Source organism: Methylobacterium soli, from assembly GCF_008806385.1.
In the GTDB taxonomy this organism is placed as follows: domain Bacteria; phylum Pseudomonadota; class Alphaproteobacteria; order Rhizobiales; family Beijerinckiaceae; genus Methylobacterium; species Methylobacterium soli.
This window is the reverse complement of sequence record NZ_VZZK01000012.1, coordinates 57672-152592: the sequence shown is the minus strand read 5'-3', so window position 1 is coordinate 152592 and position 94921 is coordinate 57672. Positions and strand designations below refer to the sequence as shown.

77 protein-coding genes (1 of these 77 running past the window's edge) are annotated in these 94921 nt (G+C 69.9%); 47 read left to right on the top strand and 30 right to left on the bottom strand.

Annotated elements, in window-relative coordinates:
- Positions 1 to 130: 130 nt before the first annotated feature.
- Complete coding sequence (locus F6X53_RS13890) at positions 131 to 499, top strand: PRC-barrel domain-containing protein (protein WP_151000709.1); 369 nt, start codon at positions 131 to 133, stop codon at positions 497 to 499.
- A 56-nt stretch (positions 500 to 555) separates the two neighbouring features.
- On the opposite strand, the gene F6X53_RS13885 is transcribed toward F6X53_RS13890, so the two are convergent.
- The 7 genes from F6X53_RS13885 to gntA all read right to left on the bottom strand — a co-directional run bounded on the left by F6X53_RS13885 (position 556) and on the right by gntA (position 8952).
- Positions 556 to 1023, bottom strand: coding sequence for a BLUF domain-containing protein (locus F6X53_RS13885; RefSeq protein WP_191970830.1), 468 nt, complete (start codon positions 1021 to 1023; stop codon positions 556 to 558).
- Between the two features lie 12 nt (positions 1024 to 1035).
- The gene (locus F6X53_RS13880; protein ID WP_151000705.1) at positions 1036 to 3408 is read right to left on the bottom strand and encodes a bifunctional diguanylate cyclase/phosphodiesterase; all 2373 of its coding nucleotides are present in this window, start codon (positions 3406 to 3408) and stop codon (positions 1036 to 1038) included.
- 79 nt (positions 3409 to 3487) lie between these two features.
- Complete coding sequence (locus tag F6X53_RS33680) at positions 3488 to 5200, bottom strand: methyl-accepting chemotaxis protein (RefSeq protein ID WP_151000703.1); 1713 nt, start codon at positions 5198 to 5200, stop codon at positions 3488 to 3490.
- A 297-nt stretch (positions 5201 to 5497) separates the two neighbouring features.
- Entirely contained in the window at positions 5498 to 5971 is a 474-nt protein-coding gene (locus F6X53_RS13870; RefSeq protein WP_151000701.1) for a PAS domain-containing protein, read from the bottom strand.
- Between the two features lie 232 nt (positions 5972 to 6203).
- Entirely contained in the window at positions 6204 to 7151 is a 948-nt protein-coding gene (egtD, locus tag F6X53_RS13865; protein ID WP_151000698.1) for an L-histidine N(alpha)-methyltransferase, read from the bottom strand.
- Between the two features lie 59 nt (positions 7152 to 7210).
- Positions 7211 to 8158, bottom strand: coding sequence for a methyltransferase (locus F6X53_RS13860; RefSeq protein ID WP_151000696.1), 948 nt, complete (start codon positions 8156 to 8158; stop codon positions 7211 to 7213).
- A 41-nt stretch (positions 8159 to 8199) separates the two neighbouring features.
- Positions 8200 to 8952 (bottom strand): guanitoxin biosynthesis heme-dependent pre-guanitoxin N-hydroxylase GntA, encoded by a 753-nt coding sequence (gntA, locus tag F6X53_RS13855; protein ID WP_151000695.1) that lies wholly within the window; start codon positions 8950 to 8952, stop codon positions 8200 to 8202.
- A gap of 374 nt (positions 8953 to 9326) precedes the next feature.
- On the opposite strand from gntA, the gene F6X53_RS13850 reads away from it, so the two are divergent.
- Together F6X53_RS13850 and F6X53_RS13845 are read left to right on the top strand one after the other, a co-directional pair.
- Complete coding sequence (locus F6X53_RS13850) at positions 9327 to 11342, top strand: OPT family oligopeptide transporter (protein WP_151000693.1); 2016 nt, start codon at positions 9327 to 9329, stop codon at positions 11340 to 11342.
- 243 nt (positions 11343 to 11585) lie between these two features.
- On the top strand, positions 11586 to 13817 hold the full coding sequence (locus F6X53_RS13845) for a hypothetical protein (protein WP_151000691.1): 2232 nt from the start codon (positions 11586 to 11588) through the stop codon (positions 13815 to 13817).
- Between the two features lie 24 nt (positions 13818 to 13841).
- Here the strand turns inward: F6X53_RS13845 and F6X53_RS13840 are convergent, their stop codons facing one another.
- From F6X53_RS13840 to F6X53_RS13815, 6 genes are all read right to left on the bottom strand, one after another.
- Entirely contained in the window at positions 13842 to 15809 is a 1968-nt protein-coding gene (locus F6X53_RS13840; RefSeq protein ID WP_191970828.1) for a hybrid sensor histidine kinase/response regulator, read from the bottom strand.
- Between the two features lie 534 nt (positions 15810 to 16343).
- Positions 16344 to 16994, bottom strand: a complete 651-nt coding sequence (locus F6X53_RS13835; protein ID WP_151000688.1) for a glutathione S-transferase family protein — start codon at positions 16992 to 16994, stop codon at positions 16344 to 16346.
- A 53-nt stretch (positions 16995 to 17047) separates the two neighbouring features.
- Positions 17048 to 17506 carry a GyrI-like domain-containing protein gene (locus F6X53_RS13830; protein ID WP_151000686.1) on the bottom strand — a complete coding sequence of 153 codons (459 nt, stop codon included), beginning with the start codon at positions 17504 to 17506 and terminating at the stop codon, positions 17048 to 17050.
- Positions 17503 to 17934, bottom strand: a complete 432-nt coding sequence (locus tag F6X53_RS13825; RefSeq protein ID WP_151000684.1) for a VOC family protein — start codon at positions 17932 to 17934, stop codon at positions 17503 to 17505. Before F6X53_RS13825 ends, F6X53_RS13830 begins: the two co-directional genes overlap by 4 nt.
- On the bottom strand, positions 17925 to 18434 hold the full coding sequence (locus tag F6X53_RS13820) for an SRPBCC family protein (RefSeq protein WP_151000682.1): 510 nt from the start codon (positions 18432 to 18434) through the stop codon (positions 17925 to 17927). The genes F6X53_RS13825 and F6X53_RS13820 overlap by 10 nt, the downstream gene beginning before the upstream one ends.
- Positions 18431 to 18766: an ArsR/SmtB family transcription factor gene (locus tag F6X53_RS13815; protein WP_151000680.1), complete on the bottom strand. Its 336-nt coding sequence runs from the start codon at positions 18764 to 18766 to the stop codon at positions 18431 to 18433. Before F6X53_RS13815 ends, F6X53_RS13820 begins: the two co-directional genes overlap by 4 nt.
- Before the next feature lie 303 nt (positions 18767 to 19069).
- On the opposite strand from F6X53_RS13815, the gene F6X53_RS13810 reads away from it, so the two are divergent.
- From F6X53_RS13810 to F6X53_RS13765, 10 genes are all read left to right on the top strand, one after another.
- Positions 19070 to 19684: a cysteine hydrolase family protein gene (locus F6X53_RS13810; RefSeq protein ID WP_151000678.1), complete on the top strand. Its 615-nt coding sequence runs from the start codon at positions 19070 to 19072 to the stop codon at positions 19682 to 19684.
- An 84-nt stretch (positions 19685 to 19768) separates the two neighbouring features.
- Positions 19769 to 21502: a ubiquinone-dependent pyruvate dehydrogenase gene (poxB, locus tag F6X53_RS13805; protein ID WP_151000676.1), complete on the top strand. Its 1734-nt coding sequence runs from the start codon at positions 19769 to 19771 to the stop codon at positions 21500 to 21502.
- A gap of 136 nt (positions 21503 to 21638) precedes the next feature.
- Positions 21639 to 22382, top strand: coding sequence for a (Fe-S)-binding protein (locus F6X53_RS13800; RefSeq protein ID WP_151000674.1), 744 nt, complete (start codon positions 21639 to 21641; stop codon positions 22380 to 22382).
- The gene (locus tag F6X53_RS13795) at positions 22379 to 24022 is read left to right on the top strand and encodes a lactate utilization protein B (protein WP_151000672.1); all 1644 of its coding nucleotides are present in this window, start codon (positions 22379 to 22381) and stop codon (positions 24020 to 24022) included. Before F6X53_RS13800 ends, F6X53_RS13795 begins: the two co-directional genes overlap by 4 nt.
- Entirely contained in the window at positions 24019 to 24612 is a 594-nt protein-coding gene (locus F6X53_RS13790) for a LutC/YkgG family protein (RefSeq protein WP_151000670.1), read from the top strand. The genes F6X53_RS13795 and F6X53_RS13790 overlap by 4 nt, the downstream gene beginning before the upstream one ends.
- A 169-nt stretch (positions 24613 to 24781) precedes the next feature.
- Complete coding sequence (locus tag F6X53_RS13785) at positions 24782 to 25642, top strand: transglutaminase-like domain-containing protein (RefSeq protein ID WP_151000742.1); 861 nt, start codon at positions 24782 to 24784, stop codon at positions 25640 to 25642.
- A 113-nt stretch (positions 25643 to 25755) separates the two neighbouring features.
- Positions 25756 to 27138 carry an ethanolamine ammonia-lyase subunit EutB gene (locus F6X53_RS13780; RefSeq protein WP_151000668.1) on the top strand — a complete coding sequence of 461 codons (1383 nt, stop codon included), beginning with the start codon at positions 25756 to 25758 and terminating at the stop codon, positions 27136 to 27138.
- Positions 27135 to 27920: an ethanolamine ammonia-lyase subunit EutC gene (eutC, locus tag F6X53_RS13775; protein ID WP_151000666.1), complete on the top strand. Its 786-nt coding sequence runs from the start codon at positions 27135 to 27137 to the stop codon at positions 27918 to 27920. Before F6X53_RS13780 ends, eutC begins: the two co-directional genes overlap by 4 nt.
- 426 nt (positions 27921 to 28346) lie before the next feature.
- On the top strand, positions 28347 to 30077 hold the full coding sequence (ilvD, locus tag F6X53_RS13770) for a dihydroxy-acid dehydratase (RefSeq protein WP_151000664.1): 1731 nt from the start codon (positions 28347 to 28349) through the stop codon (positions 30075 to 30077).
- Positions 30064 to 30978 (top strand): tetratricopeptide repeat protein, encoded by a 915-nt coding sequence (locus tag F6X53_RS13765; protein WP_151000662.1) that lies wholly within the window; start codon positions 30064 to 30066, stop codon positions 30976 to 30978. Before ilvD ends, F6X53_RS13765 begins: the two co-directional genes overlap by 14 nt.
- Before the next feature lie 63 nt (positions 30979 to 31041).
- Here the strand turns inward: F6X53_RS13765 and F6X53_RS13760 are convergent, their stop codons facing one another.
- Entirely contained in the window at positions 31042 to 31665 is a 624-nt protein-coding gene (locus F6X53_RS13760) for a glutathione S-transferase family protein (protein ID WP_151000660.1), read from the bottom strand.
- A gap of 97 nt (positions 31666 to 31762) precedes the next feature.
- Positions 31763 to 32575: an exodeoxyribonuclease III gene (gene xth / locus F6X53_RS13755; protein ID WP_151000658.1), complete on the bottom strand. Its 813-nt coding sequence runs from the start codon at positions 32573 to 32575 to the stop codon at positions 31763 to 31765.
- Positions 32576 to 32721: 146 nt separating this feature from the next.
- Between xth and F6X53_RS13750 the strand changes: the two genes are divergently transcribed.
- The 3 genes from F6X53_RS13750 to glpX all read left to right on the top strand — a co-directional run bounded on the left by F6X53_RS13750 (position 32722) and on the right by glpX (position 36106).
- A complete protein-coding gene (locus tag F6X53_RS13750; protein WP_151000657.1) occupies positions 32722 to 33441 on the top strand; it encodes a hypothetical protein in 720 nt (239 codons plus the stop codon).
- A 150-nt stretch (positions 33442 to 33591) separates the two neighbouring features.
- Positions 33592 to 34914 carry a homoserine dehydrogenase gene (locus F6X53_RS13745; RefSeq protein ID WP_151000655.1) on the top strand — a complete coding sequence of 441 codons (1323 nt, stop codon included), beginning with the start codon at positions 33592 to 33594 and terminating at the stop codon, positions 34912 to 34914.
- A gap of 196 nt (positions 34915 to 35110) precedes the next feature.
- Positions 35111 to 36106, top strand: coding sequence for a class II fructose-bisphosphatase (glpX, locus tag F6X53_RS13740; protein ID WP_151000653.1), 996 nt, complete (start codon positions 35111 to 35113; stop codon positions 36104 to 36106).
- 88 nt (positions 36107 to 36194) lie between these two features.
- On the opposite strand, the gene F6X53_RS13735 is transcribed toward glpX, so the two are convergent.
- The 4 genes from F6X53_RS13735 to F6X53_RS13720 all read right to left on the bottom strand — a co-directional run bounded on the left by F6X53_RS13735 (position 36195) and on the right by F6X53_RS13720 (position 39385).
- The gene (locus F6X53_RS13735) at positions 36195 to 37067 is read right to left on the bottom strand and encodes a tetratricopeptide repeat protein (RefSeq protein WP_151000651.1); all 873 of its coding nucleotides are present in this window, start codon (positions 37065 to 37067) and stop codon (positions 36195 to 36197) included.
- A gap of 333 nt (positions 37068 to 37400) precedes the next feature.
- On the bottom strand, positions 37401 to 38498 hold the full coding sequence (locus tag F6X53_RS13730; protein ID WP_151000649.1) for a 5-(carboxyamino)imidazole ribonucleotide synthase: 1098 nt from the start codon (positions 38496 to 38498) through the stop codon (positions 37401 to 37403).
- Between the two features lie 3 nt (positions 38499 to 38501).
- Positions 38502 to 38996, bottom strand: a complete 495-nt coding sequence (purE, locus tag F6X53_RS13725; RefSeq protein WP_151000647.1) for a 5-(carboxyamino)imidazole ribonucleotide mutase — start codon at positions 38994 to 38996, stop codon at positions 38502 to 38504.
- 170 nt (positions 38997 to 39166) lie between these two features.
- On the bottom strand, positions 39167 to 39385 hold the full coding sequence (locus F6X53_RS13720) for a YdcH family protein (protein WP_151000645.1): 219 nt from the start codon (positions 39383 to 39385) through the stop codon (positions 39167 to 39169).
- Between the two features lie 155 nt (positions 39386 to 39540).
- Between F6X53_RS13720 and F6X53_RS13715 the strand changes: the two genes are divergently transcribed.
- From F6X53_RS13715 to F6X53_RS13700, 4 genes are all read left to right on the top strand, one after another.
- Positions 39541 to 39723 carry a YdcH family protein gene (locus F6X53_RS13715; RefSeq protein WP_151000643.1) on the top strand — a complete coding sequence of 61 codons (183 nt, stop codon included), beginning with the start codon at positions 39541 to 39543 and terminating at the stop codon, positions 39721 to 39723.
- 180 nt (positions 39724 to 39903) lie between these two features.
- Positions 39904 to 41835 carry a propionyl-CoA synthetase gene (locus F6X53_RS13710; protein ID WP_151000641.1) on the top strand — a complete coding sequence of 644 codons (1932 nt, stop codon included), beginning with the start codon at positions 39904 to 39906 and terminating at the stop codon, positions 41833 to 41835.
- Between the two features lie 94 nt (positions 41836 to 41929).
- Complete coding sequence (locus F6X53_RS13705; RefSeq protein WP_151000639.1) at positions 41930 to 43048, top strand: NADH:flavin oxidoreductase/NADH oxidase; 1119 nt, start codon at positions 41930 to 41932, stop codon at positions 43046 to 43048.
- A gap of 1 nt (position 43049) precedes the next feature.
- Positions 43050 to 43409 (top strand): hypothetical protein, encoded by a 360-nt coding sequence (locus tag F6X53_RS13700; RefSeq protein WP_151000637.1) that lies wholly within the window; start codon positions 43050 to 43052, stop codon positions 43407 to 43409.
- A gap of 15 nt (positions 43410 to 43424) precedes the next feature.
- Here F6X53_RS13700 and F6X53_RS13695 read toward each other — a convergent pair whose 3' ends face one another.
- On the bottom strand, positions 43425 to 44249 hold the full coding sequence (locus F6X53_RS13695) for a phosphodiester glycosidase family protein (protein WP_238297988.1): 825 nt from the start codon (positions 44247 to 44249) through the stop codon (positions 43425 to 43427).
- A 256-nt stretch (positions 44250 to 44505) separates the two neighbouring features.
- Between F6X53_RS13695 and F6X53_RS13690 the strand changes: the two genes are divergently transcribed.
- The 4 genes from F6X53_RS13690 to F6X53_RS13675 all read left to right on the top strand — a co-directional run bounded on the left by F6X53_RS13690 (position 44506) and on the right by F6X53_RS13675 (position 48142).
- Complete coding sequence (locus F6X53_RS13690; RefSeq protein WP_151000634.1) at positions 44506 to 44955, top strand: hypothetical protein; 450 nt, start codon at positions 44506 to 44508, stop codon at positions 44953 to 44955.
- 215 nt (positions 44956 to 45170) lie between these two features.
- On the top strand, positions 45171 to 45512 hold the full coding sequence (locus tag F6X53_RS13685) for an ArsR/SmtB family transcription factor (protein ID WP_151000632.1): 342 nt from the start codon (positions 45171 to 45173) through the stop codon (positions 45510 to 45512).
- Positions 45509 to 45946: an SRPBCC family protein gene (locus F6X53_RS13680; RefSeq protein ID WP_151000630.1), complete on the top strand. Its 438-nt coding sequence runs from the start codon at positions 45509 to 45511 to the stop codon at positions 45944 to 45946. The genes F6X53_RS13685 and F6X53_RS13680 overlap by 4 nt, the downstream gene beginning before the upstream one ends.
- A gap of 63 nt (positions 45947 to 46009) precedes the next feature.
- Positions 46010 to 48142, top strand: coding sequence for a molybdopterin-containing oxidoreductase family protein (locus F6X53_RS13675; protein ID WP_151000629.1), 2133 nt, complete (start codon positions 46010 to 46012; stop codon positions 48140 to 48142).
- 456 nt (positions 48143 to 48598) lie between these two features.
- Here F6X53_RS13675 and F6X53_RS13670 read toward each other — a convergent pair whose 3' ends face one another.
- On the bottom strand, positions 48599 to 49042 hold the full coding sequence (locus F6X53_RS13670; protein WP_151000627.1) for a DUF4174 domain-containing protein: 444 nt from the start codon (positions 49040 to 49042) through the stop codon (positions 48599 to 48601).
- Positions 49043 to 49195: 153 nt separating this feature from the next.
- On the opposite strand from F6X53_RS13670, the gene F6X53_RS13665 reads away from it, so the two are divergent.
- The 9 genes from F6X53_RS13665 (at position 49196) to F6X53_RS13625 (ending at position 60492) form a co-directional block, all read left to right on the top strand.
- Entirely contained in the window at positions 49196 to 50212 is a 1017-nt protein-coding gene (locus tag F6X53_RS13665; protein WP_151000625.1) for an NADP-dependent oxidoreductase, read from the top strand.
- Between the two features lie 233 nt (positions 50213 to 50445).
- Positions 50446 to 51021: a single-stranded DNA-binding protein gene (gene ssb / locus F6X53_RS13660; RefSeq protein ID WP_151000737.1), complete on the top strand. Its 576-nt coding sequence runs from the start codon at positions 50446 to 50448 to the stop codon at positions 51019 to 51021.
- Between the two features lie 353 nt (positions 51022 to 51374).
- Positions 51375 to 52061, top strand: coding sequence for a trna delta -isopentenylpyrophosphate transferase (locus F6X53_RS13655; protein WP_151000623.1), 687 nt, complete (start codon positions 51375 to 51377; stop codon positions 52059 to 52061).
- 100 nt (positions 52062 to 52161) lie between these two features.
- Entirely contained in the window at positions 52162 to 54384 is a 2223-nt protein-coding gene (gene recD2, locus F6X53_RS13650) for an SF1B family DNA helicase RecD2 (protein WP_151000621.1), read from the top strand.
- A gap of 419 nt (positions 54385 to 54803) precedes the next feature.
- Positions 54804 to 57479 carry a DNA gyrase subunit A gene (gyrA, locus tag F6X53_RS13645; RefSeq protein ID WP_373875963.1) on the top strand — a complete coding sequence of 892 codons (2676 nt, stop codon included), beginning with the start codon at positions 54804 to 54806 and terminating at the stop codon, positions 57477 to 57479.
- 328 nt (positions 57480 to 57807) lie between these two features.
- Positions 57808 to 58050 carry a hypothetical protein gene (locus tag F6X53_RS13640; RefSeq protein ID WP_151000617.1) on the top strand — a complete coding sequence of 81 codons (243 nt, stop codon included), beginning with the start codon at positions 57808 to 57810 and terminating at the stop codon, positions 58048 to 58050.
- 342 nt (positions 58051 to 58392) lie between these two features.
- Positions 58393 to 58893: a pantetheine-phosphate adenylyltransferase gene (gene coaD / locus F6X53_RS13635; protein WP_151000615.1), complete on the top strand. Its 501-nt coding sequence runs from the start codon at positions 58393 to 58395 to the stop codon at positions 58891 to 58893.
- Positions 58894 to 58924: 31 nt separating this feature from the next.
- Entirely contained in the window at positions 58925 to 59476 is a 552-nt protein-coding gene (locus F6X53_RS13630) for a peptidylprolyl isomerase (protein WP_151000613.1), read from the top strand.
- A 557-nt stretch (positions 59477 to 60033) separates the two neighbouring features.
- Entirely contained in the window at positions 60034 to 60492 is a 459-nt protein-coding gene (locus F6X53_RS13625; RefSeq protein WP_151000611.1) for a peptidylprolyl isomerase, read from the top strand.
- A 75-nt stretch (positions 60493 to 60567) separates the two neighbouring features.
- Here F6X53_RS13625 and mobA read toward each other — a convergent pair whose 3' ends face one another.
- Complete coding sequence (gene mobA, locus F6X53_RS13620) at positions 60568 to 61188, bottom strand: molybdenum cofactor guanylyltransferase MobA (RefSeq protein WP_151000609.1); 621 nt, start codon at positions 61186 to 61188, stop codon at positions 60568 to 60570.
- 3 nt (positions 61189 to 61191) lie between these two features.
- Positions 61192 to 62322 (bottom strand): Mrp/NBP35 family ATP-binding protein, encoded by a 1131-nt coding sequence (locus F6X53_RS13615; RefSeq protein ID WP_151000607.1) that lies wholly within the window; start codon positions 62320 to 62322, stop codon positions 61192 to 61194.
- Between the two features lie 268 nt (positions 62323 to 62590).
- On the opposite strand from F6X53_RS13615, the gene F6X53_RS13610 reads away from it, so the two are divergent.
- From F6X53_RS13610 to F6X53_RS13580, 7 genes are all read left to right on the top strand, one after another.
- Positions 62591 to 63094, top strand: a complete 504-nt coding sequence (locus F6X53_RS13610; RefSeq protein ID WP_151000736.1) for a pyridoxamine 5'-phosphate oxidase family protein — start codon at positions 62591 to 62593, stop codon at positions 63092 to 63094.
- Positions 63095 to 63235: 141 nt separating this feature from the next.
- Positions 63236 to 64528: a nicotinate phosphoribosyltransferase gene (pncB, locus tag F6X53_RS13605; RefSeq protein WP_151000605.1), complete on the top strand. Its 1293-nt coding sequence runs from the start codon at positions 63236 to 63238 to the stop codon at positions 64526 to 64528.
- Between the two features lie 187 nt (positions 64529 to 64715).
- Positions 64716 to 66719, top strand: coding sequence for an AI-2E family transporter (locus F6X53_RS13600; protein ID WP_151000603.1), 2004 nt, complete (start codon positions 64716 to 64718; stop codon positions 66717 to 66719).
- Positions 66720 to 66782: 63 nt separating this feature from the next.
- Positions 66783 to 67571 carry a histidinol-phosphatase gene (gene hisN, locus F6X53_RS13595; protein ID WP_151000601.1) on the top strand — a complete coding sequence of 263 codons (789 nt, stop codon included), beginning with the start codon at positions 66783 to 66785 and terminating at the stop codon, positions 67569 to 67571.
- Positions 67572 to 67665: 94 nt separating this feature from the next.
- Positions 67666 to 68865, top strand: a complete 1200-nt coding sequence (locus F6X53_RS13590; RefSeq protein WP_151000599.1) for a hypothetical protein — start codon at positions 67666 to 67668, stop codon at positions 68863 to 68865.
- A gap of 65 nt (positions 68866 to 68930) precedes the next feature.
- Entirely contained in the window at positions 68931 to 70379 is a 1449-nt protein-coding gene (locus F6X53_RS13585) for a YcjX family GTP-binding protein (RefSeq protein ID WP_151000734.1), read from the top strand.
- A 37-nt stretch (positions 70380 to 70416) separates the two neighbouring features.
- Entirely contained in the window at positions 70417 to 71445 is a 1029-nt protein-coding gene (locus F6X53_RS13580) for a YcjF family protein (protein ID WP_151000596.1), read from the top strand.
- Between the two features lie 7 nt (positions 71446 to 71452).
- On the opposite strand, the gene F6X53_RS13575 is transcribed toward F6X53_RS13580, so the two are convergent.
- The 7 genes from F6X53_RS13575 to F6X53_RS13545 form a co-directional block, all read right to left on the bottom strand.
- Positions 71453 to 71710, bottom strand: coding sequence for a hypothetical protein (locus tag F6X53_RS13575; RefSeq protein WP_151000594.1), 258 nt, complete (start codon positions 71708 to 71710; stop codon positions 71453 to 71455).
- 131 nt (positions 71711 to 71841) lie between these two features.
- Positions 71842 to 72393: an RBBP9/YdeN family alpha/beta hydrolase gene (locus tag F6X53_RS13570; RefSeq protein WP_151000591.1), complete on the bottom strand. Its 552-nt coding sequence runs from the start codon at positions 72391 to 72393 to the stop codon at positions 71842 to 71844.
- Between the two features lie 97 nt (positions 72394 to 72490).
- A complete protein-coding gene (locus F6X53_RS13565; RefSeq protein ID WP_151000588.1) occupies positions 72491 to 73597 on the bottom strand; it encodes an apurinic/apyrimidinic endonuclease family protein in 1107 nt (368 codons plus the stop codon).
- Positions 73598 to 73730: 133 nt separating this feature from the next.
- On the bottom strand, positions 73731 to 74585 hold the full coding sequence (locus F6X53_RS13560; RefSeq protein ID WP_151000586.1) for a hypothetical protein: 855 nt from the start codon (positions 74583 to 74585) through the stop codon (positions 73731 to 73733).
- Positions 74586 to 74751: 166 nt separating this feature from the next.
- Positions 74752 to 75132 (bottom strand): DUF3618 domain-containing protein, encoded by a 381-nt coding sequence (locus tag F6X53_RS13555; protein ID WP_151000584.1) that lies wholly within the window; start codon positions 75130 to 75132, stop codon positions 74752 to 74754.
- Between the two features lie 8 nt (positions 75133 to 75140).
- The gene (locus tag F6X53_RS13550; protein WP_151000582.1) at positions 75141 to 75560 is read right to left on the bottom strand and encodes a phage holin family protein; all 420 of its coding nucleotides are present in this window, start codon (positions 75558 to 75560) and stop codon (positions 75141 to 75143) included.
- A gap of 12 nt (positions 75561 to 75572) precedes the next feature.
- Complete coding sequence (locus F6X53_RS13545) at positions 75573 to 76124, bottom strand: hypothetical protein (RefSeq protein WP_238296251.1); 552 nt, start codon at positions 76122 to 76124, stop codon at positions 75573 to 75575.
- A gap of 476 nt (positions 76125 to 76600) precedes the next feature.
- Between F6X53_RS13545 and F6X53_RS13535 the strand changes: the two genes are divergently transcribed.
- The 7 genes from F6X53_RS13535 to glgB form a co-directional block, all read left to right on the top strand.
- On the top strand, positions 76601 to 78022 hold the full coding sequence (locus F6X53_RS13535) for an alpha,alpha-trehalose-phosphate synthase (UDP-forming) (RefSeq protein ID WP_151000578.1): 1422 nt from the start codon (positions 76601 to 76603) through the stop codon (positions 78020 to 78022).
- A 51-nt stretch (positions 78023 to 78073) separates the two neighbouring features.
- Positions 78074 to 80191 (top strand): glycogen debranching protein GlgX, encoded by a 2118-nt coding sequence (glgX, locus tag F6X53_RS13530; protein WP_151000730.1) that lies wholly within the window; start codon positions 78074 to 78076, stop codon positions 80189 to 80191.
- 212 nt (positions 80192 to 80403) lie between these two features.
- Entirely contained in the window at positions 80404 to 82206 is a 1803-nt protein-coding gene (gene treZ / locus F6X53_RS13525; protein WP_151000576.1) for a malto-oligosyltrehalose trehalohydrolase, read from the top strand.
- Positions 82207 to 82726: 520 nt separating this feature from the next.
- Positions 82727 to 87622, top strand: coding sequence for a malto-oligosyltrehalose synthase (locus tag F6X53_RS13520; RefSeq protein WP_151000574.1), 4896 nt, complete (start codon positions 82727 to 82729; stop codon positions 87620 to 87622).
- Positions 87623 to 87679: 57 nt separating this feature from the next.
- A complete protein-coding gene (locus F6X53_RS13515; RefSeq protein WP_151000572.1) occupies positions 87680 to 91075 on the top strand; it encodes a maltotransferase domain-containing protein in 3396 nt (1131 codons plus the stop codon).
- A gap of 168 nt (positions 91076 to 91243) precedes the next feature.
- A complete protein-coding gene (treS, locus tag F6X53_RS13510) occupies positions 91244 to 94510 on the top strand; it encodes a maltose alpha-D-glucosyltransferase (protein WP_151000570.1) in 3267 nt (1088 codons plus the stop codon).
- A 120-nt stretch (positions 94511 to 94630) separates the two neighbouring features.
- On the top strand, positions 94631 to 94921 hold the 5' end (the start) of the coding sequence (gene glgB / locus F6X53_RS13505) for a 1,4-alpha-glucan branching protein GlgB (protein ID WP_151000727.1). It continues 1986 nt past the right edge of the window; 291 of the gene's 2277 nt are visible here — the first part of the coding sequence; its start codon is at positions 94631 to 94633; its stop codon lies beyond the right edge, outside the window.

The window sequence follows — 94921 nt, the reverse complement described above, 5'->3', positions numbered from 1 at the left end:
GACGCGCTGCCGAAAGCGCTCAAGGTTGTAGCCGTCGCCAAGGAGGTTTCGCATCCGGACAGCTAGGGCTCGTCCGCGCGGAACCGGCCAATCCAGGGGCTGTTGAAACAAGAAAAGGAGGAAACGCGCTATGGCTACGATCGAGATGTCGTCGGCTCTGAGCCACCCGCTGATCGAGAGCGATCACATCGAAGGCACCGCGGTCTTCGACCTGAACGGAAGGCGGATCGGATCGATCAAGCGCCTCGTGATCGAGAAGACCAGCGGTCACGTCGCCTATGCGGTCACCACCTTCGGGGGCTTCCTGGGCGTCGGTTCGGAGACGCATACGATTCCGTGGGAGCAGCTGCATTACGACACGACGCTCCACGGCTACCACACGACCATCACGCAGGAGCACCTGCGCCAGGCGCCCGAATTCTCGCGCAGCGACAACGCTCGCCTGTCCGGGCACGAGAGGCAGCAACTCCGCGACTTCTACACGGAGCCCATGCCGTGAGGGCGGCTGCGCGCCCGGTCCTGGTCTGACGCGCGCCTCCCGCCGGACGGTCTCCGTCAGGAGGCTGGAGCGGCGGAGACCCGCGGCGACGCGCCCTCGCGTGATCCGGCGAGCAGGAGCGCGCGCATCAGGCCGATCGTGGCCTGCGCGGAGGCCGGCTCGAGGAAGGGCTCCTCGCGCGCGTCGAGTTGCGGAAACAGCTTCTGGATCGTCCGGTCGGCGCGAATGCCCGCCATCGACCATTCGCCGAAGACCCGCTCCTCGGCCTGGACGAATTCCAGGAGCTCGACGCGCCGGTGACGCAGGTCGCAGCAGATGCGCTCGAACGTCGTCTCGATGGCCGGGAGCGGGCCTTCGAGCGCCTGGATGAAGACGCCGCGCGTGTGAAGCAGGGCGCCGGTCAGGTCGTCCGACGCGTTCCGGATCTCGGAAGCGTGCACGATCTCCGCGATCTGCTGCCGGATGCCGGCCTCGGTCCCGACGAGGTGGACGTCGCTGCGGTAGAGGAGGCGATAGAGGGGCATGCGACGCATCCTTCAGGCGGTGGCGCGGCGGGGGACGGAGGCGGCGAACAGGTCCGCGATCGCGTCGGCCGGGACCGGCCGGCTGATCAGGTAGCCCTGGAGCTGATCGCAGCCTTGCCCGGCGATGAAGTTCGACTGCACATCGGTCTCGACCCCCTCGGCCGTGGTCTTCATGCCGAGGCTCGCGCCCAGCATCGCGATGGCGCGCACGATCGCAGCGCTGTCCTTGTCGTGCGGCGTGCGCCGGACGAAGGATTGGTCGATCTTGATCTTGTCGAAGGGAAAGCGGCTGAGATAGCTGAGCGACGAGTAGCCGGTGCCAAAATCGTCCATCGAGATGCGGATCCCGAGCGCCCGCAGCTCCCGCAGGATCGACAGCGTGCGCTGCTCGTCCTGCAGGAGGGAGCCCTCGGTGATCTCCAGTTCCAGCCGGGCGGCCGGAAAGCCCGTCTCGGCCAGGATGTTGCGGATCGTGGCGGCGAGCCGCGCGTCGCGGAACTGGACGGGCGAGAGGTTGACGGCCACCGTCAGGTGTTCCGGCCAGGCCAGCGCCTCGGTGCAGGCGGTGCGCAGCACCCATTCGCCGAGGATGCCGATCAGCCCCGTCTCCTCCGCCAGCGGGATGAAATCGGCGGGAGACACCAGGCCACGCTCGGGATGGCGCCAGCGGATCAGGGCCTCGGCACCGTCATAGGTGCCGGTCCGGGCATCGACCTGCGGCTGGTAGTACAGCGCGAATTCCTGCCGGGCGATGGCGCGCCTGAGGTCGAGTTCGAGCGAGCGGCGGGCCTGGATGCGCGCGTTCATGCTGGCCTCGAACATCCGGTAGCGGCCGCGACCGTCCTCCTTGGCGCCGTAGAGCGCGAGGTCGGCATTGCCCATCAGCAGGTTCGGGGTGCAACCGTCGCTCGGCGCCAGCGCGATGCCGATGCTCGTGCCGACATTCAGGATGTGCCCGTCGATGAGGAACGGGCGCGCCAGGATGTCGTTCACCCGCTCGGCCAAGGCCTGAAGGCCCGGCAGGTCGGTTCCGCCGCCCTTGATGACGGCGAACTCGTCGCCGCCGAGCCGCGCCACGAGGTCGTCCTCGCTGAGGGCGCGCTGCAGGCGATGGGCGACGCGCCGGAGCAGCGCGTCGCCCATGGCGTGCCCGAGCGTGTCGTTGACGAGCTTGAACCGGTCGAGGTCGAGGAGCAGCAACGCGAAGGTCCCGTCCTCGCCGCGGCGGGAGGACAGGCGCGCGGCCAGCGTCTGGTTGAACTGGTGCCGGTTGGCCAACCCGGTCAGCGCGTCGTGATGGGCGAGACGGTGCATCTCGGCCTCGGCGCGCAGCCGCTCGCGCTGATCCCGGACGGCCACGACGATGTGCGGCTTGGCCTTGATCGTGGTCCTCCGGGCGATGACGCGCACCGGGATCCCGGTCCTGGCGCCATCCTGCAGCACGGCATCGGCCTCCTGCTCGGTCGGGATCTCGGCCGTCGACAGGCCGGGGAGGATGCTCTGCAGCGGCGCGCCGATCAGAGCCTCGCGCGGCAGGCCGATGACGCGCTCGAGGCTGTGATTGATCCCCGTCACGATGTCGCCGTCGCAGATCATCAGACCTTCGACCGCGATGTCGGCGAGATTGCGAAGGCGCTGGTTCTCGGCCTCGTTCCGCCGCCGGCTCGCGTGCCACAGCCGCAACGCCGCCAGCGACGAGCCGACGATCAGGAACGCGGCGTTCGCGGTCAGGATCGACAGGATCGTGGCATCGAGACTGCCGCCGGGGATCTCGACCTGCGGGTCGAACGCGATGGTCACGGCGCTCATGCCGAGGAAGTGCATGCCGCAGACCGCACCGAGCAGCGAGAGCGGTGCGAGGCGGCGCAGGCGCCGGTCGGCGCTGAAGCCGAGCACCATCGACAGGCTGCCGAGCCCGACCCCGACCGCGACGGAGACCGCGACGGTCAGGCCGTCCCAGTTCAGCGTGCCCTGGACGTAATAGGCATTCATGCCGGTGTAATGCATGGCCGAGATTGCCAGCCCGATGACGCCGCCGCCGATCACGCGGCCCGCAAGACTCCGCCGGGCGAGGACGATTCCGGCTCCGAGGCCGACCAGCACGATCGCGACGAGCAGGGACGCGACCGTCTGGCCGATGGCGAAGCCGAAGGCCATGCTCGGCTCGTAGGCCAGCATCGCGATGAAGTGGGTGGCCCAGATCGCCGTGCTGGTGGCGCCGACGCCGGTGATGGCCCAGGCGAGCCGCTCCGTCACGGGCCCGTCGCGCAGCACCTGCCGGCCCATGGCGAAGGTCGAGTAGGTCCCGAGGGCGCAGATGATGGCGGCGACCGCGACGAGCCGCAGGTCGTGCTGGTGCGCCACGCAGGTGTAGAGCTGGATCATGGCGGGCGCCTGAAGGTGGAACGGTGACGGAACGTGCGGCCAAGCCGCCTCACGCGGGCGTGGATGGGATCGTCCGCGCCTAGCCGGGAGCGCGGGCGACGCGGTCGAGGCTGCGGCTGATGCTGGCGACGCCGCCCGCCGCGTTCTGCATGTTGCAGGAGATCTCGCGCGTCACCGCGCTCTGTTCCTCGATCGCACTCGCCACGCCGGTCACGTAGCTCTGCACCGTCGTGACGGTCGCGCTGATCGCCGCCAGAAGGCGCACGACGTCGCCCGAGACCCGCTGCATCTCGAGGATCTGATCCGAGATGCGCGCGGTCGCCACCGTGGTCTGGCTGGCCAGGGCCTTCACCTCGCCGGCCACGACGGCGAAGCCCTTGCCCGCCTCGCCGGCCCGCGCCGACTCGATCGTGGCGTTCAGCGCCAGCAGGTTGATCTGCTCAGCCACCTTCGTGATCGTCTGCACCACGCCGTCCATCGCCTGGGCGGCGTCTCGCAGCTGCGTCGTCGCGCGGTCGGCCTCCTGCGTGCGGTGATGGATGTCGTCCACCGCCACCTTGGAGTGAGCCATGTTGCCGCTGATCTCCACCACCGAGGCGCTCATTTCCTCGGCGGCCGAGGCCACGGCCTGCACGTTGTCGAGCGTCTGCCGGGTGGCCTCCGTCGCCTCCAGCCGCGCCTGCACGTTCAGGGTGATGTCGGAGGCGTATTTCACCACCTTGAACGGCCGACCGTTCATGTCGAGGATCGGGTTGTAGGTGGCCTGAAGCCAGATCTCGCGCCCGTTGCAGCCCCGCCGCTTGTACACGCCGGACTTGAACTCGCCTCGGCGCAGATCCGCCCAGAAGGCCTGGTACGCGCGGCTTTCCGCGTGCTCGGGCTCCACGAACATCCGGTGGTGCCGGCCCCGGATCTCTTCCAGGCGGTAGCCGACCGCCTCCTGAAAGTTCTCGTTGGCGTCCAGGATCGTGCCGTCGACGCTGAAGGCAATCACGGCCTGCGAGCGGCCGATGGCCTGGATCTGGCCGTCGACATCGGCATTGTGGAGCTTCTGCGCGGTGATGTCGGTGGCGTATTTGACGATCTTGAAGGGCCGCCCGGCCGCGTCGAAGACCGGGTTGTAGCTCGCCCGCAGCCAAAGCTCGCGGCCGCCCTGGGCGCGGCGCTTGTACTCGCCGGACTGGAACTCGCCCCGGTTCAGCCTCTGCCAGAAATCGGCGTATTCCCAGCTCGCCGCGTGGGCATCGTCGACGAACAGGCGATGATGCTGGCCCCGGATCGCTTCGAGCGGATAGCCCGCAGCGGCGAGAAAGTTCGCGTTGGCGTCCAGGATGGTGCCGTCGAGCGCGAAGTGGATGACCGCCTGCGCCTTGTTGATGGCCGCGATCTGGCCCTCGTAATCGGCGTTGCGCTGCTTCTGGGCCGTGATGTCGGTGGCGAATTTCACGATCTTCACGACCTGGCCGCCGGCATCGAGCACGGGATTGTAGGTGGCCTGGATCCAGACCTCGCGCCCCCCCTGGGCGAGGCGGCGGTACTCGGCCGCCTGGAACCGGCCGGCGCGCAGGGCCTGCCAGAACGCCAGGTATGCCGGGCTGTCGGCCTCGGCGGGGTCGACGAAGACGCGGTGGTGCTGCCCCACAATCGGCCCGCGCACGTAGCCCATCGCGGCCAGGAAGTTGTCGTTGGCGTCGAGGATCGTGCCATCCGGCGCAAACTCGATCGTGGCGAGCGATTTGCTCAGCGCGTCGAGCTTGGCTTTCAGGCCTGCGTAGTCCTTCTTGCCGAACATATCGGAGGCTTTCCTCGGGTGGGCTCTGCTTCGCGTCAGCCGCAGCCCGAGACCGGCCCGGCTGTCGTGATGCGATGTGCTGGGCTGCCGGACTGGCGACAGAAGGGGAGAAAGCGGAGTTGGAGGAGCGTGCCGCGCTCGCAATGGTGCGGTCCGGGCTGCTGTTAATCTTCCAGCTAATCCTTAATTACGCATGAAGAACGAGCACAACCACAAGATAAACCGTTTAACATAGATCACAAATACGCTGTTTTGCGTTCGCAACCTTTTCTCAGCTGCAAACCACAACTACTGCGTTTATTCAAAAACAGATAGCAACTTCAAGTTAGGAGTTAACGAGTCGCTACTTACCGCGACCGGCTCGAACCGGCTCGCGACGCCACCCCACGGGCGTCCGCGCCGTCGTGCGACTTCGCGCTGGAACGACAGGAAGTACTCGATCTGACCGTCGGCGTTCCGGAGCGGACGGCAATCGATCTCGACCACGTATTTGTGCGAAGCCGCCCGGTAATTCGTCAGGTAGCCGTGGAAGCGCTCGCCCGCGGCCAGGGCCTGCGCGAAGTTGTCCAGGACCGGGCGGCGGGTCTCGCGGCCCTGCATGAAGCGTGGGCTGTTCCCGAGGATCTCCGCCACGGGTTTGCCGACGAGCCGTTCGAACGCCGCGTTGGCGTAGAGGATCGTGGGCCCCGGCTTCTCCAGCTTGGCATCGGTGACCACGATGGCCACGGCCGAGTCGTGCGCGAAGGCGTGAATGACCTCGAGGAGCGTCATGACCGATCGGGTCAGAGGGCTGCGGGACCGACAGGGACCCAGCCATACCGGATCGCACCCGGCCCCACCACCTGCCGTTGAGGCAGGCCTCACCCTTGCTGCGCGCCTGCGGCCCCCGGATCGCAGCCGGGGTCGCGTTCTCTCACCCTCACCGCGCCCCGAACCGGGATCCGTTCGGATCGTCTGCCGAACCCCGGGGAGGCAAGCTCCCGGGGGCCAGGTTGCTCGGCCGTCAGGCGCCGAGGAGGTGAAGGCTGAACGACCCCTCCGGGTCGAGCCACATCCGCTCCGGGTGCCAGCCCGCGCTCCTGGCAAGGGCCCGGAAGGTCTCGGGCGCGTATTTGTGCGAGTTGTCGGTGTGGATGCTCTCGCCGGCCGCGAAGTGGATCGCGCGACCCCCGAGCCGGTAGGTCGCGGGCGCCAAGGCCACCAGATGGGCTTCGACCCGGAAGGGGTCCGGCAGCACGCGCGCCTCATGGCGGAAATTGCCGATCTCGAAATCCGCGTCGAAATCGCGATTGAGCCGCGCCAGGAGGTTGCGGTGGAGCGCCGGCATCAGGCCATCGGCGTCTCCATAGGCCCGCATCAGACGGGCCGGATCCTGGGTCGGGTCGGCCCCGACGAGGAAGCGGCTCGGCCCCAGCACCGCCCGGGCCCGTTCGAGGAACAATTCGGCGTCGGCGGGCAGGAAATTGCCGATGCTGGTGCCGGGAAAGAAGCCGAGCACCCGGCTGTCCGAGAGATCGACGGGCAGGCGCAGCGGCTTCGAGTAATCCGCGCAGACCGGGATCATCTCGACCTGCGGGTAGTCGGGTGCGAGGCGCCGGATCGCGGCCTCGAGATACTCGCCCGAGATGTCGATGGCGAGGAAGCGCGCGGGCCGATCGAGGGCGTCGAGCAGGGTGCGGATCTTGCGGCTCGCGCCGCTGCCGAACTCGACGACGGTGGCGCCGGGTCCGATCAGGGGCGCGATCTCGGCCGCCACGCCGGGCAGCAGCGCCATCTCGGTCCTGGTCGGATAATAGTCGGCGCTGCTGCAGATCCGATCGAAGAGGTCGGAGCCGGTCTCATCCCACAGCAGCTTGCCGGGGAGGCGCTTCTGCACCCCGGAAAGCCCATCCAGCGCCGCCTGCAGAAGCTCGGCCTCGTCCGGCGCCAGGCCGGTGACGAAATCGGTCATGGAGCGAACCTTCCTCCTGGTTCCGGGCGAGATCCTGCCCCTGTAGAGCGGGGGCGGCCTCAGGCCGGGCGCGTCGCCGTGAGCACGACGAGGGCGATGCGGTCGGCCTCGGCATAGGCGGGATCGTCCAGTTCTTCCCCGTAGGCGTCCGGATCGAACTCGCGGTAGTCGGTCGCGAGCCCCGCCCGGGCGCAGGCGGCGAGCGCCGCCTCGCGGAACCGGTCCGCGCCCCCGACGATGACGGAACCCGTGAACAGCACGAGGCTGCCGCCGGGCGCCAGACGCTCGGCCGCGGCCTCGACCACGGCCAGCGACAATCCCTCGCCGAGCGCGCCGCCGCCGTGGCGGTAGGTGCGCCCGCTCCGGTCGATCATGAAGGGCGGATTCGAGACGATCAGGTCGAAGCGGCCCTCGACCTCCCGCAGGAGGTTGCTGCGCCGGGGCACGATGCCGGAGACGCCGGCCGCGCGGGCATTGATCCGGCCGGCCCGAAGTGCTGCCGGATTGATGTCGACCAGAAGCACCTCCGCGCCGGGTGCGCGCTTGGCCACCACGATGCCGGCCGCCCCCGAGCCCGCCCCGATATCGACGGCGCGCTGCACCGGAGCCCTGCGCCCGGCCAGATGCGTTGTCACGGCCGAGACGAAGCGCGTCGTGTCCGGGCCGAAGAAGACCGCGTCGGTGGCGCTCGGCGGATAGGCCGAGTGCAGGAAGAGTTCCCCGTCGAGGCTGGACAGCCGGATGGTGGCGCGCAGGCCCTCGCCCGCGGGCTCGACGACGTTCGCCCGCCGCATCGCCGCAAGGATTTCGGCCGGCACGACCTCCTCCCGAAACGGCCGGCTCCAGCCGAGCACGTCGCGCAGGTCCCGGGCCCAGGCCGCGTCCGGGCGCGCGTTGACGCGGGCATGGCTCGCGGGCGTCACGGTGGTGAAGCTGTAGCCCGTCTCCCGCACGGCCCGAATGAGCGCGACGAGCGCCTCGTCCGTCTCGAGCCAGTCTTGCTGCATGTCGGTTCTCTCCTGGTTCGACATCCCGGGCCCGCAATCCCTCAGACCGCGAAGGCGCCGCCCCGCATGTCCGCGCTGATGCGGGCCCGGTCCTGGGCGTCGGGGCGGGGCCCCGCCGCGGGCCGGTGGCTGAAGGGGCAGGCCCAGTTCTCCTGGACGATGCGGCCGCTGTACTGGCAGGCCTCGGAGCGCTCGCCGTGTCGCGCCAGCATCGGGTTCGCCGAGCCCGCCCAGGCGATATCCCGCTCCAGGATCGCCTCGCGCAGGCCCTCGTAGCGGCCCTCGCTCCGCAGGCGCTCGAACTGGTCGTGCAGGTTGAAGACGAGGGCGGGCGCCTCGAAGCGGCGGGCGGGCCGGCTCGCCTGCGGGTGCAACCCGAGGAGGAAGAAGGCCTCGCCCCCGAAGCTCAGGGAGAAGTGCGGGCTCTCGGGGTCCGGGCTGACGCGGGAATCGTAGGCCTGCCCGAGCCTGCTATCCCGGTCGGACAGGGATTGCGCGCGGGTCCAGAGGTGGTCCTCGAAGGCGGCTTCCGAGAGGCGCGCGGGTCCCTCGAACAGGACGGCGAAGCTCTGGAAGAGGCTGGGCCTCGACCGATAGCGGTAGATGACGGCCAGCAGGGCGGCATAGATCCGCCCGTCCTCCGCGTCGCTCGCGATGTCGCGCGCGACCATCACCGTCAGGCGCCTGCGCGACAGGGCGGATTTCGCCCCGACGCAGGGAAAGGGCGGATTGCGGATGAAGGCGCGAAAGCGCTCGGCGAGGGGGTGCCCGGCATCATCCGTCGGAAAGTGCATGCAAATCCGTCACGTCTCGGGGTAGCCCTGGCATAGCTGTTCACACGGTGCGGCACGAACCGCCCCGGCGATCGCAAATTGCCGTAGCGTATGATCGCGCTGACTAGCGTCATCACATGGTCGACCCGCGCGTAACAACCAGATTTTATTTCGGATGTTCCCATACATCCTCGATCGAAGCTCGATTAACCTACGTTAACACCGTTCGATCGGCCGGAAAATTATCGCGGGTGAACTTCAATGCGAGTGAATACTGACGCTTCTGCCTGGCCTCGGATCAACCGCGGAGCGGCGGCGTTGTCGTGCGCGAGATCCGCCCTGCCGCGGACCGCCCGAACGAGACGGGATCCGGTGCGGTCGAGGAGGTCCGAGGGATGGACGCGCAGACCAGCCGACAGCTTCAGGGGGCGGAGCGGCGCGCGCGCGAACTCACCGTGCGCGGTCTCGTGCTCGGGGCCGCCATCACCGTCGTGTTCATGGCCGCCAACGTCTATATGGGCCTCAAGACCGGGATGACCTTCTCGTCCTCGATCCCCGCCGCGATGCTCTCGATGGGCCTGCTGCGGCTGTTCGGGAACACCTCGATCCTCGAGAACAACATCGTGCAGACGCAGGCCTCGGCGGCCGGCACGCTCTGCAACGTCATCCTGGTCCTGCCCGGCCTCGTGCTGATCGGCCATTGGCAGGGCTTCCCCTTCTGGCAGACGAGCGGGGTCTGCCTCGTCGGCGGGCTTCTCGGCGTCGCCTACTCGATCCCGCTGCGGCGCGCGCTGGTGGCGGGGGCGGGCCTGCCCTTTCCCGAGGGCGCCGCCGCCGCCGAGGTGCTGCGCGCCGGCGACGCCTCGGCGGGGGATGCCCATGACGGGCAGGGCCTGCGCACGCTCCTCGGCGCGGGCGCGGCGGCGGCCCTGATCGCGCTCGGCACAAGCGGCCTGCGCCTTCTCGGCGAGGGGCTGCACGCCACGCTGCAGGCGGGCCAGGCCGCCTTCCGCCTCGGAACCGGCTTCTCCCTCGCACTGGTGGGCGTCGGCTACCTCGTGGGGATCGGCGCCTGCCTCGCGCTCCTCACCGGCGTGCTCATCGCCTGGGGCGCGGCCGTGCCGCTCCTGACGGCCCTCGGCAGCGATGCGGGGACCGAACCGGGCGCGGCGGCCGAGGCGGTCTGGTCGGGGCAGGTGCGCCTGATCGGTGCGGGCATCATCGCGGTCGGCGGCATCTGGACCGTCGCGACCCTGGTGCAGCCGATCCTCGCGAGCATCCGCGAGGCTCTGAAGGCCGCGCGGGGCACCGATCCGTCCTTGCGCGACCTGCCGCGCCAGGAGCGGGACATCCCGATCACCTGGGTGGCGGGGGCCGCCGCCTTCCTCACCTTGCCGCTGGCGGGTTTGTTCGGCTGGTTCTCGGCCGGAGCCGAGCTCGGCCGCCTCTATCCCGTCCTGATCCTCTGCGCGACCCTGTTCGCGGTCCTGTTCGGCTTCCTGATGGCGGCGGCCTGCGGCTACCTCGCGGGCCTCCTCGGATCGTCCTCGAGCCCGATCTCGGGGATCGGCATTCTCACCACCATGCTGGTGGCCCTGCTGCTGCCTCTGCTCGTCGGGCGCGCGGCGGGTCCCGAGGGGGATCGCTTCGTCGTCGGCCTGGCGCTCCTCATCGCCTCCGTGATCGTCACCATGGCGTCGATCGCCAACGACAATCTGCAGGACCTGAAGACCGGCCAGCTCGTCGACGCGACGCCCTGGCGCCAGGAGGCGGTGCTGGTCGCGGGCGTCGGCGTCGGGTCCCTGGTGATCGCGCCGCTTCTGACGCTGCTCCACAACGCCTACGGCTTCGTCGGGGCCCTGCCGCGGGAGGGCATGGAGGCGGGCGCGGCCCTGCCTGCCCCACAGGCCGCCCTGATGACGCAGATCGCCCAGGGCATCGTTCACGGCGCGCTGCCCTGGGGCATGGTCCTGACCGGAATGGGGCTCGGCGTCGTGCTGGTGGCCATCGAGGCCTGGCTACGCCGCCGGGATCGCGTCTTCCCGGCCCTCACGGTCGGGATCGGCATCTACCTGCCCCTGGAGGTCGTGGTCACGATCGCGATCGGGGGCATCCTCGGCTGGGCGAGCGAGCGCGCGGTCCGAGCCCGGTTCGCGGGGCGCGACCGGAGCGCGGCGGATGCGGCCCATGAGGGCGTGCGCCGCCGCGGGGTGCTGCTGTCCTCCGGCTTCCTCGTCGGAGAGAGCTTCGTCGGCGTGCTCCTGGCGGGCGCGGACACGCTCACCGGCCGCAGCGCGTCGCTCGCGCTCGTCGGGCCGGATTTCGCGCATCTCGCGACCGGGCTCGGCTTGGCCGTCTTCGTGGCAGCCCTCGCGGTCTTCTACCGCCTCGTCTCCCGCATCCCCGCCTGAGCCCGTCCGGCTCCCGATCGATCGCCGCACGGCCGAGACGGCGGCGCGACGGGCCTCCGGATTGACCGAGCGTCTGCCGGAATACGGCCCAAGACCGAGGCGAATGACGGAAATACCCCGAGATTTCATTGCTCAATAGTCAACGCCCGGTTGCAATAGTAGTCTTGCGCAGTCTTGATCGGCCGTGGCCTGCCGCTTAAGCGAGAGGGTGATCCCGCAAGGCTCAGCCAAGGCGTCGTTCCCGTGCGCTCGCAACAGACCACCGATCCGCGCGCTTCCTCCGGCCCGCGACGATCCTGGCTCGCGCCGATCTGGCGGATCTACGTGCGCACCTTGCGCGTCACCTCGGCAACGATGGTCGGCGCCGCCCTCCTGATCCTCGGCGTCCTGTTCGTGAATTACGGGGTCCTGTCGACGCCGCAGGCGCGGGCTTACCGCAATCTCGACCCCTCGATCCCCGAATGCCAGGACGGGCTCGCCCAGGGCTGGACCATCCTGGCCGAGACCGGACGCCGGCGGCTTGCCGGGGCCAGCACGGTCGATGACGGCGGCTGGATCGATGCGAGCAACGACGAGAGCGCGGCCATCGCGAGCGACCCGCGCTGGCGCACCCGCTTCCGCTGCGCCCTGCAGCGCCACATCGTGCCCTCCGAGCATCCGGACGGGAAGCCGCTCGATTACACGCTCGGCTTCCTGGAATTCCAGGAGGACGGCGAACCTTACGCCCTGGTGTCACGCAGCAGCGGCAGCGACGTCGCCAACACGAGCGCCATGCTCCGCCACGCCATGGAGAGCCAGATGCGCGCGAGCGGCGCGGTGGCGGCCGGGGTCAGGCCGGTGATCACCCAGCTCGACGCGCTCAGGCAGCACCTCGCGACCGGGACGAACTACGTGCTGGTCTTCGTGCATGGCTGGCGCCACGATGCCCGCGTCGGCGACGGCAACGTCGCCGATCTGCGCCTCTACGCCGCCCATGTCGCCCGCTTCCTGCAGCAGCGCTGCCCCACCAGCCCGAAGGCCTGCGAGACCAAGGTCACGGCGATCTATGTCGGCTGGCGCGGCGCGCGGGTCGACGAGCGCGGCCTGCGCAACCTGTTCGGCGACGCGGTCGGGGGCTTCTTCGGCGACGTCTCGGCGGCGGCCACCCTATTCGACCGGAAGCCCGTGAGCGAGGCCATCGCGCCCGCGGCGATCTCGGCCCTGCGCTCCATCGAATCCGTTCTGGCCGCGCCGCGCCCGGATGGCAGCGAGCGGGACAATCGCCTGATTGTGGCCGGGCACAGCCTCGGCGGCAACATGCTGGCCACCGGCCTCAAGGACGATGTGCTCAAGGCCGTGCGCCGTCACCGTTTCGGCGAGAGCCTGCCGCCGGTCCTCGGCAATCTCGTGGTCCTGATCAACCCGGCCTCCGAGGCGAGCAAGTGGACGGCGATCCAGCGCGCGGTCTGGGAGCGCATCGCGCTCCACCCCGACGAGCACATCTCGGCCGCCGAGGTGGCCCACGATGCCGGCACCTTCCCGCCCGATCAGCGGCCGGTGCTGGTGTCGGTCACGGCGGCGCTCGCCTTCCCGGCGGGCGGGCTGCGGCCAGGCGACTGCGCCTGGATCGGCCTCGAGATCGACGACGGCTTCCAGGCCGCGCGGCAGCGGATCCGGCAGCGCCTCGCGAGCACCGACACGATGTTCGATTCCGGCGTCGATTACGATTGGGCGACGCACGACCTGTTTCCGACCTTCAAGCTCGATTTCCGCCCCGCCTCCGGCTACCTCGACCGGGTCGCCGCCCGCTTCGAGGGCCGCCAGCCCCGCGGGATGAGCTGCGCGCCGCCCAAGCCCGCCGGCAGCCTCGACGCGCTCCTGACCTTGCCGCTGCGCGCCCTCTCGGTGGTCGCCGGGACCTTCCCGTTCCAGGTCAGCCTGCGGGAGGAATCGCACACGATCGGCAACCTCGATCCGCCCCGCCCGGCGGCCGGCGTCCTGGCGGACGCGCAGCCCTCGGCGGCGCCCTTCGGCACCACCCACGAATTGCTCGGCCTGCGCGATGCCCGCGCGGAGGGCCACCATCCCTACGCGACCCTCGCGGACGCGGCGATCGACTGCCCGCGAACGGATCGCTGGCTGAGCAGGGCCCGCGCGCGCAAGGCGGAGCAGTCCGGATTGTTCTGGGACAGCGAGGACCTCGCCCCGGCCGAATCCGCCGATCCGAGCCTCGGCAGGCCGGCGGCGCGCTTCCTGCACGGGCTCACCCTGACCGGCATCGCGCCGATCACGCTCGCCAACGATCCCTTCTGGAACATGCGCGCCTTCGACAACGCGCTCTCGCGCCACGACGGCTATCGCCTGTCGTCCTTCATCTGCGCCATGAACCAGCTCGTGATGGACAACATCACCGGGTTCGCGCCGCGCATGATCAACCGGATGGGTGCCCCCGATCACCCGCCGGCCGATCCAGGAGGGAATCGGAAGTCCCCGTGAAAAGCCCGGAGGCGTCCGGCCGTATCAGCCGTGCTTGGGCCGGAACGGCAGAACCTGGGCCTCGGGACGCAGGCTGATCACGAGCGCCCGGGCGAGCTCGCTCTGCTCGAAGGGTTTGTTCAGGCGCAGGTGACCCGTCGGGCCGTCCTCGGGTAGCTCGGAATACCCGCTCGCCAGGATCACCGGGAGCGCGGCGTGCTCGGCCTGTAGGGCCTCGATCAGCTGCAAACCGGTCATGCCGGGCATCATCTGATCGGTGATGACGAGATCGATGCTCTCCGAACGCCGCAGCACCCGCAGGGCCTGCTCGCCCGAGGAAGCCTCCAGCACCGCGTGGCCGAGGTCTTCCAGCATGGCGGCGGTGTTCATCAGCACCAGCGGATCGTCGTCGACGACCAGGACCCTCAGCGGCGGCAGCGGGGGGACCGACAGGTCCGTCTCGGGTGCCGCGTTCCGCAGGGCGCCGGCCTCGGCCTCCGGCAGCCACAGCTCGGCGATCGTGCCCTGGCCCTTGGTGCTCTTGAGGATCAGCCGGCCGCCCGACTGCTCGACAAAGCCGTGCACCATCGAGAGGCCGAGGCCCGTGCCTTTCCCCACGCCCTTGGTGGTGAAGAACGGCTCCGCCGCCCGGGCGAGGGTCTGTTCGTCCATGCCCTCGCCGGTATCGGTGACCGACAGGCAGATGTAGCTGCCGGGGGCGAGCCCGGGGACCGCCTCCGTGCCGAGCCGTGCTTCCCGGGCCGCGATCGTGATCGTGCCGCCCTCCGGCATGGCATCCCGGGCGTTGACGGTCAGGTTGAGGAGCGCCAGCTCCAGCTGATTCGCGTCGGTAAAGGCCAGGGGCAACTGCAACGGAAACTGCGTGCTGACCGGAATAGTCGAGCCGATCGAGCGCTGCAGCAGCTCGGCCATGCCGCGCACCAGTTCCGGCACGTCCACGGGACCGGTGGTCAGCTCCTGCCGGCGCGCGAAGGCGAGCATGCGCTTGGTCAGCGTCGCGCCGCGCTCGGCCGCATGGATGGAGTTCTCGATCAGCTGCAGCAGCTTGCGATCCTGAGGCAGTCGCTTGCGGGCAAGGTGCAGGTTGCCGAGCACCACGGCCAGCAGGTTGTTGAAATCATGCGCGACGCCCCCGGTGAGCTGCCCGATCGCTTCCAGCTTCTGAGACTGGATGAAGCGGGCACGGGTGTCCTCGATGACCTTCTGGGCCTCCCGCCGCTCCGTGATGTCGCGCGTGATCTTGGCGAAACCGACCAGCTCGTCGTGCTCGCCGCGGATCGGATCGATGATGACATGCGCCCAGAACTGCGTGCCGTCCTTGCGCACGCGCCAGCCCTCGGCCTCGAAGCGGCCTTCCTTGGCCGCCGTTCTGAGAGCCCGCGCGGGCAGGCCTGTCGCCTGGTCCTCCGGCGTGTAGAACCGGGAGAAATGCTCACCGACGATCTCCGCGTCGGTGTAGCCCTTGAAGCGTTGCGCCCCCCGATTCCAGCTCGCGATCCGGCCCAGCGGGTCGAGCATGTAGATCGCGTAATCCTGCACACCCTGAACGAGCAGGCGGAAGCGCTGCTCGCTCTCATGGAGCGCCTCCTGCGTGGCCTTGCGCTCGCTCAGGTCGCGAGTGACCTTGGCGTAGCCGATGAGGCTGCCGTCCTCGCCGCGGATCGGATCGATCAGCACGTGGGCCCACATCAGCGAACCGTCCTTGCGGACGCGCCAGCCTTCCTGCTCGAAGCGGCCCTCGGTGGCGGCGATCTGGAGCGCGCGCCCGGGCAGATCCGTGGCGCGATCCTCCTCCGTGTAGAAGCGCGAGAAGTGCTGGCCGATGATCTCGTTGTCCTTATACCCCTTGAAGCGCTCGGCTCCGCGGTTCCAGCTCGCAACATTCCCCTGCGGATCGAGCATGAAAATTGCGTAATCGATGATCGAGTCAACCAACAGCCGGTAGCGATTGTCGTGCTGTGCCGCCATTTCAATGGTCTTGGTTGTCGTCATCACTCGATCTTGTTGGGTGCGAAGGTGCGATCGTTCGGCAGCCATGGGCGCCATTCTTTACCACGCCGACGCAGTGCTGTCGTCTTCTAGAGCCGCGCCCGATCGCGTTGCAACGGGCTGGAAAATCGGCAGCTCCGGTCCGGCTCGGCGCGACGGACCCCCTCTCCCGTGCGGGAGAGGGTTGGGGTGAGGGATGAGCGCCTTCAGGATGGAGCATGCGGTCGTATCGCCGATCATCGGCGCCGATCGGGCGCACCTCGTTCTGAAAGGTCTCGACCCTCACCCTGTCCCTCTCCCGCACGGGAGAGGGGATCCGCGTCCGCGTCAGCACGGGCGCGGCCGACGGTCCCGGCGCAACGCGATCGGGAACAGCTCTAAGAAATGCTGGGCCGGTTTGCGCAGCGCCTGAACCGGGAGCGCGAAGAATGCGCGCCCGCCCGGCCGCACGGCATTTTGGCGCCCTCTGACGCACGCGCAGGCGCGTCGGGGGCCGCTGCCTCGATCCGCCAGAAGGGCCGACCCGGGCGGACTTCGTCAGGACGCCGAGGCTGCCTTGAAAACCGCCGATTGCGCCGCGAAGGCCTGCCGGAAAGCGGGCCGCGCCTCGCCACGGGCGACATAGGCGAGAAGGTTCGGATTCTCCTCCAGGAGGCCCGATCCGTTCAACCTCCGCAGGACCGTCACCAGCAGGAGGTCGCCGGCGCTGAAGCCGCGCTCGAGCCAGTCGCGTTCGGCGAGGTGGCGGGAGAGCTCGCCCAGCCGGGCCCGGACACGATCTTCCAGAAGGGGCAGGCGCTCTGCGTGCCAGGGCTTGTCGCCCTCCACCAGGATCGCCATGCCGCGCTCGACGATCGGCGGCTCCATCGTGCTCTGCGCCGAGAACATCCAGGCGATCGCGCGGGCCCGGGCGTTGAAATCGTCCGGCAAGAGGCCCGGATGGCGCTCGGCGAGATGCAGCACGATGGCGCCCGACTCGAACAGGGCGAGGTCGCCCTCCTCATAGGTCGGGATCTGCCCGAAGGGATGAAGGGCCCGGTGCGCGGGCTCCTTCATCGCCGCGAAGGCGAGCAGACGAACGCGGTAGGGCTGGCCCACTTCCGCGAGCGCCCATCGGACGGGCATGTCCCGCGCCAAGCCTCTGCCGCGATCCGGCGGCTGCGCGAAGGCGGTCAGGGTCGGAATCATGCCGCGGCTCCGGTTCAAGGGGTGCGCGATGCCTGCAAAGCCCTCGTTCTCCCCTAGGCGAGTTGGGCGAACAGCTCCGTCTCGACCGTATCCGCATCCGCCGCCCTGTAGACTTCCCACTGCAGCCCCGTGCGTGCGCGGCCCTCGCATCCGGCAAAGAGGCGCTCCCAGGCGGCCGCCAGGCCCGCATAGGAGCCTGTCAGCGTCAGGTGGGCCGCCTGACCGGCCGGCAGCGAGAGCAAGCTGACCTCCCCCGCCACCGCGATCGCCCGGGGGACGAACACGCCGGGGGCGTAGTCGACGCGCCCGTCATCGAGCCGACGCCAGACCGTCAGCGGCGGGCCGTCGGGCACGATGTCGGCGGCACGCAGCGCGTCGGCCAGCAGCGGCCGCGCCCGGCGTTGCGCGTCTCCCATCTCGGCGTAGCTGACGGACCGACGCACGACCGCCACGAGGCGCGCCGGCACCGGGATGATCCCGACCGGGCTCAGGACATCGCTCGTCGCGGTCATGCGCCGGCTCCGGCGGCTTCTTGGCTCGACCCGCCATCGATCATCCAGGGCACGCCGAAGCGGTCGACCAGCATGCCGAAACGCGCGCTCCAGAAGGTCTGCTGCAGCGCCATCGTGACCTCGCCGCCCTCCGCGAGGGCCGCGAACACGCGCTCGGCCTCCGCCGCGGAGCCGGCGGCGACCTGGACACAGAAGCCGCCCATGGGCTTGCTCCGGCCAGGCGGAGCGTCGGAGCCCATCAGCTTGCGGTCACCGAGTTCGAGGCAGGCATGCATGATCTTGTCGTGCCACTCGGGCGGCACGTGGCTCGCGGCGGGTGTGCCGGCATGCGGGAGCATGAGGGTGATCTCGCCCCCCAGGATGCGCTGGTAGGCGCGGAACGCCTCCTCGCACTGGCCGGACAGGAACAGGTACTGGTTCAATTGCATGGGCGCTCTCCCCCTTCGGTCTGCAAGGCTTGCGCGAGCCGGTCGAACGTGCTGCCCCAGCCATGGGCGTGGCCGCGCGAACTGGCCTCGCTGGCGAGGCCCTCCTGAATCAGGGTCAGGCGGGTGCGCCCGCCGGCCAGGCGCTCGAACCGCACGGTCACGATCGTCTCGACGCCCGGTCCGTCCTCGTGGTTCGTCCCCTCCCACCGGAAGGTGAAGCGCAGCAGGTGCGGCGGATCGACGGCGAGGTAGCGCCCGGATTGCCAGAGCACGTCGCTGCCATCGCGCGCCGTCAGGCAGGCGCGCCAGGCGCCGCCGACCTGCAGGACGGCCTCGACCCGCGTGGCCGGCCATTCGACCGGGCCGAGCCAGCGCACCATCTCCTGCGGGTTGGCCCAGGCCTGCCAGACGCGTTCCGGCGCCGCCGCGAAGTCGCGCGCGATCACGAGCCTTGGGCGGTCTGACGCCACGGGCGCGCTCACGTCGGGCGGCGCCGTCATGGCGCGTCCGACCGGTCGGCGGTCTCGGCAAGATGCGTGGCGAGCCGGTCGAAGCTGCCCTCCCAATGCCGGCGGCAGGCATCGATCCAGGCCTGCAGGTCCGCGAACGCCTCGGGCTGGAGGCGCACGGGCCGGATTGCGGAGCGCTGCCCCCGCGCGATCAGCCCGGCCTGCTCCAGCACCTTGAGGTGCTTGGCGACCCCGGGGGTCGTCATCGCGAGGGGCTGGGCCAATGCGCTGAGCGTCGTCTCGCCGAGCGCGAGCCGCGCCAGGATGGCCCTTCGGGTCGGGTCGGCGAGGGCGGCGAACCGGGCGCTGAGGAGATCCTGCATCAACTAAACCAAACGTTGAATTTACCAATTAGTTTAGTTCTGCGCGTCAGTCCCGTCAAGCGCCCGACGAGCCTGTCTGGAACGCGACCGCTGTTCGGATATTCGAGGCGCCGCCCAGGCCGCGGGTCGTCGCCGCGACCCGGACCGGATTGGCCGAAGCGGCGGCGCCTGCCGGATCCGGGCGATGGCTCACGCTGCAAAGCCGCGGCGGACGCCACCAAGGTGGCATTGACGTCCCTGTCGGAAGCCCGTTCCTGGGCGGACCAAGGTTGCGCGGACGCGCGAGAGGGGAGAACGACCACCATGTCGGATCCGAAGAGCACGAACCTGAAGACCCTGCGCGAGATCTCGGGGCTCAGCCCGCAGCCCGCGGCGCTGGCCGGGTCGGCGCTCCTGCTGATCGACCTGCAGAACACCTACCGAGAGGGCATCATGCGCCTGGAAGGGGTCGAGCCGGCCCTCGCGGAGGCGGCGGCTTTGCTGGCGCGGGCGCGCGAGGCCGGCATCCCGGTGATCCATGTGCGCCACGATGCGGGGCCGGGCTCGCCCTACGACCTGACGGCGCCGATCGGCCAGATCAGCGACCCGGTGGCGCCGCGGGACGGCGAGGCGGTGATCACGAAAAGCTATCCCAGCGCCTTCGTGGGGACGGACCTGCAGGCCCGCCTGGAGACCGCCGGGATCGAGTCGCTGATCGTGGCCGGCTTCATGACGCATATGTGCGTGAACTCGACCGCGCGCAGCGCCTTCAGCCTCGGCTTCCGCCCGACCGTGGTGGCCTCCGCCACCGCGACGCGGGCCCTGCCGGCGCCGGACGGCTCCGTGGTCCCGGCCCAGGCGGTGCAGGCGGCGAGCCTCGCGGCGCTGGGCGATCTCTTCGCGGCGATCGCGCGCGACCAGGGCGAGATCCGCGCCTGAGGGTGCATGACCGCACCCATACCGGCGCCGCGGCGGAACGCGGCGGAGGTTGATGCGGTTCGGCTTCAGTCAAGGAGCCGAACCATGCGCATCACCAACGTCGCGGACCTTGTCGTCGAGACCCTGCAGCAGGTCGGCGTCGAGCGGATCTTCGGGGTTGTTGGCGACAGCCTCAACGCCATCACGGAGGCGATCCGGGCTCGCGGCAAGATCGAGTGGGTGCATGTGCGCCACGAGGAGGCCGGCGCCTTCGCGGCGGGCGCCGAGAGCCAGATCACCGGCAAGCTCGCGGTCTGCGCGGGCTCCTGCGGCCCGGGCCATGTCCACCTGATCAACGGTCTCTACGATTGCCACCGGACCCGCACGCCGGTCCTGGCGATCGCGGCCCACATCCCCTCGCCGGAGATCGGCTCGGGCTATTTCCAGGAGACCGACCCGAAGCACCTGTTCCGCGAGTGCAGCCATTATTGCGAGCTCGTCTCGGACCCCGCCCAGCTCCCCTACGTGCTGGAGAACGCGGTGCGGGCGGCCGTCGGCCAGCAGGGGGTCGCGGTGGTGATCATCCCGGGCGACGTCGCCGTGAAGGACGCGCCGGCCCGCGCCATCGCGCCCAATCCCGGGCTGCTGCCCCGCAAGCCCGTGATCCGTCCCTCCGAATCCGACCTTGACGCGCTCGCCGAACTCCTCAACGGCTCGAAGCGGATCACGCTGCTCTGCGGGCGTGGCTGCGCCGGGGCGCACGGGCCGCTGCTGCGCCTGGCCGAGACCCTGAAGAGCCCGATCGTGCACGCGCTCGGCGGCAAGGAATTCGTCGAGTACGACAATCCCTACGATGTCGGGATGACCGGGCTCATCGGCTTCTCCTCGGGCTACGCGGCGATGCATGGCTGCGAGACCCTGCTGATGCTCGGCACCGACTTTCCCTACAAGCAGTTCTATCCCGCCGACGCGAAGGTCGCGCAGGTCGATCTGCGCCCGGGCCAGCTCGGGCGGCGCTGCAAGCTCGATCTCGGCCTCGTCGGCGACGTGGCGGAGACGATCGAGGCCCTTCTGCCGAAGCTGCGCGCCAAGGACGATCGCAGCTACCTCGATGCGAGCCTCAAGCACTACACGAAGGCGCGCGAGGGCCTCGACGATCTGGCGACCGGCAAGCCCGGACGCAAGCCGATCCATCCCCAGTACCTCGCCAAGGTGGTGAGCGAGGCGGCCGCCGAGGACGCGATCCTGACGGCCGATGTCGGGACCCCGACGATCTGGGCGGCGCGCTACCTGCGAATGAACGGAAAGCGGCGCCTCCTCGGCTCCTGGGTCCACGGCTCGATGGCCAACGCCATGGCGCAGGGGCTCGGCGCTCAGGCCGCCGACCGGACCCGGCAGGTGATCGCGCTCTCGGGCGACGGGGGCTTCGCCATGCTGATGGGCGACCTCCTGACCCTGCGTCAGGAGCGGCTGCCCCTGAAGATCGTGGTCTTCAACAACGGCACCCTCGGCTTCGTCGAGATGGAGATGAAGGCCGCGGGCTATCTCGAGACCGGCGTCAGCCTCGAGAACCCGGATTTCGCCGCGCTCGCCCGCGCGGCCGGGATCCACGGCATCCGGGTCGAGGATCCGGGCGAGCTCGAGGGCGCCGCCCGGGAGGTCTTCGCCCATGACGGGCCGGCCCTCCTCGACGTCGTGGTCAACCGCCAGGAACTCTCGATCCCGCCCAAGATCGACGGCCAGCAGGTGAAGGGCTTCAGCCTCTACGTCCTGCGCGCCGTCATGAGCGGACGCGGTGACGCGGTCCTCGACCTCGCCAAGTCGAACCTCATCCGCTAGACCGGATGACGGATTTCGAAACGTTCCAGCCTGCCGGCGAGGTTCGCGCCGGCGGGCGAGCCCGGTTTCGCTCCGCGATCCCGCTCCGCCTCGCGGATGCGCCGGTCTTGGGGCAGCGAGAAGAAGAACACCCGTGATGCGCGTCGGTCTGTTCGTGCCGTGCTACGTCGATGCCTTCGAGCCGGAGGTGGGAATCGCCACGCTCGAACTGCTCGAGCGCTTCGGCCTCGACGTGACCTACCCGTTCGACCAGACCTGCTGCGGCCAGCCGATGACCAATACCGGCTGCCACGCGGAGGCTGCCGCGACGGAGGCGCTCTTCGTCAAGAACTTCACCGGCTTCGACTACGTCGTGGCCCCCTCGGGCAGCTGCGTGCATCAGGTGCGGGCGCATCTCACGGCGATCCCGCAGACGCCCGAGGTGATCGCCGTGCGCGAGCGGACCTTCGAGCTCGTGGAATTCCTGCACGACATCCTCAAGGTCGAGGAACTGCCCTGGGCGGCGTTCCCGCACAAGATCAGCTATCACTCGAATTGCAACGCGCTGCGGGGCATCGGCCACGCGAGGGCGAGCGAGATCAACGCGCCGTTCTACTCCAAGCCCCTCGATCTGCTCGCCAAGGTGAAGGGCATCGAGGTCGTGGAGATCGCGCGGCCCGACGAGTGCTGCGGCTTCGGCGGCACCTTCTCGGTGTTCGAGCCCGCAGTGTCGGCCAAGATGGGCTACGACAAGGTCAGCGACCATGCCCGGGCCGGGGCCGCCTACGTCGTCTCGGCCGATTCCTCCTGCATGATGCACCAGAAGGGCTGCGCCGAGCGCCTCGGAGTGCCGCTGAAATTCATCCACATCGCCCAGGTCCTCAACGGAGCCGCCGCATGAGCGCGCCAGACGATCTCCGCATCCGCGACGGTGCCGCCGATCGCGGCGGTCTGATCCATCCGGAGATCCGCCAGCCGGACGACGAGAGCGAGCGGGGCCCGGACGGGGGCCGCCTTCAGCACGCGGAAGCGACGAGCCAGCCCCTCAGCGCCGCCCCGAAGGCCGCCCAGGCCCGCGAGCCGCAGCCCCGCGGCGCCAAGGTGCGCGGCAACCGGCCGATCGACCAGGCGGAGGCGGCCGAGCGCTTCATCGCGGCGCCCCTCCACCTGAAGGCGCATGACGAGCGCCTGTGGGACCTCCGCAAGAAGCGGGACGCGGTGGCGCACACCATCCCCGAATGGGAGGCGCTGCGCGAGCTCGCCTCCCAGATCAAGGCGCACACGCTCACCAATCTCGACGTCTATCTCGAGCAGTTCGAGGCGCAGGCCAAGGCCAACGGCGTCCACGTGCACTGGGCCGCCGACGGCGCCGAGCACAACCGCATCGTGCACGCCATCCTCAAGGATCACGGCGCCAAGACCCTGATCAAGTCGAAGTCGATGCTCACCGAGGAATGCGGCTTCCGGCACTACATGGATGCGCACGGCATTGAGATCATCGAGACCGATCTCGGCGAGCGCATCCAGCAGCTGGACAAGGAGGAGCCGAGCCACGTCGTCTGTCCGGCGGTGCACAAGACCCGCCTCGACGTGGCCGAGGTCTTCGCCCGGACCCTCGGGACGGACCCGGAGAACGACGACATCCACTACCTCGCCGAGAGCCAGCGCGAGACGACGCGGCCCTATATCCTCACCGCGGATGCCGGCATGACGGGCTGCAACTTCGCCATCGCGGAGACCGGCACCGTCGTCACCTGCACCAACGAGGGCAATGCCGACCTCTCGGGCAACGTGCCCAAGCTGCAGATCCACTCCATCGGCATCGAGAAGCTGATCCCCCGGATCGAGCATCTCGGCGTGTTCATCCGCCTCCTGTCGCGCTCGGCGCTCGGCTCGCCGATCACCCAGTACACCTCGCATTTCCGCGCCCCCCGGGCGGGCACGGAGATGCACATGGTGCTGGTCGATAACGGGCGCTCCGCCCGGCTCGGCATGGAGGAGTTCTGGACCTCGCTGAAATGCATCCGCTGCGGTGCCTGCATGAACACCTGCCCGGTCTACCGGCGCTCGGGCGGCCTGTCCTACGGCGCCACCTATTCGGGGCCGATCGGGCTCATCATCGACCCGACCTTCAACAAGCGGAAATACTCGACGCTGCCGTTCTCCTCGACCATGAACGGCTCCTGCACCAATGTCTGCCCGGTCAAGATCAACATTCACGAGCAGATCTTCGCCTGGCGCAAGGTCCTGGCCGAGGAACACGAGATCCCGCTCGTCAAGAAGGGCATGATGAAGGCCGCCGGCCAGGTGCTGAGCCGCCCGGCCGCCTACCGGGCCGCGATCGGCGCCACCGACTCGGCCCTCAAGGTGCTGCCGCGCTTCGCCGTCTACAACCCGCTCAACACCTGGGGCCGGGGCCGCGAGATGCCCGAGACCCCGCGCCAGAGCTTCCACGCCTGGTACAAGCAGAACCGCATGCGCACGCGGGACGACAAGACAGGCGACAAGACGGGCGCCGACAAGTCGGACGCCGAGGCATGAGCGCCCGGGACGCGATCCTCGGGGCGATCCGGGAGAACCGCCCGGCCGGCACCTACGCGCTGCCGCCGCTCCCGGACTTCGCGCCGCTCGTCGGCGAAGACCTGATCGCCGCCTTCGGGGAGCGCCTGGAGCGCATGGGCGGGCGCCTCGCCGAGACCTCTGCGGGCGGGAACCCGCTCGGCGCGGTGCGCGAGCGCCTCGCGGGGGCGCGGGTGGTCGCCTCGGCGGTCCCGGAGATCCAGGGCAACCGCGACCTCGCGCGGGTGGCGGATCCGGCCGACCTCGCGGATGTCGACGTGGCGGTGGTCCGCGCCGTCTTCGGCGTCGCCGAGACCGGCTCGGTGCTGTTCACGCAGGACGAGTTGCGGGTGAACGCGGTGGCGTATTTGGCGCAGCACCTGATCGTCCTCCTCGATCCGGCCGACCTCGTGGTCAACATCCAGGCGGCCTATCGTCGGCCCGAATTCGGCCGCGCGGCCTACGCGGTGCTCCACACCGGCCCCTCCGCCACCGCCGACATCGAGGGCGTGCTGATTCACGGCGCCCAGGGCGTCCGCTCCCTGACCGTGGTGCTGCTGCCGCGGGCCTGACCCGGCGCCGGACACCGCTCCGGCGCGGGGGAGGGGACCCGGGTTCTTGAGCCCGCTCGCGTTTCCGGGCACCGTCCGCTCGGGAAACGACCCGCCTCGCAGGCGCAAACCTTGCTTGGATCGGTTCTTCGGCTCGGGCCGGTTCTCGCCCACCGCGATGGAGCAGATGGTGCGCTATACTCTGGGTTGCAGTCTTTCCTACAACATCCTGGCGGAGACGCTGTTCATCTTCAATCTCGAGGTGGCGCATCTGAAGAGCCTCGCGATCCTCAACGAATCCCTGACCCTCTCCCCAGATCTGCGGCGGCGCACCTACGTCACGCCGGATTTCCAGAACCGCTATCTCGGCGTCAACGTGCCGGTCGGTCCCTTCTCCCTCGAATACAACGCCGAGGTCGAGTTGACCGTGCTGCGGGCCGACCCCGCCAGCATCCACGAGACGCCAGTGGCGGAACTGCCCCTCGACATCCTGCCGTTCCTGCTGCCGAGCCGCTTCGTCTCCTCGGACCGGCTGACGCCCTTCGCCCAGGCCGAGTTCGGCCACCTGCCCAAGGGGCACCAGCGGGTGAACGCGATCTGCAACTGGATCCACGACCGCCTGACCTACCAGCCGGGCAGCAGCGACGAGCAGACCACCGCCGACGAATCGCTCCTGCGCCGGGCCGGCGTCTGCCGCGACTTCGCCCATCTCGGCACCGCCTTCTGCCGGGCGCTGGGCATCCCGGCCCGCTTCGTCTCCTGCTACGCCCACGGCCTCGTGCCGAGCGACTTCCACGCCGTGTTCGAGGCCTATCTCGACGGCCGCTGGTGGCTGTTCGACGCGACCCGCCAGGCCAATCTCGACGGGCTCGTGCGCATCGGGGTGGGCCGGGACGCGGCCGAGATCGCGTTCTCGACGCCCTACGGCAACATGCAGCCGACAGGCATGCAGATCCGGATCAACCGCGCCGACGGCCAGGACGGCCCCGCGACCCGCACCGTCGACGCGATCTCGACCGAGGAGCCCGCCCCGCACGCCGGCGCGGCCTGACGGGATCCTGTCGTCACAGGATCGCGGGATCCGGCGCGCCGCAGGAGGCTTTGACAGGCGGCCGGGCGGCGTCATCATCGGCGCCGCGGGCGCGATCGGGAGGTTGTCCGGAAATGGCCTATCGCCACGTCGTCGGCCCGCGCTCCTGGGTCTTCGCCGACCTGCCGGTCCTGATGGCCAAGGCGACGCCGATCCGCTCGGGCGACCGGCTCGCCGGGATCGCGGCGGAATCGGCCGAGGAATCCATGGCGGCGCGCTGGTGCCTCGCCGAGGTGCCCCTCGCGGAGATCCTGGCCCGGCCGCTGATCCCCTACGAGGCGGACGACGTCACCCGCCTGATCCTCGATACGCACGACGCCCGGGCCTTCGCGGAGATCGCGCATCTGACGGTCGGGGATTTCCGCGAGTTCCTGCTCACCGCCGCCCCCGAGACGCTGGCCCGGATCGCGCCAGGCGTGACGCCGGAGATGGCCGCGGCCGTCTCGAAGATCATGCGCAACCAGGACCTGATCCTCGTGGCCCGCAAGGCCCGGGTGGTGACGCGCTTCCGCAACACGATCGGCCTGCCCGGGACCCTCGCGGTCCGGCTGCAGCCGAACCACCCGACGGATGATCCGGCCGGGATCACGGCGGCGATCCTCGACGGGCTCTCCTACGGCTGCGGCGACGCCGTGATCGGCATCAACCCGGCCTCGGATTCGCTGCACGCCCTCGGCACGCTCCTGCACCTCCTCGACGACGTGATCCGGCGCCTCGAGATCCCGACGCAGGGCTGCGTCCTGACCCATATCACCACCACGATCGAGGCGATGAACCGGGGCTGGCCGGTCGACCTGCCGTTCCAGTCGATCGCCGGGACGCAGGCCGCCAATGCGAGCTTCGGCGTCACCCTGCCGATCCTCCGGGAAGCTCACGAGGCCGCGCGCGCCCTGAAGCGCGGCAGCGTCGGCGACAACGTCCTGTATTTCGAGACCGGCCAGGGCTCGGCCCTGTCGGCCGACGCGCATCACGGCATCGACCAGCAGACGCTGGAGGCGCGCGCCTACGCGGTCGCCCGGGCCTACAAGCCGTTCCTGGTCAACACCGTGGTGGGCTTCATCGGGCCCGAATATCTCTATGACGGCAAGGAGATCATCCGGGCCGGGCTGGAGGACCATTTCTGCGGCAAGCTCATGGGCGTGCCGCTCGGCGTCGACGTCTGCTACACCAACCACGCCGAGGCGGACCAGGACGACATGGACACGCTCCTGACGCTGCTCGGCGCGGCCGGCTGCACCTACATCATTGGCGTGCCGGGGGCCGACGATGTGATGCTGAACTACCAATCCACCTCGTTCCACGATGCCCTCTACATCCGCGAGGTGCTGGGCCTGCGGCGCGCCCCCGAATTCGAGGCCTGGCTCGCTCGGATCGGCCTAACCGACGGGAACGGCGCCCTGCTGCCGGGCGACGGGGGCCGGCGCCTCCTCAAGGCCGCGCCGGAGCTTGCCGCGTGAGCGCGCCGGACGATCTCTGGGCCCGCCTCGCGCGCCTGACACCGGCCCGGATCGGTCTCGGCCGGGCGGGGAGCGGCCTCCCGACCCGCGAGGTCCTGCGCTTCGGCCTCGCCCACGCGCAGGCGCGCGACGCCGTCCACACGCCGATGGAGGCGGAAGCGATCGCCCGGTCGGTCGAGGCCCTCGGTCTGGCGACCCGCGTGGTGGCCTCGCAGGCCCCGGACCGGGCCACCTACCTGCGGCGGCCCGATTACGGGCGCCGCCTCGCGCCGGAGAGCGCCGACGCGCTGGCGCGGGCGGCGGGCGCGCCCGTCGACCTCGCGATCCTGATCGCCGACGGCCTCTCCGCCCGCGCGGTCCACGAGGGGGCGGCGCCACTGATCGCGGCCTTCCAGCCCCACATCGCCGCGGCGGGCTGGAACCTCGCGCCGGTCGTCATCGCGGCGCAGGCCCGGGTGGCGCTCGGAGACGCGGTCGGGTCGATCCTGCGGGCGCGGGCGGTGGCGGTGCTGATCGGCGAGCGGCCCGGCCTGTCCTCGCCCGACAGCCTCGGCATCTACCTGACCTTCGGTCCGCGCCCCGGCCGCTCGGATGCCGAGCGCAACTGCATCTCGAATGTGCGGCCCGCCGGCCTGTCCCCGGCGGAGGCCGCGTTCAAGCTGAACTGGCTCCTGCGGGAGGCCCTGTCCCGGGGTCTCACCGGGGTGAACCTCAAGGACGAGAGCGAGCGGTTCCTCGCCGCGCCCGGCGCGGCCCGGGCGCTGCCCGGCGCCGAATCCTGAGAGGAGCCCGGCGCATCATCGGCGGCCTGGATTGCTGCTGTGCAGCAATCGTGCGTCGATCCGATCGAATTGTCCCGAACCCATTGACCGGCGATTGACTGAACCGCCGATTGACCGGGACGCCCCAAGCAGATCGGAAATTGCGCCGGCCCTAAGCGTGGCTGTGGCGACGTCGCAACACCGCGAAAGCATCCCAGGTTTGCCCTGAGACCTGCCTTCATCCGCCGCGATCCCGCCATAAACCGGGACCACCTCAGCATCAGCGGTAAACGGCAGCGTCGCCAACGATTTACCGTTTCGTTCCGAGTCCATTCCGTGAGCGCGGCCGGCTCCCGCCGAACATCGCCCGTGGGCGGTGCGCGGAGCGGCGTCGGGCGTTGATGAGATGAACCGCTACGTCGGGAACCAGGGTCGCGAGATTTCAGTATGGACGCGCGTTTGAACGACAAGTCGAAGCTGCCGAGCCGCCACGTCACGGAAGGGCCCGAGCGCGCGCCGCATCGCTCGTACCTCTACGCGATGGGCCTGACGCGCGAGCAGATTCACCAGCCGCTCGTCGGCGTGGCCTCCTGCTGGAACGAGGCCGCGCCCTGCAACATCTCCCTGATGCGCCAGGCCCAGGCCGTGAAGAAGGGCGTCGCCGCCGCCCACGGCACGCCGCGCGAGTTCTGCACCATCACGGTCACGGACGGGATCGCCATGGGCCATGGCGGCATGCGGGCCTCGCTGCCGTCGCGCGAGGTCATCGCCGATTCGGTCGAGCTGACGATCCGCGGCCATGCCTACGACGCCCTCGTGGGGCTGGCCGGCTGCGACAAGTCGCTGCCCGGCATGATGATGGCGATGGTGCGCCTCAACGTGCCCTCGATCTTCATCTATGGCGGCTCGATCCTGCCCGGCACCTTCCGGGGCAAGCCGGTCACCGTGCAGGACCTGTTCGAGGCGGTGGGCAAGCACGCCGTCGGCGACATGAGCCTCGAGGACCTCGACGAGCTCGAGCAGGTGGCCTGTCCCTCCGCCGGCGCCTGCGGCGCCCAGTTCACCGCCAACACGATGGCGACCGTCTCCGAGGCGATCGGCCTCGCGCTGCCCTACTCGGCCGGCGCGCCGGCGCCCTACGAGATCCGGGACAAGTTCTGCGCCGCCGCCGGCGAGAAGGTGATGGAGCTGATCGCCAAGGGCATCCGCCCGCGCGACATCGTCACCCGCAAGAGCCTGGAGAACGCGGCGGCGGCGGTTGCGGCCTCCGGCGGCTCCACCAACGCGGCCCTGCACCTGCCCGCGATCGCGCATGAATGCGGCATCGAGTTCTCGCTGTTCGACGTGGCCGAGATCTTCCGGCGCACGCCCTACATCGCGGACCTGAAGCCCGGCGGGCGCTACGTCGCCAAGGACATGTTCGAGGTCGGCGGCATCCCGCTCCTGATGAAGACCCTCCTCGATCACGGCTTCATGCACGGCGACTGCATGACGGTGACCGGCCGCACCATGGCCGAGAACATGGAGCGGGTTCACTGGAACCCGGACCAGGACGTGGTGCGCCCCGCCAACGCGCCGATCACGCCCACCGGCGGCGTGGTCGGGCTCAAGGGCAACCTCGCGACCGAGGGCGCCATCGTGAAGGTCGCCGGCATGGCGGCCGACAAGCAGGTCTTCACCGGCCCGGCCCGCGTCTTCGACGGCGAGGAAGCCTGTTTCGAGGCGGTCCAGAAGCGCACCTATCAGGAGGGTGACGTCCTGGTGATCCGCTACGAGGGCCCGAAGGGTGGCCCCGGCATGCGCGAGATGCTCTCGACCACGGCCGCCCTCTACGGCCAGGGCATGGGCGACAAGGTCGCGCTGATCACGGACGGGCGCTTCTCCGGCGCCACCCGCGGCTTCTGCGTCGGCCATGTCGGGCCGGAAGCCGCGGTGGGCGGCCCGATCGGTCTCCTGCGCGACGGCGACATGATCACCCTCGACGCGATCAAGGGCACGCTCGACGTCGCGCTCTCGGACGAGGAGTTGGCCGAGCGTCGCAAGGCCTGGGCGCCGCGCACGAACACGGCGACCTCCGGCTATCTCTGGAAGTACATGCAGACCGTCGGACCCGCGGTCAACGGCGCCGTCACCCATCCGGGTGGCGCCCAGGAGACGCAGACCTATGCGGATATCTAGGACTGACCTTTGCCGGCCGCTCGCGCGGCCGGCCGGGGCCGATCCGGGTCGGCTCGTCGCCTCGCGCGCGCGCGCGCGAGGCCGATCGATGGCGCTCGCCGTCGCGGGTCTGCTGCTGCTCATTGCCCTGCCGGTGACCGCGCCGGTGGAAGCCCTCGACGCCACCGCGCGCACGCCGGTGCCGGAGAAGAGCTTCCGCTCGGCCAAGGACGCGCTGCGCACGGGCATGCGCGAGTACAATGCGGGCGACAAGGAAGGGGCGGCGCGCGCCCTCGAATACGCCGCGGGCCAGGGCCACGCCCTCGCCTTGTGGAAGCTCGGCCGCATGTACGCGGAAGGGGACGGCGTGCCCCATGACGACCTCAAGGCCTTCGAGTTCTTCTCGCGCATCGCCGACGACAGCAACGACGACGGGCCGGATGCACCCAATTCCGGCGTGGTCGCGAGCGCCTTCACGGCGCTCGGCGCCTATTTCCTCGACGGGATCAAGGGCACCTATGTGCGCCCGAATCCCGAGCGCGCCTACGACATGTTCAACTACGCGGCGTCGTATTTCGGCGACCCGAACGCGCAGTACAATCTCGCCCGGCTCTACCTCGACGGGACCGGGGTCGAGGCGGATGCGCGCCAGGCCGCCCGCTGGTTCAACCTCGCGGCGGAGAAGGGCCATCACCCGGCCCAGGCCCTGCTCGGCGATCTCCTGGCCAACGGCCTCGGCGGCCTGCCGGTGCAGCGGGCGCGCGGGCTGATGTGGCTCTCGCTCGCGCGGCAGGGGGCGGACGGGCGCAAGGACGACTGGATCGTCGCCCTCTACGAGAAGAACTGGGCGCGGGCGACCGAGGACGACCGGGCCGACGCGCAGGCCCAGGCCCAGGCGGCGACGGGGCGTCGCCGCCGCTGAGTTCCGGACCGGGCGCCGACCGCCCGGTGGAGGGGCGGGCGCGAGCACCCGCTCGCGGGGCGGTCAGCCCGTCCGGGCGCCGATCGCCTGGACGAAGGACGGGCGCGCGAGCATCGCCGCCACGTAGGCCGCGAGCTTGGGCCAGCGGCCGGAATCCACCGACGCGCCGGCGAGCGCCAGATTGTGGAAACCCGTGACCACCGAGATGTCGGCGACGCTGAAGCGCGTGCCCACCAGGTATTCGCCCGCGATCTCGCTTTCCAGATAATCGAAGAGCGGCGGCAGATCCTCCGTGAGGGCGCGCTCGACCGCGGCCTCGTCGCCGGGCTTGCCCATGATCTTCGGGCGAAAGACCCGGTGCACGAAGGGCACGATCAGCTTCCCGAACAGTTCCGTGTCGCCGAACTTGTCGAACCAGATCGCGCGGCCGAGCGCCGGAGCCTCGGCGGGCATGATCGCGGGCGTCGGGTGCTTGCGCTCGAGATACCACAGGATCGCGGAGGAATCGGCGAGGCGAAACCCGTCATCCTCGATCGCCGGGATCTTGCCGAGCGGGCTCGCGGCCTGGAAATCCGCGTCGGGATCGTGGAAGCGCAGGGGATTGTGCTCGGCGACGACGCCCTTCTCGGCGAGCGCGACCAGGATCTTGCGGACGAAGGGCGACAGGCTGGTGCCGTAGACGATCATGCGGACGGGTCTCCTGCGTCCCGGGAGGGGCGCGGACCGGCCTCCTATCACGCCGGACCGGCCCTGCCTCTTCCCAGTCCCGTGAGCGGATCCCGGCTCAGGCCGGCGCGAGCTCCACCGTGACGGGGACGTGGTCGGACGGCTTCTCCAGGCCGCGCAGGTGCTTCTGCACCGAGGCCGAGACCAGCCGGTCGGCGGCCTGGGGCGAGAGCAGCAGGTGGTCGATGCGGATGCCCTGGTTCCGGGGCCAGGAGCCCGCCTGGTAATCCCAGAAGGTGTAGAGCCCGCCCCGCGGATCGCAGGCGCGCAGGGCGTCGGTGAAGCCCTCCGCCAGGAGCCGGCGGAAGGCCGCGCGGCTCTGGGGCAGGAACAGGGCGTCGCTGCGCCACGCCTCCGGATCGGCCGCGTCCTCCGGCTCCGGGATGACGTTGTAGTCGCCCGCGAGCACGAGCGCGGTCTCCTCCGCCATCAGGGCGCGGGCATGGAGGCGCAGGCGCTCCAGGAAGGCGAGCTTGTAGGGGTATTTCGGGCTCTCGACCGGGTTGCCGTTGGGCAGGTAGATCGAGGCGACGCGCAGGGGCGCGACGGCCTTGCCGGTCGTGGCGTCCTCGCCGGTGATCACGGCCTCGATGTAGCGGGCCTGCTCGTCGGCCTCGTCCCCCGGCAGGCCCCGGCGGATCTCACTCATCTGCAGCGGCGCGCGCACCAGCAGGGCGACGCCATTATAGGCCTTCTGCCCCAGGGTCTCGACGGCGTAGCCCGCCGCCTCGATCTCGGCCCGCGGCATGCCCGCATCCTGGCATTTCAGCTCCTGCAGGCAGACCACGTCCGGCTTCGCCTCCTCGAGGAAGCCGACGAGATGCCCCACCCGCTGCTTGATCGAGTTGACGTTCCAGGTCGCGATCCGCATGGGGCTTCTCTCTCCGGGGCGCTCGCCCGAGCCCGAGCCGGCGCGCGGGATGCCAGGCGCGGTGGGGGCGTTCAGCGAGGCCAGACCGTCATCGGGCCTTCGCGCGGTGCTGACAAGCCGGTGCCCGGTGCGGGCAGGGGATGAGCATGGACGCAGCCTGGCTCGAGCCCATCCGGGCCTATTGCGAGCGGACGGGTTCGGGCTTCTGGGGCGAGCCGCTGAATGCCGTCTCGAACGGCGCCTTCCTGATCGCGGCGGCGGCCGCCGCGCTGCGGGAGCGGCGAGGGCCGATGCGCGATCCCGCCGCGCGGGCGCTCAGCGCCCTGGTCCTCATCGTGGGGATCGGCTCGTTCCTGTTCCACACCCTCGCCCTGCGCTGGGCGATGCTCGCGGACGTGATCCCGATCGCGCTGTTCATCTACGCCTACTTCCTCCTGGCGATGCGGCGCTTCCTCGGCCTCGGCCCGGCGGGCGCGCTCGGTGCGACCCTGGCCTTCGCGGCCTTCGGTGCGGGCCTGGCGCCGCTCCTCGATGCGGCGACCGGCCTGTCGAGCGCGGATCTCAGCAACGGCTCGATCGATTACCTGCCGGCCGTGCTGGCGCTCGTCGGCGTCACCGGGGCGCTCCTGATCCCGCCGCAAGGCTGCGCGCTCGGGCCGGCGCGGCGCGAGGCCGGCCGGCGCCTTCTCGCGATCGCAGGCCTGTTCCTGGCCTCGCTCGCCTGCCGCACCCTCGATCGGGCGCTCTGCGCCGGGTGGCCAACAGGCACGCACTTCCTCTGGCACGCGCTCAACGCGGGCGTCCTCTACGGGCTGATCGAGACCGCGCGCCGATTCCGGGAGCGCGCCGGCGGGCCCATTGGCTGAGCCGGGGTGGCGCCCGATTCCTTGCGCCCCTCCGGGAATCGTTGCAGAAGAGCGCGCCGTGCGTCGCGGCACGTGAAACCGCTTTCCGCCGCATCGCCGACCGCACCATCGACCGGCCCGCAGCGGTAGCGTCAGGTCATGGAACAGGCAATGACACAGAGCTTCCGCCTCGGCGTCGCCGGTCTCGGCACCGTGGGTGCCGCCGTCGTCCGGATGGTGGCCCGCCGGGCCGAAACGCTCTCGGCCGCGACGGGCCGCGCGATTCGGGTCACGGCCGTCTCCTCGCGCGACCGCGGCCGCGACCGCGGGCTCGATCTGACCGGCATCACCTGGTTCGACGACCCGGTGGCGCTCGCGCGCTCGGGCGAGGTCGATGCCGTGGTCGAGCTGATCGGCGGGTCGGAAGGGGCCGCCAAGGCGGTGGTCGAGGCCGCGCTCGCGGCCGGCAAGCACGTGATCACGGCCAACAAGGCGCTCCTCGCCCATCACGGCGCCGGGCTCGCCGAGGCCGCCGAGGCGAAGGGCGTCGCCCTCGCCTTCGAGGCTTCCGCCGCGGGCGGCATCCCGATCGTCAAGGCCCTGCGCGAGGGTCTGCCGGGCAACGCGGTGAACCGCGTCTACGGAATCCTCAACGGCACCTGCAACTACATCCTGACCCGGATGGAGCTGGAGGGCCTGACCTTCGAGGCCTGCCTCAAGGACGCGCAGGCGCTCGGCTACGCCGAGGCAGACCCGACCTTCGACGTCGAGGGCTTCGACACCGCCCACAAGCTCGCCATCCTGACGAGCCTCGCCTTCGGGACGACGCTCGATGCCGAGGGCGTCTCGGTCGAGGGCATCTCGGCGATCACCCCCCTCGACCTCACCATGGCGGAGGAACTCGGCTACCGCATCAAGCTCCTCGGCGTGGCCCAGATCGCGGCCGGCGGGATCGAGCAGCGCGTGCACCCCACCATGGTGCCGAAATCCTCCAGCATCGCCCAGGTGATGGGCGTGACGAACGCGGTGACGGTCGATGCCGACGCGGTGGGCGAGCTGACCCTGATCGGCCCCGGCGCCGGCGGCGAGGCCACCGCCTCGGCGGTGGTGGCCGACATCGCGGACGTGGCCGCCGGCCTCGTGCGCCCGGCCTTCGGCCGCCCGACCGCCCGGATGCAGCCGGCCTCCCGCGTCGAGATGCAGCGCCACGAGGGCGGCTACTACATCCGCCTCACGGTCCATGACCGGCCCGGCGTCGCGGCGGGCGTCGCCACCCGGATGGCCGAGCGCGAGATCTCCCTGGAGAGCATCCTCCAGCGCCGCTCCGAGCGCGCCGCCTCGCAGGACCCGCACGGGCGCTCGGGCCAGCCGGTGCCGCTGGTGCTGATCACCTACGCGGCGACCGAGGGGACCATCCGGGCCGCCCTCGACGCCATCGCGGCCGACGGCCTCCTGGCCGAGGCGCCGCAACTGATCCGGATCGAGCGCGAGTAAGCCCGATCCGGCTCGAATAAGGCTTGGGGATCTCGAATAAGGCTTGGGGATTTTGTCGCGGGTCGACGGGCCGAGGCTCCGAAACGCGCTACAACACCTGACATAAGCGCACGGACAGGGCGGCTCCGCCCTGCTGGAAGCGCGATCCAGGCCCGGCCCCGCGCCGGGCACCGGATGCGACGAGGGCGAGGAAACGATGGCGGAAGCCCACCCACAGGCGTCCCGAGGGGTCGTCGCGCGCACCCTCACCCTCGAACTGGCCCGCGTCACCGAGCGCGCCGCCATCGCGGCCGCGCGGCTGCGCGGCCAGGGCAACGAGAAGGAGGCCGACCAGGCCGCCGTCGACGCGATGCGCCGCGAATTGCACGCCCTGCCGATCGACGGCACCGTGGTGATCGGGGAGGGCGAGCGCGACGAGGCGCCGATGCTGTTCATCGGCGAGCGCCTCGGCAGCGGGGAGGGCCCGGCGGTCGACATCGCGGTCGATCCCCTCGAGGGCACCACCCTCTGCGCCAAGGACATGCCGGGCGCCATCGCGGTCATGGCCATCGCCGAGAAGGGCAGCCTGCTCGCCGCGCCGGACGTCTACATGCAGAAGATCGCGATCGGCCCCGGCTATCCGCCCGGCCTCGTCGATCTCGATGCGAGCCCGGCCGACAACATCGCGGCCCTCGCGCGGGCCAAGGGCGTGCACCCCTCCCAGATCACCGCGATCATCCTCGACCGGCCGCGCCACATGAACCTCGTCGCGGCGGTGCGCGCCACCGGGGCGGGCATCCGGCTGATCTCGGACGGGGACATCGCCGGCATCATCTTCACCACCAGCCCGGAGGAGACCGGCGCCGACATCTATCTCGGCATCGGGGCGGCCCCGGAGGGCGTGCTCGCGGCCGGCGCCCTGCGCTGCATCGGCGGCCAGATGCAGGGACGCCTGATCCTCGACAGCCACGACAAGCGCGCCCGCGCCGAGAGCATGGGCATCAGCGACCCGAACCGGAAATACGAGCTCCACGACCTCGCCCGCGGCGACGTCATCGTGGCGGCGACCGGCGTCACGGACGGCGCCCTGCTGCGCGGCGTTCGCTTCAAGCCCGGCGCAGTCGAGACCGAGACGGTGGTGTACCGGTCCTCGACCGGCACGGTGCGGCGCATCCTCGGCATGCATCGCCGGCCCGACCGCTTCGAGGCGTGAGGCCGGCCGCGCCCCCAAGCACCGGAACGACGAAGGCGGCCGACCCGTCCGGGCGACCGCCTTCGAAATCCCGCGAGACCGGGCGGCGTCAGTTGAAGAGCGAGCCGACCCCGCCCTGGACGCGCCCGAGGCCCTGCTTGGCGACCGGGTTGCCCGGATCGATCTGGGCGGCGCGCTGGTAGCTCTCCATCGCCTCCTTCTTGCGGTTCGACTTCTCGTAGGCGAGACCGCGATAGGCCCAGGAGGTGGCGTCCTTGTTGTTGACGTTGAGGGCGGCGTTGTAGTCCTCGATCGCCTTGTCGAACTGGTTCGTGGCGATGAGGCTCTGGCCGCGCGCGGCGTAGGGCGCGCTGACGAAGGGGTTGCGGTCGATCGCGGCGTCGAAATCCGCGATGGCCTGGGTGTTCTGGCCCTGCTTCTGCCGCACGAGGCCGCGGGCGTGGTAGGCCTCGGCGGATTCCGGCGTCAGGCGGATCGCCTGGTTGAGATCGGAGGTGGCGCCGTCGAGGTCGCCCTGGGCGCGCAGCACGTTGGCGCGGCCGATATAGGCCGGGCCGTAATTCGGGTCGGCCGCGATCGCCTTCGAGAAATCCTGCAGGGCGGCGTCGTTGCGGCCGGTCTGCCGGAAGGCGAGGGCCCGGTTGTTATAGGCCGAGGCCGAGTTCGGATCGAGCTGCACCGCCTTGGTGAAGTCGGCGACGGCGTCGCCGAACTGGCCCGCCCGGGCATAGGCCGCGCCGCGGGTGTTGTAGGCCGCCGCGTCATTGGGGTTGCGGGAGATCACGTCGGACAGGGAGGCGATGTTGACGTTCGTCGCCCCCGTCGTGTCCGTCTCCAGCACGGCGAACTGCTTCGGCCCGGCGGCGCTGCCCACCGTCTCGCAGCCCGCAAGGGCCATCGCGGCCAGCGCGGCCGCTCCGATCAGCCCCGCTTTGGGTGCCCGCAAGCTCAGTGAAGTCATCGCCCCGCTCTCCTCGGCAGAGCGCGCAGGCGCGCGCTTCCGAATATCCTCGTTCGATCGCCTGTTCCCGGCGCGGATCGGCCATGATCCGACCAAGGATCCGGCCGCACTCCGCGCCCGGGCCCGTCCGGCAAGCGATGTGCCGTGCATGGTCCCGTAACGCGGTGAACGCCCGCTTAAGAACCGGCGATATTCAGGCTGAAGCGAGCGGATGTGGCGAAGGTATGGCTCACCGGCCCGGGCCCCGGAAATCAGGCCGGCGAGGGGATCCGCAGGGTGCGCGGTGTGATGCCAAAGCCCCAGTTTTCGCGCAGGCGCGGCGGAAGCGCCCCGTCAGGGAATCAGCCGCGTGACGTGGCCCATCTTGCGCCCGGGGCGGAACTCGCCCTTGCCGTAGAGGTGCAGATGCGCGCCCGGGCGGGCCAGGATCTCGCGCCAGCCCTCGGCCTCGTCCCCGATCAGGTTGTGCATCTCGACCCGCATGCCGCCGGTGCGCGCCGCATCCCCGAGGGGCCAGCCGCAGACGGCCCGGACATGCTGGGCGAATTGCGAGGTGAGCGCCCCCTCGATGGTCCAGTGCCCGGAATTGTGGACCCGGGGCGCGATCTCGTTGACGACCACGCGCTCGCTCTCGCCCTCGCGGACGAGGAACATCTCGACGGCGAGCACGCCCACGTAATCGAGCGCATCGGCGATGCGCCGCGCGATCGCGATGGCGCTCGCGGCGGTCTCGGGCGAGATTCCGGTGGCGGGCACGCGGGTGACCGCCAGGATGTGGTCCCGGTGCTCGTTCTCGCAGAGGTCGAAGGCCGCGAAGGAGCCGTCGGCCGAGCGGGCGGCGACGACCGAGACCTCGCGCTCGAAGGGCACGAAGCCCTCGAGGATCAGGGGTGCGCCGCCGAACTCCGCCATGATGGCCGAGCGCTCGATCGCGCCCTCGGCGCGGATCATGCGCTGGCCCTTGCCGTCATAGCCGAAGCGGCGGGTCTTCAGGACCGACGGCCGGCCGATCGCTTCGAGCGCGCGGTCGAAATCGTCGCCGCTGTCGATCGCCCGGAAGGGCGCGGTGGGGATGCCGAGGCCGTTGATGAAGCTCTTCTCGGTCAGCCGGTCCTGCGTCACGGCCAGAGCCGACGCGCTCGGGTGCAGCGGGGCCCGGGCGGCGAGAATCTCGGCGGTCTCGCGCGGGATGTTCTCGAACTCGTAGGTCACGACGTCGACCGCCTCGGCGAAGCGCGCCAGCGCCTCCGCGTCATCGTAGGCGGCCCGCGTCGTCGCGCCGGCGACGTCGAAGGCCGGGCTGTCGGCATCCGGGGCGAAGACGTGGACCTTGAGGCCGTAATCGGCGGCCGCCAGCGCGATCATGCGGCCGAGCTGGCCGCCGCCGACGATGCCGAGGGTGGAACCGGGTTCGATAAGACGCGCGCTCACGGGCTAGATCTCTGTCTCCGGCCGCTCGGCCACGGCGGCACTCTGGGCGGCGCGCCACGCATCGAGGCGGGCCGCGACGGCATCGTCGGAAAGCGCCAGGACGGCGGCGGCCAGGAGGGCGGCGTTGACGGCGCCCGCCCGGCCGATCGCCAGGGTGCCGACCGGGATGCCGGCCGGCATCTGCACGATCGACAGCAGGCTGTCCTGGCCCGACAGCGCCTTGGATTCCACCGGCACGCCGAAGACCGGCAGGCTCGTCATCGCGGCCGCCATGCCGGGCAGGTGCGCGGCACCGCCCGCGCCCGCGATCACGACCTTGAGGCCGGCCGCCTTGGCGCCCTTGGCGAAGGCCACGAGCCGGTCCGGCGTGCGGTGAGCCGAGACGATGCGGGCATCGAAGGGGATGTCCAGGGCCTCGAGGGTCTCGGCCGCGTGCCGCATGGTCGCCCAGTCCGACTGGCTTCCCATGATGATCGCGACCGGGGGCGCTGCCGCCATCGTCGTCCAATCCGTGCTGTGCGTGGAAGCCGCAACCGGGCCGTGAGGCGCCGCCGGCCCGAAACTGCCGAATACAGGGGCGCTCCCGCCCCGGCAAGGCACGGCGCCGAATTGGCCGTGGAGGGGGCGCGGGCGCCGCGCGCGCCGGCGGTGCCGGAGCCGGACTGCCCTCAGGCGATGATGTCGGGCGTGATCTGGTCTTCGACGTAGGAAATGCGGTCGCGCAGAGTGAGCTTGCGCTTCTTCAGGCGCTGGATCTGCAACTGGTCGCCGGCGACGCCGCGCTCCAGCGCCTCGATGGCGCTGTCGAGGTCGCGATGCTCCTCCTTGAGCCGCGACAGCTCGACGACGAGTTCGGATTGAACATCCTCGACCAACTCAACCGCCATCGCCGCTTACGAACTCCGGAACGCCTGGCCCGACCATGCGCCACGGCCGCGCTAGCGGCAAGCATTCGTGAAGCATGGCCATCGGATTGGTTTCGACAGCCGGCTCATCCTGTGCCAGTGTCACCCCGTCGGAACGATGACAGGAGAAACGACTCATGTCGCTGCAGACGCATCTGAGCCAACTCACCCGGAAGCATGAAGCCCTCGAGCGTGAGATTCAGGAAGCGATCCACAAGCCCGCAGAAGACGATCTGCGAATCGCAGAGCTTAAGCGACGGAAACTCCATCTAAAGGACGAGATCAACCGGCTCCAAGCCTCCGCCGAAACGGTGCACTGACCGGCTGGCGCCTCGCCCCACCCCTTTCGTCTCGTTTCCGCCGCCGCGCTGTCCTGAACAGCGTGGCGGTTTTGTTTTGAAGCGCGGCCTTGGCGGGCAGCCTCTGCTACACTGCCCGCCAAGGCCGCGGGTCTGCCATGCCCTCTCCGCAAGCCGGCCGCAGGATCGACAGGAGACGCCATGACCACATCCACGCCGCTGCCCGGCCGCTATGCCGAGGTCCACGCCGCCTCGCTCGCCGACCCGGACTCCTTCTGGATGGAGGCGGCTCGGGCGATCGACTGGGTCGAGCGCCCGAGCCGCGCCTTCGACCCGGCGGCGGGCGCCTATGGCCGCTGGTTCCCGGACGGGCGCCTCAATGCCTGCCACAACGCCATCGACCGGCACGTGGCGGCGGGCCGGGGCGCGCAGGCCGCGATCCGGTACGATTCCCCCGTGACCGGCCAGAAGCGGGTGATCTCCTACGCGGAATTGCAGGACGAGGTCGCGACCCTGGCGGCGGTGCTGGCGGATCTCGGCGTCGCGAAGGGCGACCGGGTCATCCTCTACATGCCGATGGTGCCCGAGGCCCTGATCGGGATGTTCGCCTGCGCCCGCATCGGCGCCGTGCATTCCGTGGTGTTCGGGGGCTTTGCGGCCAATGAACTGGCGGTGCGCATCGAGGATGCGAGCCCCAAGGTCGTGCTCGCGGCTTCCTGCGGCATCGAGCCGAGCCGCGTCGTCGCCTACAAGCCCCTGCTCGACGCGGCGCTCGACGCCTCGGAGCACAAGCCCGCGGCCTGCCTGATCCTGCAGCGGCCCCAGGCCCCGGCGAGCCTGAGCCCCGAGCGCGACCGGGACTGGGCCGAGGCGGTCGCGCAGGCGCGGGAGGCCGGCCGGCGCGCCGCCTGCGTCCCGGTGGCGGCCACCGACCCGCTCTACATCCTCTACACCTCCGGCACGACGGGAAAGCCCAAGGGCGTCGTGCGCGACACCGGCGGCTATCTCGTGGCGCTGGCCTGGTCGATGCCGAACCTCTACGGCGTCGGGCCCGGCGAGGTCTATTTCTGCGCCTCCGACATCGGCTGGGTCGTCGGCCATTCCTACATCGTCTACGCGCCGCTCCTGATCGGCTGCACCACCGTCCTGTACGAGGGCAAGCCCGTCGGCACGCCGGATGCCGGCGCCTTCTGGCGGGTCGTGGCCGAGCACGGGGTCGCCTGCCTGTTCACCGCACCGACGGCTCTGCGGGCCATCAAGAAGGAGGATCCGGGGGGCGAGCGGGTGAAAGATCACGACCTCTCGGGCTTCCGCACCCTGTTCCTGGCGGGCGAGCGGGCGGACCCGGATTCGGTGGCCTGGGCCGAGCGCACCCTCGCGCGGCCCGTCATCGACCATTGGTGGCAGACCGAGACGGGCTGGCCGATCGCCGGCAACCCGGTCGGCCTCGGCCAGCTCCCGGTCAAGCACGGCAGCACCTGCGTGCCGATGCCGGGCTACGATGTCCGGGTGCTCGACGAGGGCGGTCGGCCCGTCGGGCCCGACACGATGGGCACGATCGCGATCCGCCTGCCGCTGCCCCCGGGCTGCCTGCCGACCCTGTGGGGCTCGGATGCGCGCTTCACCCAGAGCTACCTCACCACCTTCCCGGGCTACTACGACACCTCGGATGCGGGCGTGATCGACCAGGACGGCTACATCACGGTGCTGGGGCGCACCGACGACATCATCAACGTCGCGGGCCACCGGCTCTCGACGGGGGGCATGGAGGCGGTCCTCGCCTCCCATCCCGACGTCGCCGAATGCGCCGTCATCGGCATCCGCGACAGCCTCAAGGGTGAGGCGCCCTGCGGCTTCGTGGTGCTGAAGGCCAATGTCGCGCGCGACCCCGCCGCGATCGAGCGCGAGCTCGTCGCGCTGGTGCGCGACCGGATCGGGCCGGTGGCGGCCTTCAAGCTGGCGCTCACCGTCGACCGCCTGCCCAAGACCCGCTCGGGCAAGATCCTGCGCGGCACCATGAAGCGCATCGCCGACCACGAGCCCTGGACGATGCCGCCGACCATCGACGATGCGGGGGTCCTCGACGAGATCGGCGAGAGCCTGAGGGCGCGGGGGATCGGCGAGCCGGCCTGAGGCGGCGGCCGACGCCGCGCCGAAATCGCGGCAGCGTCTGGCCAACCCGCCCGCCCCGCGCCACATGGCGGGCAGGCCAGACCCGGAGCTCCCCATGACCGCCCGCCTGTTCGAACCGCTCAAGCTCGACGACCTCGCGCTGGAGAACCGGATCCTGATCGCCCCGATGTGCCAGTACTCGGCCCGGGACGGGGCGGCGACGGACTGGCACATGATGCATCTGGGGCAGCTCGCCATGTCGGGGGCCGGGCTCCTGACCCTCGAGGCCACCGCGATCTCGCCGGAGGCCCGCATCACCGACTGGGATCTCGGGCTCTACGACGACGCCACCGAGCGCGCCCTCGGCCGGGTCCTTGGGGCGATCCGCGAATACGCGCCGATCCCGATTTGCATCCAGATCGCCCATGCGGGCCGCAAGGGATCGAGCGAGGCGCCCTGGACCGGGGGCCAGCAGATCCCGCCGGAATCCCCCCAGGGCTGGCGCACCGAGGCCCCCTCGGCGATCCCCCATGGGGAGGCCGAGGTGCCCCCGCACGCCCTCGACCTGGCCGACCTCAAGCGCGTCCGCGACGGCTTCGTGGCCACCGCGCGACGCGCCATGCGCCTGGGGATCGAGGCGGTGGAGCTGCACGGTGCCCACGGCTACCTCCTGCACCAGTTCCTCTCGCCGCTCTCGAACACCCGGACCGACGCGTATGGGGGAAGCCTCGAGAACCGCATGCGCTTCCCCCTGGAGGTGTTCGAGGCGGTCCGGGAGGTCGTGCCGGCGGGCCGCCCCGTCTGGATGCGCGTCTCGGCCACGGACTGGGTCGAGGAGGGCTGGGACCTCGACGAGACGGTGGAGCTCGCCCAGGCCCTGAAGGCGCGCGGCGCCCCCGCGATCCACGTCTCCACCGGCGGCCTCTCGACCCGGCAGGCGATCACGCTGGGCCCCGGCTACCAGGTGCCCCATGCCGAGCGCATCAAGGCCGAGACCGGCCTGACCACGATCGCGGTGGGGCTGATCACGGAGGCCGCCCAGGCCGAGGCGATCCTGGCGGAGGGCCGGGCCGACGCGATCTCCCTCGCCCGCGCCATGCTGTACGATCCGCGCTGGCCCTGGCACGCGGCGGCCGAGCTCGGCGCCGCGGTCCGGGCCCCCCGGCAATACTGGCGCTCGCAGCCGCGCGCCTTCAAGGACCTGTTCAAGGACACCCGTTTCGGGCAGCGCTAGCATGGCGTCGGGCGGCGACGACAAGGCGATCCGCTTCACGGTGGAGCGCGTGCGCATCGACGCGGCCGACGGCCATTGCCTGATCTCCGGCGCGGACGACGAGGCGGAACCCGCCGGCTACTTCATCGTGGAGATCGATGAGGCCGGCCTCTCGGTGGAATTCCTCGGCGAGGAGCTCGCCCAGCGGGACGGGGTGCGCGCCCTCGAGATCGGGGCGCACCACCTCGCCTTCACGTTCGATCCCGCGAGCGCGATCGCGCGGGCGCTCGAGAGCGTGCGGGTCGTCTCGGGCGAGGAGATCGGCCCGGCCGTGCGCGAGCGCCTCGCCGCCGCCTTCGGCGCCCGCGCCCGCGTCGTCTGAAGCGGCTGGCCCGCCTCAGCGCGGGACCGCGCCCACCATCGGCCCGAGGGGGCGGCTGAGGTCCGAGCGGTTGAGGCCCGGGGCGTAGAGGCTCGACACGCTGCCGTCGAGGAACAGCGCGTTGCGGCAGCCGAGATCGTCCTTGAACAGGCGCGCGAAGGCCCCGAAGCTCACCGGGCGCTCCGAGATCGCGAAGACGGCCGTTCGCCCGTCGTCGCGCACCCCGACGCCGTTGCGGATCTTCTGCGAGGGGCCGTCCGCCGTGATCTTCGGGTGGATATGGCCGTCGATGACCAGCATCGGGCCCGATTGCGTGGCGAAATCGGGCTTGACCCGCGCCTTCACGTAGCGGCCGGTATCGAGGACGCCGGCCCGGTCGCCCTTCACGTAGAAGATCCCGTTCGGCTTGAGGTGGAAGTTGCCCGGCCCGTTGGCGGTCGACACGCCCTTCATCTCGTGGCCCTCCTCGACATAGAGGCCGACCGGGGCCTGCCCCTTGTCGTACATCCCGGCATTCATGGCGAAGCTGAGCCGGGGCCCCTGCTTCTCGGCGAGGTTCGAGAGGGACGAGTAGGGCAGCCCGTCGGTGCCGAGCCAGAACAGGCGGATGCGGCTCCGCTTCAGGTCCACCAGGCAGATCGTGTAGGCCTCGCCCTCCGCCTGGACCGTGCGGCAGGGCCCCGGGGCGGCGCCCGGGCCCGCAGGGGCGTTCGCGGCCGCCTTGACCGCCTGGGCGGCCGTCTCGGCGCGGGCGCCACCCGGCCCCGCGACCGCCAAGGCCGTCAAGGAGGCCGCGAGCAGGAGGGTGAGCCGGCAGCCCCGCACCAAGCGTAACATCATCGTGAGTCCCCGAGCCCTCGATCCGCCCCGCCCGAGCGCGGCGCGGCCGCTTACTCGCCTGACAATGTGATGTTTTTCAAGGAGCCGGCGCGGATTTCCGGCGGGATCCGGCGCGGGCCAGGCGGGTGGTGCGGCCGGGGGCGTGGCAACGCGGCCCGTGAACCCTTTCTCCCGCAAAGGCGTTTTTTCAGCGACGGGGCGATCGTGTTTGGCAAGGCCCGGTTCGGTGAATTCGGGTTTGGTCGGAGAGATTGAGATGAAGCGAGTCCTTCTTGCCTCGGCCGCGATGGCCGGCGCACTGGCGATGCTGCCGGCGACGGCGGATGCGCGCGGCTTCGGCGGCGGTGGGTTCCACGGGGGCGGCTTCCATGGCGGCGGCTTCCGGGGTGGTTTCGGCGGCGGCGGCTTCCGGGGCGCCGGCTTCGGCGGATATCGCGGCGGCTATTACGGCCGCGGCTGGGGCGGGCGCGGCTGGGGCTACGGCCTCGGCGGGCTCGGTCTCGGCGTCGGGCTCGGCCTCGCGGCGGGCGGCCTCTATGGCGGCTACGGGTACGGCTATCCGGGCTACGGCTATGGCTACGGCTACGCCCCGGCCGGATACGGCTACGGCTATGCCCCAGTCGGCTACGGCGGCTGCTACACCGTGCCCCGCACCCGCTGGACGCCCTATGGCTGGCGCCGGGTCCTGGTCCAGCGCTGCTACTGATCGGTTACAGATCCGGTCGGGAAGAGGGCGGCGCGAGCCGCCCTTTTTCGTGCGCGCATCCACGTTTGCGCGGGCCCGATTCACCCGGCGGGACCCGACCGCGTGTCGCCGCGCCGCCGATCGGGGCGAGCGCCGGAGCGCAATCCCGGCGGCGCGTTCGCGGAGGCCGACACGCGCGCGTTGCAAGCGCCCGCGGATCGTGTACGCTCAACCACATGGTTGAGCACGCGCCGGCAACCTTGGACGCCGTCTTCCACGCCCTCGCGGACCGCACGCGCCGGGCGATGCTCCGCAATCTGTCGGGCAAGGTGCTGTCGATCAGCGAGATCGCGGAGCCCTTCGCCATGTCCTTCGCGGCCGCCTCGAAGCACGTGAAGGTGCTGGAGAGCGCCGGCCTCGTCCGCCGCACGGTCCAGGGGCGCACCCATCTCTGCTCGCTCGAAGCCGAGGGCCTGCGCGAGGCGACGGATTGGCTGAGCTTCTACGACAGGTTCTGGAGCGATCGCCTCGACGCGCTGGACGAAATGATCGGGCAGCGTGCGGGAGACCGCCCATGACCGGCACGGTCGCGCTCGTGCGCCGCATTGAGGCCCCCTGCGCCGCCGTCTTCCGGGCCTGGGCCGATCCCGCGACCCTGCGGCGCTGGCTCGTGCCCGGAGACGCGGTGAGCATCGCCGCCGCCGTCGACTTTCGCGTCGGCGGCGCCTACCGGATCGAGACGGAGGGCCGCGACGGCGCCCGCCACGTCTTCGCCGGCCGGTACCGCGAACTCATCCCCGACCGGCTCATCGTGAAGAGCTGGACCTATGAGGGACCGGCCCGGATCCTGTGCGGGATGGAGACCCTGCTGACCGTCGCGCTCGCGCCGATCGGCCTGGACGCGACCGAACTGCGCCTCACCCATGCGCGCATCGGGAGCGAGGATGCGCGCTCGGCCTACCTCGCCGATTGGCCGGGCTGCCTCGACGACCTGCAGTGCCTCCTGCAGTAACGACCAACAAGACCAGACAACAAAAACAAAAAGAACCGTTTCCACGATCTAGGGATCGAAACCATGCTCGAAGAAGCCACCACAAAGCGCGGCGCCTGTCCGCATGATTGCCCCGATACCTGCTCGATGATCTACACCGTCGAGGCCGGCAAGCTCACGGAGGTCCGGGGCAACCCGGACCATCCGATGACCCGCGGCGCGCTCTGCGCCAAGGTGAAGGATTTCGACAAGCACCATTACAACCCGGACCGGGTGCTTTATCCGATGCGCCGCAGCGGCCCGAAGGGCAGCGGCCAGTTCGAACGCATCACCTGGGACGGGGCGCTGGCGGAGGTGCATCGGCGCTTCACCGGCATCATCGAGACCCACGGGGCCGAGGGTATCCTGCCCTACAATTATCTCGGCAACGAGGGCGTGGTGCAGGGCCTCACGGTCGGTGACGCCTTCTTCAACCGGCTCGGGGCGACGGTCGCCGAGAAGACCTTCTGCGGCTCGGGATCGTGCACGGCCTGGCTGCTGACCGTCGGCCCGACCAACGGCACCGACCCGATGAGCTTCGCGCAATCGAAGTACATCGTGATCTGGGGCTGCAACTCGATCTCCACCAACATCCACCATTGGCACGTGGTGAAGGAGGCGCAGCGCAACGGCGCCAAGGTGGTGGTGATCGACCCCTACCGTTCGCGCACCGCCAAGGAGGCCGACTGGCACCTGATGCCCAAGCCCGGCACCGACGGGGCGCTCGCCATGGCGATGATCCACGTCATCATCGCGGAGGGCCTGACGGATGCCGCCTATATCGCGGTGCACACGGTCGGCTTCGAGCCCCTGAAGGAGCGGGCCGCCGCCTTCACGCCCGAATACGCCGAGACCATCTGCGGCATCCCGGCCGCCGACATCCGCCAGCTGGCGCGGGAATACGCCACGACCCGCAACGCCGCGCTCCGTCCCGGAATCGCGGTCGAGCGCAGCGCCGGGGGTGCCCAGGCGCTGCGGGCGATCTTCTCGCTGCCCGCGCTCACGGGCTCCTGGAAGGATCCGGGCGGCGGCGTCTACCAGATGCCGCTCTGGGAATTTCCGGTCCATTGGGACCGGGTCTGCCGGCCCGACCTGATCCCCGAGGGCACGCGGGCGCTCAACGTGCTCAAGCTCGGCGAGATCCTCAACGGCGAGGCCGGCATCGCGCCCGGCATCCACGCCCTGATGGTCTACAACGCCAACCCGGTCTCGAACTCGACCGAGACGGAGAAGATCAAGCGCGGGCTCGCCCGCGAGGACCTGTTCACGGTGGTCAGCGAGCATTTCGTCACCGACACCGCCCGCTACGCCGACATCCTGCTGCCGGCCACCATGGCGGCCGAGCACGACGACATGATGTTCTCGTGGGGGCACTTCTTCTTCACGCTCAACCAGAAGGCGATCGAGCCGCCCGGCGAGACGGTCTCGAATGCCGAGCTGTTCCGCCGCCTCGCCCGGACCTTCGGCTTCACGGAGCCGCAATTTTCCATGAGCGAGGCGGAGCTGATGCAATGGTATCTCGACTGGGACAGCCCCAAGCTCGGGGGCATCGACATGGCCTATTTCCACGAGCACGGGTATTACCGCCTCAATATCGGCGAGCCGGCCACCCGGACCCCGCACGCCGCCGGCAACTTCCCGACGCCGTCCGGCAAGTGCGAGTTCTTCTCGCAGAGCGCCATCGACAACGGCAACTTCGTGGCGCCGCCCTTCCGGCAGATGTACGAGGCCAAGCAGGGCGGCGAGGCCCTCGACCCGCTGCCCGGCTACGTCCCGGCCAATGAGCGTCCGGAGACCAATCCGGGCCAGGCCGCGCGCTACCCACTCAACATCGTCTCGCCGAAGAGCCACGGCTTCCTGAACTCGCAATATGCCAACGAGGCGCACAAGATCCGGGCGCAGGGCGAGCAGGCCATCCTGATCAACCCCCAGGACGCCCTGTCGCGCGAGATCAGCGAGGGCTCGCTCGTGAGGGTGTTCAACGATCGCGGCGCCTTCCACGGCCAGGCCAAGGTGACGGAGGACGTGCCGCCCGGGATGGTCGTGGCCTCGCTGGGCTATTGGCACTCGCTCAATCGGGGCGGGGCGGTGAACGTCATCAGCGCATCGACCTATGGCGGCATGGGTCACTCGCCGACCTTCAGCGACAACCTCGTTCAGGTCGGGTTGGCGCAATAGGTCCCATTGCCGCCGGCAACACGTGCAGAAACCGCAATGCCATCCGGGAGCACCGGATGGCGATTGTGTATTTTGCAAACCACCACTCCCGGACGGGAGAGGTGAAGCACAGCGTCATTCCAGGGCTCCGTTTCGCGGTCTCGGGATGAGACGGCGCGGGCAGCGCGACCGGCCCCCTCTCCCGTGCGGGAGAGGGTTGGGGTGAGGGATGAGCGCCTTCAGGATGGAGCATGCGGTCGTATCGCCGACTCGGCGCCGATCGGGCGCACCTCGTTCGGAAAGGTCTCGACCCTCACCCTGTCCCTCTCCCGAACAGGAGAGGGGATCCGCGCCCGCTTCGGCACAGGCGCGGCCGACGGTCCCGTCGCAACGCGATCGGGAACAGCTCTAGATGGCATCGCGGATAGCGGCTCCGAGTGGCAGATCCTCCGCCGAACAGTGCCGCTTCGCTGCGGCTCAGCGTCCGCGCCGCGTCTCATCCTTTCGCATCTCGTCCTGCCGCATCGGCATCGCGTCGATCGTCGCGAAGAGTCGCTGCGGCGGGATCGGCTCGGAGGCGGTCAGCTTCGCGCCCCCGTCCTTGCCGACCAGGACCGCGCGGAACCCATCGGCCGGCAGATCGAGGCGGCGGCGCAGGGCGCGCGCCCGTGCATCGAACCCCACCGCCTCGACCACGACGAGGTCGCGCGCGCGTGTCTCGGCGCGGGCGGAGGCCAGCGCCTCCCGCTGCCCCTTCAGGTTCCGATCCGCGGCGTCCGGTGCCGAGAGGACGAGGACGCGGGACGCCCAGCGATGCCGGGCCAGCGGGTCGGTGCCCGCCGCTTCCCCCGCAGCCGCGCCGCCCGTGACGCCTGCCACCGCGAAAATCAGCCCTGCCGCACCGTGTTTCCGCGCCGCCATCCCGAATCCCGTCCTGCTCGACCGGTGGGGTCGACCCATGAATGCGGACAACGCGGCAGGACGCGATCGGATCGCGGGCCCGATTGCGATCCGGCGCCGCTGCCCCATCTGCCCGGGTCTCTCAGGCTCGTCACAGCGCAACGGAGCACGCCCATGGCCGCCGTCAACCGCCGCATCGTCCTGGCCTCGCGCCCGCACGGGGAGCCGAACGCCGCGCATTTCCGCCTGGAGGAGGGGCGGGTGCCGACCCCGCGCGAGGGCGAGATCCTGCTGCGCACGCGCTGGCTCTCCCTCGATCCCTACATGCGCGGGCGCATGAGCGCGGCCAAATCCTACGCCGAGCCCGTCGCCATCGGGGAGCCGATGACGGGCGAGACCGTGGCCGAGGTCGCGGCCTCGAACAATCCGGACTTTCAGGTCCGCGACCTCGTGACCGCCTTCTCGGGCTGGCAGGATTACGCGGTCTCGACCGGCAAGGGCCTGCGCCGGGTCGACCCGGCACTCGCCCCACCGACGACGGCGCTCGGAATCCTCGGAATGCCCGGCATGACCGCCTATACGGGGCTCCTGACCATCGGCCGGCCGAAGCCCGGCGAGACCGTGGTGGTGGCTGCCGCCGCCGGGCCGGTCGGATCCCTCGTCGGGCAGATCGCCAAGATCAAGGGCGCGCACGTGGTCGGGATCGCGGGCGGCCCTGAGAAATGCGCCTACCTGACGGAGGAGCTCGGCTTCGACAGCGCGGTCGACCATCGCGGCGACGACCTGCCCGGCGCCCTCGCGGCCGCCTGCCCGAAGGGCATCGACGTCTATTTCGAGAATGTCGGCGGCGCGGTCTTCGAGGCCGTGATGCCGCTCCTCAACGACTTCGCCCGCATGCCGGTCTGCGGGCTGGTGGCGGGCTACAACGCCACCGAATTGCCCGAAGGCCCCGACCGCACGCCGATCCTGATGCGGGCGATCCTGACGAAGCGCCTTCACCTGCAGGGCTTCATCGTCTGGGATTTCGCCGACCAGGCCCCTGCCTTCCAGCGCGACATCTCGGACTGGCTGAGGGCGGGACGGGTGAAATACCGCGAGGATATCGTGGATGGGCTGGAGAACGCCCCCGAGGCCTTCATCGGCATGCTGCGGGGCCGCAACTTCGGCAAGCTGGTGGTCCGGGTCGCCTGACCCCGCCGGGCTCCAGGATCGCGCCACAGGATCGCGCCCCGCACGCGGGCGTGACGCTTGCGGGCGCAAAAGAACAGATATAGAACGAATGACAAAGTTCGCCGGTTGTGGAACCGGTGAACAAGTACCGGGCCCCGATTGCGGGCCCGGTGCGGCGGCCTCAAGACGGAGGTCCCGGCCGGGTGCCCGAAGAGGCCCGGCGGCCCAGTGAGATCGACGGCAAGGAGAGCGTGATGGCGGGCAGCGTGAACAAGGTAATTCTGGTGGGCAATCTCGGGCGCGATCCCGAGACGCGGCGTCTCGCCTCCGGCGATCCCGTGGTCAACCTGCGGCTGGCGACGTCCGAGTCCTGGAAGGACAAGGCGTCCGGCGAGCGCAAGGAGAAGACCGAGTGGCACTCGGTCGTGATCTACAACGAGAATCTGGCCCGCGTGGCCGAGCAGTACCTGCGCAAGGGCTCCAAGGTCTATGTCGAGGGCCAGCTCCAGACCCGGAAATGGACCGACAATTCCGGCGTCGAGAAATACACGACCGAGATCGTGCTCCAGCGCTTCCGCGGCGAGCTGACGATCCTGGACGGGCGCGCCGGCGGCGGCGGCGAGATGGGCGCCGACGACGAGGGCGGCGGCCAGATCAGCCGCGGCGGCGATTTCGGCGGCGGCGGCTCGCGCGGCGGTGATTACGGCGGCGGACGTTCCTCCGGCTCCGAGCGGCGCCCCGCCACGACCGGCGGAAGTGGCGGCGGCGGCGGCGGCGGTGGCGGCGGCGCGCGCGGCAATTACGATCTCGACGACGACATCCCGTTCTAGGGCGCTCTCCCGAAGGGGAGACCGGCTCAGTGCGAGAGAGCGCGTTCCGGCAAAGGCCTGAAGCCGTTTTCGGTCGCGACGCGATCGGGACCGGCTCCGGGAGGCGCGTCGGCGCCTGATGGTTCGAGGGCCCGGGCATCGCGCGATGCCCGGGCCCTCATGATTCGAGCCGGGCCCCGCGACGATTCTGCCGCCCGCCCGGCCCTTGCCGCCCTTGTGCGCGGCCCTGGAATTGCCATATCCCAGAACTAGAACAAAACATGAACTAGACAACGGACGGTTGTTGTAGCCCGGGCTCTCGGCACCTCTGCGCCGCCCGGCCCATCCCGATTCGAGCCTTCGGAGCGTTGCCCATGCGGACCGCCGACAAGCAGATCGCCGACATCCTCGTGCGCTACGGCGAGCCCTTCGCGGGCAACGTCTGGCGGGTGCAGGGCACGGCCGTCATCTACCACAAGACGCTCGAGCGCATCGCCGCCCAGGCCGGCATCCTGTTCGAGGCGCCGACCATCATCCGGGCCGAGCGCGACGAGGCCGTCATCCTGGTGCGCGGGCGCCTGCCCGGGGCAAAGCCCGGCACCGAGCGGATCGAGTGGTCCCTCGGCGAGGCCCTGATCAACGTCAATTACCGCGTGTCCGGCAAGCAGGCGGCCTACGTCTACGCCATGGCGGAGAAGCGCGGCAAGGACCGGGTCATCCTCAAGCTCATCGAGTTGCACGGCCTCGTCTATTCCGAGGAGGAAGCGGATGAATTCCGCCGCGGCCAGCCCGCAACCGTGCACGCCGTGCATGAAGAGTTCCATGATTCCGAGCCCTTCGACGAGGTCACGGAGGCCGAGGGCGACCTCAAGCGCCGCATCGACGCGGCCGAATCCGTCAATGCCGTCACGGACTTGATGCTCGACACCGAGACCCAGCGGATCCTCAACGCCATGCCGCAAGGCACCCGCGACGAGGTCCGCGACTACGCCAAGGCCCGCCTCGTCGCCCTCGGCTGGCCCCAGCGCAACAAATCGAACCGCCGCGCCGCCGCGGCCTGAATTCGCACGATGGTTGTGTGTCCGGCGGTCAAACCCGTCGATATTCAACGATAAGCAGCAGAAACTCGGCAAAGCTGCGGGCAGCCCCTGAGGGGATCCGATGAACCGCATGGTCCGGTCCGCTGAATTTCGCCAGGAAGCGCCCGCCGACCTGCTCGCCGGCACGGTGGAGCGGGTGACCTTCCACAATGCCGAGACCGGGTTCTGCGTCCTCAAGGTCGCGGTGCGCGGCCGGCGCGACCTCGTGCCCCTGGTGGGCCATGCCCCCGCCATCGGCGCCGGCGAGTGGGTCACCGCCACCGGCCACTGGACCACCGACCGCGGGCACGGCCTGCAATTCAAGGCGCTCACCCTGAGGGCGACGCCGCCGACCGGCATCGAGGGCATCGAGCGCTATCTCTCCAGCGGGCAGATGCGGGGCATCGGGCCGAGCCTCGCCAAGGCGATCGTGGCGCAGTTCGGCGCCGACACCTTCGAGATCATCGAGGCAGAGCCCGGCCGCCTGAATGAGGTGCCGGGCATCGGCCGGAAGCGCGCCGAGCGCATCGTGCGCGGCTGGGCCGAACAGAAGGCGGTGCGGGAGATTATGATCTTCCTGCACGCCCGCGGCGTCGGCACGGCGCGGGCTGTGCGCATCTTCCGGACCTACGGGCACGATTCCATCGCCGTGATGACGCAAGATCCCTATCGCCTCGCCCGCGACATCCGGGGCATCGGGTTCCGGACCGCCGACGCCATCGCGATGCGCCTCGGTTTCGACCGGTACGCGCCGCAGCGCCTCGATGCCGGCATCGCCTTCGCATTGCAGACCGCCACGGACGAAGGCCATTGCGGATTGCCGGCCAAACACTTGATGACGCTCGCCGTGAAGCTCCTGGAGGTCGATGCGGATGCCATCCGGTTGGCCACCGCGGCAACGCTCCGCGCGGGCGAGACGGTCGTGGCCGATGAACTCGACGGCGAGCCCTGTCTGTTCCTGAAGGGTCTGCATGCGGCCGAGCGCAGCATTGCCGAACGCCTGCTGATCCGCGCTGGCGGCACCCCGCCCTGGGCAGCCCTCGATATCGAGAAGGCAATCCCCTGGGTCGAGGACCGAACCGGCAAGAAGCTCTCACCGTCTCAGGGCGAGGCGGTGCGCCTGGTGCTCGCCTCGAAGCTTTGCGTCATCACCGGTGGGCCAGGGGTCGGCAAGACCTCGACCCTCGATTCGATCCTGCGCATCCTCACGGCCAAAGGCATGCGCGTGGCCCTCGCCGCACCGACGGGCCGGGCTGCCAAGCGCATGAGCGAACAGACGGGGATTGAGGCAAAGACGATCCACCGGCTCCTCGAGATTGATCCGCGCAATGGCGGCTTCAGCCGCAATGCCGAGAATCCGCTCGATTGCGATTGTCTCGTCATCGATGAAGCCTCGATGGTCGACGTGCCGCTGATGAATGCCCTGCTCAAAGCGGTGCCGGAACCGGCAGCGCTTCTCCTCGTCGGCGATGTCGATCAGCTGCCGTCGGTCGGACCGGGTCAGGTCCTGTCCGACATCATCCGATCGGGAAGACTCCCCGTCGCCCGCCTGACCGAAGTGTTCCGCCAGGCCGCAGAGAGCCGGATCGTCGTCAACGCCCACCGGATCAATCACGGCGAGATGCCGGAATGGCCCGAGCGGGGATCCACCAGCGATTTCTACTGCATCGAGATCGAAGACCCCGAGGAGGGTGTTGCCAAGCTCCTCGACGTCGTGACGCAGCGCATTCCGAAGCGCTTCGGTCTCGATCCGATCCGCGACGTTCAGGTGCTCACCCCGATGATCCGTGGAGCGCTCGGCTCCCGCAATCTGAACCACGCGTTGCAGCGCGCGCTCAATCCGGATCCGCCCACGCAGATCGAGCGCTTCGGATGGCGCTTCGCACCGGGCGATCGGGTGATGGAGACGCGGAACGACTACGATCGCGACGTGTTCAATGGGGATCTGGGGCGTGTGACCGGACTCGATGCGGAGGCTGGCCTGCTCATCGTCGATTTCGACGGACGGGCTGTCGCTTACCCATTTGCCGAGCTCGACACATTGGTTCCGGCTTTCGCCACCACGATCCACAAGAGCCAGGGTTCGGAATACCCCGCCGTGGTGATTCCGGTGACCACGCAGCACTGGACCATGCTGGCCCGCAACCTGCTCTATACCGGGGTCACCCGAGGTCGCAGCCTCGTCGTGCTAATCGGTCAGCGCAAGGCGATTGCCATGGCGATAAGGGGAACGCGGACCCGGCGTCGGTGGACCAAGATGAGGGATTGGCTCGAAGCCGGCCGGGATGATCTGCGTCTGACCTGACCGCGCGGTCGATCGAACTAGAAATCCGTGAAACGCCGCCGATGGTTGTGACGCGAGCCGCGCGGCTTGCGCGATGCCCTCGGGACATGACGCGTGGGAATGCTACTGCGCGCCATCACGCGACGCATTCCGTTGAAGAATGTGCGGTGCTGGCAACCAGCACAACAGCGCCCGCGCAGGAGCAACTGCGCCTTGCGCCGAAGCCTCGTGATGATTAATTAACCAACTGATATCATTCGTATTCCAGACGGTCGGCATGGGCACTGAAGCGGTGCGCTGCCGGCACGTCACGGCTCTGGCAGGCGGCTCTCACTTCAAGATCCGCGAGACGGAACAAGATCTTGGCAGACAAAGACGATCAGGGTGCTGGCGCACCGCCGCCCGCGACCGACATCAAGCCCGTTTCCATCACCGACGAGATGCGCCGCTCCTATCTCGATTACGCGATGAGCGTCATCGTGAGCCGGGCCTTGCCCGATGCGCGCGACGGCCTGAAGCCGGTGCATCGCCGCATCCTGTTCGCAGCCTATGAATCGGGCCATCTGCCCGAGCGCAAATACGTCAAATCCGCGCGCATCGTCGGCGATGTTATTGGTCTCTACCATCCCCACGGCGACCAATCGATCTACGACGCCTTGGTGCGCATGGCGCAGGACTTCTCGATGCGGCTGATGCTCATCGACGGGCAGGGCAACTTCGGATCGGTCGACGGCGATTCGGCTGCGGCCATGCGCTACACGGAATCGCGCCTCGCCAAGCCCGCCACCGCGCTGCTCACCGACATCGACAAGAACACCGTCGATTTCGGACCGAACTACGACGAGTCGCGCGAGGAGCCGACAGTCCTGCCGGCTCGCTTCCCGAACCTTCTGGTCAACGGCGCCGGCGGCATCGCGGTCGGGATGGCGACCAATATTCCGCCGCACAATCTCGGCGAATTGATCGATGCCTGCGTCGCGCTCATCGACGATCCGGGTATCACCATCGAGGGGTTGAACGAGATCGTTCCCGGTCCGGACTTTCCGACCGGAGGCTCGATCCTCGGGCGTGCCGGGACCCGGCAGGCATACGCCACGGGGCGCGGCTCCGTGATCATGCGCGCGAAGTCCCATGTCGAGGAATTGCGGAAGGAGCGCGAAGCGCTGATCTTCACCGAGATCCCGTATCAGGTGAACAAGGCCACGCTGATCGAGAAGATCGCGGAGCTCGTGAAGGAGAAGCGCATCGAGGGCATCTCGGATTTGCGCGACGAATCCGACCGCGACGGCATGCGCATCGTGATCGAGATCAAGCGCGATGCGATGGCCGACGTGGTGCTGAACCAGCTCTATCGCTACACGCCTCTGCAAACCTCGTTCGGCTGCAACATGGTGGCGCTGAACGGCGGGCGCCCGGAATTGATGAACCTGAAGGATCTGCTTCAGGCCTTCGTCGATTTCCGCGAGGAGGTTGTCTCCCGCCGCACGAAGTTTCTTCTGAACAAGGCTCGCGAACGCGCCCACGTTCTGTGCGGCCTCGCCATCGCGGTCGCCAATATCGACGAGGTGATCCGGCTGATCCGCACCTCGCCCGATCCGAACACGGCGCGCGAGGCCCTGATGGCCCGCGACTGGCCAGCGCACGACATCGCACCGCTGATCGCGCTCGTCGACGATCCGCGCCACCGCGTCGCCGATGACGGCACCTACCGCCTCTCGGAGGTGCAGGCCCGCGCCATCCTCGACCTGCGCCTCCAGCGCCTCACTGCCCTCGGGCGTGACGAAGTCGGCGACGAGTTGAAGAGACTCGCAGCGGAGATCGCGGATTATCTCGACATCCTGCGCTCGCGCGCGCGGATCCAGGGGATCGTCAAGGGCGAGCTCGCCGAGGTGCGCGAGCAGTTCGCGACGCCGCGCCGGACGGTGATCCTCGACTGGGACGCGAATGTCGAGGACGAGGACCTAATCCAGCGCGAGGACATGGTCGTGACCGTGTCGCACGCCGGCTACGTCAAGCGCGTGCCGCTCTCGACCTATCGGGCCCAGCGACGCGGCGGCAAGGGCCGCTCCGGCATGTCGACGCGCGACGAGGATTTCGTGACGCGGCTGTTCGTGGCCAACACCCACACGCCGGTCCTGTTCTTCTCGAACCAGGGGCAGGTCTACAAAGAGAAGGTCTGGCGCCTGCCGATGGCCGCCCCAAACGCGCGCGGAAAGGCGCTCGTCAACATCCTGGCCATGGATGCGGGCACCGAGCGCATCACCACGATCATGCCGCTGCCCGAGGACGAGGCATCCTGGGAAACCCTCGACGTGATGTTCGCGACCGCAAGCGGTGGGGTCCGGCGCAACAAGCTCTCGGACTTCGTACAGGTGAACCGCTCAGGCAAGATCGCCATGAAGCTCGACGAGGGCGACCATATCGTTCACGTCGAGATCTGCCGGGGTGACCAGAACGTGCTGCTCACCACGCAGGATGGGCAGTGCATCCGCTTCCCGGTCGAGGACGTGCGCGTCTTCAAGGGGCGCGATTCCACCGGCGTGCGCGGCATCAACCTCGCCAAGGACGACCGCGTCATCTCGATGACGATCCTCAACGCCTTCGAGGCTTCGCCGGAAGAACGTGCCGGCTACCTCAAGATGCGCCGGGCCATCATCGGCGATGCGGGCGAGGGCGACGAGAACAATGCGACTGAGGCTGAGGAGGGCGTGACGGAAGCTTCCGCGATCTCGCTGGAGCGCTACAACGAGATGAGCGCCCACGAGCAATTCGTGCTGACGCTCTCGGAGCGCGGCTACGGCAAGCGCTCCTCGTCCTTCGAGTACCGGACCTCCGGGCGCGGCGGCAAGGGCATCACGGCGATGCGGGTCAATCCGCGCAACGGCCATCTGGTCGCTTCCTTCCCGGTGGAGCCCTCCGACCAGATCATGCTGGTCACCAATGCGGGCCAACTGATCCGCGTGCCGGTGGACGACATCCGCATCGTCGGGCGCGCCTCGCAGGGCGTCACCGTGTTTAACACGGCAAAAGACGAGCGGGTCGTCTCCGTGGAGCACATCGAGGGTGAGGACGAAGCCGAGGTGGATGTCGAGGGCGACGGCGACACGCTCGCCTGACCGGCCGGGCCGCGTGCAGCGACGGTTCGAGCGGGCGCCTGATCGGGCGCCCGCTCTTTTTTGTCGGCGTCTACGGACCCCTCATTCCGGCTTGACTGCGCGAAAATCGAGACTGCCTCAACTTCGTGCAGTCACTGAGGGCCAAAACTCAACTTCGTCAAAACTTCTTCCATGAATTGCCGCGATCATGCGGTCATTGATCGTCGTCGCAGCGGTCGCGGAAGCATCTTCCGCGGGATGCGCTCGCGGTTCGTCAAATCTTTCTCCTGTCGCACGACCGGGTCGAGCCGTCCGGTCCATGCCCCATCCATGTTGAGGATCGTCAGCGGTGTATTTCCTGGTCAGTGCCACCGATACCGCCCGTTCCATCGCGTTCGAGCGCAGCTCGATGACGGACGCCCTCGACAAGGCCCTCGCACTCCTCGGCAGCGGCCTCGCGGACGTGACGGTGACTCATCCGAGCGGGCTCCGTCACACGACCTCCGAGTTCCTGGCGGCTTACCTCTCCGCCCAGGACATGCGCCGCCCGGACGGCACGAAGCCGGCAATCGTTGGCCCTCTGGCGGCCTGAGGTTGAGGGACGCCACATCCAATCGGCCTTGAAGCTGTTCCGCCGTCAGTCCTGCGGCACCTCCGACACAGGTACGCCTGACAGCGCGCTTCGAGCGATCGAGCCTGCCGACGGCGAGATCCGGGCGCCGTTCGGCCTTGCGGTCGAATGCATCAGCGGGGCAGGGGAGTCGGCGACCTCCGACCGGTCGCGGTCGGACTCGGCTCCGTCTACGATCCGGGACATCGGTGCGCCGGAGGCCGGCAGCCACCGGCTGCGGCAGGGCTCCGATCGGCCGGAACACGCACCATTGCGGGGCTCGGCGGTTCCGTTCGTGCGCAAAATGCTCTACGCCCTCCGGCAATGATCCGCACCGCGCTCTATGCCGGCTCCTTCGACCCGGTCACGAATGGCCACCTCGACGTTGTGCGTCAGGCCTGCCGTCTCGTGTCCCGCCTCGTGATCGCGATCGGGGTGCATCCGGGCAAGACGCCGCTGTTCTCGGCCGAGGACCGCGCGGCATTGCTGCGCGAGACCTGCGGGCCACTCGCCGCCGCGGAGGCCACGGATCTTGAGATCGTCACCTTCGATGACCTCGCGGTGAACGCGGCACGGCGCTTCGGTGCCACGCTGTTCATCCGGGGTCTTCGCGACGGCACGGACCTCGATTACGAGATGCAGCTCGCAGGGATGAACGGCGCCATGGCGCCCGAGGTGCAGACCGTGTTTCTTCCGGCCTCGATCCACGTTCGGCCGATCACCGCAACCCTGGTGCGGCAGATCGCGGCCATGGGGGGCGACGTCTCGCCCTTCGTGCCGCCGAGCGTCGCCGCCCGGCTGGCCGCCCGCTTCGCCGCGGCCTGACCGCACGCTTTCTCAAGGAGACCACTTGCCTATGAACCGTCGGAATGCCGTCTTCGCGCTCGCGCTCGGTGCCGCACTCGGTTTCTCCAGCGCGGCTCGCGCCGCCGACGAGAACACCGTCTACCTCGACACCAAGGACGGCCGCATCACCATCGAGCTTCGCCCCGATCTCGCCCCGAAGCACGTCAAGCAACTCAAGACGTTGATCAATCAGGGCTTCTACAACGGCCTGAAGTTCCATCGCGTCATGGACGGCTTCATGGCCCAGACGGGTGATCCGAACGGTAACGGCACCGGCGGATCGAGCCTGCCCAACATCCCGGCCGAGTTCTCCTCCGCCCAGTTCCGCCGCGGCACGGTCGGCATGGCCCGCTCCTCCGATCCAAACTCGGCCAACTCGCAGTTCTTCATCTGCCTCGGTGACGCGGCGTTCCTCAACGGCCAGTACACGGTCGTGGGCCTTGTCTCGAACGGCCAGGACGTCGTCGACAAGATCAAGAAGGCTGCGCCCGGCGCATCTGGCGGCGGCGTGCAGAACCCGGACAAGATCGTGAAGATGCAGCTGGCCGAGAAGGCCAAGTAGCGGCCGGGCAAAGATCGACGCTTGGCGCGGGTTCGGCGCAGGATGCCCGCCGGCCGCGCAGGTTCGACCGTGGCAGCGATCGCGGGTAGGATTGCGGCGGGAACGGCTCGCGCGGCCACGACCCTGGTGCTGATCCGACCCGGAGATCGGGCATCTCTCGGGGATCGTTGCCCCGCAAGCCGCCGCGGATGCTGCCCGGGCCTGTCGTAGTCTCGCTGCGGTCAGGGCCTGGGCAGGCTGCGAACTCGCTGCCAGAACGCGACGCTGTTCCGGCAGCCTGCTGCGGGGCGCCAACGGGGTCGGAGCACGCGCGGGGCGTCCCGGTCACGGCACGCTTCGCCTCGCGTCGGCCGGCTGATCGAAGTGGCGCGCAACACCTTCGCGGCGGGTGCGGCCGGCAGCCAAGCCAGAGCGGCTGAGCTCCGCACGACGCTCGCATCGATCCGGCGCTCCACGCCGGCTCACATCACACCCGCCCTCGGCGGGGCGATCGCGGGGCGCCCGGTGGCGCTTCGCTCACTGTATCGGGAATCCGAAGACTAAGGAGCTTGGAGACCATGGCTGACACCGAAACTCTCGTCCTGGAGACCACAAAGGGCCGCGTCGTCATCGAGCTGCGCCCCGACTTGGCTCCGAACCATGTCGAGCGCATCAAGACGCTATCCGCACAGGGCTTCTACGACGGCGTGCCGTTCCATCGCGTCATCGACGGCTTCATGGCCCAGACCGGCGACCCGACCGGAACCGGCTCGGGCGGATCCGACCTGCCGGACCTGAACGCCGAGTTCAACAGCGAGCCGCACGTGCGTGGCACCTGCTCGATGGCGCGCACCAACTTCCCGCACTCGGCGAACTCGCAATTCTTCATCTGCTTCGGCGACGCACGCTTCCTCGACAAGCAGTACACGGTCTGGGGCAAGGTCGTGGAGGGCATGGACGTCGTCGACACGATCAAGCGCGGCGAACCCGTCCGCGATCCCGACCGGATCGTGAAGGCGAGTGTCGCGGCGGCCTGACCGGACGACCAATCCCGGAATCGGAGCGCTCGCGCCGGGAGGCGCGGGCCCTTCGCGTTTGTAGGGCAGGGCGCCCTATGGAGGATCGAGGCGCGCGAGCAGCAGTTCCGCGCGGTCCAAGTCCTCCAGCGTATTGACGTTGAGGAACGGATCGACCGGCTCGATCGGCCATTCGACCGCGGCCGCGCCGTGGCGCGCGAGGTAGGCGCCGACGCGGCGCTCATCGCGCTCCACCAAGGCCTCCCGCAGATCCGCCCGCAGAGAGACGTCCCAGAGTGCCGTCGTGAAATGCTGGCGTCCGCCGGATGCCGCCACGACGATCGGGACGCCCGCATCCTGACGAGCGGCGTCGAGACGCGTGACCAGATCGGCCGGCAGAAACGGTGCGTCCCCGGTCACGCTCACGATGTTCCGGGCCTCCGGATGATGGACCGCGGCATGATCGAGGCCGGCCAGGATGCCCGCGAGGGGGCCCGGATTGTTGGGCACGCCATCCGGGACCATAAGCAGGCCGAGGCTGGCGAAGCGTGTCGGGTCGCCATTGGCATTGAGGATGAGGCCCGCCGCGCATTGCGGGGCGAAGCGCGCGGCCACGCGGTCGAGCAGGGTGCGGCCAGCGAGCCTCCGCAGCGGCTTGTCCCCGCCTCCCATCCGGCGTGACAGCCCCCCTGCGAGGATCACCCCGAGGGTCGGCATTACCTACTCGATGACGATCTTCGGGGCGGCCCGGCCGCTCGGGGCCCCCGAGAGGTTCCGCCAGAGCGCGCCGGCGATCTCCCGATAGACCCGGGCCTGCGGACCGTCCGGATCCGTCGCCACCACGGGGCGGCCGGAATCGGAGGTCTCGCGGATCGTCATGTTGAGCGGCACCTCGCCGAGGAAGGGCACGCCGAGACGCTCCGCTTCCGCGCGGGCGCCGCCATGGCCGAAGATATGCGATGCGTGTCCGCAATTCGGGCAGACGAAGGTTGCCATGTTCTCGATCACGCCGAGAATCGGCACTGCGACCTTCTTGAACATGGTCACGCCCCGGCGGGCATCGATCAGCGCCAGGTCCTGCGGCGTCGAGACGATGACGGCACCCGACAGAGGCGTCGCCTGCGCCATGGTCAGCTGCGCGTCGCCGGTGCCCGGTGGCATGTCCACGAGGAGCACGTCGAGCTCGCCCCAGGCGACCTCCCGCAGCATCTGCGTGATCGCGGATTGCACCATCGGACCGCGCCAGATCATCGCGGATTCGGGCTCGATTAGGAACCCGATCGACATCACCTTGAGGCCGTAGCCGATCATCGGCTCGAGGGTCCGCCCCTCGATCACCCGCGGCTTGCCGGACAGGCCGAACAGCTTGGGCACGGACGGGCCGTAGATGTCGGCGTCGAGGAGGCCGACGCGCAATCCCTGCGCCTGCAAGGCCAGGGCGAGATTGCAGGCGGTCGTGGATTTGCCGACGCCGCCCTTGCCGGAGGCCACCGCCACGATGTGGCGTACGCCCGGCAGCGCCGGACCCGGACCCGGGGCGGCCCCGCGCGGCGGGGGGGCCGCCGGACGCGGCGGGCTCGCGGATGGTGGCAGGTTCGATCCGCGCTCCGAGGTGAGGCTCGCGAAGACGCCGGTGACGCCGGGCAGCGCCAGGACGACGCCCTCCGCCTTGCGCCGCACCGGCTCGAAGCGATCCGCCTCATTCGGGTCGACGAGGATCGAGAACATGACCCGCTGGCTCGGATCGACCAGGACCTGGGAGAGGCGGCCCGAGCCGGGCAAAGTGGTGCCGCCTTCATCGACCGTCACGGTCGCGAGCGCCTTCAGCACGTCGTCGCGGGTAATCGCCAATACGCTTGCTCCTGACCACCTGGCGCTGCCGGACGGCCACGGCCGGCGTCATGCAGCCCCCAAGCGCCATCATGTAACCCGCCCCGCCGGAAACGCCAGGGGTTTGGCCGCTTCGCCCGGACAAGCGGGAACGACCGCGCCCACAAGCGCTTCGAAACCAACGCGGCGCTTGTCCGTTGTCGACACGATCCTCGACCCTCCGGTGGCCGGAGCGCAGCCGCGCGCCCCGCCGAGCCGCGTGTCGTCAGGCGAGTTGGAGAGAATTTTCATGCATCAGGGCAACCATCGCGATCACGAAGGCGCGAAGAAGCTGTTCGACCTCATCAAGGACATCAAGGTCGCGATGATGACCACCATCGACCCGGACGGAAAACTCTACAGCCGGCCGATGTGGAGCCAAGATGCAGACGAGGTCGGCGACCTGTGGTTCTTTACCAAGCTCCACTCCCCGAAGACAGCCGAAATCTCGAAGGACAACCAAGTCAACCTGGCATTCGCGGATCCGAAGACGCAGACCTACGTCTCCGTGGCGGGCAAGGCCGAGATCGTCACCGATCAGGCGATCATCAATGACAAGTGGAATGAGAGCTTGAAGACCTGGTTCCCCAACGGCAAGGATGATCCGGAGGTCGCCCTTCTCCGCGTGCATCCCGAGAAGGGCGAGTACTGGGACAGTCCCAATGCTACGATGCTGCACCTCTACGGCTACGTGAAGGCCGCGGTTACCGGCGAGAGCCCGAAGACCGAGACCAAGAAGGTCGATCTCGCCTGAGGCAATCGGCGCCGACGCGAGCGCCGTGGCGCGATCGCGCCGGCACGTGCCACCTTGGCTGTGACGCCGGCAGTGATTGACTCGAGACCGGCTCCGGGGTCACTCGGAGTCAGCCTTCTCTAGGACTGACTCCGAGCCACCATGATCGATCTCGCGACGCGGGTGTACAATCACACCTGGAAGATCGACCCGATCGTGCGGTCGCTGCTCGATACCGATTTCTACAAGCTGCTGATGGCGCAGACGATTTTTCGCCGCCATCGCAATACGAGCGTCACCTTCGGCATCCAGAACCGCACCCGGCGCGTGCGGATCGCCGATTTCGTCGATGTGGGGGAACTGCGCGAGCAGCTCGACCATGCCCGGTCGCTGCGGCTCACGCGGGGCGAATCCACCTGGCTTCGCGGAAATACCTTCTACGGAAAGCGCCAGATGTTCTCGGCCGAGTTCATGGACTGGCTCGAGACCTTCCGGTTGCCCGAATACGAGCTCGAGGTGCGCGACGGGCAGTACGACCTGACGTTCCACGGTCTGTGGATCGAGACCACGATGTGGGAAGTGCCGGCGCTCGCGATCCTCAACGAATTGCGCTCGCGCGGCGTCCTGCGCGGCATGGGCAAGTTCGAACTCCAGGTGCTCTATGCCCGGGCCATGACCCGCGTCTGGGAGAAGATCGAGCGTTTGAAGGTGCTGCCCGGTCTCTCGATCGCCGATTTCGGCACGCGTCGCCGTCACAGCTTCCTCTGGCAGGACTGGTGCGTCGAAGCGATGAGCGCTGGCCTCGGGGAGTGCTTCCTCGGCACGTCGAACTGCCTCATCGCCCTGCGCCGCGAGGTCGAGGCCGTCGGCACGAATGCGCACGAGCTCCCGATGGTCTACGCCGCGCTCGCCGAGGGTGACGCCGCCCTGGCGCAAGCGCCCTACGACGTGCTGCGGGACTGGCAACAGGATTACGAGGGCAACCTCTTGGTCGTCCTTCCCGACACCTACGGCACCACGCGCTTCCTCGCCGACGCCCCCGATTGGATGACGACCTGGACCGGCATGCGTATCGACTCCAAGGAGCCCATGGCTGGCGGCGAGGAGGCAATCTCGTGGTGGCGATCCCGCGGCTGCGATCCGGCCTCGAAGCTCGCGATCTTCTCGGACGGGCTCGACATCGACATGATCGAGGCGATCCACGATCGTTTCCACGGACGTCTGCGCATCGGCTACGGGTGGGGCACGCTGCTCACCAACGATTTCCGCGGCCTCGTGCCCGATGGGCGGCTCGACCCGATCTCGATCGTCTGCAAGGTCATCGAGGCGAATGGCCGGCCGGCCGTGAAGATCTCCGACAACCCCACCAAGGCGATCGGGCCCGAGGCCGAGATCGCGCGCTACCAGCGGGTTTTCGGCACCGGTGGCCAAGCCGTGTTGCCGGTCGTGGTCTGAGACCGGCCCAGACCTGCGTGCCGCGGACGCCATCGCATCCATCGGCCTGTCCGCGCCCGATCGATCACGCGTCCGTTATAATCTCGCCGATCATCCAGGATCGTTTCACCGATGACACCGTTCCTCAGGCGGCGAGGCCCGCTGGAGGGTGGCATGGCCGCCCGCGTTGCGTCGAGATCGGATGGAAATGGCCAGGAACACGAGCCCGGAGGCGTCCCTCCTCCCGCCGCGTCCGACGCGCATAGCCGCCGCCGAGGTCCCGAAGGCCGCGCTCGCCTCACCCACCGTCGTCGGGGCGGTAATCGTCGCGATTCTGTACTTCGGCCGCGAGATCTTCATCCCCATCGCCATCGCGGTCCTGCTCTCCTTCGTGCTGGGGCCGCTCGTCAACCTGCTCCGGCGGATCAACCTTGGCCGCCTCCTCTCGGTCGGCATCGCCGTGATGGCGACCCTCGGCATCGTTGCGGCGCTGACCACGTTGATCGGCGTTCAGCTCGCGGATCTCGCCCGCGACGTGCCGCGCTACCGCGCGACCATCGAGCACAAGTTCGAGGGCCTGCGTGACAGCCCGATCGGGCAGGCTACCAGCTACGTCGCCAATATCGGGCGCGCGATCCATCAGGCCGGCAGCAGCACCGAGGAAGGCAGCGCCAAGGTGCCACCGGCCGGCACCAATACCGATCGCAAACCCGTCCTCGTCGAGGTGAAAGAGCGCCAGCCCGGTCCGATCGAGATGGCCGGCACGGTCCTGTCACCGGTCCTGCACCCGCTCGCCACCGCCGGCATTGTGTTCGTGGTGCTTCTCTTCATCCTGATGCAGCGTGAGGACCTGCGCGACCGGATGATCCGCCTCGCCGGATCGAACGACCTTCATCGGACGACGGTGGCGATGGACGACGCCGCCCGACGCCTGAGCCGTTACTTCCTCGTCCAGCTCGCGTTAAACGCGAGTTTCGGCCTCGTCGTCGGCATCGGTCTCTACCTGATCGGCGTGCCGAACCCGGTGCTCTGGGGCATCTTCTCGGCGCTGATGCGGTTCGTGCCCTACGCCGGCGCATTCCTGTCCGCCTTGTTTCCCCTCGCGCTGGCCGCGGCGGTCGAGCCCGGCTGGAACATGATGATCGGCACCGCGATCCTGTTCCTGCTCCTCGAACCCATCGTGGGCCAGTTCGTCGAGCCCCTGCTTTACGGGCAGTCAACGGGCCTCTCGCCCTTCGCGGTCCTAGTGTCGGCCCTGTTCTGGACGTGGTTGTGGGGACCGATCGGGCTCCTGCTCTCGACGCCGCTCACCGTCTGCCTCGTGGTACTCGGGCGCCACGTCGACAAGCTCGAATTCCTCGACGTGCTCTTCGGCGATCAGCCGGCCCTCACGCCGGTCGAGAATTTCTATCAACGCATCCTCGCGGACGATCCTGAAGAGGTCCAGGAACATGCAGACCTCATTCTGCAGGAATGCTCGCTCTCAGCCTATTACGACGAGGTCGTGGTGAGAGGTCTTGAGCTCGCAGCCCGGGACGCCGCTCGGGGCGTTCTGACGCCCGAACAGAAGACCGACATCCGCGCATCCCTGACGGGCTTGATCGAGGAGCTCGCAGAACGGGCGGACGAAACGCCGGAGCGGCCGGATCAGGATGGAGGCCGCCTCGTCAAGGACAGCGCGAGCACCGATCCCGTTTGCGGTCGAATGCCGATCGACTCCGGTACTGCCGGGTCGGAGGCCCTCCCGGCTCCGTGGCGACAGGAGGGCGCCGTCCTCTGCGTCTCCGGCCGAGGCTTCGTCGACGAGGCTGCCGCCGCCATCCTGGCGCAGCTCCTGACAAGGCGCGGCATCGGCGCCCGGGTCGTAGGCTTTTCCGACTTGGCTCGAAGCCGGATCGAGAATTTCGATCCCGGACCAGCCCGCATGATCTGCATCATCTCGCTGGCGATCAGCGGGGAACCGACGCACCTTCGCAATCTCGTCGGCCGTCTGAAGAAGCGGATCCCTCAGGTTCGCATCGCGGCGGGTCTCTGGCGTGCCGACGACGAGATCGTGGCCGACGTCTCGCAACAGGCGGCGATCGGCGCCGACGCGCACGTCACGTCCCTGCGCTCGGCTGTCGAGGAGGTGCTGACCACCATGCGCGACGATGCCGCCCGGTCCGGTGTGACTGGGCCAGTAGGATCGAGAGCGGGCCAGCGAGGGGCTTGACGCCGCGCGCGGGAGCCCGCTTCGTCTCATCAATCCGGGTCCGGGCGAAGAGGGTGTCAGCCGATGAGCGTGGTCGATCTCGCGCGTTTCATGGACGATCTCGCGACCGAGTCAGGGCAGGCGATCCTGCCGTTCTTCCGCGCCCATTTCGGGCTGGACGACAAGGCACGCGGCGGCGCGGCCTTCGACCCGGTCACGGAGGCCGATCGGGCCGCAGAGGTCGTCCTCCGCAACATGATCCGCCAGACCTTTCCGACGCACGGCATCCTGGGCGAAGAGTTCGGTTCGGAACGGCTCGACGCGGAATGCGTCTGGGTGCTCGACCCGATCGACGGCACCCGTGCCTTCATCGCCGGATTGCCGACCTGGGGCACGCTGATCGGGCTGACGAAAGGTGGGGTCGCCGTCCGCGGGATGATGCACCAGCCCTTCCTTGGCGAGCGTTTCGTCGGCGATGGAGCGAGTTCGCGCCTGCGCACGGCGCGGGGCGAGCGCACCCTGCGCACCCGCCGCTGCGATGTGCTCGCCGATGCGATCCTTGCCACCACCGATCCGCGCCTCTTCGTCGAGGGTGAGGAGCGGGATCGCTTCCAGGCGGTCGAAGGTTGCGTGCGCATGGCCCGGTACGGAACGGATTGCTACGCCTATTGCATGCTCGCCGCCGGTCAGATCGACCTCGTCGTGGAGGCTGGGCTCAAGCCCTACGACATCGTCGCATTGATCCCGATCGTCGAGGGCGCGGGCGGGATCGTGACGGCCTGGGATGGCGGGCCGGCGACGCAGGGAGGCCGCATCGTCGCCGCGGGCGATCCGCGCCTGCACAAGGCCGTTCTCGAGCACCTCAATCCCTGAAGCGTGTCGGGCGTGTCCGACGACGCATCGATTGAACCGGAAAGCGTCGCGGATCGTTGCCGCAAGACCGACAAGCTTTGCCGATGCGGGATCCGTGCTGCTCACCGCGCTCCTTGCCCTGACGACGTTGCTGCCACAGGTCGGTGCCGGCCTCGATGCCGCGCGTCGATCCAGTGAGACAATCCTGTCCTTCCCCGCGTCGGCACCCGTCACACCCGCGATGCCGCGCTTCGCCCCCGAGGCGCGTGCCGTGACGAACTGGCGTCAGGAAGCGGGCGCAACGCTTCGGCCGGCCTCATTGGCATTGGTGGTGCGGTTATCGACCATCGATCCGCCCTTCGTCGCTCGCTGCGTGAAGCTCAACAATTATTGGTGCATCAAGCGCGCGCGCTGGTCGGGCGAGATTGGCGCCGATGCCGAGGGCCATACGGGGTTTGCCACGGCAGCCGAGGGGGCCGACGCGGCCGCTCTGCTGCTGCGCCGCTACTACCGCGATTACGGCCGAAGAACTGCACTCGCGATTGTTCGACGCTGGGCACCGGCCACCTGCGGGCTCCCGAACCCGGTCGCGGCGACCGGGGCGGGCGGCCATACGCAAGCTGTCTCCGCCACGGTCGCGCCGATGGGGCTCGGGCGCACGCTGCGCGCGCGCTTCCTCGCCCGTCAAGGGCGCGGCGGCACTGTGCGCAGCCTCGCCTTCATCCGCGCAAAGGGCCCGGCCCTGCATCGACCCGCCCTGCGCATCCAGCCCTGGTCGCCCCTTGCCCGGATGGCGGCGGGGCCCCGCAGACCCGTCGCGCGGGCGATTCCGGCAACGCGGCAGCCGGAGATCGGGATCTTGAGCTCCGCCAAGGCGTCCATCGCGGCCGATTCACCCCGTCGAACAGGCCGACCGAGCGGCGCCGCTGATCCGAGCGCCCTGCTGTCGCGGCCGAGCCTCGCTCCGGACAGGCTCGTGGCCGAATCCGCGGCTCTCCCGGCAATCGCAGCCGGCCTGCCGCTGCTCGACCTGCGACTGCCAGCGCCTCTCTGCAGTGGCGACGACGTCCGCATCGGAAATTACGCTGCGCGCATCGCGAGCAGCGTCGGGCTCAAGCCCGGCGATGACCTCAAGCTGTTCTCGGCCGACGGGAACGCCAGCCCAAATCTCGCGCCGGTGATGCTGGCGATGTCGGGCGTGGAACTCGGCACGCTCAAGGCCGGGCCGGATCTCGTCGACGCCGCGATCCGGCGCCTCGACGCGGGACGCGACCGGGCCTCGACGACAGCGGAAGTGAGCCAGCCGCCGGAATAGCCTTGCAGCCAGCCCTCCCGCGCGCCACCTCAGCGCGGCCCCTGTTCTACCCGCCGAGTCTCGCCTTGCCGCCCTTGAACAGTTTCGTCGCGCGTGCCGGATTGGCGGTGAAGGCCTTCGCGGAAGCGTCGAGTGACCTGCTGATCCAGCCGACCCTGCGCCTCGGCGTGACCGGTTTGGCGCGATCCGGCAAGACCGTCTTCACGACAGCTCTGATCCACCACCTCGTCGAGGCGCACGCCTTGCCGGCCTTCGCACCCGCCCAAGAAGGACGCCTGCGCCGCGCCCGCCTCGTGCCGCAGCCCGATGACGACGTCCCGCGCTTTCCCTACGAGGATCATGTCTCCGCCCTGACGCAGGATCGGCGCTGGCCCCGCTCGACCGATCGGATCAGCCAGTTCCGCCTCGCCATCGAGTACGAGCGCGCCAGTGCCTGGCGTTCGGGGCCGGCGACCCTGATGCTCGACGTGGTCGATTATCCGGGCGAGTGGCTGCTCGACCTCGCTCTGATTGAGCAGAGCTATACGGCGTGGTCGCGCGCCACCATCGCGGGCACGCGGCGTGCCGGCCGGGCGGAGATCGCCGCGCCTTGGCTGGCCATGCTGGCGGGGCTCGATCCGGCGGCCCCCCTCGACGAGCCACTTGCGGAGCGGGCGAGCGAGGCCTTCAAGGCCTATCTCGCAGCACTCCGAGCCGGTCCGGAATCCGTCGCGACAACACCGCCCGGGCGCTTCCTGATGCCGGGCGATCTCGCTGGCTCGCCGGCGCTCACCTTCGCGCCCCTCGACAATCTGCCTGACACGCTCGCCGCCGACAGCTTGGCCGGGCTGATGGAGCGGCGCTTCGAGGCCTACAAATCCAAGGTGGTCGAGCCCTTCTTCCGCGACCATTTCCAGCGCGTCGACCGGCAGATCGTGCTCGTGGACGTGCTCGCCGCCGTGGATGCCGGGCCGGCGGCGCTCGCGGAGCTGGAGGAAGCGCTGGATGCGGTGCTGCTCAGCCTCAATATCGGCCGAAACACCATTCTCTCCCGCCTGTTCGCACCAAGGGCGGACCGCGTCCTGTTCGCCGCGACCAAGGCGGACCACCTTCATCAGACGAGCCATGACCGGCTCGACGCCCTGCTCCGCCTCCTCGTCTCGCGGGCGATGCGCCGGACGGAAGCCGCGGGCGCTCGCGTCGGCACCGTCGCGCTCGCCTCCGTCAGGGCGACCCGCGAGACCACGGTGCACGAGGGCGACGCGCGCTTTCGCGCCGTGTCCGGTACGCCCGAGGCGGGCGAACAAGTGGGCGACACGGTCTTCGATGGCGTCAGCGAGGCTGCGGTGTTTCCCGGTGAGCTTCCGGCTCGTCCGGAGGCGGTGCTGGAGGGAGCGGTCGAGCCCGGCTCGCTTCGTTTCCCGCGCTTCCGGCCTCCCTTGGTGAAACCCGACGCCCTCGGCCGCCCGGGTCATCTGCCACAGATCCGGCTCGACCGGGCGATGCAGTTCCTGATCGGCGACAGGCTCGCCTGATGCCGTGCATCCGCCCGAGCCCTACGACGGTGACCGCATGAGCTCCTCCCAGCGCCCCCGCGCCTTTCGAATTCCGACGGCCGATCCCGCCACTGACGGCGTCGCACCCGATGTCGGGCCGACGAGTCAGGTGCGGATCGTCGAGGAGCCCTTCGAGATCGTCGAGGCCGCCGACGGCGCGCCGGTTCCGGTCGCCCCGAAGAGCCGGGCGCCCTGGCTGTCGCTGCTCCTCATGGCCCTTGGCGGCCTCGTGTCGCTCGGGGTCGGGCTCTCGGTGGAGCGGCTGATCGCGGATCTGTTCCAGGCCGCACCCTGGCTCGGCGGCGTGGCGCTGGTTCTCCTGGCGCTCGCGACGGTCGCGTTCCTGGCGATCGTGGGCCGGGAGCTCGGGGGATTGTGGCGCGAGCGGCGGATGGAGCGCCTGCGCGAGGCCGCCATCGCGGCAATCAGCACCCGTGACCATTCGGCAGCGCAAGCGGTGGTGCGCGACCTCTCCGCCTTCTACGCCGACCGGCACGCTCTCGCGGAGGGCCGTAAGCGCCTCGAAGCGCTGGAAGATTCGATTCTCGACATCGACGACCGCATCGGTCTCGCCGAGCACGAATTGCTGGCTCCCCTCGACCGGCAGGCACGCAACGCCATCGCGACGGCGGCCAAGCAAGTCTCCGCCGTGACGGCTCTCAGTCCGCGGGCGATCGTCGATGTGGCCTTCGTGGTGTTCGTCGCGGCCCGGCTCCTGCGCCGGATCGCCCAAATCTATGGCGGCCGGCCGGGCTTCCTCGGCTTCCTGCGTTTGGCCCGAGCCGCCTTCGCGCACCTGACCGTGACGGGCGGGATGGCGGTGGGCGAGAGCATGATGCAGCAGGTGCTCGGGCTCGGCATCGCGGCCCGCGTCTCCGCGAAGCTCGGGGAGGGAGTCCTCAACGGGCTGATGACGGCCCGGTTCGGCCTCGCCGCGCTCGCGGTCTGCCGGCCGCTGCCCTTCACCCGGGAGGCGCCGCCGCGCCTGGCCGACGTGGCGGGCGAGTTGCTGCGCTCGGCCGAGACCGAGCGGGCAGGGGATTGAGAGGCGTCTACTCGCCCGCCGCGAGCTTGCGGGCGGGGGCGGGCGCGGCCGCCGCATTCCGGCGATTCGCGATGCGGCTGAACATGTTGCCGGTATAGTCGGCGACCTTCGGCTTCTCGCCGGCCGCGAGCTGCGCCTCGAAGACCTCGATCCGCTTCAGGAGAGACGCATCGTTGAAGATCGAGCTGTTGAACGACATGTTGGCGCGCGGGCCGAGGGCCGTTTGCACCGCCTCAAGTCTGGCCAGAAGCTCTCTTCGCGTCACGATCCATCTCCTGCGAGCGATTGCCGCCCTCACCTCGTCCCATCCAGAACCATCCTGGTAAATGAGGGGTTAACGGCGGGCCGGATCGGCGCAGGATCGGCGGCCGGTGACAGGCGGATCGGGGCTAACGCCTAGAGATTGCGAAGAAATCCAGCAAGCCGCATCAACCCCTCCGGCCAGGGACCGTGGCCGCTCGCCACGTTGATGTGGCCGGACTCGCCCGCATCGACGAGGAGGGAGCCCCAGGATGCGGCGAAATCCTCGGCCCGCTCGTAGGCGCAGTAGGGGTCGGTCCGGCTCGCCACCAGCAGCGACGGGAAGGGCAGGGGCTCGCGCGGCAGGGGCGCGAAGGCCCGGACGCGCTCGGGCAAGTTCGGCGTCCGCTCGACATCGGGCAGTGCCACGAACAGGGCGCCGCGCACGGTGCCGGGCGGAAAATCCTTGATGGCCTCGACACTTGCGACGACACCGAGGCTGTGCGCGATCAGGATGACGGGCCGGCTCGCCGCCTCGACCGCCTCGACGATGCGCCCGCACCAGGCCGCGGGCTCGGGCTGATGCCAGTCGTCCTGCGCGACGATCCGGCCGGTGGCGAGCCGGCTGGCCCAGCGGGCCTGCCAATGCTCCTCCTCGGAGCCGGCGAGGCCCGGGATGATCAGGATGTCGCAATCGGCTGTCTTCATGGCTGCCTGCGATAGCGGCTCGGGGCAGGATCGTCGAGGCGGCACCCATGGAACAAATCATGCACGATTCCGCGGTTTCACCGGGGACGCACCCGGTTCACTCGGCGGCGAGGGACGCCAAGCCCGGATTCGCCGCGATCTGGGCCGCGATTCCGGCCGAGGCGAGGTTCTTCGACTTGGCCTCGATCTCGAAATCCGCCCAGGCGAGATGGCGGGCGACGAGGTCGTTCAGCGCGCGGTTCCACATCAGGTCCGAATGCGCCGCGAGGTCGCGCCAGGAATGACCGGATTCGCGAAGCCTGGCGAAATCCGGGAGCGCGTCGGGATCGTGGTCCGGTAGCACCGTCTCGCGGGAGACGCTGACATGGGCGACCGGGCGCACGCCCCGCCAGGATTCCCGGATCCGAATGATGCGGGGATCCTCCGGCTCGATGTACTGGCCGCCGCTCTCGACCCAGTGGTGGTGAATGTCGAGGACGACGGGCACGAGGTCGGCGAGCTGCAGCACCGCGTCGAGGCCGAACGCATTCTCGTCGTTCTCGACGGTGACGAGGTCGCGGGCCACTTTGCTCACCTTGGGCAGGCTCTCGCGCCAGCCCGCGATCCCGGGGTCGCGGGCGCCGACATGGATGTTGATATGGGCCCCGTGCGGGTGCCAGCCGGTGCCGTAGCCCATCAGCCCCATCAGCTCGGCGTGGTAATCGAGGTCCTCGATGCCGTTCTGGAGCGCTGCGGGATTGCGCGAGGCGAGGATGCAGAACGGGCCCGGATGCAGGCTGACGCGGACGCCGCGCGCCCGCGCCAGGGCGCCGGCCTCGGACAGACCGGCCTCGACGGCTTGGCGCAGGTCCGGCTCGGCGTAGAGGGGGCGGATCGCCGGATGCGTGTAGGCGGGCAGGATCGAGCTCGCCATGCGCAGGAGCCGCTCCAGCGGCGGCCGGTCACCGACCCAGGCGATCTGACGCTGCAGGGCCACGAGGTTGTGGCGCACGGTCTGGGCGAGCTTGGCCTGCGCGGCGCTGGGGCCGAGGCTTTGCAGGTGGGCGATCGTGACGCTCGTGACGTTCATCGCCAGCGCCGCCTCGCGGGCGGCCTTCAGGGTCTTGTGGGTGCCGGGCGGCGTGTCCGGGATGAATTTGCAGCAGAAGCCGAGGCGGGGCGCGGCATCGCTCACGGGGCCGGCGGGGATGGGGGTGTCCGTCATGGAGCGACAACGCCGACGGGCGGATTTGGACGCAGGCCCGCGCCCGCAAATCATCGGCGATCGGCCCGGCGCTCGCATGAAAAAACGGGCGGCGCCGCCGCGCCGCCCGTCTCGTCGTGTCGTCGGAGCCGCCTCAGAGCCGGTGCGCGGTCCGGTCGCTGCCCTGGTAGTCACCGCCGGGCGTGCGCTCGCCGTTGGCGCGCTGGGCGGCGGCATTCAGGTTGTCCGGGTCGAGGGCGCTCTCCACGAAGTCGCGGCCGCGGCTGGTGAAGTCGCGGGCGTAGCGCAGGCCCTGGTCGCGCAGCTCGTCCGCGTAGGGGCCGAGGTTGCGGTCCTCCTGGCGGGTGCGCGGCAGCAGCGCCCCGAGGAGAAGGCCGGCCGCGACGCCGACGACGCCGACGAGGAGCGGGTTCTCGGTCACGAACTGCTCCACCGCGGTGCGGCCCTGGTGGAGCTGGTCACGGCCCCGGCTCGCCGCATCCTCGACGCGGCGGCGCTGGCTCCGGTGCATGTCGGACACCCAGGTGCGGGCGTCGTCGTAGACATCCGCGGCGCGCTCGCGGGCATCCTGCGCGGCGCCCTTGACGCTGCCGGCGAGGTCAGAGGCGCGGCTCTGCGCGTCGGAGGCGAGGTCGGAGGCTTTGTCGCGGGCCTGGCCGGCGAGGCCGGACGCCTTGTCGGCCGCCTGCGCGGCGGCGTCCTTCGCCTGATGCGCGGTGCCGCCGGCCGGCGCGTCGAAGCTCGCATTCCGCGCATGCGGGTCGGTGTTGCCGGCGCCGAGCGGATCGTGAACGCCCGCCGGGTCCGGCCTCAGGGTGAAGTCCTGGGGCTTGGCATGCGGGTCGAGGCTTCCGGGCGGCCGGTCGGTGCCGCCGGCGCCGACGGCGTGGAGCGTGCCGGTGGAGGTGCCGGTCAGCGGGCCGGAACCGCCCGCGGCTGTGTCGTGGAGGCCGCGGCCGGGTTGCTGCGGCTTGAAGGGGTCACTCATCGGTTACTCCTCATATCGGTCGTGACAGCCCGGGCGGGCCTTGGTCGGTCCTGGTTCTCGCGCGGTCCGGTCTCGGATCGGTCCTGCCGGATCCTGATCGCTCACCGGTCCCCATCGTCGATCGGTCCTGCGCACCGGCCAGGCGGCCGGCGCGTCCGGTCCGGGTTCAGGCCCGCATTTCTTCGGCGAGGTCGTGCGCCGGGTGCCGGGTCGGCTGGTCCGGGTCGTAGACGCGGGCCGCCCCGGTATTCAGGGCCGGGACCCTCTCGGCGGCGCGGCGCATCCGCCGCCGGCGGTTCTCGGCGGCGGCGTCGTTCGACATCCGGTGCAGCAGCCAGCCGATGCCGGCCGCGATGATCATCACCGGGACGGGGTTGCGCCGCACCGCCTCCAGCGCGCCGTCATAGACCCCGTTGAGGGGCGTGCGGCGGGCCGAGCCCAGCATCTCGTCGACGATGCTCGACACGGAGAGGCGGTCCTGGATCCGGTCGATCGTCTGGTCGAGCCGGGCGCGGCTCGCCTCGATGTCCTTCTCCAACTCGTTCATCGAACTCATTAGGAAACCCTCTCGGACAGGGCACGGGCGTCCTGGCGAACCTGGCGCGTGGTGCGGGTGGGCGCGAGCGTCGAGAGCGACATGGCGCTGCGTCCCCAGAGCGCCATGCCGATCGCCAGGACGAGGAGCACGCCGCCCACGATCAGGGCGGAGAGCCACTCGGAGCCCACGATGGTGGCGAGCCACTTCACGAGGGCGTCGACGAGGACCAGGAGGGCCACCACGGCGAAGACCGCGGCGCCGACGAAGCAGGCGAGCCCGATGAAGAGCGAGCGCACATTGCTCGCCATCTCGGTCCGGAAGAGCGCGATCTCTTTGCGGGCGAGCTCGTTGGTCTCACGCAGGGCGTCGCCGATCAGGCTCTGGATGCTGTTGACGCCGGCACCCGGCGGCGGGGTTGGGGTCGGTCCGTTGGACATGGGTCGGCGACCTCAGGCGCGATGGCTGGCGCGGTGGCCGTCGAGCCCCTCGCGATCCTGGGGCAGGCTCGACGACTTGATGAAGCGGGCCGCGATGAAGCCCGCCACGAAGGTGCCGACCGCGACCGCCACGGGGGCGCGGCGGGCGAAGGCCTCCGCATCCTCGTAGAAATCCGTGAAGCTGCGCGCCTCGATCGAGCCGCCGAGCTGCTCCAGCCCCTCGGCCGCGCTGTCGAAGAAGGCCTTGATGTTCGGCCGGTCGTCGAAGGTGCGGCTCGAATCCCGGAGGGTCTTGGCCAGGTCGTTGACCGATTGGGCCGCGTCGCCCTTGCGGCGCTCCACGTAATCCTGCGCCTGGGCGCGGGCGGCATCCATCAGGCCGCGGCCGCGCTCGACCGCGACGTCGGCGATGTCCTCGACATCGCCCTTCAGGCCGCGCCAATCCGCCTGCTCGCCAGCGGCGGAGGGGGCGCCGGGATCGGCCGGGCGCGCCACGGATGGGCCGGCCGCGGAAGGCCCGCCGGCGTGACCCGAAGACGGATTGGGAAACTCGCTGCCGGCCATGGGGCATACTCCTTGCACATGCGCCGGACACGGGGCCCGGGGCGCATCGGGGTGAGGCATGATGTCGGCTGAGTAACCGCCCCGGTCGCCACCGGTTCCGCCTCGGCGCGCGAGGGGGTCGGGCAAGGGCGCGCGAGGGGCGGCGAGGCGGGAAAGCCGCGGTTTTCCGGGGCTTTCCCGGGTGGCGCGAAGTCAGGCTTCGTTCAGGCCCCGGGGCGCAGCCTCGGCCAAGGTTGAGCGGGGTGCGGGGTCAGGACCGGAATTCGCGCGGGCTGACGAGGATCTGGACCGTCCCGGACAGGACAGGCCGGGATTTTCCTCGTGCGAGCGCGGATTCAGCATCTTGACCCGGGGGGTGCGAACGCGCTTGGCTAGCGCCAACGGATCGCGCTCGGCTTCCGCGCGTTCACCCGAGGAAACGTTTGGTCGGGCGCGGGCTCCCTCGCGCCTGCGCCCTGAGGACCGGAGCCGGCTTCGTGGCACGCCTAGTGATCGTATCGAACCGCGTTGCAGTGCCCGAGGAGGGTGGCAAGGCGGTGGCGGCCGGCGGCCTCGCCGTCGCCGTGAAGGAGGCCTTCACGGCCTATGAGGGCCTGTGGTTCGGCTGGAGCGGCAACGTCGTCGAGGAGCCCTCCGAGGAGCCGACCCTGATCGACCGGGACCGCGTGCAATACGCGGTGGTCGATCTCTCGCCCCAGGACCACCGGGAATATTACGCCGGCTTCGCCAACCGGGCGCTCTGGCCCATCATGCATTACCGGCTCGGCCTCGGCGCCTTCTCGCGCTCGGATTACGCCGGCTATTGCCGGGTCAACCGGATCTTCGCGCGCCAGCTCGCCAAGCTCGTCGAGCCCGACGACATCATCTGGGTCCACGATTACCACCTGCTGCCGCTGGCCTCCGAGCTGCGCGGCCTCGGCATCGCCAACCCGATCGGCTATTTCCACCACATCCCCTGGCCCGCCGCGGACGTGTTCAACACGCTGCCGGCCAGCAACGACCTCCTGCGCGCCATCGCGGATTACGACCTGATCGGCCTTCAGACCGACCCGGACGTGCAGAACCTGCACCGCAACCTCTGCGACACGCTGCGGGCGATTCCGCTGGGCGGCGGCTCGCTCATGGTCGACGGGCGCCGGACCCGCATCCGCTCCTTCCCGATCGGCATCGACGTGGCGGGCTTCAAGGATGCGGCCGAGCGGGCGAATTCCAACAAGACCGTGCGCGACACCATCGCGGGCCTGCGCACCCGCAAGCTCCTCGTCGGCGTCGACCGGCTCGACTACTCGAAGGGCGTGCCGGAGCGGATGGAGGCGGTGGAGCGCTTCTTCGCCTCGAATCCCGACCAGCGCGGCAACGTCGTCTACATCCAGATCACGCCGAAATCCCGCAGCGAGGTGCCCGAGTACGAGCAGCTCTCGCGCGAGGTCAACGAGACCGTGGGCGAGATCAACGGGGCGCTCGGCGACCCGGCCTGGACGCCGATCCAGTACGTCACCAAGGCCTATCCGCGGCCCGTCCTGGCGGGGCTCTACCGGGCGGCCCGGGTCGGCCTCGTGACGCCGATGCGCGACGGCATGAACCTCGTCGCCAAGGAATACATCGTGGCCCAGAGCGAGGAGGATCCGGGCGTCCTCGTCCTCTCCAAATTCGCGGGCGCGGCCCGCCAATTGCCCGAGGCGCTCCTGGTCAACCCCTACGACCGCTTCGAGGTCGCGGAGGCGATCCGGACCGCGCTCTACATGCCGCGGGGCGAGCGGCTGGAGCGCTGGAAGCCCATGGTCGATCGCATGACCCGCGAGGACGTGGATTGGTGGGCGCGCAACTTCCTCTCGGAACTCGAGAATTTCCGCACCGTCGAGCGCGAGCCGCCGACGGCGGCCGCCGCCGCCGAGTAGCGCGGGAAGGCCGGCCCGCCCCGTGTCGCGCCTCCTGATCTCATGTCGCGCCTGATCAGCGTCGACGACGGCGTGCCGGCGCCGCTCGGGGCGCATTTCGACGGGCGCGGCGTCAATTTCGCGCTGTTCTCCGAGAACGCGACCGCCGTCGACCTCTGCCTGTTCGATGCGGGCGAGCGCCACGAAACCCGCACGATCCGGCTGCCCTGCCGCAGCGACGACGTCTTCCACGGCTACCTGCGGGGCGTGCTGCCGGGGCAGCTCTACGGCTACCGGGTGCACGGCCCCTGGGACCCCGCCCGCGGCCACCGCTTCAACGCGGCCAAGCTCGTCCTCGACCCCTATGCCCGCAAGATCGCGGGGCGCATCCACTGGCACGATTCGCTCTACGGCCACCGCCGCGGCCTGCAGCGCCCCGACCAGATCGACCGCCGCGACAGCGCCCTGCACATGCCGAAGGGCGTCGTCACGGCGCCCGAGGTGTCGGACCTCGCGCTCCAGCCCCTGCGCCGGCCCCTCTCCGAGACGGTGATCTACGAGGCGCATGTCAAGGCGCTGACGATGACCCACCCGGACGTGCCCGAGGCCGAGCGGGGCACCTACGCGGCTCTGGCGCACCCGGCCATCATCGAGCACCTGTGGAAGCTCGGCGTCACCGCGCTGGAGCTCCTGCCGATCCAGGCCTTCGTGGATGACCGCTTCCTGGTCGAGCGCGGCCTCGTCAATTTCTGGGGCTACTCGCCGCTCAACTACTTCGCGCCCGATCCGCGCTATCTCGGGGATGCGGGCCTTGCCGGCCTCAAGGCCGCGATCCGCGAGCTGAACGCCGCCGGGATCGAGACGATCCTGGACGTCGTCTACAACCACACGGCGGAGGCCGACCATACCGGCCCGACGCTCTCGTTCCGGGGCATCGACAACGCCAGCTATTACAAGCTCGATCCCGAGGATCCGCGCCGGGAGATCGACTGCACCGGCTGCGGCAACACCTTCGACGTGGCGCATCCGCGGGTGATGCAGCTCGTCCTCGATTCCCTGCGCCACTGGGTCACCGCCTACGGGGTCGCGGGCTTCCGCTTCGACCTCGCCTCAAGCCTCGGCCGCGCGCCCCACGATTTCAGCCCGCGCGCCGCCTTCTTCCAGGCGGTGGCGCAGGATCCGGTCCTGGCCCGCGTCAAGCTCATCGCGGAGCCCTGGGACATCGGCATGGGCGGCTACCAGCTCGGCGGCTACCCGCGCGGCTGGAGCGAGTGGAACGACCAGTTCCGCGACAGCGTCCGGGGGTTCTGGCGGGGCGATCCCGGCCAGCTGCCGAAGCTCACCCAGGGGCTCTCGGGCTCGCGCGAGATCTTCGCGCCCTCGCGGCGCTCGCCGCTCGCCAGCATCAACTTCGCGGCGAGCCATGACGGCTACACGCTCGCCGACGTGGTCGCCTACGAGGCGAAGCACAACCACGCCAACGGCGAGGAGAACCGCGACGGCCACGGCCACAACGTCTCGCGCCATTACGGCGTGGAGGGCCCCACGGACGATCCCGAGATCCTCGCCATCCGCGCCCGCCAGACCCGCAACATGCTGGCCACGATCTTCCTGGCCCAGGGCGTGCCGATGCTGCTGATGGGCGACGAGCGCGCCCGCACGCAGGGCGGCAACAACAACGCCTATTGCCAGGACAACCCGATCGGCTGGATGGACTGGTCCCGCGACCCCGACCCCGACCTCACCCTCTTCGTGGCGAACCTGACCCGCCTGCGCCGGGAGCAGCCGGCTCTGCGCCGCCGGGACTTCCTCGACGGCGCCCGCATCGACCCCGACGAGACCCTGCGCGACGTGCACTGGCTCGCGCCCGACGGCAGCGAGATGGGCGAGGGCGCCTGGGGCGATGCCGAGCGGCGCTGCATCGGCATGCAGATCGGCAACGAGACCGCCCATGGCGAGCGCCTCCTCGTCCTCGTCAACGCCGACGCGACGGCCTGCGACTTCGCCCTCAGCCCGGTGGTCGGCGGACCCTGGCGCCCCGTCTTCGACACGGCCCTGCCGACGGGGGCCGTGCCGCCCGGCCGCCCGCCCTTTCGCGCCGGCGCCCACGTGGCGATGCCGGCCCGCTCGATCCTGGTGCTGACCGCCGATTGCGGGACCGTCCCGGACTTCGTGCACGGCCCCGCCTGAGGCGCCACGGCCCCGCCTGAGGCGCCACGCCCCCGCGCCGTGGCTTTCCCGACGCACCGCGTTTTCACGAGGCCGGCGGCGCACCCTCGGGTTGTCGCCTTCGCGCGGTGCCATAGTTGCGGTGCGGGGAACCAGACCGATCCGGGCAGCCTTCTCAGGAGGGCGAAGCCCGATGCGCCCGCTCAATTGCGACAGACGAGGATGGTGGCCTGATGCGGCGCGCCCATACGATGGCCTTTGGCAGCGAGCTTGTTGAGACCGGGGCGCGGTTCGCCCTCTGGGCGCCGACCGCCCAGGACGTGAGGCTCGTGCTCGATGGCCAGGACCACCCGCTGGCCGAGGCCGGGGAGGGCTGGCGCCGGGCCGAGGTTCCGGGCGTGAGGGCGGGGGCGCGCTACGGCTTCCGCATCGACGGCGACCTCGTGGTGCCCGACCCCGCCTCGCGCTTCCAGCCGGAGGACGTCTCGGGTTTGAGCGAGCTGATCGACCCGAAGGCCTATGCGTGGAACGACGCCAGCTGGACCGGGCGCCCCTTCGAGGAGGCGGTGATCTACGAGCTCCACGTCGGCACCGCGACGCCGGAGGGCACCTATGCGGGTTTGGAGGCCAGGCTCGGCGACCTGCGCGACCTCGGCGTCACGGCGATCGAGCTGCTGCCGATCGCGGATTTCAAGGGCACCCGCAACTGGGGCTATGACGGGGTGCTGCCCTACGCGCCCGACGCCGCCTATGGCCGCCCCGAGGACCTCAAGCGCCTGATCGACACGGCGCATTCCCTCGGGCTGATGGTCTTCCTCGACGCCGTCTACAACCATTTCGGCCCGGCCGGGAATTACCTCCACGCCTACGCGAAGACCTTCTTCACCGAGCGCCACCAGACGCCCTGGGGCGCCGGCATCAATTTCGACGGAGCCGAGAGCGGCCACGTCGTGCGCCAGTACTTTCTCCAGAACGCCCTCTACTGGCTCGAGGAATACCATTTCGACGGCCTGCGCTTCGACGCCGTCCACGCCATCCTGGACGATTCCGAGCGCCACTTCCTGGCCGAGCTCGGCGAGACCGTGCGGGCGCGCCTGCCCGACCGGCACATCCACCTGATGCTCGAGAACGAGGCGAACCAGGCCCGCTGGCTCGAGCGCGACGCCCGCGGCACGCCGCGCCAGCACGACGCCCAATGGGCCGACGACCTGCATCATTGCTGGCACGTGCTGCTGACCGGCGAGACGGCGGGCTATTACGAGAGCTTCGCCGACAAGCCGGTGGAGCACCTCGCGCGCTGCCTCGCCGAGGGCTTCGCCTACCAGGGCGAGCCCTTCAAGACGCTGGATAACCACCCGCGCGGGGAGCCCTCCGCCCACCTGCCACCCTCGGCCTTCGTCACCTTCCTGCAGAACCACGACCAGGTCGGCAACCGGGCGCTCGGCGAGCGCCTGAGCCACCTCGCCGCCCCGGAGAAGCTCGACCTCGCCCGCGCCGGCCTGCTGCTCGCCCCCCAGATCCCGATGCTGTGGATGGGCGAGGAATGGTCGGCCTCGACGCCGTTCCTGTTCTTCGTCGATTTCGCCCCCGACGCGGAGCTGAACAAGGCGGTGCGCGAGGGCCGGCGCCGCGAGTTCAAGAGCTTCGCGGCCTTCGCCGACGACACCTCGGTGATTCCGGATCCGACCGAGGCGAAGACCTTCCTGGATTCCAAGCTCGATTGGTCGGAGCGCGCGCGCTCGCCCCATCGCGAGGTCCTGGCCGAGACGACGCGCCTCCTCTCCTTGCGCCGCGCGCACGTGGTGCCGCTGACGAAATCGGCCTATCGCGGCGCCACCGCCACCCTGCCGCGCCCCGACGTCGTCGATTGCACCTGGCGCTTCGCGGCCGGAACCCTGCGCCTCGTGGCCAATGTGGGCGAGGCCGATTTCCGCTTCGACCCCGGCCCCGGCCGCGCCATCTGGACGAACGCCCCCGATGCCGGCGCCACCCTGCCGAGCTGGACCGGAATTTTCCTGACGGGCACGCCGGAATGACGCCTCTCGCGCAGGACGCGCCCGACCTCTCCCGCCGGGGAGTGGTCGCATCCGCGATCGCGGAACGGGTGGGGGGTGTGACTTTTCCGGACAGCGCGCATCCCTCACCCCAACCCTCTCCCGAACGGGAGAGGGGGCCGGTTGCGGCAACCGCGTCACATCCTGAAGCGCATCTCCGTGTCGCTGCCGGTCGCGCGCACGACGCGCCCCACCTCTCCCGTCCGGGAGAGGTCGAGTCGGCGCCAGCCGACCGGGTGAGGGGTGCGACCTCTCCGGAGAGCGCGCACCCCTCACCCCAACCCTCTCCCGGACGGGAGAGGGGGCCGGTCGCGGTGACACATGCCCATCCTGACACCCTCGCTGCCGGTCGCGCGCACGACGCGCCCCACCTCTCCCGTCCGGGAGTGGTCGAATCCGCGCTCGCGGAACGGGTGAGGGATGCGACCTTTCCGGCCTGGGCTCGGCAACTGAGCACCGCCGCGCAATCCAACCACGAACCCCAGACCACGGATCATCATCAGTGAGCGCCACCCTCGAACAGCTCGCCGACCTCGTCGGCGTCGCGGCGGGCTATACGGACGCCTTCGGAGCCCGGGTCGAGACCGCTCTGGAGACGCGGCGCGGGCTGCTCGCGGCGCTCGGCTTCGCGGTCGGGTCCGAACCGGAGATCGCCCGGAGCCTCGGCGCGGTCGAGGCGCTGCGCCGGGGGCTGATCCCGCCGCTGCTGCCGGTGGAGGCGCGGCGCGGCCATCGGGTTCCCGTGCGGGGCGGCGCCGGAACCCTGGTCTGGCGCCTCGTCGACGAGCGGGGCTTTGCCCGCGAGGGGCGCCTCGCCGTCGGGGGCTCGGAGGCGGAGCTGGAACTGCCGCCGCTGACGCCGGGCTACCACCATCTCAGCGTCAGCCTCGGCGAGGCCCGGGCCGAATCCTGGGTGATCGCCGCGCCCCAGCGCTGCTGGCGCCCCCGCGCCTATGCCGACGAGGGGGCCCGCGACTGGGGCCTCGCGGCGCAGCTCTACGGCCTGCGCTCGCCCGGCAATCTCGGCATCGGCACCTACGCGGATGCCGGCCGGGCCGCCACCGATGCGGGCCTGCGCGGCGCCTCGTTCCTGGGCCTCAGCCCGGTCCACGCCCTGTTCGAGAGCGACCGCTCCAAGATCTCGCCCTACTCGCCCTCCTCGCGGCTCTTCCTCGAGACCCTGTTCATCGAGCCCGACGCGCTCCCGGGCTTTGCCGGCTCGCGCGCCGAGGCCATCCTGTCCGGGCAGCGCGCGAAGGTCGAGGCCCTGCGGGACGCCGCCCTCGTCGATCACCAGGGCGTCTGGGAGGTGCTGTCGCCGGTACTGCGGGCGCTCTGGGAGGAATCGGGCGCGCAGGCCGGCACCGATTCGGGCTTCGATGCGTTCCGGCGCGAGGGCGGCGAGGATCTGCAATCCCACGCCACCTTCGAGGCGCTCTCGGCGCATTTCCGCGCGCAGGGCGCCCACTGGCTCGGCGACTGGCCGGAGGAATACCGCCGGGCCGGCACCGAGGCGGTGCGGGCGTTTGCGGCCGACCACGCGGAGGCCGTGCGCTATCACGCCTGGCTGCAATATCTCGCCGATCGTCAGCTCGGGGCCGCCGCGGAGGCGGCGCTGGGCACCGGCATGCGACTTGGCCTCTACCGCGACCTCGCGGTCGGCGCCGACCGGGGCGGCTCCGAGGTCTGGTCGCATCCCGAGCGCTTCGCGGGCGGCGTCTCGATCGGCGCGCCGCCCGACCTCCTCGCCCCGAAGGGCCAGGATTGGGGCCTGCCGGCCTTCGACCCGCTGGAGATGGAGCGCGACGGGCTCGCGGCCTTCCGGGCGCTCGTCCGGGCGAATATGCGCCATGCCGGCGCCATCCGCATCGACCACGCCTTCCAGCTCGCCCGGCTCTACCTGATCCCGGTCTCGGGCAGCGCCCGGGACGGCGCCTACGTGGCGATGCCCTTCGAGCCGATGCTCGCCGTGCTGCGGCTCGAGAGCCACCGCAACAAGTGCCTCGTCATCGCGGAGGATCTCGGCACCGCGCCGGAGGGCTTCTCGGACGCGCTGATGCAGGCCGGCATCCTGAGCTACCGCATCCTCGCCTTCGAGCGCGAGCATGGCGGCGGCTTCAAGGCGCCCGGAGCCTATCCGCGCGACGCGCTCACCGCCATCACCACCCACGACCTGCCGACCTTCGTCGGCTGGTGGCGCGGCGTCGACACCGATACCCGCCAGTCGCTCGGCCTCTACGATGCCGACCGGGCCGAAGCGGAGCGCGGCGAGCGGGTCACCGAGCGCGCCCGCCTCACCGAGGCCCTCGCCTCCGAGCAGCTTCTCCCCTCCTACGACCCGCCCGAGGCCGCGCCCTTCGAGGCCGCCGCGCGCTACCTCGCCCGCGCCCCCGCGATGCTGACCGCCGTGCAATACGAGGACGTGGTCTCGGAGCTGAGCCAGGCCAACGTGCCGGGCTCCACGGAAGGCTACCCGAACTGGCGGCGCAAGCTCGACCGCGACCTCGATTCCATCGCCGCCCCCGGCGGGCCGCTGGCCAAGCTCGCCGCCTCCCTGTCGGCCGAGGATCGAGGCCCGCGCTCGGGCGCCGCCCGGCTCGCCACGGAGGCGCCGCGCGCCACCTACCGGCTGCAATTCCACAAGGACTTCACCTTCGCGGAGGCGGAGGCGATCGTGCCCTACCTGGCGCGGCTCGGGATCAGCCACGTCTACGCCTCGCCCTTGCAGAAGGCGCGGCCGGGCTCGACCCACGGCTACGACATCGTCGATCACGGCGCCATCAACCCGGAGCTTGGCGGCGAGGACGGCTTCATCCGCCTCTCGGACGCCCTGCGCGCCCACGGGCTCAAGCTCCTCCTCGACATCGTGCCGAACCACATGGGCGTCGGCGGCGCCGACAATCCGTGGTGGCTGTCGGTCCTCGAATGGGGGCCGCTCTCGCCCTTCGCCCACGCCTTCGACATCGATTTGGAGCGCCAGGGCGCCAACCGCAACCTCGTCATCCCGTTCCTGGGCGACCGCTACGGCGAGGCCCTGGAGAAGGGCACCCTGGAGCTGAAATTCGACGAGGCGGCCGGGGCCCTCAGCGTCTGGCACTACGAGCACCAGTTCCCGATCCGGCCGCTGAACTACCCGACGATCCTCAACCGGGTGCTGGCGGCGCTCGGCGAGGTCGGCGACGACGCCTCGGCGGAGCTGCTCTCGATCTCCGAGCGCCTGCGCGTCATGGGCGAGGAGACCGTGGCCGAGCGCCGCCGCGCCTTCCCGGACGAGGCGGAGGGGCTGAAGCAGCGCCTCGCCGACGTGGTACAGGCCTCCCCGGCGATCCGCGACGCGATGGGCCGCACGCTCAAGCTCCTCAACGGCTTCAAGGGGCGGCCGGACAGTTTCGGGCCGCTGCATCGCCTGCTGGAGAGCCAGGCCTACCGCCTCGCCCATTGGCGGGTGGCCTCGAGCGACATCAATTACCGGCGCTTCTTCGACGTGAACGCGCTGGCGGGCCTGCGCGTCGAGAAATCCGACATCTTCCACCGCTCGCACGAGACCGTGTTCCGGCACGTGCGCGAGGGCCGGATCGACGGGCTGCGCATCGACCACATCGATGGGCTGGCCGACCCGCTGGGCTATGCCCGGGCGCTGCAGGCGGCAATCGGCCCCGGCTTCTACGTGGTGGTGGAGAAGATCTTGGAACCCGGCGAGCGCCTGCGCCCCTGGCCGGTGGCCGGCACCACCGGCTACGACGTGCTGAACCAGCTCGACGGCATCCTGGTCGACCAGGGCAAGCGCCCGCGGATCAAGCGCCTCTACGAGTGGGCGACCGGCTACGACGAGCCCTACGGCTTCCAGCTCCGGGCCGCCAAGGCCGAGATCCTGGAGATCAGCTTCGCGAGCGAGCTCGAAGTGCTGACCGCCGACCTGAAGGAGATCGCCGATTCCGACCGGCGCACCCGCGACTTCTCGGTCAACGCCATCCGGCGCGCGCTGATCGAGATCATTGCCCGCTTCCCGACCTATCGCAGCTACCTGCCGCCCGACCTCGACGAGAGCGACGTCGAGGTGGAGGACGTGCGCCTGATCGAGGGGGCCGTTGCCAAGGCCAAGCGCTGGAGCGCGCTGCCCGACCGCTCGGTCCACGATTTCGCCGCCAACGCGCTCCTCGGGCGCGTCGAGACCGGGGGACCGGGCCGGCCGGAGCCCCGGGTGGTGCTGCGCTTCCGCCGCCGCTTCCAGCAGCTCACCGGCCCGGTGATGGCCAAGAGCCTGGAGGACACGCTGTTCTACCGCTACGCCATGCTGCTCGGGCTGAACGAGGTCGGGGGCGATCCGGGCGAGTACGGCCTCGACGCGGAGCATTTCCACGCGCTTCAGGCGGCGCGGGCCCGCGACTGGCCGAATGCCATGATCACCACGGCGACCCACGACACCAAGCGCGGCGAGGATGCCCGCACCCGCCTCCTCGCCCTCTCGGAGATGCCGGAGGAATGGGCCCGGGCCTGGGACCTCTGGCGCGAAGTGGCCGCCCCCCATCTCGGCAGCCTCGACGACGAGGCCGCCCCCGACGCCAACGACCAGTGGATGTTCTTCCAGGCCATCCTGGCGGCCTGGCCGATCGCCCTGCTGGAGCGGGACGAGCCGGAGGCCATCGCGGATTTCCGCGCCCGCCTCGTCGCCTACTCGGAGAAGGCCCTGCGCGAGGGCAAGCGCCGATCGAGCTGGGTCAATGTCGACGAGGCCTATGAGGGCGCGGTCCGCACCCTGTTCGAGGGGCTGATCGCGCCGGGCTCGCCCTTTCTGGCGAAGCTGCGCCCCTTCGCGCAGCGCCTCGCTCATCTCGGGATGATCGGCAGCCTGGGGCGCACGATCCTCAAGGCGACCCTGCCTGGCCTGCCGGACACCTACCAGGGCACCGAGTTCTGGGACTTCTCCTTCGTGGATCCGGACAACCGCCGCCCGGTGGATTACGGCGCCCTGAGCCGGGCCCTCGAAGCGGACGGCCGGGCGGGCGACCTCCTGCCCGCCTGGCAGGACGGGCGGGTGAAGCAGGCGACGCTCGCCGCCCTCCTGCGGGACCGGACCGAGCGCCCCGGCTTCTACGCTGAGGCCGGCTACCAGCCCGTGGCGGCGCGCGGCGCCCACGCGGCGCACCTCATCGCCTTCACACGTTCGGATGCGATGACGGAAACCGGCGACCTCCTGGTGGCCGTGCCGCGCCTCGTGTCCCAGATGGTGCGGGACGGGACCTGGTCGGGCGAGGCCTTCGCCGGCACCGTGCTCGACCTGCCCGAGGCGAGCCGCTGGCGCGACATCGTCACCGGCGAGGTCCATGCGGGCGGTCCGGCCGACCTCGGGCGCCTGTTCGAGCGCCTGCCCTACGCGGTCCTGCGCCGGACGGCGTAGGGGCCGGGGCGCTCCCGCCCGTTGAGACGACACCGCGCACACACAGTCGAGGCCAGCATGAACGCACCGACCACAGCACCGACGACCGCCCAGGGCACCCGCGCGGGGACAGGCGCTGGCGCCGTGACGCTGCCGGCGAGCCTCGCGCCGCGCGCCGAGGGGCCGCGCATCTACAACCTGTTCCCGCTCCTCGTCGGCCGGGTCTCGGACTGGACCCGCGAATTGCCCCGCATCGCCGGCCTCGGCTTCGACTGGGTCTATCTCAACCCCTTCCACCAGACCGGGGGCTCGCGCAGCCTCTACGCGGTGGCCGACATCGACAGCCTCGACGAGCGCCTGCGCGACCTCGACGGGACGCCCGACGACGAGCAGATCCGCCGCTTCTGCGCCGCCGCGGAAGCCCAGGGCCTGCGCGTGATGACGGACCTCGTGGTCAACCACGCGGCCAATGACGGGCGCCTCGCCCGCGAGCGGCCGGACCTTTTCGTCAAGGACGAGGCGGGCCGGCCCGCGAGCCCCTACGCGGTCGATCCCGACGACCCGACGAAGCGCACGATCTGGGGGGATCTGGCCGAGCTCGACTACCATTCCGAGCCTGCCCGGTCCGAGCTGACCCGGATCTGGGACGGCTACGTCGCGCGGCTCCAGGGCCTCGGCGTCGCGGGCTTCCGGTGCGACGCCGCCTACAAGGTGCCGGCCGAGGTCTGGCGCGCCCTGATCCGGGGCGCCAAGGAACGCGACCATGCCTGCCTGTTCGCCGCCGAGACGCTGGGCTGCACCTTCGCGGAGGCCCGCGCCACCGCGGGCGCCGGCTTCGACTACCTGTTCAACTCCTTCGCCTGGTGGGACCTCAAGGCCGGCTGGGCGATCGAGCAATACGAGCGCCTGCGGACGCTTGCGCCCTCCATCGCCTTCCCGGAGAACCACGACATGCCCCGCCTCGCCGCCGACGCGGCGGGCGGCCCGGAGACGTTGGCCGAGCGCCTGCGCAACCGCTACGCGCTCGCGGCCTTCTTCTCGGCGGGCGTGCTGATGCCGATCGGCTACGAATGGGGCTACGCCCGCGCGCTCCACGTGGTGGAGACGACGCCGGCCGACCGGGAGACCGAGAGCGGGCTCGACATCTCGCGCTCGATCGCTTCGATCAACGCCCTCAAGGCCGAGCTGCCGGCCGCCAATGTCGAGGGTGCGCAGCTGCGCCTCTCCGCGCCGGATTCCGACGCGGTGGCGCTGATCCGCTTCGATACCGGCCACCCGGCCTCGGCCCGTCACGCGGTGCTGGTGCTCTACAACCCGGGCGCCCGGAGCGTGCCGGTCGATGCCGGGGCGCTGATCGCCCGGACCGGCGGCCAGCTCGGGCCCTTCGTCGACCGCACCCCGGAGGCCGAGCCGATCGTCTTCCATGCCGGCTGCGCCATCGCGCTCGCGCCGGGGGAACTGCGCATCCTCTCGGCGGAGGCCGCGACGGTGGCGACGCTTCCGAGCCGGGGGCGGCCGAGCGGGGAGGGCCGGGTCGTGATCGAGGCGGTGTCGCCCGAGATCGACGGCGGCCGCTCCCCCGTGAAGCGGGTCGTCGGCGAGAGCCTGCAGGTCGATGCCGACATCTTCTCGGACGGGCACGAGATCATCAACGCGGCGATCCTCTCCCGCGTCGTCGGCGAGACCGCCTGGCGGCGCGACCCCATGGTCTTCGTCGACAACGACCGCTGGAGCGGCCACTTCCCGCTGGAGAGGAACGCCCGCTACGAATTCACCATCGAGGGCTGGCGCGACAGCTTCTCGTCCTGGGTCCGCGACACGATGAAGAAGCGCGATGCCGGGCTCGACCTCACGCTGGAGACCATCGAGGGCATCGCCCTGGTGCAGGGCGCGGCCGACCTCGCCACCGGGCGCGACAAGGAGCGGCTCGCGGCCCTCGTCTCGGCGCTCGGTGCCGAGGAGACCGGCTCGACGGCGCAGCTCCGGCGCATCCTCGACCCCGAGGCGACGAAGCTGATCCGCCGCAACGCCGAGCGGGTCAACGCCTCGCGCTACCCGGTCAACATCCCGGTCATCGCCGACCGCCTCGCGGCGCGGTTCTCGGCCTGGTACGAGATCTTCCCGCGCTCGCAATCGGGCGATCCGAACCGGCACGGCACCTTCGACGACGTCATCGCGCGCCTGCCCGAGATCCGCGAGCTCGGCTTCGACGTCCTCTACTTCACGCCGATCCACCCGATCGGGCGGACCAACCGCAAGGGCAAGAACAACACCCTCAAGGCGGAGCCGGGCGATGTCGGCTCGGTCTACGCGGTGGGCTCCGAGGAGGGCGGCCACGAGGCGGTGCATCCCGAACTCGGGACGCTCGCGGATTTCGAGCGGCTGGTGGCGGCGAGCCACGCCTACGGCATGGAGATCGCGCTCGATTTCGCGATCCAGTGCTCCCCCGACCATCCCTGGATCAAGACCCATCCCGAATGGTTCGAGTGGCGGCCCGACGGGACGCTTCGCTTTGCCGAGAATCCGCCGAAGAAATACGAGGACATCTCGAACGTCCATTTCTACGGCGGCGCGCTGCCCTCGCTCTGGATCGAGCTTCGCGACATCGTGATGGGCTGGTGCGCGCGCGGCGTCCGCATCTTCCGGGTCGACAACCCGCACACCAAGCCGATCCCGTTCTGGGAATGGATGATCGGCGAGGTGAACGGCCGCTATCCCGACGTGATCTTCCTCGCCGAGGCCTTCACCCGGCCCAAGATGATGAAGAAGCTCGCCAAGGCCGGCTACCAGCAGAGCTACACCTACTTCACCTGGCGCAACACCAAGCAGGAGCTGACCGAGTATGCCCTCGAGCTCGCCGGCCCGATGGGCGAGTATTACCGGCCGAACTTCTTCGCCAACACGCCCGACATCAACCCGCACTACCTCCAGACCAGCGGCCGGCCGGGCTTCATCGTGCGCGCGACGCTCGCCGCGACGCTCTCCTCCGTCTACGGCATCTATAACGGCTTCGAATTGTGCGAGGCCGCGCCCTATCCGGGCAAGGAGGAATACCTCAATTCCGAGAAGTACGAGCTGAAGGCCTGGGACAACGACCGGCCCGGCAACATCCGCGAGCACGTCGTCAAGCTGAACCGCATCCGGCGCGAGAACCCGGCCCTGTGGGACTTCCGCAACGTCCACTTCACCGGAGCCTTCAACGACAGCATCATCGCCTACGCCAAGCTGACGCCGGAGGGCGACAATTGCGTGTTCGTGATGGTCAACCTCGATCCGAAGAACCGTCAGGAATGCACCTACGAGGTGCCGCTCTGGCTCCTCGGCCAGCCGGATCACGGCGCCGTCGCGGTCGAGGACCTGCTCCAGGGCTACACGTTCGAGCTGCGCGGCAAATCGCACCGCATCGCCCTCGACCCGGCGGAGCGCTCCTGCGTGATCTGGCGCCTTCGGGTGTCGCGGCGGGTTGCGGAGTGAGACCGTGCGTGTCAGCAGAAATCGGCCGCGGCGGGCGTTCCCGTCGCGCTCTCGCCCAGATGATGGGGTCGTAACCCCGCCCACCGTTCGCATTCATCGACCGACCGATCCCGTCGTGCGGAAGCTGGCAACGAACGCCCTTGACCCGACGCATGAGGCAGCGACGCGATGATCGATCGCAGCGATCCGCAATGGTACCGTGACGCCATCATCTACCAGATCCACGTCAAGTCGTTCTTCGACTCGAACAATGACGGGATCGGGGATTTCGAGGGGCTGACCCAGAAGCTCGACTATGTCCGCGACCTCGGGGTCACGGCGATCTGGCTGATGCCGTTCTATCCCTCGCCCCTGCGGGACGACGGCTACGACATCGCGGATTACCGCGACATCAACGCCTCGTACGGCGACATGGACGCCTTCCGGCGCTTCGTCGACGCCGCCCACGCCCGGGGCCTGCGCGTCATCACCGAGCTCGTGATCAACCACACCTCGGACCAGCATCCCTGGTTCCAGCGCGCCCGCGAGGCGCCGGCGGGCTCGCCCGAGCGCGACTTCTACGTCTGGTCGGATACGGACAAGCCCTACGGCGACACCCGGATCATCTTCCTCGACACCGAATCCTCGAACTGGACCTGGGACCCGGTCGCCAAGCAATATTTCTGGCACCGCTTCTACAGCCACCAGCCCGACCTCAACTTCGACAACCCGGCGGTGCTCGAAGCCGTCATCGAGGTGATGCGCTACTGGCTCGACATGGGCGTCGACGGCCTGCGCCTCGACGCGATCCCCTACCTGATCGAGCGCGACGGCACGAATTGCGAGAACCTTCCCGAGACGCACGACGTCATCAAGGCGATCCGGGCGGCCCTCGATGCCAGCTATCCCGACCGGATGCTGCTCGCCGAGGCCAACCAATGGCCGGAGGAGACCGCGCAGTATTTCGGCGACGGGGACGAGTGCCACATGGCGTTCCATTTCCCGCTGATGCCGCGCATGTACATGGCGATCGCCCGCGAGGACCGGCACCCGATCACCGACATCATGCGCCAGACCCCGGAGATCCCGGAGGGCTGCCAATGGGCGATCTTCCTACGCAACCATGACGAGCTGACCCTCGAGATGGTCACCGCCGAGGAGCGTGACTACCTCTGGTCGTTCTACGCCGCCGAGCGCCGCGCCCGGATCAATCTCGGCATCCGCCGCCGCCTCGCGCCGCTTCTGGAGAACGACCGGCGCAAGATCGAGCTGATGAAGTCCCTCGTCCTGTCGATGCCAGGCACGCCGGTGCTCTATTACGGCGACGAGATCGGCATGGGCGACAACATCTATCTCGGCGACCGCGACGGCGTGCGCACGCCGATGCAATGGTCCCCCGACCGCAACGGCGGCTTCTCGCGCTCCGACCCCGCGCGGCTCTTCCTGCCCGCCGTCCAGGACCCGATCTACGGCTTCGACGCCATCAACGTCGAGGCGCAGACGCGCTCGCAGACGAGCCTCCTGAACTGGACGCGGCGCATGATCGCGATCCGCAACAACAGCGTCGCCCTCGGGCGCGGCGGGATGCAGTTCCTGTATCCCCGCAACCGCAAGGTGCTGGCCTGGATCCGTGAATTCGAGGGCGAGCGCGTGCTCTGCGTCGCGAACCTGTCGCGGGCACCCCAGGCCGTGCAGCTCGACCTCTCGGAGCTGCGCAGCGCCGTGCCGATCGAGCTCACCGGCGGCAGCGAGTTCCCGCCGATCGGCGAGCTGCCCTACCTGCTGACGCTGCCCGCCTACGGCTTCTACTGGTTCACCCTCTCGGCGGCCAATACCGGCGCGGTCGGGCCCCAGCCCGAGCCCCCGGAGCTGTTCACCCTGGTGCTCACCGGCGGCATCGAGACCCTGATGGCGGGGCGCGAGCGCACCGCCTTCGAGCGCACGGTGGTGCCGCCCTTCATCGCCAGCCGCCGCTGGTTCGGCGCCAAGGGCTCGCGCATCAAGTCGGTGCAGGTCACCGATTCGGCTGCCCTCAAGGACGGCCACGGCGAGGCGAAGTTCCTGCTGCCGCGGGTGGCGGTGAACCTCGCCAACGGCGAGCGCCAGGAATATTTCGTGCCCGTCGGCGTCGACGAGGGGCGCGAGGAGGAGGGCCTGCTGAGCCACGCGGTCGCCCGCGTCCGCCGGGGCCCGCGCACCGGCCTCCTCTACGGCGCGGCGGCCTCGCCGGCCTTCGCGATCAGCCTCGTGGAGAGCATGCGGGCGGGCCGCGAGATCCCGAGCGAGACCGGAACCCTGGTGTTCTCCGCGACCTCGGCCTTCGACCACGAGATGCCCTTCGACGAGACCGAGGTGCGCCGTCTCTCGGCCGAGCAGAGCAACACCTCGATCGCGATCGGGGCCAAGATGATGCTCAAGCTGCTGCGCCGCCTCCAGCCCGGCACGCATCCGGAGGTCGAGGTCGGGCGCTTCCTCACCGAGGAGGCCGGCTTCGCCAGCACCCCGGCGCTGCTCGGCACCCTGGAGCACGTGGCCCCGGACGGCACCCGCACGGCGCTGGCGGTGCTGCAGCGCTTCGTCCTCAACCAGGGCGATGCCTGGACGCTGATGCTCGAGGGCCTGCGCCGCGACTTCGACACGGTGGTGCTCGCCCCCGAGAGCGAGGCGCCGTCGCCGCACGAGGCGTTCAATGCGCATCTGCGCTGGGCCGAACTCCTCGGCCGCCGCACCGCCGAGATGCACAACGCCTTCGCGATCGAGACGCAGGACCCGGCCTTCGCGGCCGAGCCCTTCACGCGCGACGATCTCGACGTGCTCGGGCGCGATGCGCGCCATCAGGCGGATCGCGCCTTCCGGAGCCTCACCGGCATGGCCGATCGCGGCCTCGATGCGAGCCGCCCCGCGATCGCGTCGCTCTCGGCCCGCCGCGGCGAGGTGGAGGCCCTGATCGCGGACCTCACCGCCGAGGCGCCGCAGGGCGCCTGGAAGACGCGCATCCACGGCGACTATCATCTCGGGCAGGTGCTCGCCTCCGAGGGCGACCTCGTCATCGTCGATTTCGAGGGCGAGCCCTCGCGGCCGGCCGACGAGCGCCGGGCCAAGTCGACGCCGCTGCGCGACGTCGCCGGGATGCTCCGGTCCTTCGCATACGGCGCCGAGACGGTCACCCGCGAGATCGCCAGCCGCTTCTCGGATTCCGAGGAGCGCGCCCGCAACGCCTCGATCGCCTGGCGCGGCATGATCGATGCAGCGTTCCTCGAAGGCTACGACGCCGCCGCCCGCACCAGCCGCGCCGCCGTGACCGACCCCGCGACGCATGAGCGCCTGCTCAAGCTCTGCCTCCTCACCAAGGCGCTCTACGAGGTCGATTACGAGGCGAACAACCGGCCCGACTGGATCGAAATCCCCGCACGGGGGGTTCTCAACATTCTGGACGAGACCAAGAGAGGCATCTGAATGACGGGCATTGACGAGAAGTTCGTGGGGAAGGCCGACCTCGCATCGGGGGCGGCCCGGCCTGCGGACGTCCCGCCGCTCGCCCCCAAACCGGCGGCGCCCGAAGGCGCTGCCAAGCCGATGGGGCCGGGGGACGCTGCCAGGCCGGCGAGTCCGGGGGACGCGCCCAAGCCGGCGGCACCGGGGAATCCTGGCAAGCCCGAGGCCCGGACGGGCCTCACGCCGGATGCGATCGCGGCCGTGATGGGGGCCAACCACGGTGACCCCTTCGCGGTGCTGGGCCCCCATCAGGTCGGCCCGAGGGCCTGGGAGGTCCGCGCCATCCTTCCGGAGGCGAAGTCGGCGGCCGTGATCACCGAAGGTCGCAGCATCCCGTTCGAGCGCCGTCACCCGGACGGGTTCTACGTGGCG

Bases quoted from the DNA above. Each gene is read 5' to 3' on its own strand.
- F6X53_RS13690 (WP_151000634.1), top strand. From the start codon at position 44,506: ATGAAGCGAGTCCTTCTTGCCTCGGCCGCGATGGCCGGCGCACTGGCG.
- ilvD (WP_151000664.1), top strand. From the start codon at position 28,347: ATGGACGCGCGTTTGAACGACAAGTCGAAGCTGCCGAGCCGCCACGTC.
- F6X53_RS13710 (WP_151000641.1), top strand. From the start codon at position 39,904: ATGACCACATCCACGCCGCTGCCCGGCCGCTATGCCGAGGTCCACGCC.
- F6X53_RS13680 (WP_151000630.1), top strand. From the start codon at position 45,509: ATGACCGGCACGGTCGCGCTCGTGCGCCGCATTGAGGCCCCCTGCGCC.
- glpX (WP_151000653.1), top strand. From the start codon at position 35,111: ATGGCGGAAGCCCACCCACAGGCGTCCCGAGGGGTCGTCGCGCGCACC.
- F6X53_RS13685 (WP_151000632.1), top strand. From the start codon at position 45,171: ATGGTTGAGCACGCGCCGGCAACCTTGGACGCCGTCTTCCACGCCCTC.
- F6X53_RS13555 (WP_151000584.1), bottom strand. From the start codon at position 75,132: ATGAACGAGTTGGAGAAGGACATCGAGGCGAGCCGCGCCCGGCTCGAC.
- F6X53_RS13815 (WP_151000680.1), bottom strand. From the start codon at position 18,766: ATGCAGGATCTCCTCAGCGCCCGGTTCGCCGCCCTCGCCGACCCGACC.
- F6X53_RS13655 (WP_151000623.1), top strand. From the start codon at position 51,375: ATGCGGACCGCCGACAAGCAGATCGCCGACATCCTCGTGCGCTACGGC.
- F6X53_RS13565 (WP_151000588.1), bottom strand. From the start codon at position 73,597: ATGACGGACACCCCCATCCCCGCCGGCCCCGTGAGCGATGCCGCGCCC.
- F6X53_RS13835 (WP_151000688.1), bottom strand. From the start codon at position 16,994: ATGATTCCGACCCTGACCGCCTTCGCGCAGCCGCCGGATCGCGGCAGA.
- treS (WP_151000570.1), top strand. From the start codon at position 91,244: ATGATCGATCGCAGCGATCCGCAATGGTACCGTGACGCCATCATCTAC.
- mobA (WP_151000609.1), bottom strand. From the start codon at position 61,188: ATGCCGACCCTCGGGGTGATCCTCGCAGGGGGGCTGTCACGCCGGATG.
- F6X53_RS13560 (WP_151000586.1), bottom strand. From the start codon at position 74,585: ATGAGTGACCCCTTCAAGCCGCAGCAACCCGGCCGCGGCCTCCACGAC.
- F6X53_RS13885 (WP_191970830.1), bottom strand. From the start codon at position 1,023: ATGCCCCTCTATCGCCTCCTCTACCGCAGCGACGTCCACCTCGTCGGG.
- F6X53_RS13665 (WP_151000625.1), top strand. From the start codon at position 49,196: ATGGCCGCCGTCAACCGCCGCATCGTCCTGGCCTCGCGCCCGCACGGG.
- F6X53_RS13780 (WP_151000668.1), top strand. From the start codon at position 25,756: ATGGCCTATCGCCACGTCGTCGGCCCGCGCTCCTGGGTCTTCGCCGAC.
- F6X53_RS13810 (WP_151000678.1), top strand. From the start codon at position 19,070: ATGTCGGATCCGAAGAGCACGAACCTGAAGACCCTGCGCGAGATCTCG.
- F6X53_RS13790 (WP_151000670.1), top strand. From the start codon at position 24,019: ATGAGCGCCCGGGACGCGATCCTCGGGGCGATCCGGGAGAACCGCCCG.
- recD2 (WP_151000621.1), top strand. From the start codon at position 52,162: ATGAACCGCATGGTCCGGTCCGCTGAATTTCGCCAGGAAGCGCCCGCC.
- F6X53_RS13830 (WP_151000686.1), bottom strand. From the start codon at position 17,506: ATGACCGCGACGAGCGATGTCCTGAGCCCGGTCGGGATCATCCCGGTG.
- F6X53_RS13610 (WP_151000736.1), top strand. From the start codon at position 62,591: ATGCATCAGGGCAACCATCGCGATCACGAAGGCGCGAAGAAGCTGTTC.
- purE (WP_151000647.1), bottom strand. From the start codon at position 38,996: ATGGCGGCAGCGCCCCCGGTCGCGATCATCATGGGAAGCCAGTCGGAC.
- F6X53_RS13630 (WP_151000613.1), top strand. From the start codon at position 58,925: ATGAACCGTCGGAATGCCGTCTTCGCGCTCGCGCTCGGTGCCGCACTC.
- F6X53_RS13600 (WP_151000603.1), top strand. From the start codon at position 64,716: ATGGCCAGGAACACGAGCCCGGAGGCGTCCCTCCTCCCGCCGCGTCCG.
- gyrA (WP_373875963.1), top strand. From the start codon at position 54,804: ATGCGCCGCTCCTATCTCGATTACGCGATGAGCGTCATCGTGAGCCGG.
- F6X53_RS13715 (WP_151000643.1), top strand. From the start codon at position 39,541: ATGTCGCTGCAGACGCATCTGAGCCAACTCACCCGGAAGCATGAAGCC.
- gntA (WP_151000695.1), bottom strand. From the start codon at position 8,952: ATGCACTTTCCGACGGATGATGCCGGGCACCCCCTCGCCGAGCGCTTT.
- F6X53_RS13735 (WP_151000651.1), bottom strand. From the start codon at position 37,067: ATGACTTCACTGAGCTTGCGGGCACCCAAAGCGGGGCTGATCGGAGCG.
- F6X53_RS13705 (WP_151000639.1), top strand. From the start codon at position 41,930: ATGACCGCCCGCCTGTTCGAACCGCTCAAGCTCGACGACCTCGCGCTG.
- F6X53_RS13850 (WP_151000693.1), top strand. From the start codon at position 9,327: ATGGACGCGCAGACCAGCCGACAGCTTCAGGGGGCGGAGCGGCGCGCG.
- xth (WP_151000658.1), bottom strand. From the start codon at position 32,575: ATGCGGATCGCGACCTGGAACGTCAACTCGATCAAGCAGCGGGTGGGG.
- ssb (WP_151000737.1), top strand. From the start codon at position 50,446: ATGGCGGGCAGCGTGAACAAGGTAATTCTGGTGGGCAATCTCGGGCGC.
- F6X53_RS13825 (WP_151000684.1), bottom strand. From the start codon at position 17,934: ATGCAATTGAACCAGTACCTGTTCCTGTCCGGCCAGTGCGAGGAGGCG.
- F6X53_RS13570 (WP_151000591.1), bottom strand. From the start codon at position 72,393: ATGAAGACAGCCGATTGCGACATCCTGATCATCCCGGGCCTCGCCGGC.
- F6X53_RS13625 (WP_151000611.1), top strand. From the start codon at position 60,034: ATGGCTGACACCGAAACTCTCGTCCTGGAGACCACAAAGGGCCGCGTC.
- F6X53_RS13545 (WP_238296251.1), bottom strand. From the start codon at position 76,124: ATGGCCGGCAGCGAGTTTCCCAATCCGTCTTCGGGTCACGCCGGCGGG.
- F6X53_RS13515 (WP_151000572.1), top strand. From the start codon at position 87,680: ATGAACGCACCGACCACAGCACCGACGACCGCCCAGGGCACCCGCGCG.
- F6X53_RS13880 (WP_151000705.1), bottom strand. From the start codon at position 3,408: ATGATCCAGCTCTACACCTGCGTGGCGCACCAGCACGACCTGCGGCTC.
- F6X53_RS13580 (WP_151000596.1), top strand. From the start codon at position 70,417: ATGAGCTCCTCCCAGCGCCCCCGCGCCTTTCGAATTCCGACGGCCGAT.
- pncB (WP_151000605.1), top strand. From the start codon at position 63,236: ATGATCGATCTCGCGACGCGGGTGTACAATCACACCTGGAAGATCGAC.
- F6X53_RS13700 (WP_151000637.1), top strand. From the start codon at position 43,050: ATGGCGTCGGGCGGCGACGACAAGGCGATCCGCTTCACGGTGGAGCGC.
- F6X53_RS13760 (WP_151000660.1), bottom strand. From the start codon at position 31,665: ATGATCGTCTACGGCACCAGCCTGTCGCCCTTCGTCCGCAAGATCCTG.
- coaD (WP_151000615.1), top strand. From the start codon at position 58,393: ATGATCCGCACCGCGCTCTATGCCGGCTCCTTCGACCCGGTCACGAAT.
- F6X53_RS13670 (WP_151000627.1), bottom strand. From the start codon at position 49,042: ATGGCGGCGCGGAAACACGGTGCGGCAGGGCTGATTTTCGCGGTGGCA.
- egtD (WP_151000698.1), bottom strand. From the start codon at position 7,151: ATGACCGATTTCGTCACCGGCCTGGCGCCGGACGAGGCCGAGCTTCTG.
- F6X53_RS13840 (WP_191970828.1), bottom strand. From the start codon at position 15,809: ATGACGACAACCAAGACCATTGAAATGGCGGCACAGCACGACAATCGC.
- F6X53_RS13720 (WP_151000645.1), bottom strand. From the start codon at position 39,385: ATGGCGGTTGAGTTGGTCGAGGATGTTCAATCCGAACTCGTCGTCGAG.
- F6X53_RS33680 (WP_151000703.1), bottom strand. From the start codon at position 5,200: ATGTTCGGCAAGAAGGACTACGCAGGCCTGAAAGCCAAGCTCGACGCG.
- F6X53_RS13765 (WP_151000662.1), top strand. From the start codon at position 30,064: ATGCGGATATCTAGGACTGACCTTTGCCGGCCGCTCGCGCGGCCGGCC.
- F6X53_RS13800 (WP_151000674.1), top strand. From the start codon at position 21,639: ATGCGCGTCGGTCTGTTCGTGCCGTGCTACGTCGATGCCTTCGAGCCG.
- F6X53_RS13695 (WP_238297988.1), bottom strand. From the start codon at position 44,249: ATGATGTTACGCTTGGTGCGGGGCTGCCGGCTCACCCTCCTGCTCGCG.
- F6X53_RS13870 (WP_151000701.1), bottom strand. From the start codon at position 5,971: ATGACGCTCCTCGAGGTCATTCACGCCTTCGCGCACGACTCGGCCGTG.
- F6X53_RS13860 (WP_151000696.1), bottom strand. From the start codon at position 8,158: ATGCAGCAAGACTGGCTCGAGACGGACGAGGCGCTCGTCGCGCTCATT.
- F6X53_RS13795 (WP_151000672.1), top strand. From the start codon at position 22,379: ATGAGCGCGCCAGACGATCTCCGCATCCGCGACGGTGCCGCCGATCGC.
- F6X53_RS13745 (WP_151000655.1), top strand. From the start codon at position 33,592: ATGACACAGAGCTTCCGCCTCGGCGTCGCCGGTCTCGGCACCGTGGGT.
- F6X53_RS13675 (WP_151000629.1), top strand. From the start codon at position 46,010: ATGCTCGAAGAAGCCACCACAAAGCGCGGCGCCTGTCCGCATGATTGC.
- treZ (WP_151000576.1), top strand. From the start codon at position 80,404: ATGCGGCGCGCCCATACGATGGCCTTTGGCAGCGAGCTTGTTGAGACC.
- hisN (WP_151000601.1), top strand. From the start codon at position 66,783: ATGAGCGTGGTCGATCTCGCGCGTTTCATGGACGATCTCGCGACCGAG.
- poxB (WP_151000676.1), top strand. From the start codon at position 19,769: ATGCGCATCACCAACGTCGCGGACCTTGTCGTCGAGACCCTGCAGCAG.
- F6X53_RS13890 (WP_151000709.1), top strand. From the start codon at position 131: ATGGCTACGATCGAGATGTCGTCGGCTCTGAGCCACCCGCTGATCGAG.
- F6X53_RS13750 (WP_151000657.1), top strand. From the start codon at position 32,722: ATGGACGCAGCCTGGCTCGAGCCCATCCGGGCCTATTGCGAGCGGACG.
- F6X53_RS13550 (WP_151000582.1), bottom strand. From the start codon at position 75,560: ATGTCCAACGGACCGACCCCAACCCCGCCGCCGGGTGCCGGCGTCAAC.
- F6X53_RS13820 (WP_151000682.1), bottom strand. From the start codon at position 18,434: ATGACGGCGCCGCCCGACGTGAGCGCGCCCGTGGCGTCAGACCGCCCA.